At 70.7% G+C, this 115,343-nt stretch carries 88 protein-coding genes, 1 tRNA gene and 1 pseudogene (1 of these 90 running past the window's edge); 63 read left to right on the plus strand and 27 right to left on the minus strand.

The window, feature by feature from the left end; translation table 11 throughout:
- The 3 genes from AB0M80_RS35215 to AB0M80_RS35225 form a co-directional block, all read left to right on the plus strand.
- The coding region (locus AB0M80_RS35215; protein WP_364573589.1) for an alpha-L-arabinofuranosidase B at positions 1–962 on the plus strand (962 nt) is incomplete at its 5' end.
- A 178-nt stretch (positions 963–1,140) separates the two neighbouring features.
- Positions 1,141–2,139, plus strand: coding sequence for an arabinan endo-1,5-alpha-L-arabinosidase (locus AB0M80_RS35220; RefSeq protein ID WP_364573591.1), 999 nt, complete (start codon positions 1,141–1,143; stop codon positions 2,137–2,139).
- Between the two features lie 50 nt (positions 2,140–2,189).
- On the plus strand, positions 2,190–3,428 hold the full coding sequence (locus AB0M80_RS35225; RefSeq protein ID WP_364573593.1) for a GDSL-type esterase/lipase family protein: 1,239 nt from the start codon (positions 2,190–2,192) through the stop codon (positions 3,426–3,428).
- Between the two features lie 79 nt (positions 3,429–3,507).
- Here the strand turns inward: AB0M80_RS35225 and AB0M80_RS35230 are convergent, their stop codons facing one another.
- The 3 genes from AB0M80_RS35230 to AB0M80_RS35240 form a co-directional block, all read right to left on the minus strand.
- Positions 3,508–3,885: a hypothetical protein gene (locus tag AB0M80_RS35230; RefSeq protein WP_364573595.1), complete on the minus strand. Its 378-nt coding sequence runs from the start codon at positions 3,883–3,885 to the stop codon at positions 3,508–3,510.
- Positions 3,858–4,448 (minus strand): hypothetical protein, encoded by a 591-nt coding sequence (locus AB0M80_RS35235; protein ID WP_364573597.1) that lies wholly within the window; start codon positions 4,446–4,448, stop codon positions 3,858–3,860. Before AB0M80_RS35235 ends, AB0M80_RS35230 begins: the two co-directional genes overlap by 28 nt.
- Before the next feature lie 606 nt (positions 4,449–5,054).
- A complete protein-coding gene (locus tag AB0M80_RS35240) occupies positions 5,055–6,203 on the minus strand; it encodes a LacI family DNA-binding transcriptional regulator (protein WP_364573769.1) in 1,149 nt (382 codons plus the stop codon).
- Positions 6,204–6,235: 32 nt separating this feature from the next.
- Between AB0M80_RS35240 and AB0M80_RS35245 the strand changes: the two genes are divergently transcribed.
- From AB0M80_RS35245 to AB0M80_RS35350, 22 genes are all read left to right on the plus strand, one after another.
- The gene (locus AB0M80_RS35245) at positions 6,236–7,483 is read left to right on the plus strand and encodes an ABC transporter substrate-binding protein (RefSeq protein WP_364573599.1); all 1,248 of its coding nucleotides are present in this window, start codon (positions 6,236–6,238) and stop codon (positions 7,481–7,483) included.
- An 8-nt stretch (positions 7,484–7,491) separates the two neighbouring features.
- Complete coding sequence (locus tag AB0M80_RS35250) at positions 7,492–8,445, plus strand: sugar ABC transporter permease (RefSeq protein WP_364573601.1); 954 nt, start codon at positions 7,492–7,494, stop codon at positions 8,443–8,445.
- Positions 8,442–9,251 carry a carbohydrate ABC transporter permease gene (locus AB0M80_RS35255; RefSeq protein ID WP_364573603.1) on the plus strand — a complete coding sequence of 270 codons (810 nt, stop codon included), beginning with the start codon at positions 8,442–8,444 and terminating at the stop codon, positions 9,249–9,251. Before AB0M80_RS35250 ends, AB0M80_RS35255 begins: the two co-directional genes overlap by 4 nt.
- Positions 9,252–9,275: 24 nt before the next feature.
- On the plus strand, positions 9,276–11,003 hold the full coding sequence (locus tag AB0M80_RS35260) for a trehalase family glycosidase (RefSeq protein ID WP_364573605.1): 1,728 nt from the start codon (positions 9,276–9,278) through the stop codon (positions 11,001–11,003).
- Positions 11,004–11,098: 95 nt separating this feature from the next.
- Complete coding sequence (locus AB0M80_RS35265; protein ID WP_364573607.1) at positions 11,099–12,301, plus strand: ROK family transcriptional regulator; 1,203 nt, start codon at positions 11,099–11,101, stop codon at positions 12,299–12,301.
- Between the two features lie 223 nt (positions 12,302–12,524).
- Positions 12,525–13,712: an ROK family transcriptional regulator gene (locus AB0M80_RS35270; protein ID WP_364573609.1), complete on the plus strand. Its 1,188-nt coding sequence runs from the start codon at positions 12,525–12,527 to the stop codon at positions 13,710–13,712.
- 73 nt (positions 13,713–13,785) lie between these two features.
- The gene (locus AB0M80_RS35275; protein WP_364573610.1) at positions 13,786–15,285 is read left to right on the plus strand and encodes a sugar ABC transporter ATP-binding protein; all 1,500 of its coding nucleotides are present in this window, start codon (positions 13,786–13,788) and stop codon (positions 15,283–15,285) included.
- Positions 15,282–16,280: an ABC transporter permease gene (locus tag AB0M80_RS35280; RefSeq protein ID WP_364573611.1), complete on the plus strand. Its 999-nt coding sequence runs from the start codon at positions 15,282–15,284 to the stop codon at positions 16,278–16,280. Before AB0M80_RS35275 ends, AB0M80_RS35280 begins: the two co-directional genes overlap by 4 nt.
- A 22-nt stretch (positions 16,281–16,302) precedes the next feature.
- Entirely contained in the window at positions 16,303–17,358 is a 1,056-nt protein-coding gene (locus tag AB0M80_RS35285) for a substrate-binding domain-containing protein (RefSeq protein ID WP_364573612.1), read from the plus strand.
- A gap of 29 nt (positions 17,359–17,387) precedes the next feature.
- The gene (locus AB0M80_RS35290; protein ID WP_364573614.1) at positions 17,388–18,536 is read left to right on the plus strand and encodes a Gfo/Idh/MocA family oxidoreductase; all 1,149 of its coding nucleotides are present in this window, start codon (positions 17,388–17,390) and stop codon (positions 18,534–18,536) included.
- Positions 18,533–19,537 carry a sugar phosphate isomerase/epimerase family protein gene (locus AB0M80_RS35295; protein ID WP_364573616.1) on the plus strand — a complete coding sequence of 335 codons (1,005 nt, stop codon included), beginning with the start codon at positions 18,533–18,535 and terminating at the stop codon, positions 19,535–19,537. Before AB0M80_RS35290 ends, AB0M80_RS35295 begins: the two co-directional genes overlap by 4 nt.
- 66 nt (positions 19,538–19,603) lie before the next feature.
- A complete protein-coding gene (locus tag AB0M80_RS35300) occupies positions 19,604–20,443 on the plus strand; it encodes a sugar phosphate isomerase/epimerase (protein ID WP_364573618.1) in 840 nt (279 codons plus the stop codon).
- Between the two features lie 16 nt (positions 20,444–20,459).
- Entirely contained in the window at positions 20,460–21,452 is a 993-nt protein-coding gene (locus AB0M80_RS35305; protein ID WP_364573620.1) for a multicopper oxidase domain-containing protein, read from the plus strand.
- A 143-nt stretch (positions 21,453–21,595) separates the two neighbouring features.
- Entirely contained in the window at positions 21,596–25,465 is a 3,870-nt protein-coding gene (locus AB0M80_RS35310; RefSeq protein WP_364573771.1) for a ThuA domain-containing protein, read from the plus strand.
- A 127-nt stretch (positions 25,466–25,592) separates the two neighbouring features.
- Entirely contained in the window at positions 25,593–27,359 is a 1,767-nt protein-coding gene (locus tag AB0M80_RS35315; protein ID WP_364573622.1) for a copper-binding protein, read from the plus strand.
- 59 nt (positions 27,360–27,418) lie between these two features.
- The gene (locus AB0M80_RS35320) at positions 27,419–28,276 is read left to right on the plus strand and encodes an oxidoreductase (RefSeq protein WP_364573624.1); all 858 of its coding nucleotides are present in this window, start codon (positions 27,419–27,421) and stop codon (positions 28,274–28,276) included.
- Positions 28,277–28,416: 140 nt separating this feature from the next.
- Positions 28,417–28,716, plus strand: coding sequence for a hypothetical protein (locus AB0M80_RS35325; protein WP_364573626.1), 300 nt, complete (start codon positions 28,417–28,419; stop codon positions 28,714–28,716).
- A 282-nt stretch (positions 28,717–28,998) separates the two neighbouring features.
- Positions 28,999–41,211: a DNRLRE domain-containing protein gene (locus tag AB0M80_RS35330; protein WP_364573628.1), complete on the plus strand. Its 12,213-nt coding sequence runs from the start codon at positions 28,999–29,001 to the stop codon at positions 41,209–41,211.
- Between the two features lie 14 nt (positions 41,212–41,225).
- A complete protein-coding gene (locus AB0M80_RS35335) occupies positions 41,226–41,723 on the plus strand; it encodes a DUF4265 domain-containing protein (RefSeq protein WP_364573630.1) in 498 nt (165 codons plus the stop codon).
- 31 nt (positions 41,724–41,754) lie between these two features.
- The gene (locus AB0M80_RS35340) at positions 41,755–45,522 is read left to right on the plus strand and encodes a S8 family serine peptidase (protein ID WP_364573632.1); all 3,768 of its coding nucleotides are present in this window, start codon (positions 41,755–41,757) and stop codon (positions 45,520–45,522) included.
- On the plus strand, positions 45,519–46,559 hold the full coding sequence (locus AB0M80_RS35345) for a Dyp-type peroxidase (protein WP_364573634.1): 1,041 nt from the start codon (positions 45,519–45,521) through the stop codon (positions 46,557–46,559). The genes AB0M80_RS35340 and AB0M80_RS35345 overlap by 4 nt, the downstream gene beginning before the upstream one ends.
- A 674-nt stretch (positions 46,560–47,233) precedes the next feature.
- On the plus strand, positions 47,234–48,007 hold the full coding sequence (locus AB0M80_RS35350; RefSeq protein ID WP_364573636.1) for a BTAD domain-containing putative transcriptional regulator: 774 nt from the start codon (positions 47,234–47,236) through the stop codon (positions 48,005–48,007).
- A 99-nt stretch (positions 48,008–48,106) separates the two neighbouring features.
- On the opposite strand, the gene AB0M80_RS35355 is transcribed toward AB0M80_RS35350, so the two are convergent.
- Positions 48,107–48,346 (minus strand): hypothetical protein, encoded by a 240-nt coding sequence (locus AB0M80_RS35355; RefSeq protein ID WP_364573638.1) that lies wholly within the window; start codon positions 48,344–48,346, stop codon positions 48,107–48,109.
- A gap of 8 nt (positions 48,347–48,354) precedes the next feature.
- Between AB0M80_RS35355 and AB0M80_RS35360 the strand changes: the two genes are divergently transcribed.
- The 6 genes from AB0M80_RS35360 to AB0M80_RS35385 are packed head-to-tail and all read left to right on the plus strand — an operon-like array spanning position 48,355 to position 56,802.
- Positions 48,355–50,718, plus strand: a complete 2,364-nt coding sequence (locus AB0M80_RS35360) for a hypothetical protein (protein WP_364573640.1) — start codon at positions 48,355–48,357, stop codon at positions 50,716–50,718.
- Positions 50,715–51,971, plus strand: coding sequence for a hypothetical protein (locus AB0M80_RS35365; RefSeq protein WP_364573642.1), 1,257 nt, complete (start codon positions 50,715–50,717; stop codon positions 51,969–51,971). The genes AB0M80_RS35360 and AB0M80_RS35365 overlap by 4 nt, the downstream gene beginning before the upstream one ends.
- 22 nt (positions 51,972–51,993) lie before the next feature.
- Complete coding sequence (locus AB0M80_RS35370; protein WP_364573644.1) at positions 51,994–52,395, plus strand: IPT/TIG domain-containing protein; 402 nt, start codon at positions 51,994–51,996, stop codon at positions 52,393–52,395.
- Positions 52,392–53,636: a hypothetical protein gene (locus AB0M80_RS35375; RefSeq protein WP_364573646.1), complete on the plus strand. Its 1,245-nt coding sequence runs from the start codon at positions 52,392–52,394 to the stop codon at positions 53,634–53,636. The genes AB0M80_RS35370 and AB0M80_RS35375 overlap by 4 nt, the downstream gene beginning before the upstream one ends.
- 12 nt (positions 53,637–53,648) lie before the next feature.
- Positions 53,649–54,500: a M15 family metallopeptidase gene (locus AB0M80_RS35380; protein WP_364573648.1), complete on the plus strand. Its 852-nt coding sequence runs from the start codon at positions 53,649–53,651 to the stop codon at positions 54,498–54,500.
- A 1-nt stretch (position 54,501) separates the two neighbouring features.
- Complete coding sequence (locus AB0M80_RS35385; RefSeq protein WP_364573650.1) at positions 54,502–56,802, plus strand: hypothetical protein; 2,301 nt, start codon at positions 54,502–54,504, stop codon at positions 56,800–56,802.
- Positions 56,803–57,201: 399 nt separating this feature from the next.
- On the opposite strand, the gene AB0M80_RS35390 is transcribed toward AB0M80_RS35385, so the two are convergent.
- A complete protein-coding gene (locus tag AB0M80_RS35390; RefSeq protein WP_364573652.1) occupies positions 57,202–57,663 on the minus strand; it encodes a hypothetical protein in 462 nt (153 codons plus the stop codon).
- A gap of 121 nt (positions 57,664–57,784) precedes the next feature.
- On the opposite strand from AB0M80_RS35390, the gene AB0M80_RS35395 reads away from it, so the two are divergent.
- The 6 genes from AB0M80_RS35395 (at position 57,785) to AB0M80_RS35420 (ending at position 63,353) form a co-directional block, all read left to right on the plus strand.
- Positions 57,785–58,174, plus strand: a complete 390-nt coding sequence (locus tag AB0M80_RS35395) for a DUF805 domain-containing protein (protein ID WP_364573654.1) — start codon at positions 57,785–57,787, stop codon at positions 58,172–58,174.
- A gap of 43 nt (positions 58,175–58,217) precedes the next feature.
- Positions 58,218–60,029, plus strand: coding sequence for a serine/threonine-protein kinase (locus AB0M80_RS35400; RefSeq protein WP_364573656.1), 1,812 nt, complete (start codon positions 58,218–58,220; stop codon positions 60,027–60,029).
- A 75-nt stretch (positions 60,030–60,104) separates the two neighbouring features.
- Positions 60,105–61,298: a right-handed parallel beta-helix repeat-containing protein gene (locus tag AB0M80_RS35405; RefSeq protein WP_364573658.1), complete on the plus strand. Its 1,194-nt coding sequence runs from the start codon at positions 60,105–60,107 to the stop codon at positions 61,296–61,298.
- Positions 61,295–62,086 (plus strand): FHA domain-containing protein, encoded by a 792-nt coding sequence (locus AB0M80_RS35410; protein ID WP_364573660.1) that lies wholly within the window; start codon positions 61,295–61,297, stop codon positions 62,084–62,086. Before AB0M80_RS35405 ends, AB0M80_RS35410 begins: the two co-directional genes overlap by 4 nt.
- Complete coding sequence (locus tag AB0M80_RS35415) at positions 62,083–62,628, plus strand: trypsin-like peptidase domain-containing protein (RefSeq protein WP_364573662.1); 546 nt, start codon at positions 62,083–62,085, stop codon at positions 62,626–62,628. Before AB0M80_RS35410 ends, AB0M80_RS35415 begins: the two co-directional genes overlap by 4 nt.
- Positions 62,629–62,807: 179 nt before the next feature.
- Positions 62,808–63,353 (plus strand): hypothetical protein, encoded by a 546-nt coding sequence (locus AB0M80_RS35420; protein WP_364573664.1) that lies wholly within the window; start codon positions 62,808–62,810, stop codon positions 63,351–63,353.
- A 123-nt stretch (positions 63,354–63,476) separates the two neighbouring features.
- Here AB0M80_RS35420 and AB0M80_RS35425 read toward each other — a convergent pair whose 3' ends face one another.
- The 3 genes and pseudogenes from AB0M80_RS35425 to AB0M80_RS35435 form a co-directional block, all read right to left on the minus strand.
- Positions 63,477–64,148, minus strand: coding sequence for a response regulator transcription factor (locus AB0M80_RS35425; RefSeq protein ID WP_364573666.1), 672 nt, complete (start codon positions 64,146–64,148; stop codon positions 63,477–63,479).
- 27 nt (positions 64,149–64,175) lie between these two features.
- Positions 64,176–64,364 (minus strand): annotated as a pseudogene (locus tag AB0M80_RS35430) (helix-turn-helix transcriptional regulator); the annotation flags it as partial.
- A gap of 30 nt (positions 64,365–64,394) precedes the next feature.
- Positions 64,395–65,831 carry a BTAD domain-containing putative transcriptional regulator gene (locus AB0M80_RS35435; RefSeq protein WP_364573668.1) on the minus strand — a complete coding sequence of 479 codons (1,437 nt, stop codon included), beginning with the start codon at positions 65,829–65,831 and terminating at the stop codon, positions 64,395–64,397.
- A 56-nt stretch (positions 65,832–65,887) separates the two neighbouring features.
- On the opposite strand from AB0M80_RS35435, the gene AB0M80_RS35440 reads away from it, so the two are divergent.
- The 3 genes from AB0M80_RS35440 (at position 65,888) to AB0M80_RS35450 (ending at position 69,723) form a co-directional block, all read left to right on the plus strand.
- Positions 65,888–66,559, plus strand: coding sequence for a response regulator transcription factor (locus AB0M80_RS35440; RefSeq protein ID WP_364573670.1), 672 nt, complete (start codon positions 65,888–65,890; stop codon positions 66,557–66,559).
- Entirely contained in the window at positions 66,556–67,800 is a 1,245-nt protein-coding gene (locus AB0M80_RS35445; RefSeq protein WP_364573672.1) for a HAMP domain-containing sensor histidine kinase, read from the plus strand. Before AB0M80_RS35440 ends, AB0M80_RS35445 begins: the two co-directional genes overlap by 4 nt.
- Positions 67,801–67,881: 81 nt before the next feature.
- The gene (locus tag AB0M80_RS35450) at positions 67,882–69,723 is read left to right on the plus strand and encodes a fibronectin type III domain-containing protein (RefSeq protein ID WP_364573674.1); all 1,842 of its coding nucleotides are present in this window, start codon (positions 67,882–67,884) and stop codon (positions 69,721–69,723) included.
- A gap of 7 nt (positions 69,724–69,730) precedes the next feature.
- Here AB0M80_RS35450 and AB0M80_RS35455 read toward each other — a convergent pair whose 3' ends face one another.
- A complete protein-coding gene (locus tag AB0M80_RS35455) occupies positions 69,731–71,044 on the minus strand; it encodes a protein kinase (protein WP_364573676.1) in 1,314 nt (437 codons plus the stop codon).
- Between the two features lie 232 nt (positions 71,045–71,276).
- Between AB0M80_RS35455 and AB0M80_RS35460 the strand changes: the two genes are divergently transcribed.
- The 3 genes from AB0M80_RS35460 to AB0M80_RS35470 all read left to right on the plus strand — a co-directional run bounded on the left by AB0M80_RS35460 (position 71,277) and on the right by AB0M80_RS35470 (position 73,505).
- A complete protein-coding gene (locus tag AB0M80_RS35460; protein WP_364573678.1) occupies positions 71,277–72,095 on the plus strand; it encodes a hypothetical protein in 819 nt (272 codons plus the stop codon).
- A gap of 4 nt (positions 72,096–72,099) precedes the next feature.
- Positions 72,100–72,435 carry a hypothetical protein gene (locus tag AB0M80_RS35465; RefSeq protein ID WP_364573680.1) on the plus strand — a complete coding sequence of 112 codons (336 nt, stop codon included), beginning with the start codon at positions 72,100–72,102 and terminating at the stop codon, positions 72,433–72,435.
- A 293-nt stretch (positions 72,436–72,728) separates the two neighbouring features.
- Entirely contained in the window at positions 72,729–73,505 is a 777-nt protein-coding gene (locus AB0M80_RS35470) for a NucA/NucB deoxyribonuclease domain-containing protein (RefSeq protein ID WP_364573682.1), read from the plus strand.
- 93 nt (positions 73,506–73,598) lie between these two features.
- On the opposite strand, the gene AB0M80_RS35475 is transcribed toward AB0M80_RS35470, so the two are convergent.
- Entirely contained in the window at positions 73,599–73,973 is a 375-nt protein-coding gene (locus AB0M80_RS35475; RefSeq protein ID WP_364573684.1) for a hypothetical protein, read from the minus strand.
- A gap of 339 nt (positions 73,974–74,312) precedes the next feature.
- On the opposite strand from AB0M80_RS35475, the gene AB0M80_RS35480 reads away from it, so the two are divergent.
- Genes AB0M80_RS35480 through AB0M80_RS35490 form a run of 3 tightly spaced genes read left to right on the plus strand, consistent with a single transcriptional unit; the run spans position 74,313 to position 78,651 of the window.
- The gene (locus AB0M80_RS35480; RefSeq protein ID WP_364573686.1) at positions 74,313–75,272 is read left to right on the plus strand and encodes a MoxR family ATPase; all 960 of its coding nucleotides are present in this window, start codon (positions 74,313–74,315) and stop codon (positions 75,270–75,272) included.
- Positions 75,273–75,274: 2 nt separating this feature from the next.
- Positions 75,275–76,420 (plus strand): DUF58 domain-containing protein, encoded by a 1,146-nt coding sequence (locus tag AB0M80_RS35485; protein ID WP_364573688.1) that lies wholly within the window; start codon positions 75,275–75,277, stop codon positions 76,418–76,420.
- Positions 76,420–78,651, plus strand: coding sequence for a transglutaminaseTgpA domain-containing protein (locus tag AB0M80_RS35490; protein ID WP_364573690.1), 2,232 nt, complete (start codon positions 76,420–76,422; stop codon positions 78,649–78,651). Before AB0M80_RS35485 ends, AB0M80_RS35490 begins: the two co-directional genes overlap by 1 nt.
- Here AB0M80_RS35490 and AB0M80_RS35495 read toward each other — a convergent pair.
- Complete coding sequence (locus AB0M80_RS35495; protein ID WP_364573692.1) at positions 78,555–79,283, minus strand: AfsR/SARP family transcriptional regulator; 729 nt, start codon at positions 79,281–79,283, stop codon at positions 78,555–78,557. The two genes, AB0M80_RS35490 and AB0M80_RS35495, sit on opposite strands and share 97 nt — an antisense overlap.
- Positions 79,284–79,438: 155 nt before the next feature.
- On the opposite strand from AB0M80_RS35495, the gene AB0M80_RS35500 reads away from it, so the two are divergent.
- A complete protein-coding gene (locus AB0M80_RS35500; RefSeq protein WP_364573694.1) occupies positions 79,439–82,420 on the plus strand; it encodes a hypothetical protein in 2,982 nt (993 codons plus the stop codon).
- Between the two features lie 222 nt (positions 82,421–82,642).
- On the opposite strand, the gene AB0M80_RS35505 is transcribed toward AB0M80_RS35500, so the two are convergent.
- Positions 82,643–82,716: transfer RNA gene (locus tag AB0M80_RS35505), tRNA-Leu, on the minus strand.
- Between the two features lie 207 nt (positions 82,717–82,923).
- Between AB0M80_RS35505 and AB0M80_RS35510 the strand changes: the two genes are divergently transcribed.
- The 7 genes from AB0M80_RS35510 (at position 82,924) to AB0M80_RS35540 (ending at position 89,957) form a co-directional block, all read left to right on the plus strand.
- The gene (locus tag AB0M80_RS35510) at positions 82,924–83,538 is read left to right on the plus strand and encodes a response regulator (RefSeq protein WP_020646628.1); all 615 of its coding nucleotides are present in this window, start codon (positions 82,924–82,926) and stop codon (positions 83,536–83,538) included.
- Between the two features lie 433 nt (positions 83,539–83,971).
- On the plus strand, positions 83,972–85,153 hold the full coding sequence (locus AB0M80_RS35515) for a branched-chain amino acid ABC transporter substrate-binding protein (protein ID WP_364573696.1): 1,182 nt from the start codon (positions 83,972–83,974) through the stop codon (positions 85,151–85,153).
- 95 nt (positions 85,154–85,248) lie between these two features.
- Positions 85,249–86,259 carry a branched-chain amino acid ABC transporter permease gene (locus AB0M80_RS35520; protein WP_364573698.1) on the plus strand — a complete coding sequence of 337 codons (1,011 nt, stop codon included), beginning with the start codon at positions 85,249–85,251 and terminating at the stop codon, positions 86,257–86,259.
- Positions 86,256–87,401 (plus strand): branched-chain amino acid ABC transporter permease, encoded by a 1,146-nt coding sequence (locus AB0M80_RS35525; protein ID WP_364573700.1) that lies wholly within the window; start codon positions 86,256–86,258, stop codon positions 87,399–87,401. Before AB0M80_RS35520 ends, AB0M80_RS35525 begins: the two co-directional genes overlap by 4 nt.
- Positions 87,398–88,324, plus strand: a complete 927-nt coding sequence (locus tag AB0M80_RS35530) for an ABC transporter ATP-binding protein (RefSeq protein ID WP_364573702.1) — start codon at positions 87,398–87,400, stop codon at positions 88,322–88,324. Before AB0M80_RS35525 ends, AB0M80_RS35530 begins: the two co-directional genes overlap by 4 nt.
- Positions 88,311–89,024, plus strand: coding sequence for an ABC transporter ATP-binding protein (locus AB0M80_RS35535; RefSeq protein WP_364573704.1), 714 nt, complete (start codon positions 88,311–88,313; stop codon positions 89,022–89,024). The genes AB0M80_RS35530 and AB0M80_RS35535 overlap by 14 nt, the downstream gene beginning before the upstream one ends.
- A 162-nt stretch (positions 89,025–89,186) precedes the next feature.
- Positions 89,187–89,957, plus strand: a complete 771-nt coding sequence (locus AB0M80_RS35540; protein WP_364573706.1) for an alpha/beta hydrolase — start codon at positions 89,187–89,189, stop codon at positions 89,955–89,957.
- Here AB0M80_RS35540 and AB0M80_RS35545 read toward each other — a convergent pair.
- Positions 89,923–90,894: a LysR family transcriptional regulator gene (locus AB0M80_RS35545; RefSeq protein WP_364573708.1), complete on the minus strand. Its 972-nt coding sequence runs from the start codon at positions 90,892–90,894 to the stop codon at positions 89,923–89,925. The genes AB0M80_RS35540 and AB0M80_RS35545 overlap by 35 nt on opposite strands.
- Before the next feature lie 4 nt (positions 90,895–90,898).
- Positions 90,899–91,339 (minus strand): hotdog fold thioesterase, encoded by a 441-nt coding sequence (locus AB0M80_RS35550; protein WP_364573710.1) that lies wholly within the window; start codon positions 91,337–91,339, stop codon positions 90,899–90,901.
- A gap of 62 nt (positions 91,340–91,401) precedes the next feature.
- Between AB0M80_RS35550 and polA the strand changes: the two genes are divergently transcribed.
- The 3 genes from polA (at position 91,402) to AB0M80_RS35565 (ending at position 96,498) form a co-directional block, all read left to right on the plus strand.
- Positions 91,402–94,143, plus strand: a complete 2,742-nt coding sequence (gene polA, locus AB0M80_RS35555; RefSeq protein ID WP_364573712.1) for a DNA polymerase I — start codon at positions 91,402–91,404, stop codon at positions 94,141–94,143.
- 123 nt (positions 94,144–94,266) lie between these two features.
- Positions 94,267–94,794 (plus strand): EF-hand domain-containing protein, encoded by a 528-nt coding sequence (locus AB0M80_RS35560; RefSeq protein WP_364573714.1) that lies wholly within the window; start codon positions 94,267–94,269, stop codon positions 94,792–94,794.
- Positions 94,795–94,896: 102 nt separating this feature from the next.
- Positions 94,897–96,498 (plus strand): serine protease, encoded by a 1,602-nt coding sequence (locus tag AB0M80_RS35565; protein WP_364573716.1) that lies wholly within the window; start codon positions 94,897–94,899, stop codon positions 96,496–96,498.
- Positions 96,499–96,722: 224 nt separating this feature from the next.
- On the opposite strand, the gene AB0M80_RS35570 is transcribed toward AB0M80_RS35565, so the two are convergent.
- The 6 genes from AB0M80_RS35570 to AB0M80_RS35595 form a co-directional block, all read right to left on the minus strand.
- Positions 96,723–97,295: a TetR/AcrR family transcriptional regulator gene (locus tag AB0M80_RS35570; RefSeq protein ID WP_364573718.1), complete on the minus strand. Its 573-nt coding sequence runs from the start codon at positions 97,293–97,295 to the stop codon at positions 96,723–96,725.
- A complete protein-coding gene (locus AB0M80_RS35575; RefSeq protein WP_364573720.1) occupies positions 97,292–99,187 on the minus strand; it encodes a YhgE/Pip domain-containing protein in 1,896 nt (631 codons plus the stop codon). Before AB0M80_RS35575 ends, AB0M80_RS35570 begins: the two co-directional genes overlap by 4 nt.
- Complete coding sequence (locus AB0M80_RS35580; RefSeq protein WP_364573773.1) at positions 99,184–99,903, minus strand: ABC transporter ATP-binding protein; 720 nt, start codon at positions 99,901–99,903, stop codon at positions 99,184–99,186. The genes AB0M80_RS35575 and AB0M80_RS35580 overlap by 4 nt, the downstream gene beginning before the upstream one ends.
- 107 nt (positions 99,904–100,010) lie before the next feature.
- Positions 100,011–100,931: a GNAT family N-acetyltransferase gene (locus tag AB0M80_RS35585; protein ID WP_364573721.1), complete on the minus strand. Its 921-nt coding sequence runs from the start codon at positions 100,929–100,931 to the stop codon at positions 100,011–100,013.
- Between the two features lie 22 nt (positions 100,932–100,953).
- Positions 100,954–101,868 carry a GNAT family N-acetyltransferase gene (locus tag AB0M80_RS35590; RefSeq protein ID WP_364573723.1) on the minus strand — a complete coding sequence of 305 codons (915 nt, stop codon included), beginning with the start codon at positions 101,866–101,868 and terminating at the stop codon, positions 100,954–100,956.
- A complete protein-coding gene (locus tag AB0M80_RS35595) occupies positions 101,865–102,716 on the minus strand; it encodes a class I SAM-dependent methyltransferase (RefSeq protein ID WP_364573775.1) in 852 nt (283 codons plus the stop codon). The genes AB0M80_RS35590 and AB0M80_RS35595 overlap by 4 nt, the downstream gene beginning before the upstream one ends.
- A 324-nt stretch (positions 102,717–103,040) precedes the next feature.
- On the opposite strand from AB0M80_RS35595, the gene rpsA reads away from it, so the two are divergent.
- A complete protein-coding gene (rpsA, locus tag AB0M80_RS35600; protein WP_364573725.1) occupies positions 103,041–104,540 on the plus strand; it encodes a 30S ribosomal protein S1 in 1,500 nt (499 codons plus the stop codon).
- Positions 104,541–104,619: 79 nt separating this feature from the next.
- Here the strand turns inward: rpsA and AB0M80_RS35605 are convergent, their stop codons facing one another.
- Positions 104,620–105,234 carry a TetR/AcrR family transcriptional regulator gene (locus tag AB0M80_RS35605; protein WP_364573777.1) on the minus strand — a complete coding sequence of 205 codons (615 nt, stop codon included), beginning with the start codon at positions 105,232–105,234 and terminating at the stop codon, positions 104,620–104,622.
- Positions 105,235–105,404: 170 nt separating this feature from the next.
- Here AB0M80_RS35605 and AB0M80_RS35610 point away from each other — a divergent pair, with 170 nt between their 5' ends.
- Complete coding sequence (locus AB0M80_RS35610; protein WP_364573727.1) at positions 105,405–105,851, plus strand: OsmC family protein; 447 nt, start codon at positions 105,405–105,407, stop codon at positions 105,849–105,851.
- A gap of 10 nt (positions 105,852–105,861) precedes the next feature.
- Here the strand turns inward: AB0M80_RS35610 and AB0M80_RS35615 are convergent, their stop codons facing one another.
- Positions 105,862–106,110, minus strand: coding sequence for a hypothetical protein (locus AB0M80_RS35615; protein ID WP_364573729.1), 249 nt, complete (start codon positions 106,108–106,110; stop codon positions 105,862–105,864).
- Between the two features lie 108 nt (positions 106,111–106,218).
- Positions 106,219–106,485 carry a hypothetical protein gene (locus tag AB0M80_RS35620; protein ID WP_364573731.1) on the minus strand — a complete coding sequence of 89 codons (267 nt, stop codon included), beginning with the start codon at positions 106,483–106,485 and terminating at the stop codon, positions 106,219–106,221.
- Positions 106,486–106,692: 207 nt separating this feature from the next.
- On the opposite strand from AB0M80_RS35620, the gene coaE reads away from it, so the two are divergent.
- Positions 106,693–107,877 (plus strand): dephospho-CoA kinase, encoded by a 1,185-nt coding sequence (coaE, locus tag AB0M80_RS35625; RefSeq protein WP_364573779.1) that lies wholly within the window; start codon positions 106,693–106,695, stop codon positions 107,875–107,877.
- A 90-nt stretch (positions 107,878–107,967) separates the two neighbouring features.
- Here coaE and AB0M80_RS35630 read toward each other — a convergent pair whose 3' ends face one another.
- Entirely contained in the window at positions 107,968–108,486 is a 519-nt protein-coding gene (locus AB0M80_RS35630) for a DUF402 domain-containing protein (protein WP_364573733.1), read from the minus strand.
- A gap of 121 nt (positions 108,487–108,607) precedes the next feature.
- Here AB0M80_RS35630 and AB0M80_RS35635 point away from each other — a divergent pair, with 121 nt between their 5' ends.
- Both AB0M80_RS35635 and uvrB read left to right on the plus strand, forming a co-directional pair.
- On the plus strand, positions 108,608–109,930 hold the full coding sequence (locus AB0M80_RS35635) for a DUF5685 family protein (protein ID WP_364573735.1): 1,323 nt from the start codon (positions 108,608–108,610) through the stop codon (positions 109,928–109,930).
- Positions 109,931–110,065: 135 nt separating this feature from the next.
- Positions 110,066–112,222, plus strand: a complete 2,157-nt coding sequence (gene uvrB / locus AB0M80_RS35640) for an excinuclease ABC subunit UvrB (RefSeq protein WP_364573737.1) — start codon at positions 110,066–110,068, stop codon at positions 112,220–112,222.
- A 233-nt stretch (positions 112,223–112,455) separates the two neighbouring features.
- On the opposite strand, the gene AB0M80_RS35645 is transcribed toward uvrB, so the two are convergent.
- On the minus strand, positions 112,456–112,845 hold the full coding sequence (locus AB0M80_RS35645) for a VOC family protein (RefSeq protein ID WP_364573739.1): 390 nt from the start codon (positions 112,843–112,845) through the stop codon (positions 112,456–112,458).
- A gap of 60 nt (positions 112,846–112,905) precedes the next feature.
- Positions 112,906–114,297, minus strand: coding sequence for a S28 family serine protease (locus tag AB0M80_RS35650; RefSeq protein ID WP_364573741.1), 1,392 nt, complete (start codon positions 114,295–114,297; stop codon positions 112,906–112,908).
- Between the two features lie 223 nt (positions 114,298–114,520).
- Here AB0M80_RS35650 and AB0M80_RS35655 point away from each other — a divergent pair, with 223 nt between their 5' ends.
- Complete coding sequence (locus AB0M80_RS35655) at positions 114,521–115,024, plus strand: SRPBCC family protein (protein ID WP_364573743.1); 504 nt, start codon at positions 114,521–114,523, stop codon at positions 115,022–115,024.
- Here AB0M80_RS35655 and AB0M80_RS35660 read toward each other — a convergent pair.
- Positions 115,021–115,343, minus strand: the end of a protein-coding gene (locus tag AB0M80_RS35660; protein WP_364573745.1) for an enoyl-CoA hydratase/isomerase family protein. The gene runs 433 nt beyond the window's last position; the window shows 323 of its 756 coding nt (coding positions 434–756); its start codon lies beyond the right edge, outside the window; its stop codon occupies positions 115,021–115,023. The genes AB0M80_RS35655 and AB0M80_RS35660 overlap by 4 nt on opposite strands.

The raw sequence follows: 115,343 nt of genomic DNA on the forward strand, positions 1-115,343 counted from the left end.
TCGACTACGGCAACGCCGAGCGCAACAGCCGCGACAACGGCAACGGCACGATGGAAGCCATCTACTTCGGCAACATCAAGGTCTGGGGCTACGGCGCCGGCAACGGCCCGTGGATCATGGCCGACCTCGAAAACGGCCTGTTCTCCGGGGTCAACCAGCGCTACAACGCCAACGACCCGAGCATCAGCCACCGCTTCCTGACCGCCATCGTCAAGGGCGGCCCGAACCGGTGGGCCATCCGCGGCGGCAACGCCCAGTCCGGTGGCGTGTCGACGTTCTACGACGGAGTGCGCCCCAACGTCGCCGGCTACAACCCGATGAAGAAGGAAGGCGCCATCATCCTGGGCATCGGCGGTGACAACAGCGTCGGCGCCCGCGGCACCTTCTACGAAGGGGTGATGACGTCCGGTTATCCGTCGGACGCCACCGAAAACGCGGTGCAGGCCAACATCACCGCGGCCGGGTACGCCACCGGTTCGACCGGAACCGGCCTGACGCCGGGTACGTCCGTTTCGCTGCGCGCCACCACCGCCTGCTGCACCGACCGCTACCTCCACCACACCGGATCCACAGTGGACACCGCGGTCGTCGGCAGCGGCAGCTCCGCCACCGAGAAGGGCAACGCGTCCTGGACCGTCCGGACCGGACTCGGCAGCGGTTCGTGCGTTTCGTTCGAGTCGAAGAACGTCGCCGGGCAGTACCTGCGGCACCAGAACTACCGGCTTTACCTGCAGGCCAACGACGGGAGCTCGCTGTTCGCCCAGGACGCGACCTTCTGCCCGGAAGCCGGCCGCAACGGCCAAGGTGCCTCGCTCCGGTCCCTCAACTTCTCCGACCGGTACGTCCGCCACTACGACAACATCGGCTACATCGCCGCCAACGGCGGTTCGAACACCTTCGACAGCGCCACCGCCTACAGCGACGACGTGAGCTGGCTCGTCAGCTCCCCGTGGGCTTCTTGACCGAGTAGCTGTCACGCGCCCTGCCGCCGGCCGGGCCGGGTGCGTGATAGCGCTTTCTCGAACCGTCTTGTCGGGCGGTAACCCCTGCGTTACGCTCGGCTGGGAACTTTCCCAGCCGTATTTTGCCGATGACGTTTTGTTGATAGCGTCTTTTTGATAGCGCAGTGTCATCGAGAGCATGACTGCCAACGGAGGCACCATGTCGGCCGCTCGAGCACCGTTCACCGCCGTCTTCCTTTGCCTGACAGCGTTGCTGGCCGCGCCGGCCGGCGCGCTCCCGGCGGCCGCCGCGGCCGCGTATCCCGCTCCCGGGCGCGTCACCGGCGACATCGGCGTGCACGACCCGAGTGTGGTCAAACGCCCGGACGGCAGCTACCTGGTGGCGCACACGGGGGACAACATCGCGCTGAAGACGTCCACCGACCGCATCGCCTTCTCGGGCGCCGGTTCGGCCTTCCCGAACGGTGCGTCGTGGACCACCCCCTACACCAACGGCAGCCGCAGCCTCTGGGCTCCGGACATCTCCTACCGCAACGGCCAGTACCACCTGTACTACGCGGCCTCGACGTTCGGCTCCAACCGGTCGGCGATCTTCCTGGCCACCAGTCCCTCCGGCAACTCCGGCACCTGGACCCACCGCGGTCTCGTCGTCGAGTCGCGCACCGGCGACACCTTCAACGCCATCGACCCGAACCTGATCGTGGACGACCAGGGCCGGTGGTGGCTGGACTTCGGCTCGTTCTGGTCGGGCATCAAGCTGATCCAGCTGGATCCCGCGACGGGCCTGCGCCTCGGCAGCGGCATGACCGCCGTCGCCGGGCGCGGCGGGGGTGCGATCGAGGCGCCCTTCATCGTCAAGCGTGGCCAGTACTACTACCAGTACGTGTCGTTCGACCTGTGCTGCCGCGGCGCGTCGAGCACCTACCGGGTGATGGTCGGCCGCTCCACCAGCCTCACCGGCCCCTACACCGACCGCAACAGCGGGTCGATGACCTCCGGCGGCGGCACCGAAATCCTCGCCGGCCACGGCAGCATCCACGGGCCGGGCCATGAGGCCGTGCTCGCCGACAGCGACGGCGACCTGCTCGTCTACCACTACTACGGCGACAACGGCGCGGCACGCCTCGGCATCAACCGCCTGACCTACGACTCGGCCGGCTGGCCGGTCGTCACCTGATCCTCGCCTGATCCCGAACCCCACCAACGACTCGACGAGAGGACGGCCGGATGCGCATCCGCCGAACCGCTGTTGTCCTGGCCGTCTCCGCGTCCCTGCTGAGCCCGGCGGTCGCGGAGGCCGCGTCCCCGGGCGGTGCGCTGCCGGGGACGGTCACCCTGACGGAGTCCGCCCTCCAAGGGGTGCACGGCACCGCGCCCGACGTCACGATCCGCAACGTGCTCACCGTGACGGCGAGCGGGGCGGCGCTGCGGGTGCGGCTGAGCAACCCGTTCGGTGCCACCGCCATGACCGTGCGGTCGGTGTGTGTCGGCCGGCAGCCGTCGACGGATTCGCCGGCGCTGGTGCCGGGGTCGAACCGCCGCGCCACGTTCGGCTTCCGGCACGCGGTGACGATCCCGCCGGGCGCGAGCGCGTGGACCGACCCGCTGCCGCTGTCCGTCCGCCGCGGCGACCACGTCGCGGTGAGCGTGTACGCGCCGGGTTCGCCGGTCAACGACCACACCTTCCCGCCGCCCCAGACCGCCACGCCGGGGTCGTTCACCTCGGCCGGAGCGGGTGACGCGGGAGCCGACGAGTCGGGAAGCGCTTATGGTCCCTTCGCACCCGGCGTCCTGTGGTGGGCGGACGCGATCAGCGCCGTGTCCCCGACCCGCGGCACGATCGTCGCCCTCGGCGACTCGATCACCGACGGCTACAACGCCTTCGGCGGCGGCCCGCGCTGGACCGACGTGCTCGCCGAGCGCATCGGGACGCTGCCACCGCCGCGGCGGCTGTCGGTGGCCAACGCGGGGATCAGCGGCAACACCGTCAGCGTGCAGCCGAACCCGTACGACCCCACCGGCCAGTGCTGCGGCCCGCCGGCGCCGGCCCGGCTCGACCGTGACGTGCTTTCCCTGCCGGGGGTCCGGTACGTCCTGCTCCTGGAGGGAACGAACGACATCGGCGGCGGCGACTACGCACCACCCGCCCCGGCCGGGCAGGTCATCGACGCGATGCGAACCATCGTCCGGCGGGTCCACGCCACGGGCCGCAAGATCGTCGGCGCGACGATCCTGCCGATGTGCAACGCGGCCGGCAGTCCGAAGGAGCAGGCCCGCCTGGCGGTCAACGCGTGGATCCGCACCTCCGGAACGTTCGACGCGGTCCTCGACTTCGACGCGGTGCTGCGCGACCCGGCGGACCCGACGGTGATCCGCGCGGACTGGCGCAGCGACTGCTACCACCCGAACGCGGCCGGCGACCGGCTCCTGGGCGATTCGATCGACCTCGGGGTGTTCGCCCGCTGAAGCCGGCCGGCCGGGTTTCGAGCTGCCCACGGCGCTCGAAACCCGGCGGGGCCTGGCTTCCGGTCAGCGGTGACCGGGCTCAGCCGGCCGCGAGCGGCGCGACCGAGACGTAGTCGATGTTCGGGGCGTACTTCGAGCGCTGACCGAACGGGTTGTAGGTCTTCCCGTCCCAGTCCGGCAGTTCCTGGGCGGTGAAGGTGAGCGTGTTGGTCCCGGCGCGCAGGTCGACCGGGACGGCGAGGTCCCGGAACTGGTTGAAGTGGAACGTCGTCGGGAACAGCACCCGCCGGGCGGCGGCGCCGTTGACGGCGATGTCGGCGTGCCGCGCGACCGGGTCGGGGTTGTAGTGCGTGGGGATCGATTCCTCCGCGTTGGCGTAGCGGACGACGAGGACGTGCCGGCCCGCCCGCTTCGCCGTCACCTGCAGGGTCAGCGCGTTGCCCGGCCCGTCGCCCACCGCGGTGACGACCTGGCCCGACGCGAACGAGAAGTCGCTGCTCCGCTGGGGCGGCCCCGGTGAGGACGCCGGTTTCGGCTTCGAGCCGGGCCGGGGCGCAGCGACACCGCGCCCGGGCCGGAGGAGCCGCGGACGTCGTACCGGATCGTGGCCTTGGCGAGGTCGGCGTACTCCGCTTCGTAGCCCGTGCGGCCGTCGGTGGCGGGATCGACGCCGTCGGCGGTGAGCGGCACGCGGGTGCCGGTGTGGTCCCAGACCACCCACTCGTAGGAGACCGGCAGGTTCAGCTGCCGCGGGTCCTTGCCGTCGACCCGCAGGAAGACGTTGGTCGGGCCTTGGGCGACGACGCTCGGGTACTTGTTGTAGGTGTTGGAGGAGACGCTGAGGTGGTAGCGGCCGTCCTGGGGCACCTCGACGTCGAAGGACAGCTGGACGTCTGATCCGGTCCGCAGCCCGCCGACGTTGTAGTTGCCGGCGAACTTGCCGACGTTGCCGGGGTTGCCTTCCGGACCGTTGCGGCTCCAGCCGGTGCCGGTGTGCGCGGCGTCTTCCTGCACGGTCACGTGCACGCGGTTGCCGAACAACTTCCGGTCGACGTGGGCGAACCGGACGTCCGCGGCTCCAGAGGAACCGCCGAAGAGCGTGCGCGACTGCCGCTTGGCGCGATCGAGGGTCGCGGCCCTTGATCAGGTCGTAAGCCTGCTTCCACTCGGCGAAGAAGAACTGCGGGCCGGTCAGCCAGCTGACGTTGTCGAAGCTGTACTGGCCGGTGCCGTACATGTTCCCTTCGGGTTCGTTGAAGGGGACGTACACGACGTGGTCGCGGGAGCCCGACGCGAGGACCTGCTTCACCTGGGGGTCAGCTTGGCGCGGTAGTCGTCGATCCCGGCCTGGCCCTGGGCGCGCTGGTAGGGGAAGCCGCGGTAGATGTCGGTCATGTACACGTAGACGTCGCGCCCGCCGGCGGCGTCGCCGAGAGTGCGGCGGGCAGGACAGTTCGCCGTTGAACCACGGGGGACTCCGGGCAGGTCGAGGGGAGGTCGGTGACCATCGAACCGGTTCGATCGCGAAGTGCGCACTACGTCAGCCGCTAGTGGAAAGCCAACGGGCGAGATATCGAACCGGTTCGATGACGGTCGCGGCAGGCCCGGCGGCCTCGGCGGAGCCGGTCAGTCGCGGCGGCGCCGGGCGCCCGTGCTCGACCGCAGCGAAATCGGCGGCTCCAGCAGGGCGTGCCGCGGTGCCGCACCGGCGTCGGCGATCTGGGCCAGGAGCAGGTCCACGGCCAGCCGGCCCAGCTCGACGGCGGGCACGTCCGCCGCGGTGAGCGGGGGGTGGAAGTCCTCGGCCAGCCGTTCGGCGATGACCCCGGTCAGCGAGAAGTCGCGGGGCACCTCCAGTCCGGCCCGGTGCAGCGCGCGCTGGACGCCGGGCAAGGCCGCCTCGTTGATCGTGACCGCCGCGGTCACCGAAGGCCACTGCGTCCGGATCTCCTCGAAGCAGGCCAGGCCGGCCGCGGCGTCGTCCGCGCAGCACACGGTGCGCGCGGTCAGGCCCCGCGCGGCGGTGGCCTCGAGGAACCCGGTCGCCGACCGCAGTGCGGGCCCGTACCCGGCCGCGACGAGCTCGGCCGAGCGGTTGATCAGCACGACTTCGTCGTGGCCGAGATCGGCGAGGTGGTGCACGCAGCGCGTGATCAGGGCGCCGTAGTCGACGTCCACCCACCAGGACGCCCCGGGGTGCTCGACGTGGCCGATGGTCACGAACGGCAGGCTCGCCTGGCTCAGCCGCTCGACCCGCGGGTCTTCGAGGAGGATCTCCATCAGGATCACGCCGTCGACCCGGCGTCCGGTCACGATGCGTTCGAACGAGCGGTCGTGGTCGCCGCCGCTGGGGGAGAGCAGCACGTCGAGGTCGTGGGCGGCGGCCGCGTCGACGACGCTGCCGACGAACCCCAGCTGGACGTCGGTCAGCCGGCGGCTGGCCGGCGGAACGACCAGGCCCAGCGTGCGCGTGCGGCCTTCGGCCAGTGCGCGGGCGCTGGCGTTGGGCCGGTAGCCGAGTTCGGCGATGACGTCGTTGATGCGCTGCACGGTGGCCGCCGACACCGGTCGTTTGCCGCTGAGCGCGTACGACACGGTGCTGCGCGAAACCCCGGCGCGCTGCGCGATCTCCCCGATGTTCATGCCACTCCTGACCGTTGCCGAGAACCGGTTCGATCGTAGTACACGCAGTATTGCGCAGGAGTGCTTGCGAGGTTTACGGTGACGCCGCCATCCACCATCGAACCGGTTCGATGACGGATAGACCGCCTCCAGGTCGTCGCTGGTGCCGACAGGAAGGACCTCTCATGAAGCGTCACCCGATCATCCGGCTGCTGTCGGCGGCCGTCGCCGCGACGACGCTGGCCGCCTGCTCCTCCGGGCCGGCCCCCGCCGCGGGGGCGGGCGGGACGGGCGCCGACGGTGCCTTCACGGTCTGGGACCCCTACCCGCAGTTCGACGCGAGCTCCGCGTGGGCGAAGGTCATCGACAAGTGCGGCGCCGACGCCGGGGTCAAGATCGCGCGGCAGGCGTTCGACACGACCGACCTCACCAACAAGGTGCTGCTCGCCGCCCAGCAGAACACGGCCCCGAACGTCCTGGTGGTGGACAACCCCGTGGTCTCCACGCTGGCCGAGGGCGGGGTGCTGAAAGCCAACGCGGAAACCGGCCTCGACGCCGCGCAGGCCGCCCCGAACCTGCTCGCCGCGGCCGACGTCAAAGGCCAGGTGTACGGCGTGCCGATCGGCGCGAACACGCTCGCCCTCTACTACAACAAGTCCGTGCTGACCGCGGCCGGCGTCGACCCGGCGTCCGTGCGGGACTGGGCCTCGCTCGACGCGGCCTTGGCCAAGGTGCACGCCGCGGGCAAGAAGGGCATCACGTTCTCCGCCATCGGCACCGAGGAAGGCAGCTTCCAGTTCCTGCCGTGGTTCTGGGGCGCGGGCGCGAACCTGACCGACCTGGCTTCGGCCGGCGCCGTCTCGGCCCTCGCGCAGTGGAAGTCCTGGCTGGACCGGGGGTACGCGCCGAACTCGGTGGTCGGCAACACGCAGACGACCAGCTGGCAGGAGTTCGCGACGGGCGAGTACGCCTTCGCCGAGAACGGGACCTGGCAGCTGCAGAACGCGAAGAAGGCCGGCTTCGAGTACGGCGTCCTCCCGATCCCGGCGCGCGCCGGGGGAGCGGCCCCGGCGCCGACCGGCGGCGAGTTCGTCACCGTGCCGGCCCAGAGCAGCCCCGACGCCGAGAAGACCGCGGGCCGGATCGCGTCCTGCCTGACCAGCCCGGCCAACGTCCTCGACTCCGACACGGCGCTGACCTACGTCTCCGCCGTGCCGTCGGTGCAGGAAAAGCAGGTCGGGGCCCAGCCGGAGCTGAAGGTGTGGGTCGACGCGGTCAAGGTCGCGAAGGGCCGCACCGGCGACAACCTCGGCACCCGGTACCCGCGGATCTCGGAGCCTCTCTGGGGCGCGGTGCAGGCCGCGCTCACCGGTGCGAAGGCCCCCGACGCCGCGCTCGCCGCCGCGCAGGCGACCGCGGCGTCGGCGAAGTAGGCCGGCTCGTGCAGGACATCCGCCGGCCGGTCACCGCCCGTCCGGACGCCCCGGCGCCCGGACGGGCGCGGCGCGAGCCGCGCCGGCGGCCGCAGCTGCTCGCCTGGGCGTTCCTCGCGCCGCTCGTCGCCTACCTCGTGCTGTGCTACGGCTATCCGCTGGTCACGAACATCGATCTCAGCCTGCGCAGCTACACGGTCCGCACCTTCGTCCACGGCGGGGCGCCGCTGGTGTGGTTCGACAACTACGCAGCAGTGTTCGCCGATCCGACCTTCCGCACGGCGCTGCTCGACACGGTCGTCTTCACCGCCGCGTCGCTGCTCTTCCAGTACGGCATCGGCCTGGCGATGGCGGTGTTCTTCGCCCGGAACTTCCGCCTGGGCCCGACGCTGCGCGCCCTGTTCCTCGTGCCGTGGCTGCTGCCCCTGATCGTTTCCGGGTCGACCTGGGCGTGGCTGCTCAACAGCGAGTCCGGCGTGGTCAACTCCGTGCTGGGCTGGTTCGGCGCCGGCCGGATCGACTGGCTGACGTCGCCGTCGTGGTCCCTGGTCTCGGTGATCATCGCCAACATCTGGATCGGCGTGCCGTTCAACCTCGTCGTGCTGCACAGCGGCCTGCAGAACATCCCGGCCGAGGTGTACGAGGCGGCGTCGCTCGACGGCGCCGGGGCGTGGCAGCGGTTCCGGCACGTCACCTTCCCGCTCCTGCGGCCGGTTTCGGCGATCACCCTGCTGCTGGGGCTGGTGTACACGCTGAAGGTGTTCGACGTCATCTGGATCATGACCAAGGGCGGCCCCGGCGGATCGTCGACCACCCTCGCCACCTGGTCCTACCAGCTCGGGTTCGGCAGCATGCTGCCGCGGTTCGGGCCCAGCGCGGCCGTGGGCAACGTGCTCATCCTGCTGGCCCTGGTCGCGGGGCTGCTCTACATCCGCGCGCAGCGCAGGCAGGAGGCACCGTGATCCGGCGCTGGCGCACCGCGGTGGGGCTGGTCCTCACCGCCGTGATGCTGTTCCCCGTCTATTGGATGGTCAACGTGTCGCTGACGCCGGCCGGGCGGATGCGCAAGTCGCCGCCCGACTGGTTCCCGGCCGCGCCGACGTTCGAGGGCTACGAGCGGGTCCTGCGCGAGCAGCTCCCGTACTTCGCCACCAGCCTGTTCGTCGCGCTCGGCACCGTGGCGCTGACGCTGGCCCTGGCTGCACCTTCGGCGTACGCGCTGGCCAAGCTGCGCCCGCGCGGGCACCGGGCGCTCGGGTTCGTGCTGCTCGTCGCCCAGATGATCCCCGGCATCATCATGGCGCTCGGCTTCTACGGCAGCTACGTCTCGCTGGGCATCACCAACACCGCGTGGGGGCTGGTCCTCGCCGATTCGACGATCGCGGTGCCGTTCGCCGTGCTCATCCTGACCTCGTTCATGGCTTCGGTGCCGGACGAACTCGTCCAGGCGGCCACGATCGACGGGGCCGGCCCGGTGCGCGCGTTCTGGTCGGTGGTGCTGCCGGCGAGCCGCAACGGAGTCGTGACCGCCGGGCTGTTCTCGTTCCTGTGGGCCTGGTCGGACTTCGTCTTCGCGGCGACGCTCGACGGCGGCGGCTCGATGCGGCCGCTGACCCTGGGCATCTACCGCTACATCGGCAACAACAACCAGGAGTGGAACTCCATCATGGCGACGGCGGTGGTGGCTTCCGTGCCGGCCGCCGTGCTTCTCGTGCTGGCGCAGCGGTTCGTCGCCGCCGGCGTCACCGCGGGCGCCGTCAAGGACTAGCCCCTTCCGGAAAGGACGACCCCTGTGCCCACCGGCGATCAGGAATTTTCGCTGCGGGAGATCCCGTTCAGCTACCCGGGATCGTGGTTCGACGTCTCCCCGGTGGTGGCCGAGGCCACCTACGCCGACGACCTCCACCTCGTCTCCCACCGCCACGGCATGCACGCCGTCCTGGCGCTGGTCCCCGAAAGCGGCGGCGAGCCGGCAGCCACGCCGTCCGCACTCACCTGGGGCACGGCCGACCGGGGGATCACGGCGGCGTTCGCGGCACCGGAGACGCTGAGGATCGCCGGGCGCGGCCTCCAGCTGCGGATCCGCGCGGCCGAAGCCACGCTGACCCCGTTCACCGGCACCTACTTCTTCACCGATCCGGTCGACGGCTCGGCCGTGTTCACCTCCTACGAAACGGGCTGCCGCTACCGGGTCACCGTCCTTTCCGGACACGTGCGGCACGTCGGTGCCGAAGCACTCGGCACGGCCGAGCGGGCCGTCGTCGTGAGCGGCGATGCCTGGGAGGTGGTGATCGAGGAACTCCCCGGTGCCCGAGAGCCGTACTCGACGGCGCCGGCGTTCGACGACGTGGTCGCCGCCGCCCGGGCCGGTTTCGCCACTTTCGCTGATTCGGTGGCGCCTTGGCGCAGCGAACGCACCCCGGCGGCCGAGCTGGCCTGTTACGTGCTCTGGTCGGCCATCGTGGCGCCCGCCGGGTTCGTCGGCCGGCCGGCCGTGCTGATGTCGAAGCACTGGATGGACAAGGTGTGGAGCTGGGACCACTGCTTCAACGCCCTGGCTCTGGCGGGCGGACGGCCCGAGCTGGCCTGGCACCAGTTGCAGGTCGTCTTCGACCACCAGGACGACCGGGGTGCGCTGCCCGACTCGATCACCCACGCCGAGGTGCTGCGCAACTTCGTCAAGCCGCCCATCCACGGCTGGGCACTGAGCCGCCTGCGCGGCCGCCTGCCCGGTGGCCTGCCCGAGACCGAAGGCGGATCGGTCTACCGGCAGCTGGCGGCGTGGACGACGTTCTGGCTCGAGCGCCGCCGCGTGCCCGGCAGCCCGTTCGCCCACTACGAACACGGCAACGACAGCGGCTGGGACAACGCGACCCCGTTCGCCGAACGGCGGCTCGTGCAGACGCCCGATCTGGCCGCGTTCCTGGTCCTGCAGCTGAAGGAGCTGGCGGCCCTGGCCGCCGAGCAGGGTGATGCCGACGCCGCCGCGCGGTGGCACGCCGAAGCGGAGAGCATGCTGGTGTCGCTGCTGGGCGAGCTCTGGGACGGCACGAGGTTCGTCAGCCGCTCGGCCGCGACCGGAGCGGTCCACGCGGGTGCGAGCCTGCTCGAGCTGATGCCGATCGTGCTCGGCGAACACCTGCCGCCGGACGTCCGGGACAAGGTCGTGGCCGGGCTCGAGGAGCACCTCACCGACATCGGGCTGTCGACCGAGTTGCCGACGTCCCCGTTCTACGAGGCGGACGGTTACTGGCGCGGGCCGGTGTGGGCGCCCGTCACCGTGCTGATCGAAGACGGGCTCCGCCGCGCCGGTGCGGTGGCGCTCGCCGACCGGGTCAGCGCGCGCTTCCGCGCGGTGTGCGAAAAGTCGGGGTTCGCCGAAAACTTCGACGCGTTGACGGGCGAAGGCCTGCGCGACCGCGCCTACACCTGGACGGCGAGCGCCTACCTCGTCCTCGCCGGCGATGCTGAGCGCCGGCGCGCGGTGGAGGCGGAGCAGGAAGCGTTTTCCGAGCGGTAGGCCCGGGCAGTCGGCGCCTGACCTGCGAAGCCGCGTGCGGTCGCCGATGGCGGCGCGACGAAGTGCCGGGGGATCCGCGCAGTAGGCTGAGGCGAATGAGCGTGGTACCCACCCCGGAGCACTCGATGGTCGAAACCCGGCACCAGACCCGGTTGCTCACCCTGCTCCGGGACGAGGGCCCGATGTCGCGGGTCGAGCTGGGAGAGCGGCTGGAGCTGCCGCGGGCCCGGGTGGGGGCGGAGGTGGTCCGGCTCGGTGAGGTCGGGCTCGTCGAGAGCGCGGGGCCCTCGGCCAGCCGGGGCGGGCGGCGCTCGACGCTGGTCCGGCTCGCCGGTGAGCTCCGGGTGCTGGCGGTGGACGTCGGTGCGACGTCGGTCGGGGTGGCGGTCACCGACGCATCGTGCGAGGTGCTCGCGCACGCCGTCGAGGACTGTGATGTGCGGCAGGGGCCGCATCCGGTGCTGCGGCGGGTGGCCGAGCTCGCCGCGAAAGTCCGGGACGAGGCGCCCGGCCGGCTGATCGCGGCGGGAATCGGGCTGCCGGGACCGGTCAGCTTCGCCGAAGGGATGGCCGTGGCGCCGCCGATCATGCCCGGCTGGGACCGGTTCAACGTGCGGGACCACCTCGGTGGGCTGTGGGGCTGCCCGGTCGCGGTGGACAACGACGTCAACGCGATGGCGCTCGGGGAGCGGCACGCCGGGGTCGCGCGGTCGACCGACGACCTGGTGTTCGTCAAGATCGGCACCGGGATCGGCTGCGGGATCGTGCTCGGCGGCAAGGTGTACCGCGGGGTCGCGGGCACGGCCGGCGACATCGGGCACATCCGGCTCGACGAGTTCGGCCCGACCTGCGCGTGCGGCGAGGTCGGCTGCCTGGAGGCCTACTTCGGCGGGGCCGCACTCGCCCGCGACGGGCTGGCCCTGGCGCGCAGCGGCCGGTCGGCGTACCTGGCCGAAGCGGCCGCCGAACGCGGAGCGGTCACCGCCCGTGACGTCGGGCAGGCCGCCGCGGCGGGCGACTTCGGCGCGGTCAACCTCATTCGCGACGGCGGGCGCCGGCTCGGCCAGGTCATCGCCTCGCTGGTCTCGTTCATCAACCCGGGGATGGTGGTGATCGGCGGCGGGGTGGCGCAGCTCGGGCACCAGTTGCTCGCCGAGGTGCGCAGCGCGGTGTACCGCCGCTCGCTGCCGCTGGCCACGGGAAACCTCCCGATCGTGCTGTCCGAGCTCGGCGAGACGGCGGGTGTGATCGGAGCGGCTTGGTCGGCGACGGACCGGGCTTTCACGCTCAGCAGCTGAGCCCGTGCAGCACACTGCGTTGCTGAACAACTCTCACGAGTAACGTCGAAATCGGACAGACTTTCGCTTTGAAAATGCAAAAGTCTGTCCGGTTTCGCACGTCTATCCGGGTGAAAAGCACGCCAAACGTCGAGACATCACCTTGACGAGTGATGCCAGTCACCCTACTTTCGCTGCCTGAGCGACAAAGTGCGTTCAGTGGACTGCGCAAGAGGGGGGCACCGTGGCCGTCACCGAAACGAGGCGAGCCGGCTCGGCGAGCCCACGTACGGCGAACCTGGCCGCGGTCCTGCGAGCGCTGCGTACCGGCCCGCTCTCGCGCACGCAGCTGGCGGCCCGCTGCGGGATCGCGAAGTCGGCGGTTCCGGGCCTGCTCACCGATCTCGCCGAGCGCGGCCTGGTCCGGCCCGCCGGCGTCCTCCCCGGCAACGGACGGCCGAGCCGGCTGGTCGAACTGCACGGCGAAGACGCGTATGCGCTGGGCTTGGGCATCGAGGCCGATCGGCTGTCGGCGCTGGTCACCGACCTCTCCGGCCGGGTCGTGACCGAGCTCGCCGCCACCGTCGACGTCGCCGCGCTCGGTCTGCAAAGAGGCATGGACGAACTCGCCTGCCTGGCCCGCCGGGTGCTGCCCGCGCCACCGGTCGGGGTCGCGATCTCCGTGCCCGGGCTGGTCGACCCGGTCGCCGCCGTGCTGCGGCTGGCACCGGCCCTGCGCTGGCGCGACGCCGAAATCGCCGGCCTGATCGCGGCCCGGCTGGATCTGCCCGCGGACGCCATCGCCGTCGACAACGACGCCAACCTCGGTGCGCTCGCCGAGTCGGTCGCGGGCACCGGGACCGAGCTGTTCTACCTCGGTGGCGGGACGGCCGTCGGTGGCGGGTTCGTCTCCGGCGGCACGATCCTGCGCGGCGCGCGCGGTTTCGCGGGCGAGGTCGGGCACATCGCCGTCGACCCGTCCGGCGAACGCTGCCCGTGCGGCCGGACGGGCTGTCTGGAGACGAAGGCGAACCTGGCCGCGGTCCTGCGCGCGGCCGCGGCTCCGGGCGACCCGCTGCACGATCCCGCCCCCGGCGTCGAAGGCCGCGTCGCCCAGCTCAAGCACCGCGTGCGGCGTGGCGACCAGCGCGCGGCCACCGCGGTCCACGAACTCGGCGTCGCCCTGGGGGTCGCACTGTCCACTGTGGTCGACGTGCTCGACCCGGACGTCGTCGTGCTCGGCGGCTACTTCGCGGAACTGGCGGAATGGCTGGTCGAACCGGTCCGCGTCGAACTCGCCACCCGGCCGCTCGGGCAGGCGCGGGTCGTGCCGTCCGAGCTCGGCTTGAAAGCGCCGCTGCGGGGCGCCGCGTACCTGGCCGCCGAGCGGCTGTTCGCGAACCCGACCCTCGTCGAGGAGGTCACGGTATGAGCGAGCTTGCGAGCGAATCATTCAACACTGCGCTTCCGGCTCAGGCGGCACCGAGCGCCAGCGAGGTGTGCGCATGAGCCTGCTTTCCGTCCGCGGGATCGTGAAGACCTTCCCGGGGGTGCGCGCCCTCGACGGCGTCGACCTCGACGTCGAACCCGGGGAGGTGCACTGCCTGCTCGGGCAGAACGGAGCCGGGAAATCGACGCTGATCAAGGTCCTCTCCGGCGCGCACCGGCCGGACGCGGGGGAGCTCACCTGGTCCGGCGAGCGCGTCGAGCTCGCGTCCCCGGTCGACGCCCTGCGCCTGGGTATCGCCACCATGTACCAGGAGCTCGACCTCGTGCCCGGGCTTTCGGTGGCGGACAACATCTTCCTCGGCCACGAACGCGCCCGGTTCGGGTTCACCCGGATTTCCCAGGCCCGCGCCGAGGCCGCCCGCCTGATGGCCCGCCTCGGCCACCCCGGCATCCGGCCGTCCACCGAGGTCGGCAGGCTGTCCGCCGCCGCCCAGCAGCTGGTCTCGATGGCCCGCGCGCTGGCCCACGACGCCCGCCTGCTCGTCATGGACGAACCCACCGCCGCGCTGGCCGGCGAGGAGGTCGACAACCTCTTCCGCATCGTCGGCGAGCTGACCGCCGACGGCGTCGCGGTCGTCTACATCTCGCACCGGCTCGAAGAGCTGCGCCGGATCGGGCACCGGGTGACTGTGCTCAAGGACGGCCGGACCGTCGGCACCGGCCTCGACGCCCGCACCACGCCGACCGCCGACCTGGTCGCGCTGATGGCCGGGCGCAAGGTCGAGACGGTCTTCGGGCCGCGCCACGAGGGGCACGCCAAGACCACCGCCGTGCTCGGCGTCGAGCACCTCTCCCGGAAGGGCGAGTTCGAGGACGTGAGCTTCACCGTCCACGCCGGCGAGGTCGTCGGCATCGCCGGCCTGGTCGGCTCGGGACGCAGTGAGCTGCTGGAGACGATCTTCGGCGCGCGCCCGGCCGACCGCGGAACCGTGACGGTGGAAGGGAAGCCGCTGCGGTCCGGCAGCGTGCCCGCCGCCGTCAAAGCCGGGATCGGCCTCGCGCCGGAGGAACGCAAGAGCCAGGGCCTGCTGCTGGACTCGCCGGTGGTGCACAACGTGACGCTGGCCAGCCTCGGCCGCTACGCGAAGCTCGGCTTCAGCGACCGTGCCAGAGAACTCGACGACGCCGGCGCGAGCCTGCGGCGCCTCGACCTGCGGCCCGCGGACCCACGCCGGATCGTCCGCACGCTCTCCGGCGGCAACCAGCAGAAGGCCGTGCTCGCGCGGTGGCTGGTCCGCGGGTGCCGGGTGCTGCTGCTCGACGAGCCGACGCGCGGCGTCGACGTCGGCGCCCGCGCCGAGTTGTACCGGCTGATCGACGAGCTGGCCGCGAGCGGCGTGGCGATCGTGCTGGTCTCCAGCGAAATCCCCGAGGTGCTCGGGTTGTCCGACCGGGTGCTGGTGCTGCGCGAGGGCCGCGTCCTCGCCGACCGGCGCTCCACCGGGCTGACCGAGGCCGAGGTGCTCGACGTGATTCTCGAGGGGAGCGCGGCATGACCGAAACCCAAGCACCGCCACAGGAAGCGCTTCCCGCCCAGCGGCGGCGGTTCTCCTACTCCGCCGACCCGCGGCTGCTCGGCCTGGCCGGCGTGCTCGTCGTGCTGTGCCTGGTCGGCCAGTTCACCCGGCCCGAGCTGTTCTTCACCGAAAGCAACATCTCCACGATCCTGCGGCTGGCCGCCGCGATCGGCGTGGTCAGCGTCGGGATGACGTTCGTGATCATCAGCGGCGGCATAGACCTGTCCGTCGGCTCGATGGTCGGCCTGGCCGGCGTCTGGCTCACGACGTTGGCCACGCAGTCGTACGGGCCGTGGGTGATGGTCGTCTGCGGCCTGGCGGTCGGGCTCGGCTGCGGACTGATCAACGGCGTGCTCGTCGCCTACGGCAAGGTCGTGCCGTTCATCGCGACGCTGGCGATGTACGTCTCGGCGCGCGGGCTCGCCGAGCGGATCAGCGGCCGCCGCACCCAGGTCGTCGCCGACCAGGACTTCCTCGCCTTCTTCCGCGGGGACTTCCTCGGCATCCCGACGCTGATCTGGCTGTTCGCGCTCGTGTTCGCGGTCGGCTGGGTCGTGCTCAACCGCACCACCTTCGGCCGCCGGACGTACGCGGTCGGCGGCAACGCCGAAGCGTCGCGGCTGGCGGGGATCAACGTCAAGCGCCACCTCGCGCTCGTCTACGGCGTGGCCGGGCTGTGCTGCGGGATCGCCGCGCTCATGGTCGTCGCGCGGACGACGGCCGGCGCGTCGACCAACGGCATGTTCTACGAACTCGACGCGATCGCGGCGGTCGTCATCGGCGGCACGCTGCTGACCGGTGGCCGCGGGTCGCTCATCGGCACCCTCGTCGGCGTGCTGATCTTCACGGTGCTGTCGAACATCTTCACGCTGAACAACCTGGACACCGACATCCAGAACATCGCCAAGGGCGTGATCATCGTGCTCGCCGTGCTCTTGCAGTTCCGGGCCAGGAAAGCCAGGACCGGTAGTTAGATCACCACCGATGGAGGCCGCCATGACCGAACACCCCTTCCTCGGCCGCCGGGGATTCCTGCTGGGCGGGGCCGCCGTCGGCGCCGGCGCGCTGCTGGCCGGCTGCACGGGCAACACGCCGGCGAACCAGGAGTCGAACGCGCCGGTCGCCAACGCGGGCAACAACGCCCAGCCGGGCAAGCCGATCACCATCGGCTTCTCCGCGCCGGCCGCCGACCACGGCTGGATCGCGGCGATCACCAAGAACGCCAAGGCCCAGGCGCAGAAGTTCAGCGAGGTGAAGTTCACCGCCACCGAGGGCACCAACGACGTCAACCAGCAGATCTCCCAGGTGGAGACGCTGATCAACGCCAAGGTCGACGTCCTGGTGATCCTGCCGTTCGACGGCAAGGCGCTCACCGCGGCCGGCCAGCAGGCGATGGACGCCGGCATCCCGGTGATCAACCTCGACCGCGTCTTCGACACGCCGCTGGCGTACAGAACGTGGATCGGCGGCGACAACTACCGGATGGGCGTCAACGCGGGCAACTACATCGCCGCGGAGCTCAAGAAGAAGAACGTCGCGAACCCGATCATCGGCGAGGTCGCCGGGATCGACTCGCTGCCGCTGACCCAGGAACGCAGCAAGGGCTTCAAGGACGCGCTGGGCCGCGCCGGGTTCAAGGTCGGCCCGCGGGTGTCGGCGCAGTTCACGTCGGAGTCGGGTGAGCAGCAGACGGCGAACCTGCTGCAGGGCGCACCCAAGCTGGACGCCCTGTGGAACCACGACGACGACCAGGGCATCGGCGTCAACGCCGCGATCGACACCGCGGGCCGCAAGGAGTTCATCATGGTCGGCGGCGCGGGCTCGAAGAACATGATGAACCTGATCAAGGCCGACTCGTCGCCGATCAAGGCGACCGTGCTCTACAGCCCGTCGATGGCGTCGACGGCGGTTGCGCTCGCCCGCCTGCTCGGGCAGCGCAAGGGGATCGGCGACTTGGCCGAGCACGACATCCCGGCCGAGATCACCACGTACTCGGCGGTCGTGACCAAGGAGAACGTCGACCAGTACCTCGACGTCGGCTTCGACTCCTGACCGGTTTTCCAGCAAGAAGAAGGAGGGGTATGAGCCCGGGACGCGAAACGATCGGGATCGGCATGGTGGGCCACGCGTTCATGGGCGCGGTGCACTCCCACGCCTGGCGCAGCGTGCACCGGTTCTTCGACCCGCCGCTGGTGCCGAGGCTCGCGGTGCTCGGCGGCCGTGACGAGACCCGGGCCAAGGCGGCGGCCGACCGGTTCGGCTGGGAAGACGTCGAGACCGACTGGCGCAAGCTGGTCGCCCGGGACGACGTCGGCCTGGTCGACGTCTGCACGCCCGGCGACAGCCACGCGGAGATCGCGATCGCCGCGCTGGAGGCCGGGAAGCACGTGCTGTGCGAGAAGCCACTGGCCAACTCGGTCGCGGAGGCCGAGGCGATGGCGGAGGCGGCGCGGCGGGCCCGTGAACGCGGGGTACGGGCCATGGTCGCGTTCAACTACCGCCGGGTGCCCGCGCTCGCGCACGCCAGGAAACTCGTGGCGAGCGGGGCGCTCGGCGAGCTCCGGCACGTGCGGTCGGTGTACCTGCAGGACTGGCTCTCCGACCCGCAGGCGCCGATGACCTGGCGGCTGCGGCGCGAATCCGCCGGTTCGGGCGCGCTGGGCGACCTGGGTGCGCACATCGTCGACGCCGCCCAGTTCGTCACCGGTGACCTGATCACCGGCGTCTCGGCACTGACGAACACTTTTGTGAAGCAGCGGCCGGCCGAAAACGGCGGCACCGACGAGGTGACCGTCGACGACACCGCTATGTTCCTGGCGAGGCTGTCCGGGGGAGCGGTGGCGACCTTCGAAGCGACCCGGTTCGCGCTGGGCCGGAAGAACGCGATGCGGCTGGAGATCAACGGGTCGAAGGCGAGCCTGGCGTTCGACTTCGAGGCGATGAACGAGCTGCAGCTCTACGACGGCACCGGGACCGAGGCCGGCTTCCGGCGCATCCTCGTCACCGAACCGCAGCACCCGTACGTCGGCGCGTGGTGGCCGCCGGGGCACCTCCTCGGTTACGAGCACACGTTCACCCACGAGGTCGCCGACTTCCTGGACGCCATCGGCGCGGGCACCGACCCCGCGCCGAGCTTCGACGACGGCCTGCGCGTCCAGCGGGTGCTGGACGCCGTCGAAAAGAGCGCCGCCGGAGAAGCGAAATGGACCGCGGTGGAGGAAGCAAAATGAGCCGTCCCGTCACGTTGTTCACCGGCCAGTGGGCGGATCTGCCGTTCACCGAGGTCTGCAAGCTCGCCGAGGAGTGGGGTTACGACGGGCTGGAAATCGCTTGCTCGGGCGACCACTTCGAGGTCGACCGCGCACTGTCCGAAGAGGACTACGTGCCGGGGCGGCTGCGGCTGCTCGCCGAGCACGGCCTCAAGGTGTGGGCGATCTCGAACCACCTCGTCGGCCAGGCCGTCTGCGACGACCCGATCGACCACCGGCACCAGGCCATCCTGCCGTCCCGCATCTGGGGTGACGGCGAACCCGAGGGCGTCCGGCAGCGGGCGGCGGCCGAGATGGCCGACACCGCGCGGGCGGCGGCGAAGCTCGGCGTGAACACGGTGATCGGCTTCACCGGGTCGAAGATCTGGAAGTACGTCGCGATGTTTCCGCCGGTCACGCGCGATGACATCGATGACGGTTACGCCGACTTCGCCCGTCGGTGGCACCCGATCCTGGACGTCTTCGACGAGGTGGGGGTCCGGTTCGCGCACGAGGTCCACCCGTCGGAGATCGCGTACGACTACTGGACGACCAAGCGCGCCTTGGAAGCCGTCGACCACCGGCCGGCGTTCGGGCTGAACTGGGACCCGTCGCACTTCGTGTGGCAGGACCTCGACCCGGTCGGGTTCATCCTCGACTTCGCCGACCGGATCTACCACGTCGACTGCAAGGACACCCGCAAGCGCTTCGACGGCCGCAACGGACGGCTCGGCTCGCACCTGGCCTGGGCGGATCCGCGGCGGGGCTGGGACTTCGTGTCCGTCGGCCACGGCGACGTGCCGTGGGAGGACTGCTTCCGGGCGCTGAACTCGATCGGGTACAGCGGCCCGATCTCCGTGGAGTGGGAGGACGCCGGGATGGACCGGCTCCGGGGCGCGGCGGAGGCGGTGAAGTACCTGCGCGAGCACCTGTTCGACCAGCCGTCGGCGGCTTTCGACGCGGCTTTCAGCAACCAGAAGTGAGGGAGTTCCATGTGCACCGAAAACACAGCGGCGCGGAGCGCTTCCGTTGAGGGTGGCGGCGGGGGCATGGACGGAGTAACTGAGCAATACTCCCGACGGACCATCCTGGGCGTGGCCACGGCCGCGCTCGCGACGGTCGCCCTCCCCGGCGTCGCGGGCGCCGCCACGGCCCGGCGCCGGATCCCGCTCGACCGGATCAGCATCCAGCTCTACTCCCTGCGTTCCCTCCTGCAGAACGACCCCGAAGGCACGCTCTCCGCGCTGGCCGACATCGGCTACCGGAAGGTCGAGCTGGCCGGGACGTACGGCCGCAGCGCGACGGAGTTCCGCGCCATCCTCGACCGGTGCCACCTGAAGGCGTCGTCGACCCACGTGGGCATCGACGGCGACCTGAACCAGCTCATCGCCGACGCGAAGATCTTGGGGAACTCCCTCGCCAACGTGCCGTTCGCGCAGTTCGCCACCATCGCGGAGTGGGAGGCCTTCGCGGGCCGCCTGAACACCGCGGCGGCCGCCTTCCGGACGGCCGGGATCAAGCTCGGCTACCACAACCACGCCCACGAGTTCGCGCCGATCGACGGCGTGCTCCCGTACGACGTGCTCACCGCGAAGACGAACAAGCGGGACGTGCACCTGGAAGTCGACCTGTTCTGGGCGGTGACCGGCGGCGCGGACCCGGTGGAGCTGTTCCGGCGGCACTTCCCGCGCGTGACGCAGTACCACGTCAAGGACATGACCGCCGACGGGCAGATGACCGACCCCGGCACCGGCGTCATCGACTTCCCGCGCATCTTCGCCGCTTCCTGCCACAACATCGCCGAGTACATCGTCGAACACGACCAGCCCACCGACCCGCTCAACACCGCCAAGGTCGGGTTCGAGTACCTCCGCACCGTGCGCTTCTGACCCCGGGGGAATCCACATGCGAGTGTCACGTCGGTCGATGCTGGCCGGAACCGCGGCGGGCGTGCTCGCGCCCGCCGTCGGAGTCGCCGGGACGGCGTCGGCCGCGGGCCTGACCCGCCAGATCACCATCTACGCCGAAGCCCTGCCCGGCGGCCTCTACGGCTACGGCCTCGAGCCGGGCAAGGCCACGATTCCGGGGCCGCTGCTGGAGGTCTACGAGGGCGACACCCTCGAGATCGAACTGGTCAACCGGACCACCCAGCGGCTGTCGATCCACCCACACGGCGTCACCTACGACACCGCGTCCGACGGCGCTCCGCTCAACGCGTCGTTCAACAAGCCGGGCGAGACGCGGACCTACACCTGGCGCACGCGGACCCGGTACGACGCCGGCGGCGGGTTCTGGATGCCGGGCAGCGCCGGCTACTGGCACTACCACGACCACGCGATGGGCACCGACCACGGCACCGGCGGCCTCGCGCGCGGGCTCTACGGCGGGCTGATCGTGCGCAAGCGCGGCGACCTGCTGCCCAGCAAGCAGTACACCGTCGTGTTCAACGAGATGATGATCAACCACCAGATGGCGCCCGACACGCCGATGTTCGAGGCGCGGCTCGGCGAGCGCGTCGAGTGGGTCTGCATCGGGTACGGCAGCCTGCCGCACACGTTCCACCTGCACGGGCACCGCTGGGCCGACACCCGCACCGGGATGCTCGGCAGCGCCGCTGACAACGCTGCCATCGTCGACAACAAGAACCTCGACCCCGGCAGCTCGTTCGGTTTCCAGGTGCTCGCCGGCGAAGGCGCCGGGCCCGGGGTGTGGATGTACCACTGCCACGTCCAGACCCACTCCGACGGCGGGATGGTGGGCCTCTTCCTGGTCCGCAACGCCGACGGCAGCCTGCCCGACGGGGCCCAGGACGCGATCGACCGGTTCAAGCAGCACGAACATGCCGGGCACGACACGAATTCCGACGCCCGCACGCACGCACGAGGAGGGGAGCTATGACGAAGCTTTTGGGGGGTCCAGGGGGGCTTGCCCACCTGGCGGGGTCTGGGGCTCGGCCCCAGAAGACACAGAGAACTTGGTTCGGAAGGCGCGCCGCGGTCGTGCTCGCCATCGGGTCGGTCCTGGCGGCCGGGGCTCCGCTGATGGTGATGCCCGTGGCCCAGGCCGCGCCCGCCGCGGTGAACGTGCCGGTGAACGTGCTGGTCTTCCACGGCGCGGCCGCCGGTCAGAAGGACCCGGTGCTGCGCGCGGCGGACGCGATCGCGCGGCTGGGCACGGACAACGGCATCACGGTCACGGCGTCCTCGGACCCCGCCGTGTTCAGCACCGCCAACCTGGCCCGTTACCGCGGGGTGGTGTTCCTGTCCGCGCAAGGGGTGACGCTCGGCCGGGAGCAGGAAGCCGCGCTGCAGGCCTACATGAAGGCGGGCGGCGGATTCCTGGGCATCTCCGACGCCGCCCGCGCGCAGGACTCGTCGGCGTGGTTCACCGGCTTGATCGGGGCCCGTCCGGTCGGGGCCCGGCCCACGCCCGAGGCGGTGGCCGCGGTGACCGCGAGCGGTGAGAACCCGCCGAACGAAACCAAGGAGAAGCTGGCCGACAACAACGAGAACACGAAGTGGCTGACGTTCGCGACGACCGGCTGGGCCGCCTACAAGCTGACCACGCCGGTCGCCGTCAGCAGCTACGCGCTGGTGTCGGCGAACGACTTCCCGGGCCGGAACCCGAAGAGCTGGACCCTGCAGGGCTCCGCGGACGGAACCACCTGGACGGATCTGGACACGCGCACGAACGAGGCGTTCACCGATCCGTTCCAGACCAGGACGTTCACCTTCGCCAACACCACGGTCTACCCGAACTACCGGCTCAACATCACCGCCAACGCCGGTGAACCGATCATCCAGCTCGCGGACTTCAAGCTGTTCAAGGACACCTCGACGACCCCGCCGCCGCCCGAGCCGGCGCCGCAGCAGGCCGTCGTCGACGTCCTCGACGCCCACCACCCGGCCACCGCCGGGCTGCCGCAGAACTGGACGCGCACCGACCGGTGGCTCAACTGGGAGACCAATCCCGTCGGCACCGTCCACACCGTCGCCCAAGTCGAGGAAAAGGGGTACAACCCGGGCGTCGGCGCGAACGGCGCGTTCCACCCGATCTCGTGGTGCCGCGACTACGACGGCGGCCGCTCCTTCTACACCGGCATGGGCCGCACCGAGGCGTCGTACGGGGAAGGGCAGTTCCGCGACCACCTGCTCGGCGCCCTGCGCTGGACGACCGGCATGGTGCGCGGCGACTGCCAGGCCGGGATCGCCGCGAACTACAAGATCGAGCGGCTGACCGGCAAGAACGCCGCCGGGCAGCTGGACCAGATCGGCGAGCCGCACGGGCTCACCATCGCGCCGGACGGCAAGGTGTTCTACATCGGCAAGGCGGCCTGCCCGACCGGGCCGGTGGTCAGCTGGGACGACCCGAACGTCGGCCTCGGCTGCGGCACGATCCACCAGTGGGACCCCACGACCAAGAAGCCCAAGCTGCTCACGACGTTGCGGGTGATGGGCAACCGCGGCAGCGGCGACGAGCTCGTCAAGAACGAAGAGGGCCTGCTCGGGCTGACGCTGGACCCGAAGTTCGCCGAGAACGGTCACCTGTACGCCTACTGGATGCCGCACGAGTCGATCGACCGCGACAAGCGGATCGGCAAGCGCACGGTCTCGCGGTTCACCTACGACTCGGCGAAGCAGACCCTCGACCAGGCCACGCGCAAGGACCTGCTGTCCTGGGACGTGCAGATCCACAGCTGCTGCCACGCCGGCGGCGGCATGGCGTTCGACAAGGACGGGAACCTCTACATCGGGTCCGGGGACAACAACTCCTCGGGCGGCTCCAACGGCTACTCGGGCAACAACTGGACGCTCGACTACAAGGGCATCTCGTTCCAGGACGCGCGCCGCACCGCGGGCAACACCAACGACCTCGGCGGCAAGATCCTGCGCATCCACCCGGAGGCGAACGGCACGTACACGATCCCGCCGGGCAACCTCTTCCCGAACGGGCCGGCGGACAAGACGCGCCCGGAGATCTACGTGATGGGCGTCCGCAACATCTCGCGCCTGCAGATCGATCCGGTGCACAACTGGATGACCGCGGGCTGGGTCGGCCCCGACGCGACGTCGCCGAGTCCCGAGCTCGGGCCGGCGAAGTACGAAACGGCGACGATCATCACCGAGGCGGGCAACCACGGCTGGCCGTACTGCATGGGCAACCGGCAGCCCTACCGCGACCGCAGCAGCACCAACGCCGCGGAGCTGACCGGCTGGTACGACTGCGACAACCCGGTGAACACCTCGCCGCGCAACACCGGCCTGGTGAACCTGCCGCCGATCAAGGACAACATGATCTGGTACTCGCCGGACGGCGGCGGGCCGGTGTTCCCGAAGCGTCCCGGCACGTCGATCCCGACGTACAACGCGGCGGACGCCACCTACACCCAGCCGTACCTGCGCGGTGGCGGCCAGGCCGTCATGTCCGGGCCGACGTACCACCGCTCGCTGGTCAACACGAACAGCGGCGTCGCGTGGCCGGAGTACTGGGACAACAAGTGGTTCATCGGCGACGAGTCCAACGCGCAGAACCGGGTCGCGGTGACCGTCGACCCGGCGGGCGTGCCGACGCACCAGCCGCCGGTGTTCGCCGAAACGTTCCGGCAGATCATCCCCGGCGGCGCGGGTGACGCCCGGGTGCAGAGCTGGATGGACGCCAAGTTCGGGCCGGACGGTGCGCTGTACGTGCTCGACTACGGCAACGGGTTCTTTTCCCTGGACGCCAACCAGAAGCTGCTGAAGATCAGCTACACCGGCGGCGCCCCGACGCCCGCGCCGGCGGCGTCGTCGACGATGGTGCAGAACAAGGCCCTGACGGCCGCGTTCACCGGGTCGAAGTCCGGTGGCGTGTCCTACCGGTGGGAGTTCGGCGACGGTTCGGTGTCCACCCAGGCCGATCCGCGGCACACCTACCCCCGCACCGGGATCTTCACCGCCAAGCTGACCGTGACCTACGCGAACGGCGAGGCGGTGACCACCCGGACCGCGGTGAACGTCGGCTGCGCGGTGGCCGACCCGAGTCCGGTGGTGACGCTGGGCGACACCCTCACGAAGGTGGTCAACCGCAACGCGGGCGGTGGCTGCACGGTGGACGACTTCCTCGACGACGAAAGCACGTGGAGCACGCACGCGGCGTTCGTCAACCACGTCGAGCAGGCCACCGAGACGCTCTCCGACCTCGGGGTGCTGAACGACGCCGAGGTGGCCGAGCTCAACGCGGCGGCGGAGGCGTCACCGATCGGGAAGCCGGGCACCACCGGCTACGACGCGCTCTTCGACGGCACGGCCGCGTCGCTGCGCGGGTGGGAGCAGGCCCCTTCGGGGCAGTTCACGCTGCAGCCCGACGGATCCCTGCGTGCGGGCGGTGGGCTGGGCATGCTGTGGTACGCCCAGCGGCAGTTCGGCGACTTCTCGGTGAAGGTGCAGTTCAAGGACATCGCCCCGGATGCGTACCGGGCCAACAGCGGCGTCTTCGTCCGGTTCCCCGATCCGCGGACACCGCTGGACCAGCGGCCGCCGGGCAGCTGCGGCACGGTCGGGTCGGCCAGGACGTCACCGGCTTGGGTCGCGATCTACTGCGGTCACGAGATCCAGATCTACGACGGCGACACCGGTGAACCGCAGAAGACCGGGTCGGTCTACAACTTCGACCCGCGCCCGCTCGACCAGGCGGGAGCCCGGCCGAAGGGCACGTGGAACGAGTACGAGATCAAAGTCGTCGGGCAGCACTACACGATGATCCGCAACGGCGTGGTGATCAACGAGTTCGACAACACGCCGGGTCAGCAGTCCTCGCGCGCCGGCGATCCGCCGACCGAGCTGCGGCAGTTCGTCAGCGGGTTCATCGGGCTGCAGAACCACAGCGACAACGACCTGATCGAGTTCCGCAACATCCGGGTGCGGCAGCTGTAGCGCGACGGGGGCCGGGTGCACCCCCGGCCCCCGTTCCTCCCAGGAAGGTTTCCCGCGATGTCCCCACGACCGATCGCCGTGCTGCTGGCCGCTTTCCTGGCCTTGCTCGGGCTCGCCCCCCCCCGCGGTGGCGGCGCCGGTCCAGACGCTCACCTGGACCGGGAACAACAGCACGACCGAATACGCGTCCGCGCCCACCGGCGCGCTACCCGGCGAGACCACCATCGTCTTCGAGAACAGCGAAGCCACCGGCAACACGACCGGGATGTCGCACACCCTGACGTTCGACACTTCGACGCCGGGCTACAACCACGACGTCTCGCTGAACATCCTGGCCAACCCGTTCGACCCCACCGACGGGCGGCACGAGGCGGTCGTGACGCTGACGCCCGGCAAGTACCGGTACTACTGCACCATCCCCGGCCACACGACGATGGCGGGGGAGTTCGTCGTGTCCGACGGCGGCGGCGACACGACCCCGCCGGCCGTGACCGCGGCGGTGGCGGGCGACCGGGATCCGTCCGGCAGCTACCTCGGATCCGCCACGGTGACGCTGTCCGCGACGGACGCGGGATCCGGCGTGGCTTCGGTCGAGTACCAGCTCGACGGCGGCACGTGGATCGCCTACACCGCACCCGTGGTCGTGTCCACCGTGGGCGCGCACATGCTGCACCACCGCGCCACCGACGTCGCCGGGAACACGTCCGCGGAAGGGATGACGCACTTCACGGTCGTCGAGCGGCCGGGGGACCCGGCCCCGCCCACGGTGACCGCTTCGATCACCGGTACCCAGGACCCGGCGGGCAACTACCTCGACGTCGCGACGGCCCGGATCACGGCTTCCGACGCGGGTTCCGGGGTGGCGTCCGTGGAGTACCAGCTGGACGGCGGCGCCTGGACGCCGTACACCGCCCCGGTCGCGGTGACCGCGGCGGGGGCGCACATGCTCCACTACCGGGCCACCGACGTCGCGGGGAACGTCTCGCCGGAGGGCATGGCCCACTTCACGGTGGTGAAGAGCGACACGACGGCGCCGGTCGTCTCGGCTTCCGTGGCCGGCACGCAGGACGCCGACGGCCACTACGTCGGCAAGGCGGTCGTCACGGTCACGGCTTCGGACGCGGGCTCCGGGGTCGCCTCGGTGGAGTACCGGGTGGACGGCGGCGCGTGGACCGCCTACGCGGCCCCGGTTCCCGTGGCGGTGGCAGGAGCGCACACCGTGGAGTTCCGCGCTTCCGACGTCGCCGGGAACACATCACCGGTGGGGACCGTGGCCTTCACGGTGGTCGCCGGCGGGGACACCGCGGCGCCGGCCGTGTCGATGCAGGTGAGCGGCAAGCAGGACGGCGGCTGGAACTACGTGGGCCAGGCGACCGTGGCACTGACCGCGACCGACACCGAGTCCGGGGTGGACTTCGTCGAGTACAAAATGGACAGCGGAGCGTGGACGCGGTACCCGGCACCGGTGGTGGTGTCCGCGCTGGGCGCGCACACCGTGCGGGCCCGGGCCACGGACGTCGCCGGGAACGTCTCGGCGGAGCTGACGGGGGCGTTCACGGTGGTCGCGGCCCCGCCGCCGCCGGACGCCTGCCCGGGCTCGGACACCCGCGAGACGGTGGTGATCGGCGGGATCGACAGCCAGGTCGAGAACATCGACACCGGCAACGGCTGCACGATCAACGACGTCATCGACGAGCAGGCGGAGTACGCGTCCCACGACCGGTTCGTGAAGCACGTGAAGGCGGTGACCCTCGAACTGGTGGGCAACGGCGTGCTGTCCACGGGCGACCGCAACCGCATCGTGACGGCCGCGATCGAGTCCGGCGTCGGTGGCGCGCCCGCCGGTAACGCTCAAGGTCGGCTGTTGCGGTCGTCACATCAGGGCATCAGCTGAGCCTGACTGACGTTAAACGCCACATTGATGAGGCGTTTAACCGAAGAAGGAGCCCCCTGATGAGCAAGACCTGGTTGATCACCGGAGCGTCCCGTGGCTTCGGGCGCAGTCTCACCGAGGCTGTGCTGGAGGCGGGCGGCTTCGTCCTCGCCACGGCCCGGCGGCCCGAGCAACTGGACGACCTGGTGGCCCGGTACGGCGCGCGGGTGTGTCCGTTCGCCCTCGACGTCACCGACGCCGGTGCGGCCGTCCGCGCGGTGCGCGAGGCCATCGACGCCTTCGGCCGCCTCGACGTGGTGGTGAACAACGCCGGCTACGCGAACAGTGCGCCGATCGAGGAGATGGCGGAGGAGGACTTCCGCACGCAGATCGAGACCAACCTGTTCGGCGTCGTGAACGTGACCCGGGCCGCGCTGCCGGTCCTGCGTGCGCAGCGGTCCGGCACTTTCGTGCAGTTCTCATCGATCGGCGGCCGCGTCGGCGGGACACCGGGAATGGGCGCGTACCAGACGGCGAAGTTCGCGGTCGAGGGCTTCTCCGAGGTCCTCGCGAGCGAGGTGGCCCCGTTCGGGGTGAAGGTGATCATCGTCGAGCCGGGCGCCTTCCGGACCGAATGGCAGGGCGCCTCGATGACCCGGCACCCGGTCGGCCCGGACTACGAGGCCACGGTCGGTGCGATCCACCGCTACCGCGACGAGAGCGACGGCAACCAGCCGGGCGACCCGGTCCGCGGCGCCAAGGCCGTCGTCAAGGTGGTCGAAGAGCCCAACCCACCCCGGCGGCTCATCCTCGGCGGCGACGCGGTGGCGGCCGCCCAGAAGGCGGCGCAGGAGCGAGCGGCCGAGACCCAGCAGTGGGCCGAGGTCAGTCGCTCGGCCGACTTCCCCGTCGGCGAACGCGGACCGGTAAATCCATAGTAGACAGTCCGCTGTCGACGCCACGCGCTGGGAACGCCGTCCTCGGCGAACCAGAGCAGGGATCCCGGAACCACCGCGCCCTTCTCGTCCGACCGAGCGAAGTCCCTGTGTCGTCTTGCTTTTGCCGCTACCCTGGCCCGATGACTCGACTCGCCCGGCTGACCGGTGCGGCCGTTGCGCTCGTGCTCGCGGGAACGCTCTCCGCCTGTGGAGACGAGCCACCCGCCCGCGAAGCCTTCATCGCGAAGCTCAAGTCCGACCCCAGGACCGAGGGAACGCCGGATCAGGCTGTCGAATGTCTCGCTGACTGGTATGTGACCTACGCGACCGAGGAACAGCGTAACGCTTTCCTGAACGGCCAGGTCGTGGCGCCGGCCGCCGGCGAACAGGCCCGGACCGCCATGGTGGACTGCCTGAAGGCCGCCGCTGATCCGCGGTGACGAAATAGCCTGTTTGGCCCTGTGGTGCGGAATGCGCGATTCGCTAGGCTCGTCCCGGGGAGATCGGTAAGCCTTCTTCGCCTTGGGGGAGGGTGGCCACCGGTCCATGATTTGGGGGGATCGGTGCGCGAGCCGCGTCGCTTTTTCGTGCTGTCAAAAGTCTTTCTCCTGGTCCTGGTGCTCGCGGTCGTGTCCGTCGGGCTGCCGGCTTCTTCACCTTTCGGTACCCACGGCCCCGGCCAGGTTGCAGCGGCCGGGAAGGACGCCGGACCGCCGAAACGCGTGCGCGAGCTGCCTGACCGGCGTACCGGAGGGGCGCGGGTCTTCGAACTGTCCAACGGGCAATACGAGGCGGAGATTTCCGCGCGTGCCCAGAACTACCGGGACGGGCAAGGCGACTGGCGGCCGATCGACACGACGGTGCGCGAGGACGCGCGTGACGGTTACGCCTTCGCCAATGACACCAACGCTTTCGCCAGCCGGTTCGGCAACCGGACCGACCGGCTGACGAGCTTCGCACTCGGGGACACCCGCGTCGAACTGGGGATCGACGGGCCGTCCCGCGGTATCCAGCCCCGAGTCGGGCGGAACTCGGTCAGCTACCCCGGTGCCTTCGACGGTGCCGAGGTGACTTACCAGGTGACCCCGGAAGCGCTCAAGGAGGACATCGTCCTCGCCGCGCCGCCGAAGGACGCGACGTACCGGTTCACCCTGCGGCTCGGCGGGGTGATCGCACGGGCTCAGCCGGACGGGTCGATCGGCTTCTTCCCCGCGGCATCCGACGGGCCGCCGCTGTACGTGATGCCCAAGCCGTTCATGACCGACTCCACCCCCGGTTCGAAGTCGGTGCACGGGAAGTCCCGCAGTGATGCGGTGTCCCAGCGCGTGGAGCAGCAGGGCGACCGGATCACCGTGGTGGTCGAGGCCGACCGCGGGTGGCTGGCCGCGCGGGAGCGCACCTATCCCGTGGTGATCGACCCGACCATCAAGATCGAGACGTCGTCGAACGGTGGCCAGGACGTCCAGTTGTGGTCGGACGTCCCCAACGGCAACGACGCCGGGTCGTACCAACTGTCCGTCGGGACCGACGACTCCGGCGTGGCCCGCAGTCTGGTCAGGTTCGATACGACCGTCGTGCCCGCGGGCACCAGCATCGCGTCGGCGAAATTGCGCGCCTACTACGACAACGAGCTCTACACCGACGCCAACGACGTCACGATCGAAGCGCGCCGGGTCACCGCCGCCTGGGACGCGAGCACCGCCACCTGGAACAACGCCGCCGGCGCGTTCGCCGAGGCCGCCCTGTCCACCGCGGTCAGGCGCAAGGGCGTGACGCACACCTGGTCCGAGTGGGATGTCCGCAACATCGCGCAGTCGTGGGTCTCCGGCACCAACCAGAACCAGGGCCTGCTGCTCAAGTCCGCCGACGAGACGCTGGGCCGCGGCGGGGCGATCTACCTGGCCGGCGACTTCGTCTACAACGGCGACACCGAGACGTTCCCGAAGCTGCTCCTGACCTACGGGCGCCCCGGCGCCGTGCTGGAGCCGATCACCAAGACCTACGCCACCGGCGCCGAACTGGCCTGGTCGCCCTACCCCGATCCCGACCCGGGCAACGCGGCCGACGACATCGTCGAGTACCAGGTGCACCGGTCGGTTTCGCAGGTGTACACGCCGTCCGCGTCCACTTTGGTCACTTCGCTGGCGCCCCAGGCGAGCCGGTTCGTCGACACCACCGCGCCGGTCACCCCGGACAGCGCCCCCGACCTGGGCTGGAACACCGCCTACTACATGATCGCCGTCAAGACCCGGGACGGCCAGGTCATCCCGGGCCCGACGCAGCTGACCCGGACGCCGAAGGCCGGCCAGGTCCGGCAGATCTTCCGCGCCAGCGCGGACACCACGCTCTCGGCCACCCAGCCGAACACCAACCTGAACGCCCTGAACGGCCAGCCGTGGCTGCAGGTCGGCAACAACGGCGCCACCTTCGGCAAGACCAGGACGCTCGTCAGGTTCGACGGCGTCTCGGCGATCCCGGCCGGCACCACGGTCGTGGACGCCGACCTGTCGCTGTGGGGGTTCTACTCCAACGGCTCGGGCGCGACCTTCGACGGGTACCCCCTCACCAAGCCGTTCGTGGAGGACCAGGCCACCTGGAACCGGGCTTCGACGGCGACCGCGTGGACCACGCCCGGTGGTGACGTCGGCGCCCGCGCCGACTTCGCCTCCGGCATTCCCGACCGGCCGACCTGGCACATCTGGGAAAACGCCGGAATGGTGCAGAACTGGGTGAACAGCCCGTCGGCCAACCACGGTTTCGAGGTCAGGCTCCGCGACGAGGCGACGGTCCAGCAGCGCGTGCTGTTCCTGTCCGACGAGGCGGCGGAACCGATGCTCCGCCCGTCGCTGGGCGTCTCCTACCTCGGCTCGCCGCCCGCGCAGCCCGCCGCGCCCGTGGTGTCCTCTGTGGACTACCCGGCCGACGGACGGCCGCACGGCGCGGCCGGGCGGCCCGGCACCTTCACCCTGAAGCCGGGCAACGGCGTGGCGATCAGCAAGTTCGTCTACCAGCTCGACTCCGACGCGCAGCCGACGGAGGTGCCGGCCACCGGGCAGATCGACCTGACCTTGACGCCCGCCGCGTCCGGCACTCGCAAGCTGACCGTCCGTGCGCTCACCGCCACCGGCTACTCCTCGTCGGCGACCACCTACACGTTCGTGGTCGCCGACGCGCCGCGGCACAAGAAGGTCAAGAGCGACTTCAACGGCGACGGCAAGGACGACGTCGTCACCTTCACCCGCGGTGACGTCGCGGACGTCTACGTCTCGCTGTCCGACGGCACGAAGTTCGTCCAGGATAGCGTGCGGTGGCACGAGCAGTTCGCCGCGCAGAACGAGATCCCGCTGACCGGCGACTTCGACGGCGACGGCAAGGCGGACATCGCGTCGTTCACCCGCGGCACGGACGCCGCGGTCTGGGTCGCGCTGTCCGACGGCACGAAGTTCGCGCTCACCCCGGTGAAGTGGCAAAGCCATTTCGCCACCGGCGAAGAGATCCCGCTGGTCGGCGACTTCGACGGCGATGGCCGCGACGACATCGCGTCCTTCACCCGCGGCGCGGACGCCGGTGTCTGGGTCGCTCTCTCGGACGGCACGAAGTTCGCGGCGAACCCGGTCAAGTGGCACGCATCCTTCGCCGCCGGCACGGCCATGCCCGCGGCCGGCGACGTGAACGGCGACGGCAAGGACGACATAGTCGCCTTCACCGGCGGCGACGCGGCCGACGTGTTCGTCGCGCTGTCCGACGGCACCAAGTTCGCGCCGTCCGCCGCCAAGTGGCACGACAACTTCGCGCCGGACGCGGCTCGCGGCGCGGTCGCCGACGTCGACGGGGACGGCAAGGACGACGTCCTGTCCTTCACCGGCGGCCAGGTGACGGTCGCGGCGTCGACGGGATCGGCGTTCGGCACCGCCCGGCAGTGGCACGCCGGGTTCGCCCCGGGCGACGAGCTGCCCGGCGTCGGCGACTTCACCGGCGACGGCAAGTTCGACATCGTGTCCTTCACCCGCGGCACGACGTCGAAGGTCTTCGTCGCACCGTCGGACGGTGCCCGCTTCGGCACCGGCGTTCAGTGGCACGGCCACTTCGCGGTCGGCACCGAGGTGCCGCGGCCGAGCGTCTTCGCGGCTGGGCCCGGCACGCCGGCGCCGGTGCCGCCCGCCGCGCCGGCGGTGACCTCCGCCGACTACCCGAACGACGGTCAGCCGCACGGCGGTGCCGGCCGGCCGGGCACGTTCGTCCTGCGGCCCGGTGACACCGTGCCGATCGCGAAGTTCGTGTACCAGCTCGACACCGACGCGCAGCCGACCGAGACCCCGGCCACCGGCCAGCTCTCGGTCAGCCTCACGCCGGGTTCGGCGGGCACCCGGACGCTGACCGTCCGCGCGGTCACCCCCGGTGGCCTGGTTTCGCCGCCGTCGACCTACACCTTCGTCGTCGCCCAGCCGGCGCAGCCGCCCGCCGCGCCCGTCGTGTCGTCGGCGGACTACCCGGCCGACGGGCAGCCGCACGGCGCGCCGGGCCGCGAAGGCACGTTCCTCCTCAAGCCGGGCAGCGCGGTGCCGGTGACCGGCTACCGCTGGCAGCTCGACGACGGCGGCCCGGCCGACGTCACGGGCACCGGCGAGGTGGCGGTCAAGGCCACCCCGGCGACCCCGGGCCAGCACCGGCTGACGGTGCGGGCGCTCGGCGCCGAGAACACGGTGTCCCCGGCGACGACGTACACCTTCGTCGTCGCGGACCCGCCGGGCGGACCCGGAGCGCCCCAGGTGGTTTCCGCCGACTACCCGTCCGGTGGTGCTCCCTACGGCGCTCCCGGCCGGGAAGGCACCTTCACCTTCCGCCCGACCGGCTCGACCGCCGTCGCCGGCTACCGCTGGCAGCTCGACGGCGGCCCGGTGACGGAGGTGGCCGGCGCCGGCAAGGTGCTGGTCAAGATCACGCCGGCCACCGCGGGCACGCAGACGCTGACCGTGCGCACGTTCACCGCGGCGGGCGCGGTGTCGGCGCCGACGAACTACGTCTTCGAGGTGGCCCAGGCGGCCGCCCCGGCCGCCCCCGCGGTGTCCTCTGTGGACTACCCGAACGACGGCCGTCCGCACGGTGACGCGGGCCGGGAAGGCACGTTCACCTTCCGGCCGTCCGGGACGACGCCCGTTTCCGGGTTCCGCTGGAAGCTCGACGACGGCGCGACCACCGATGTGCCGGGCACCGGCGAGGTCACCGCGCGCGTCACCCCGCCGACCGGCGGCACGCACACGCTGACCGTGTGGGCCCTCGGCGGCGCGGGCGCCGCGTCGGCTCCGGCGGTCTACACGTTCCTGGTGGCGGGCGCGGCCCCGACCCCGGACGTGCCCACCGTGAGCTCCACCGACTACCCCGCGGACGGGCAGCTGCACGGCAGCCTCGCCCAGGCCGGCTCGTTCACCCTGCGCTCGCAGGGAACCGTCGCGGCCGACGCGTTCCGGTACCAGCTCGACACCGACGCCGCCCCCACGGAGGTCGCGGCGGGCACCGGCACGGCGACGCTGTCGCTCACCCCGGTCCGGTCCGGCCGGCGCACGCTGACCGTGTGGGCCAAGGTCACCTCGTCCGGCGTGCTTTCCGCACCCGCGAAGTACACCTTCGCGGTGGGCGCGCCGGCCGGACCACGCGACTACTTCTACGACGCCGCGGGCCAGCTCGCCGGGGTCACCAACAACTCCGGCGAAGCCGCCGCCTACCGCTACGACGCGGCGGGCAACCTCGAGGCGACCGACCGGTACCGCGCGGACACCGCGTCGATCTTCGCGCTGGTCCCCGCGCGCGGCCCGATCGGGAGCACGATCGAGATCAGCGGCACGGGCTTCGCCGTGCAGGCCGCCGACAACAAGGTGACCTTCGACGGCGTTCCCGCGCAGGTCACCATGGCCGGCGCCAACCGGCTGTCGGTCGTCGTACCGCCGGGCACCGGCGCGGGCGCGGTGAAGGTCACCGCGGGCGGCCGGTCGGCCACGAGCCGCAGCCCGTTCACGGTCACCCGGGGTGTCCCGGCGCCGGCCATCTCGGGCGTCTCGGCCGATCGCGCCGACTCCGGTGACACGGTCACCATCACCGGGACCGGGTTCGACCCGGACCCGGCGCGCAACGTCGTGCTGTTCCACCAGACGACCGCCCGCGTCAAGCAGGCCGATCCGGGCAAGCTGGTCGTGGAGGTCCCGGCCGCGGCGAGCTCCGGCCGGATCTCCGTGCGCACGCCCGGCGGCCAGGCCACGAGCACCGGCGATTTCCTGATCGCCCCGCGCGGGTTCGTCATCGACCAGCTCGTGTACGGCGGCCACATCGAGCTCGGCCGGCCGCTCGACCTCGACATCCCGGCGGGCAAGGCGGCGGTCGTCCTGGTCGAGGGCAAGGTCGGCGAGCGGCTGCACCTGAACTTGGAGAACAACACCGTCCCGGTCCGCTCGGCCATGTGGATGTTCACCCCGTACGGCGGCGACTTCGCCCGCCGCACCATGGGCGACCCGCTCGACCTGTGGGCGGGCAGCACGCTGCGCCAGGACATCCCGGTGTTCGGCGCGAACGGCACTTACACCATCGTGGTGGCGCCGGACGACAACGCGGCCGGCAAGGTGCGGATCACCGCGTCGCACGAGCTGACCGGCGACAAGCTGACCCGAGACGGCACCGGGGTGCCGTTCACCGTGTCGGTCGCCGGCCAGCGCGCGGAGATCCCGTTCACCGCCACCGCGGGCGAATGGCTCAGCTTCGGCCTGACCGACATGAGCATGCCCGCCAACACCTTCGACGTGCTGGTCACCGAGCCGGACGGCAAGGACTTCCACACCTGGAAGGCCTCGCTCACCCAATACACCCCGACCATGGTGTTCAAGGCCAAGCAGACCGGCACCTTCAAGGTGGGGGTCACCTTCGGCGCCGGCGAACTCGGCGCGGGCAAGGTGTGGCTGTCCGGCGTCATCGAGGCGGGCAGGCTCGCCGTCGACGGGCCCGGCACGCAGATGAAGATCAACCGGCCCGGCCAGTCCGTGCGGATGCCCTTCACCGGCGTGAAGGACAAGCCGCTGCGCTTCGCCATCACCGAGAACACGCTGCGCGAGAACGGCCGCCCCGGTTACCCGGGCGGGATCATGGTGGAGCCGGACGGCAACCAGGTCGAGCTGCGCAACGGCACCTTGGAGATCAAGCCGCTGCCGGTCCGCAAGGACGGCGAACACAACCTGTTCATGAGCGGCTGGGAGGCGGTCGGCGCCGGCAAGGGCTGGCTGACCTCGGGGATCGAAGGCGGCACCCTGGCGGCCAACGCCCAGACCAAAGTCACCTTCGACCGGCCGGGCCGCGAGTACTGGTTCGACTACGACGGGGTCAAGGACGAGCCGCTGCGGCTGTTCGCCCGGGCCAAGAGCCTGCCGGGCAACCTGACCATGCGGGTGTACCAGCCGACCGGCGGGAAGCTGGTGGGCAGCACCTTCCAGAACACGCTCGACATCGCGGCGCTGCCGGAGACCGGCAGGTACCGGATCCACCTCGATCCGAGCTTCGCCACCACCGGCGACGTGACCATCGCCGCGTCCGAACCGCAGGACCTCGGCACGATCGCGGTCGACGCGCCCGCCCGCCCGGTTTCGGTCACCGTGCCGGGGCAGACGATCGCCGCGAAGTTCACCGGCCAGGCCGGGCAGCGGCTCACCCTCGGCCTGGCCTCGGCGAACATCCCGTTCTCGAAGCTGAAGATCCTCAAGCCGGACGGCAACCAGCTCGACTTCTACTCCGCGCAGTACCTGGGCGGCGGCGCCACCGGGCTCGACCTGATCGCGCTGCCGGCGACGGGCGACTACCGGGTCCTGCTGGAGCCGATCGACGACGGCAGCAACCCGGTCGCCGGTGACCTTTCGGTCGCGCTGTTCGGCGAGGCCGACGGCGGCAAGGTCGACATCGGCGGTGCGGCCCGGACGATCACCGTCGCGCGGCCGGGCCAGAACGGGAAGCTGACGTTCGACGGCACGGCCAACGACGTGCTGCAGCTGGACATCACCCGCACGTTCCCGAACAACACGGGCGCCTACTACAGCCTGATCGCCCCGGACGGGACGGTCTCGCCGCGGCACTCGTTCATGTCGTTCGACCGGTTCAAGATGGCGGCGCTCAAGCAGACCGGTACCTACACGCTGGTGTTCGACCCGGCGGGCAGCGTCACCGGCACGATGACCGTGGCGATCTCGAAGCCCGCCGCCGCGGCCGCCGCCGTGGCCTCGGGGCAGGCCCCGGCCGAGCCGCCGAAGGCGGTCACCCCCAAGTGCACCCCGGCCGATCCGCCGCCCCCGGTGGGCAAGCCGTCGCCGGGCCTGGGCGGCGCGCCGGCGCCGCCCCTGGAGAAGCCGGCTCCCGCGCCGTCGAACTGCACGCCGTCCGGCGGCTGGCAGCCCGACAGCGTCAACCTCGGTGGCGCCGACTGGAGCACCCGGTACGACCCGCAGCCCGTCCGGGACCGGCCGCTGCAGTTCCCGGTCGGCTTCACCGGAGTGGTCGGGCAGGTCAAGTCCACCACCGGGCAGGCGCTGACCGGCGTCACGGTCAGCGCGGCCGGCCGCCACGTCCCCACCGACGAGCAGGGCAAGTTCGCGCTGACCGACCTGGCCGGCGGCCACGTCGTGCTCCGCGTGGACGGCCGCACGGCGGTCAACACCGGCGGGCGCCCGTTCGGCGCGTTCGACATCGGCGTGGACCTGCGGGACGGCCAGGTGCTGGTGCTGCCGTACACGGTGTTCCTGCCGGAGATCGACGCCGCCGCCACCGTGCGGATCCCGAGCCCGACGACCGCGGAAACCGTCCTGACCACGAAGGCCATTCCCGGCCTCGAGGTGCGGCTCCCGGCGGGCACGGTGGTCCGCGACGCCGACGGCAACGTGGCCACCGAATTGAGCCTCACCCCGATCCCGATCGACCGGCCACCGTTCCCGCTGCCGCCGACGAAGGTGCCGGTGTACTTCACGGTCCAGCCGGGTGGCGGCTACCTCTTCCCCGAGGGCGCCACGATCATCTACCCGAACTACACGAAGGAGCCGCCGGGCACCCGCACGCAGTTCTGGAACTACGACCCGGACGGCCAGGGCTGGCACATCTACGGCTACGGCACGGTGTCGGCCGACGGCAAGCAGATCGTGCCCGACCCGAGCGTGCGCTTCTACCGGCTGACCGGCGCGATGACCGCGGTCCCCGGCATGAACCCGCCGCGGTTCGCGCCCCGGCCCAACAGCGCCCGGGTCGGAGATCCGGTGGACCCGTCGACCGGCCTCCTGGTCGACGAGACGGTCGACATGGTCGTCGACGACATCGCGCCGATCGAGATCAAGCGCACCTACCAGCAGGGCGATACCGACATCCGCGCGTTCGGCGTCGGGGCGAGCTTCAACTACGGGCTCTATCCCTGGTCGCCGGGGATCATCGGGCAGTTCACGTTCCAGGAGTTCGACCTGGTGCAGCCCGACGGCAGCAAGATCCACTACCGCCGGACGTCACCGGGCAAGGACTACGCGGGCGCGGTGTTCAAGGCCGACCCGACGCCGACCCGGTTCGACGGCTCGATCGTGCGCTGGGTCGACAGCGGCTGGGACGTCACCCTGCGCGACGGCACCGTGATGGTGATCGGCGAAGAGGCGCCGCTGCAGGAAATCCGCGACAAGTTCGGCAACACCACGACCCTGACCAGGGCGACCGCGCCGCCGGGCACCGACGGCAAGGTCCGTGCCAACGGGCCGGTCACCCAGATCACCTCGCCGAGCGGCCGCTGGGTGCGGTTCACCTACGACGAGGCGAACCCGCCGCGGGTGGCCTCGATCGAGGACAACCTCGGCCGGCGCGTCTCCTACACCTACGACGCGACCGGCCACCTGGAGTCGGTCACCGGGCTCGGCGGCGGAACCACCCGCTACACGTGGGAAAACGGGCTGCTCAAGACCATCACCGACGGTCGCGGCATCCGGTTCCTGCTCAACGAGTACGACGCCAAGGGCCGGGTGAAGCAGCAGACCGCCGCCGACAACGGGGTCACGAAGTTCGAGTACGTCGAGTCGGGCGACGCGATCACCGAAACCCGGGTCACCGACCCGCGCGGCCACGTCCGCCGGTTCACCTTCAACGCGGCGGGCGCGGTGCTCACCGACACGAAGGCCTTCGGCACCGCGCTCGCGGCGACGACGACGAACGAGTACGAGACCGACGGCGTCCGGCTCAAGTCGAGCACGGATCCCCTGCAGCGCAAGACTTCCTTCGTCTACGACGCCAACGGTCAGGTCAAGGAAAAGACCGTGCTGGCCGGTACCGCGGACGCGCGCACCGAGAAGTTCGAGCGCAACGGCCCGCACGGGGAGCTGACCAAGCACACCGACTCCTACGGCAAGGACACGATCTACGGGCTGGACGCGCGCGGCGCGGTCCAGACGGTGACCGATCCGCTGAACCGCAAGACCACCTACGTGACCAACGAGAAGGGACTGGTCACCAAGGTCACCGATCCGGCGGACAAGTCGGCGACGACGGACTACGCCGGCTCGGACCCGGTGCGCAGCACCGACCAGCTCGGCCGGGTCTCGACCACCGGGTTCGACTCGGCCGGCCGGTCGGTCCTGACCACCGACCCGCGCGGCGCGGTCACGGAAACCGGCTACACGGCGGCGGACCAGGCCGCCGCGGTGACCGATCCGCTCGGCCGCACGACGTCTTACCAGTACGACCCGAACGGCAACCGCACCAAGGTCACCGACGCCCGCGACGGGCAGACGGTCTTCGGCTACGACCTCATGGACCGGGTCGAGAAGATCACCGATCCGCTCGGCGGCCTCGAAGAGGTCAAGTACGACGAGAACGGCAACGAAAAGAAGCGGACGGCGCCCCGTGGCGTGGTCACCGAGCACGACTACGACGAACTCGACCGGCGCCAGGAGAGCCGGTACGGCACGGAGAGCACCACGAAGTTCGGTTACGACCTCGCCGGCCGTCTCAAGCGGACCGAGGACTCGGTGGCCGGCGTCGCCACGACCGAGTACGACGGCTTCGACCGCATCAAGGCCGAGACGACCGCGTCGGGCAGTGTTTCCTACGACTACAGCCCGACCGTGCGGGACCGGACGATGACGATCCCGGGCCGGGCCCCGGTGCGGCACGTCTACGACGCGGTGGGCGACCTGGCCGAGGTGCAGCAGAACGGCGTCACGGTCAGCACCGTCGGCCGTGACCGGAACGGGCGGCCGGAACGGGTCGGCGCGCCGGGCGGTGGGATCTCCCAGACCTACGCCTACGACGACGCCGGCCAGACCAAGTCGATCACCTACCGGGCCGGCACCACGGTGCTCGGCGACCTGGCCTACGGCTACGACGCGGCGGGCCAGCCGATCAGGACCAGCGGCAGCTACTCCCGTTCGGTGCTGCCGGAGCAGTTCGGTCAGGCCGTCTACGACAAGGCCAACCGGATCCGCGCGATCGGCGCCACGCCGGTCAGCTACGACCCGGACGGCAACCTGCTCTCGGACGGGACCGCCTCGTTCACCTGGAACGCGCGCGGCCAGCTGGCGACGCAGACCGCGCCGGGCCTGACGGCGTCCTTCACCTACGGGGCGGACGGCCGCCGGCAGGCCCGCACGGTCAACGGCGTCACCACCAGCTACCTCTACGACGGGGTCAACCCCGTGCAGGAGAAGGGGGCAGGCGGCGCCACCGCGACCGTGACCAGCACCGGGGTGGACGGGTTCCAGCTGCGGGAGTCCGGTGGGGTCACCCGCCGGTACCTCAGCGACGGGCTGGGCAGCACGCTGGGCCTGGTCGACGACGCCGGCGCGGGTGCCACGTACAGCTACGAGCCGTTCGGGCGCACCTACGTCTCGGGCGACGACGGCGGGAACCCGTTCCGCTACACCGGCCGCGAGGACGACGGCACCGGGTTGTACTACCAGCGCGCCCGGTACTACAGCCCCGGCCTGCAGCGGTTCCTGAGCGAGGACCCGATCGGGTTCGACGGCGGGACCAACCTGTACGGCTACGTCGGCAACCAGCCCAACGCGCTGGTCGACCCGATGGGGACGAAGCCGGCCAACAGCTGCCCGATGAACAGCTTCACCCCTGAGACGCCGGTGCGGCTGGGCGACGGGACCAGCAAGCCGATCGCCGAGGTGAAGATCGGCGACAAGGTGCTGGCCACCGACCCGGTCACCGGGCACACCGAGGAGCGCGTGGTCACCGCGACCATCGTCGGCGAGGGGCAGAAGCACCTGGTGGACCTCTCGATCGACACCGACCGGGACGGCACGGCCGACAGCGCGCTCACCGCGACCGACGGCCACCCGTTCTGGGTGGTGGAAGCCGGGGAGTGGCGGGAAGCGCGCGACCTGCGGCCCGGCGACCTGCTGCGCACCTCCGCGGGCACGTTCGTCATGGTCACCGCGGTGGCCCGGCGCACGGCCGCGCAGCGGGTGCACAACCTGACGGTCGACGGCCTGCACACCTACTACGTGGTGGCCGGGCGGACACCGGTCCTCGTCCACAACACCAACAGCCCGAACCCGAACGCCTGCGGCCCGAACGGCGAACCGGTCTACGACATCCCGGGCGGGTCCAGCGGCGGCACGGGCGCCTACAACAGCATCCCGAAGTCGATGCGCAAGGACTACAACATCGGCGCGCAGGCTGATCCGAGCAAGGACATCCCCCTGTGCTCCTACTGCCGGACGAACAACGCCAACGCCGTCGACCACGTCCAGCCGCGCAGCAAGGGCGGTGACCTGACCGACGCGAACACGACCCCGATCTGCACCTTCTGCAACAGCTCCAAGCGCGACCGGGTCGCTCCGCTGAACCCGCCGGCAGGCTATTCCGGCTGGTGGCCGCCGCCGTGGTGGCCGGCGAACATGAAGGCGACCGTGGGGACGCCGGTATGGATTCCGTAGCTAGGGTGCGAACCATGGTGAACGAGATCGTCTACGTGACACACGAGGATCCGGTGTGGCGGCCGGAGCCCGCCTACATCGCGCTGGTCGACCTGGCCCCGTTCGGGCTGGACGGGCAGCAGGAGCAGGTGTGGCTCAAGCCGTCGGCCGACGGCGGCCTCGAGGTCGCCTGCATTCCCTTCTGCGCCTACGGAATGGCGCTGGGGGACCGGGTGGCGCTGGCGGACGAGCGGTTCGTCGCCCGCGTGGTCGCCCGGTCCGGCCGACGCGTGTTCCGGGTCTTCTTCACGGAGCCGCGGCCGCCGGGTGACGCGCGCGAAGCCCTGCGGACCGCCATCGCCGAGGGCGGGTTCCTGGCCGAGTGGCAGGGAGACCGGCACGTCGCGATCGACGTGCCCGAGGGCGCCGCCACCTCTGCGGTGTGGATGGCGGTCCGGGAAGAGATCGAAAACCAGACGGCGTACTGGGAATGGGCGGACGGGGAACCGTTCCGGACGACGGCCGACGCCTGATCCGCGGCTGAAGCGAGAAACTGGGGGAGCAATGCAAGCGTTCGCGAGCTGGAGACGGCTGCTCGTGGCAGGCGTCGCCGCGTCGGTGTTCGCCGGCCTCTTCGCCGGGGAGGCCCAAGCCCAGGAAGGGCAGGTGCACGAACCCGCGGGCGCGCAGGTCGTCGACGGCAGCTACATCGTCACGCTGAAACCCGGCACGGCCGCGGCTTCGGGTTCCGGCGCGCTCACCCGGAAGCACGGCGGCAAGGTCAGCCGGACCTTCGGCAAGGCGCTGAGCGGGTTCGCGGTGCACGCCTCCGAGGCGGAGGCGAAGCGGCTGGCCGGCGACCCGCGCGTGGAGCGCGTCGAGGCCGACACGGTCGTGCGCGGGACCGGAACCCAGACGACACCGCCCTGGAACCTCGACCGGGTGGACCAGCACAGCACCGTCCTGGACGACAAGTACACCTACGCCGAAGCCGCCGGCGCCGGGGTGTCGGTGTACATCATGGACACCGGCGTGCGTGTCACGCACGCGGACTTCGGCGGCCGCGCGAGCGTCGGCTTCGACGCCATCGGCGACGGCTGGAACGGGCAGGACTGCAACACCGCCGGGCACGGCACGCACGTGGCCGGCACGGTCGGCGGGGCCACCTACGGCGTGGCGAAGAAGGCCAGGCTGATCTCCGTGCGGGTGCTCAGCTGCGAAAACCTCGGCACGGTCAGCGAGATCATCGCCGGCGTCGACTGGGTGACCCAGCACGCGCAGCGCCCGGCCGTGGTCAACATGAGCCTCGGCGGCGGCAAGTCGGACGCCGAGGAACTGGCGATCAAGAACTCCATCGCCTCGGGCATCACCTATGTCGTGGCCGCGGGCAACGACAACCGGGACGCCTGCCAGGCCAGCCCGGCCGCGCTGCGCGAGGCGATCACCGTCGGGGCCAGCAACCCGGTCGACGAGCGGGCCCGGGACTGGAAGGACACCCCCGGCGGCGTCACCAGCGGGTCGAACTACGGGACCTGTCTCGACCTGTTCGCGCCGGGCGAGTCGATCAAGTCCTCGCACAACGCCACCGACACCGCGACGGTGACGTTGCGCGGCACGTCGATGGCCAGCCCGCACGTGGCGGGCGCCGCCGCGCTCCTGCTTTCCCAGGCACCGAACCTGACCCCGGCCGAGGTGACCACCACCCTGCTCGGCCAGGCCAGCTCCGGCGTGCTGAAACCGGCCGACCTCGGCACGGGTTCGCCGAACAAGCTGCTCTACACCGGCGTGCCACCGCGGGCGGTCTGCGCGCTGGCCGACGACACCCGCCGTCCCGTGCCCGACCAGGGTTCGGTCACGAGCACGATCGACGTCACCACCTGCCCGCGCAAGGTCGCGGCCACCGCGCGGGTGCGCGTGCGGGCCGAACACCCGTTCCGGGGCGACCTGTCGGTGAAGATCACCGCGCCCAACGGGCTGGAGAAGGTCCTCAAGGAGGCCGACGGGAACGACTCGGCGGCGGACCTCGACGCGACCTACCCGCTCACCGGAATGACCTCTGTGGACGCCAACGGGCCGTGGAAGCTGGTCGTGACCGACAACTTCGGCTTCGACGAAGGCACGCTGACCCATTGGGACCTGGTGCTGGCCGAGCCGCCGGTCGGCCTGCCGGTGGTCACGTCGGCGACCTACCCCTCCGACGGCCTGCCGCACGGCGGCACCGGCGTGGCGGGCACGTTCTCGTTCGCGCCGGGTGACGCCGTGCCGGTCGCGAAGTACTCCTACCGCCTCGACGGTGAGGCGACGCCGAAGGAGGTGACCGCCACCGACAGCCGTGCGACGGTCACCGTCACCCCGCCCGCGGCCGGGCACCGGACACTCACCGTGCGCGCCTTCAACGGCGTCGGCGAGCCATCCGATGTGTTCGTGTACGACTTCCTCGTCGCCGACCGGCCGCCGCCCGGGGCGCCGGTGGTGACCTCGTTCGACTACCCGGCCGAAGCGCAGGCCAACGGCGGCGTCGGCCTGCCCGGCACCTTCACCTTCAAGCCCGGTGGGTCCGCGGCGGTCACGAAGTACGTCTACCAGCTCGACACCGACGCGTCGCCGTCCGAAGTGGCCGCCACGGGCCAGGTTTCGGTCGGGATCACGCCGTCGGCGGCCGGGGCGCGGACGCTGACCGTGCGGGCGGCCAACGGCGGAGTGCTGTCGGCGCCGACGACCTACACCTTCACCGTCGCCGGGGCGTCCGACACGGTCGACGGCGGAACGCTTGCCGTCGAAGGCGCGGCGGTCAGCGCGGCCATCCCGGCCGGCAAGGTGCTGCGGTTCGGCTTCGACGGCACGGCGGGCGACAAGCTCGGTTTCGGTCTGACGGCGAACTCGGTCGGCACCAACGCGCGGTTCTGGCTGACCGACCCGTCCGGGCGAGCGGTCACGGTGGAGCCGAACAACGGGCCGGGCGTCATCACGGCGGGCAGCGGCCGTTCGGCGCCGTTGCCGACGCTGGCGGTGACCGGCCGGTACTCGTTGTTCGTCGACCCGAACGGCGCCGGCTCGGGCAGCGTCACCGCGCAGCTGGCCCGCAAGCTGGTCGGCAGCACCGACACCGCGGCGCAGGGCTATCCGTTCACCCTGGCTAAGGCCGGCCAGCTCGCCGAAGTCGGCTTCGACGCCACGGCGGGCACCTGGTACGACCTCGGGTTCACCGAGCAGCCCGAGTTCCAGCTGTTCTCGATCGACGTGTTCGACCAGGACAACGCGAAGGTCGGCGGTACCCAGCTCGTCTTCAGCGACTATCCGGGCCGCTTCCGGGCCACCACCACCGGCCGGTACCGGCTCGTCGTCGGCTTCTACTTCGGCGACGCGGGCAGCGGCAAGCTGTGGCTCTCGTCCGAACTGGACGGTGGCAGCGTCACCACGACCGGCGCGGGGAAGGCCCTCACGCTGTCCCGGCCGGGCCAGAGCGCGCGGCTGCGGTTCGACGGGACGGCGGGGCAGCGGCTGGGCCTCGGGTACACCGACACCAGCCTGCACCCGAACGCGACCGTGACGGGACCGGACGGCTCGCTGGTTTCGGTGACCGCCCACACCGGCGGCGCGTCCATCGCCGCGTTGACCGGAACGGGCAGCCACGAGCTGCTGCTCGGCGGTGGCACCGGTCCGGTCACCGTGTGGCTGTCCGAAGACCTGGCGGCCGGCGCCCTCACTACCACCGGCCCGGCCAAGCCGGTCACCCTCACCCGGCCCGGGCAGCACGCGCGGCTCACCGTCGACGGCGCCGCTGGGCAGCGGCTCGGCCTCGCGACGACCGGCGGGACCGCGGGCTTCGGCGAGTTCCACGCCGCGGCGATCAACCCGGACGGCACGCAGCTGGACTCCTACGGGGGGCTGACCAGCCCGGACAGCTACACGTTCGCCCCGCTGCCGTCGACCGGCAGGTACGAGCTGGTGGTCAGCTCCAGGCGGAGCGCGACGGGGACGGTGACGCTGACCTTGTCCGAGCCCGTCGTCGCGGGCACGATCACGGTCGGCGGCGCGGCGGCGACGGTGACGGTGGGCCGGGCCGGGCAGGACGGCCAGCTCTCCTTCACCGGCGCGAGCGGCGACCGACTGCGGCTGACGTTCGGCAGTAGCACGATGACGCCGCAAACGGCCTTCAACGTGACCGTGTTCCGGCCGGACGGCACCAGGCTGGTGGACCGGGCACCTCGGACGAACCTGACGCCGTACGACCTGCCCGCACTGTCCGCGGCCGGGACCTACGTGGTGCTGGTGGAGCCCTGGTCGGCCTCGACCGGCTCGATGGCCGTGGGCCTGGCGAGGCAGCCGTGACGGTCGGCAGGCGGGCGTTCCTGGCCGCGGTCGGCGCCTTCGGCCTGGCCGGGTGCGCCCCCACGGCGGAGCCGCCACGCCGGGCCGCCGGTCCGCGGCAGCCCGGCGTGGTGACCCCGGCTCCGCCGCGGATCGAGCTGGCGGCGTTCGACGTGACCGCGCGCGACCGCGAAGGGCTGGCTGCGATCCTGCGGGCGCTGAGCGAACCGGCACCGGGGGTCACGCTGACGGTCGCGGTGGGGGCGTCGTTGTTCGACGGGCGCTTCGGGATCGAACGGCCCCGCTTGCTGACGCCGATGCCACCGTTCCGCAGCGACGTGCTGGACCCCGAGTGGTGCCACGGGGACCTGCTGGTCCAGGCAGGCGCCGCGACGGCCGAGCCGATCGAACGCGCGCTGGGTGCGAAGATTCCCGGCTTGGTGCCGCGCTGGCGCCAAGCCGGGTTCCACCCGGACGGTCCGGTCCGCAACTTGTTCGGGTTCCGCGAGGGCGCGGGCAACCCGGACGCGTCGGACACCGCACTGATGGACCGGCTCGTGTGGGTCCAGCCGGGCGACGACGAGCCCGCGTGGTGCGCGGGCGGCACCTACCAGGTGGTTCGGCTCATCCGCCTGGCCACGCCGACGTGGAACTCGAAACCCGTGCCGGACCAGGAACGGGTGTTCGGCCGCGCCAAGGAAAGCGGGGCCCCGCTCGGCCGGCAGCGGGAACAGGAGATCCCGGACTACGCGGGCGACCCACGGGGCGAGGTGATCGCCCTGGACGCCCACATCCGGCGGGCGAACCCGCGGACGCCGGAAAGCGAGGCCCACCGGATCCTGCGACGCGGTTACTCGTCCGGCGACGGCGAGGGCCGTGCGGGCCACCTCTTCATCTGCTTCCAGCGCGACGTGGAGCGGGGTTTCGCGACCATCCAGAAGCGGTTGGCGGGAGAGTCGCTGGAGCGCTACATCCTGCCCTTCGGCGGCGGGTACTACTTCGTGCTGCCGGGCGGCACCGGCGGGGGCGACCACATCGGCAAGACCATGCTGGGGTGACACCGCAACAGCGGTGGTGGGCCCTGCCCGCCGTAGCACAGCGAACCCCCCACCAGCGTGCGGTCGGCCGGAACGGTCCTCGACGGACGTACGCGGGCCGGCGGGACGTCGGCGAGCTTGGTGCGTACGGCGTGCCGGTGCCGCGGGCCTGCGGCCACTCCGCGGCCGGATAGGTGGCCGGGAAGTCGAGCGCGCCTTCGTGCATGTGGCCGGGGAACACGTCGATCGGTCCTGCCCGGCCGCAGAGGAGCGGGTGCGGCCGGTACCGCTGCACCCACCACGGCCACGACCAGCCCAGCGAGTACTTCGTCAGCAGCAGCCGCTGCGGAACTGGTCGTCCTGCAGCGTCAGGTCGTCGAGCGGGTGCGTGCCCGCGTCATACCGGCACGGTCGCGACTTCGTATTGCGCTTCGGCGCTGATGCGGCGACAGCCGCGATCCGGCCGTTGATCGTGGACGGCTTGCTGACGGTGGCGACGGTTGAGCCGGGTTGCCCCCTGCGCCCTGGGGACGCCTGATCGGCCGTCGGCTCGGCAAGAAGTCTTCTCGATTAACCTCTTTGGCTCAACGGATTAATCGTCCGGGCTCCTAAGCTGAAAGACTTGACCAGTAGTCGCCGTCTGGACCCCGCGGCCGCGTAACAGGCTCGTGATAAGGCCAGGGCGAAGGTGAATCATGGTGACGCTTGGTGGGGTGCTACGTGACGGCAGGAGCGCGACCGGTTCAGTCCGGTTGACGCTTACTGGCGAGTTTGAGTTGTTCGTTGGAGGAGAACGGCGGACGGTTCCCCATAGCGTTGAACGGGTCTTGGCTTATCTGGCGTTGACGGAGCGTCCGGTGAGCCGGACGAAGTTGGCGGGAATTCTTTGGTTCGGTGCGACTGAAAAGCGTGCCGCCAACAACCTGCGGACGACATTGTGGCGGCTCGGCCGAACATGCGGCCAGCTGGTGTCAGCTGGCCCTGATCGTCTGGTGCTGTCGTCAGCGGTGAAGGTCGATGCGGCCGAGTTGTCAGGCCTTGCCCAACGGCTCATCCATGACCCGGCTCCTGACGACTTGGGCGACCTGCCGTCCCTCGTCGCTTGCGCTGACCTGTTACCCGACTGGGACGACAGGTGGGTCGCCGCAGACCGTGAGCGTCTTCGGCTGTTGCGGCTGGAGGCGCTTGAGCGCGCGGCGTCGGCCTTGATCGAGCGACATTGCCTGGGTGACGCCCTTGTTGCCGCTCTGGCATCGGTTCAGTCCGAGCCTCTTCGCGAAAGCTGCCGGCGCCTGGTGGTGGAGGTGCATGTGACCGAGGGCAATGTCGCCGAGGCGCTTCGTTCGTACAACGAATATCGGGCGCTACTGCGTGATGAGCTCGGCATCGAGCCCTCTGATCTCATGCAGCGGCTGATCGAGCCGTTGGGCTTGTGGTCCCGTGGTGACGGTGGCGTGCCGGGCTCGTGACAGGACCGGACCAGACTCTGCACGATGGGCCCTCCAACCGGCGTTCGCCATGAGGTGGCGGTGGTGCGCGTCGAGGTTCGTGCTGCCGGAAACACGCAGTTACTGATTGAGTTTCTTGAAGTCGGTCGTGAACGTGGCCAGGACCGACTGCTCGGCCGGGCGACCAATGCGGCGGCCGCGGGCCGCCTGCTCGAGGATTGGCTCGTCACGCTCATAGGTGCTGGCGGAGCGTAGCCGCAGGCAGACGACGGTGTGGAGCCGGGCCGGTGACGCAGCGGAGACGGCGAGGAGCCGCGACGGCGTCATCCTGGCTGGCGACTGCACGGTCTCCGGGCTCACGGGAGTGAATGACCATGTCGACAAGCCATCTGTCAGCAGGAAATGGGCTCCAGACGCCGTTTGGTGAGTCTCTGGTGGTGGGGGCGACCGAGCCGGCGCAGAGTGCTGTTCTTGCCGGCACCTCGCCGTTCGTTGGCGAGTACTACAGCGACGGTCGGACGGACGAGGACAATCCGCGCGCCGCGGAGATGGTCGAGCTGCTCGACGAGCTCCATGACCCCGAGTTCGATGAGGCGTTGTATGAGCTGGTCGACGATGTGCGCCAGGCATATGAACAGCAATTCGACGTTGGTCTGCAAGATCGGTCGGCACACGAAGCAGCGGCGGAGCGTTTCGTCGCGAGCTATCTCTCCGGCTTGCAGGAGGAAGCCGAGCGGGGCCTTGACGCCATGGCGCACGCCGCGGAGGGTCTCGACCCAGCTGGCGTGACACAGCGAGAGCTCGACGGATTGCTCGGCGAAGTCGCAACCGGAGCAGCGGCTTTGTCACCGGTTTTCGAGGATTTCCTCGGGGGTTTCTTCAACAAGGTCAAGAAGGTCGTCAGCAAGGGCGTGAAATTGATCGGTAAGTTTCACCCCATCGCCATCATCTTGCGCAAGCTCAAGAAACTCGTACGACCGCTGCTCAACCGGGTTCTGCGCATGGCACTCGACAAGCTGCCTCCGGCCCTTCGCCCAGCGGCGTCCCAACTGGCTACCCGCCTGCTGGGTCTCAAGGCCGAGGCGGCGGAGGCAATGGCTCCCAACACCCAGCTCACCACCGTCGACCCCGGGCAGGTCCAGCAGGAGCTCGATCTCGGCCTGGCATCGTTGCTGTTGGCGGCTGACGCCACCCAAGGTGACGTCGCGCTGGCCGAGGTGATGTCGGAGATGCGCAGCGCCGACGGCCAAGGAGCGGCCGAGTTGCCGGACGCACGGGAACGGTTCATCAACGAGATCACCGAACTTGGCGACGGCGAGGACCCCAGTCCGGTTATCCAGAACTTCCTCCCCGCGATCCTGCCGGCGCTCCGGCTGGGCATCCAGCTCGCGGGACGGCCGAAGGTCGTGAACTTCCTGGCGGGCTATCTCGCCAAGATGATCCAGCGGTTCGTCGGTCCTGCACTGCGCCGGCCACTGTCCCAGGCCATCGTGGATGCCGGACTGCGGCTCATGACCCTCGAGGTCACGGAAGCGACGCAGACACGAGCCGCAGGCGCGGCGGTGGCCGGGACCGTCGAGGACACCGTCCGTCAGGTTGCCGAGCTGGATGAGGCCGTTCTGGACAGTCAGCCCCTGCTGGAAGCGGCGCTCGCTGAGGCCTTCGACGGCGCTGCCGCCGCCAATTTCCCGACTCAGCTGCTGCTCCCCGAACTGCGGGAGACCGACGTCAACGGCGCCTGGGTGCTGCTCCCGCTGCGCGGCAGGCCGCGGTACAAGCGCTTCAGCCAGATCTTCGATGCCCGGATCACACCTCGGACCGCACGACACGTCAAGACATTCGGGGGCGTCAGTCTCGATGTGGTGCTCCGCGACCGCTACGGCGTCACTGGACCCGTCACCGCCAGGGCGCGACTCTATGAAGCGATTCCGGGCTCCTCTCTGGCTCGGGTGGCTGCTTACGAACAGGAGCTGCCCGAGGCGAACACGGCAGCTTGGTCGGAGATGCAGCCGTTGACGCCCGAGGCCGCTGGGTTGCTCTTCGGCGAACCAGGCCTCGGCCGGGAGATCCCCACCGAGTTCATGGCGACTCCGCGCACGGTCGCCGCTGGTCAGCGCTTCTACCAGCTGGCGATTCCCGGCACTGGGGCCGCACCTACGCGGAGCACCGTCCGTGGGCGGCAGCTTCGCCGGTCGACCCGGCTGAGCGTCAGTTTCCGGTTCAAGGCCGACGAGATCCGTGTTCGCTTGTACTTGAGCGAGGCGGACGCACAGGCCATCGCGGCCAAAGTCGCGCGAGGATCGAGCGAGGCAGCGGCCCTTGCCCGGATGCTCTTCGTCAGGGTTCAGGCTGGTGTACAGGAAGCGATGTCCGGTCGGTTCCCACGGCGGATTCGGTTCGTCCACGAGTCGGTGCCCCAGGACTACCAGCAGGGGACAACGGCGTCCCGGCTTCCCGAGCCATTACGCCGCTGGCTCTGCCGAACGCTGCTGCGCTGGCTCCACGCGACCCTCACCGCCGGATTCCTCGAACAGCACGGTCGTCGTCTGGCGGATGCCGCGGCCAACGCGGCGGACGGCGTGACCATCCTGATCACCTTCGCGCACCCGCCGGGTATGAAACTCATCGACCAGGCGCTACGCGGGCGCCTGCCCTCGTTGGCTGAGCTCGTGCTCGGAACGGGTGCTGCTCCAACCGCGACGACGGTGATCACACCGGGGCACCGGCGATGATCGACCTATCGGCCGAGCGAAGCGAACTCGCTGCCCAGTTGGCGCATTGGCGGGCGGCCACACTGGCGTTCGACGACCTCGAGAGCTTCGCGGCGGAGTGGGCTTGGTCCAGTCTCGAGCAGTACCTGGGGATGACTCTGCGGTCCTACCTCGCGGGTGTGGTCGACCGGCTTCGCGAGGCCGCGGACACGCTGGCCGCGGATGTGGCGAAAGCCCAGGACGAGCAGCAGCTTGCGATGCTGCGTCGCCGGGTGCTCGCCTTCAAACAGCGGGTGCTGCAGAGCGAGACCGTGCTCGATTTCTACGGCGACGCGGTCAACACCCGGACATCGCCACGTCAGGCTGCCCTGCTGACCGCATGCGACCTGCTGGCCGCGCAGAGCATGACGGCCGCGCTCAGGCCACTGGGGCATGCAGCTCCCCCGGTGTTGACCTACGTGGACAAAGGCGCCGGCGCGAGCGTGCTCAGGGCTGGGCTGCGGCTGTGGGACGCCGGCGCCCCGAGCCCGGTCGCCGCGATCAAAGTCGTTCGGCACAGTCTGCTGCTCCCGACGTCACTACTGCACGAATCCGGCCACCAGGTCGCCCACATCACCGGGTGGACGGCCGAGTTGGGGCAGGCATTGACGGCGGAACTCGGTGCGACAGGTCCGGCCAGCGCCTGGACGGAATGGGTATCGGAGGTCGCCGCCGACGTATTCGCCTTCGCCCACATCGGCTACGCGGCGGTCGCCGGCCTGCAGCAGGTCATTTCCGGCGGTTCCGCGGCAGTGTTCCGTTACCCCGTTGGCGATCCCCATCCCATCCCGTACCTGCGCATCCTGTTCGGGACGACCCTGTGCCGCACCACGTACGGCGCCGGACCGTGGGACGACCTGACCGCTACCTGGGTCCGGAACTACCCCCTCGATCACGCACCTGATGCGGTCCGCGAGGTCGTCGAGGCGTCAATGCCGCTGCTGCCCAGGTTGGCCGAGCTTTGCTTGCTGGCTCCGCAGCGGGCCTTCGGCGGGCGCTCCCTGGTCGCGTTGGTAGACCCCACGACCGTGCGGCCCGAGGCGCTCACCGCGCTTGAGTTCGAAGTCCAGCAGGGTAAGGACCGTTCCGTGCACTGGTCCTGGTTGGAATGTGTGCGCCTGCTCGCACTCGCCGGCTGGCGCGTCGCCACTACTCCGCGTCGGGCCCAAGACTACGCCGCAAAGCACGAGGACTGGATGCTTCGCATCGGCGGCAGCGCGCGGCAAAGCGCGTGAACATACACCGAAAGGACTACCGATGACGCCGGAGGAGATCATCAGCCAATATCGGGAGGTGGCCACGACAGTGGTCGGCCCAGTTCGGAAGCTCGAGGAGCCGGCCAGAATCCCCGTTCGACCGCGCCCACAGATCACCAAGGTCGAACCGCTCGTGGGCGGGGTCGGGGACGAGGTGCGGATCACGGGTGTCGAATTGGGAGGCAATCCGAAGATTTTCTTCGGTGCGAAGCAAACTGCGACCCCCAGTCCGAATGCGGACGGATTTACCACCACAGTTCCCGCGGGTCTCGCGCTCGGCGACAAGGTGAAGGTTGTCGTCTCGACCTCGTTGGGCACAGCGGTCGGCGCTGTTCTCTTCACTGTGGCGGAGAAGTCGCGAAATGAATCGACATCGTCCGCCGCAACGACAAAGGAAGCGTGACCAAAGTGTACCGACAACTGGCAAGTTGGCTGCAAGAGCAGGCGGGGATCAAGAAAACGCCGACGCTCGACGCTGGAGCACGGAAGATGTTCTTGCTCCACCCGCTCCAGCTTTCCTATTTTCTTGAGGAGGCTTGGTACGTGCGGAATAACTCGTATTCCGCGCGGCCGAGCTTCAGTCTTGATGACCCCACGATACCGGGGCCGGACCCCGGCTATGCGACGCGAACTGCTAGGCGTTCGAGTTCCATGCTGGCCTCGCGCGGCTCGTTCGTCGAGGATTGGGTTCTGGATTCCACCAATTCGATCTACCCTCTTGGCAAACGGGTGCAGACAGGACTTTGGGACCATCTCATATACGCATATTTGATTGAGAACACTCGTATTTACGAGATCTTCCGGCGGGTGATCCACGAGTATGCGCACGGCGAGCGCTTGGATGTGCCGTCGGTCGACGGTCAGCATTGGCTGCGAGCCACTGAGGACCTGTTCTTCAAGGACGCACCCCCTGGTTCGATCCAATCTCTCACGAGCTACGTGCGTTCTGATATCTGCGCGTCTCGACGTAATGCCTACTGGCGGATGTTCGGCATGGACCTGAATCACGGTACCAAGGATGGCGGCCGGTATCCCTATGAGCAAGCTGAGGCATACAACCGCGACTTCGTGCCGACGTTCGAGAAACTTCTGACGGAAGTTTGGCGAGGGATCGAGAACTTCACCAATACCACCGGTCCGCGGGCAACCGACGACAGTGCGATCGCAAATCTCGCTCAGCATCTGTTCAACATGCTCTCGGCGAGGCGCCGGTCTGGAAACCTGTCGCGTGAGGAGTTCTTCTACGTGGCGACGATGTCGTGGCTGCACCTCACGGTGGAGTTCGACTCGCCAATCGTCGCCGACCTCAAGGCGACTGCGCCAAGCCCCGAAGAAAGACTGCGGAAGATCGGCGAACGTGTCGGCGTGCCGGCGCACGCCAAGTCGGAGAGTCATTTCCGAATGGCGCAACCAGCCGCGTCCGTACTCGCCGCCCTCGAGACTGGTGTCTTCAACGACCCTGCGGGGGCTCAGGCGCTCTACATCCTGCCGACCGCGGGAAATCCGATCAGGAACGACATGCAGACAATCATCACGCATTGGTCGCTCGCGACCGGACGTGACGTCAAAGCCATGCCCGTCCGCGGCGGCGTTTCTCCGTCACCAAATGGTCACGTCCAGCCCGCAGTGACAGGCGTTCTCTGAGGAGGAAATCCGGTGAGCACATCCCCGTTTCTTGGCGAAGAGAGCGTGTCCGAGCCGTCATCGCGTTGGCGGGGGCACGAAATCCCGTTCGACCGGTATTCGGACACCGCGGCTCCTGAGTCGGTGCTGCTGGGAAGAGCCGACGAAGTAGCTGAATCTGAGGAACTGTTCGAGTCCGAGGAGTTCGCCCGTCACGCTGTCGACGAGGCTATCTCTGCCTTGGACTCCCGCGGAGATATGGAAATCGACGCTCAAGAATCAGGGAGGGACGACGTTCGTCCACGGATCTTGTTGACTGCGCAACTACGAAAAGCCTGGCGTTCCTATGAATGTGCGACGCATCGCATGGTCGATCTCCGTCTGTTCGGTAAATGGAACACTCCGGTAAACCCGGAGACGGTCGATGCATGGCGAGCGCTTGAGCAAGCACTCGTCGGTGCGGGCTACAGACCCCACCGGGCCTGGGTGTACGTCTGCCGTCAGATCGGAGGGCAGAAGACTCAGTCGTTGCACGCATATGGGCTGGCTATCGATATCGACCACAGGCAACCGAAATGTAACGTAAACCGGGCAACGCCCGACCAGAGAGTTGTCAAGTTTTCGCGGGCCAGTACCAAAGATGAGCGGTGCGAAGACGTCCGTTCTGAACGCGCGGATACCAGCTTCACGGAAGACCAGGTCGCCGCTGTCGAAGCTATTCGAACGGTTGACGGCCACCAGGTCTTCGCTTGGGGAGGGCGGTGGAAAACCTGCAAGGACACCATGCACTTCCAGATCAGCGTCACGCCTGCGGAGCTTGCCAATGGGATCCGCCCTGTGAAGGGTGGTCGTCTGTCCGACGGCGATGGCGAAGGGGTCCACTGAAATGGCAACGGTCCTTGCTGTCGACGAATTCGGGTGCGTACCGGACGGGCGCTTCCTGGAGCGAGTGTCGATTACCGCAGACACCGCCGCGCTGAAAGACGGCGATGGCGAGGTACGTGCGGCGGACGTGGGAAAGAACATCGCAATACCCGGTGCTGCGGATCTCGATGGTACGATCAGCCGCTTGATAAGGCGAACCGATGTCGACGGGACAATGGTCGCTGGTGAGAAAACCTTGGACGCGACGTTCGCGCCGGAACACCACGGGCGTTTCCTGGCCAGGATTCACGCAGGTCAGCGCATCACCGTGGCGGGTGCTGGGGTTGGCGGCTCAACGCTGGTCACTGACGTGGTGAAGGTGGTCGGCCCGACGAACCTCGAATTGGCCGACGCGTCTGCTACTTCGGTTTCGGCCGTGAAGACCATCCTGAATGATCCGGGCAGCGTCGCTTTGAGCGACTATGCACGAATCAGAGTCGCTGGCGTCACGGTCGATCTCGGTGACCGCACGATCGGCGACGGTGCCATGATGGTGGGAAGCTCGGCGCTGGCGAGTGAGACTGCCAAGTTCTCCTCCGTCGATCTTGACAAGCCCGTGGTGATCCGGGCGGCGGGGCGGCACGTGACGACCATCGAGTCGTTCCAAAGCAGCACTCAGGTGACATTGGCTGCGCCGGCGCAACGGACGGTCGTCGATGGTCTGGCCGACGTGTGGCGCACCGACTCCCGAATCGGGTTCGAGGCACTGCTGGCCGGCCTCGGCGGTCTGGAGGGCGAGTCCGCGGAGATCAGGTTCAGCCCTGGTGTCTACGATTTCACGCGAGTCCCGATCTCGAGCCGGATGCAGGGCGCGATTTCGCTGAGTGGGCTGAAGAACCTGACCTTGCGAGGCGCGGGCCTTGGGGTCACGATTCTACGCCTGATGCCGGACCAGAAGCTGGATCGCAACGCGCACGTGGTGCAGATGCGCAACTGCACTCGCCTGACGCTGCGCGACCTTTCGGTCCACGGTTCTTACCTGACGCTAGGCAGTGTCAACGAACAGATGCACGGCATCGTCATCGATGATGGCTCCGAGGAGATCGCCGTCGATCAGGTGCGTGTCCATCAGTCAGCGGGAGATGGCGTCCGGCTGCTCAGCAGCGCGGACGGCAAGGTGCGGCAGGTACGGGTCGACCGTTGCCAAATCGTTCAGAATAAGCGGTCTGGCGTGGCCTTCCAGCGAGCCGTGGAGCAGGTCTGGGTGCGCGGCTGCTACATCGAGATGACCCCGCCGAGCACCGACTCCTGCCTGGACTTCGAGCCCACCGGACCGGTGCCGACCAATGACAACGCGCCCAGAGACATCATCATCGATTCGAACCTCATGGTGCACGGAACCCAGACCGTCGCCGTGTCGCTGTCCGGCATCTCCGGGCTCGACCGCCTCACCCGTGTGCAGTTCACGAACAACCTGGTGATCGGCGGCTCGATCTTCAGCACCGACATCGACCGGTTGACGATCCAAGGCAACACCGTCATTGTGCCCGAGAGTGGCCCGGCGCGGATCCCCCTTCACGTCCAACGGGGCGGCCGCGAGTCGGTGATCACCGGCAATCTGCTGGTCAACGCTCACGCTGAGATCGAGTCCGCGCTACGACTCAGTGGAGCAGCGCACCGTCCGGCGACTCGGACATTGGTCTCCGGCAACCTTTGCGTCACCCGCTCCGGGGCCGGTATCGACGTGATTTCCGCAAATGACATCGCCATCCAAGGGAACATGGTGATCTCGACGGGTTCCTGCACCGGGGGAGTCTTCGTCTACGCCGAAAGCTCGGACACGGACAGGATCTCCATCCACGACAACCACATCACGGCTGAGGGTCTAGGCACATGGAAAACTGGCGTCCGCGTCGCGACCGGTAGCCACAGCATCGACGACTTGTCGATCGTCAGCAATGCGATCGGAGGTGCGGCCGTCGGCGTCGAGTTCGATGGGAAAGGCATTCGTCACACCCCCGTCTGCGCGCTCAACCGTGTGAGCGCCGACGCCACGAAGCCCATCGTAGGACTGAGTAACCTTCCCGAACATGCGGTGATCGTCGGCGGCGCGGCCAGCCGAGGTGGCTCAGAACCGAACTCGGGCGGTGGGCGCCATTTGACGGGAATCGGTGATCCTACGGAGTCGGCCCTTCCCGGGGACTCGGTGCTTGTGGCCGGAAACATCGGTGACATCTACCAACGCCTTGACGGCGGGCTGGGAAGCACCCTCTACGTCAAGGAATTCGGCAACGGCACCACTGCCGGTTGGATCGCCAAGTAGGCAGGCAAACCGGTCGTCTCAGTATGTGGAGTGCCAAAACACCGATCTTGGATCAGTCCCGTCGTCGAACCAACCCGATTATACGCTGCTGAGATCACCCCCATAACCGCTGATGAGCCCGCGCTGGCGGTGCGCGCGTAGCGGGTGGATGTGAAGGGGCAACTTTCTGTCCAGGTTCTGCCCTGCTGATCCGGGTCGACGTGCTGCTGGCGATGGAGCGTCGGCCGCGGGGGAGCGTGCGGTGAGCAAGGTGCGCGGATTCGGCGGGCCCAGGCCACCCGCTCACGAGCCGAGCACCAGGTCGGCGACTCGAGCCGCCGCGGCGACTCGCGGGCGAACTGATCGTCGTCGGGAGCAGGCGGGTACGTCCCCCGTTTCCGCAGCCGGGCGGCGTCCCGGTCACCATCGGCGGAGACGGTGGCCGGCGTCGCCCCACAGTGAAGTGAGCCGGACTCCGTCTTCGGTCAAGAAGAACATGGCTCCCACGACCGCCGCGCCGAGACCGAGCACGTTGGTGAGCATCGGCAGCACGTACGGCAACGAGGCCGGCTCGTCGAGCGCGTCCAAGGCGATCAGGCGGAGGGTCGACGGCGTGGCGATCAACGCCCCGAGCAGGAACAAGCCGAACCAGGCCAGCTTCCACCGCCGGCGCTTGGCCGGGCTGAACACCCGCACGGGCAATCGGCTTTCACACGAACCGCAGGCCACCGTGGCTTCGACGAGGCCGGTGGCGGGCCGCGAAACCGGGATGTCGCTCAGCGAGTACCGGACGGTGGTCGTGGCCACGACGACGTACTCGCGGTGCCGCTCGCCGTGGATGCAGGCCAGCCGCACCCGCGGATACTCGCCCGTCTCGGCCACTGCTGCCTCACCACTTCCCGTGCTGCGTGCTGCGTCGGCAGTATCGGGCGGAGTCGCGGGGACGGGTCCCGGGACACCTGATCCGGGACCCGTCCCCGGCCACGCCCCCCACGCTCGGCGCATGCAGCTGAAGGCGGCCACCACCGAGCGGAACAGGATCGGCTTCGGAGCCGCGCTGGCTCGGGCGGTGCGGCTGAGTTTCCGGTTCCGGGGCCGGGCCTCGCGACCGGAGTTCTGGTACTTCTTCCTGGCCTACGTGCCGCTGGTCCTGGCGCTCGGGGTCGTCGAGAACGCCGCGGACGAAGAATGGCTCTACACGGTCGGCACCGTGCTCTACCTGCCGTGGGTGGTGCCGTTCGTCAGCGTCGGGGTCCGGCGGCTGCACGACGTCGGGCGTTCCGGCTGGTGGTGCGTCGGCATCATCTCGTGCTTCGGCTGGCTCTTCCTGCTCTCGTTCTGGAGCGGGCGGGGCCAGCTGGGGGAGAACCGGTTCGGCCCGCCGCCGCGGTGACGCGGGGTCAGCGAGCCGATACCGGATTTCGTAGACTGCTCGCGTGACCAAGGGACGAGTCGTGGCCAGCCGATATCGGCTGGAGGAGGAGCTCGGCCGGGGTGGTATGGGCGTCGTCTGGCGGGCGGTCGATCTCGAGCTCGGCAGGCAGGTGACGCTGAAGCGGGCGCTGGGCGAGGACGCCGGGCAGATCCGGCGTGAGGCGCGGATCGGAGCCGGGTTGTTGCACTCGAACGTCGTCACGGTGTTCGACACGGTCGTCGACGGGGACGCCCGGTGGCTGGTCACGGAGTACCTGGCCGCCCGGAGCCTGGAGGAGCTCGTCGACGACGGGGGGCCGCTGCCCGAGGAGCGAGTCCGGCGGATCGGAGCGCAGCTCGCCGGGGCGCTCGCGGACATGCACTCCCGCGGAATCGTCCACCGCGACGTCAAGCCGGGCAACGTCCTGGTGACCGCGGACGACGTCGCCAAGCTGACCGACCTGGGCATCGCCCGCTGGACCGAGGTCACCCGCACCGGCGGCGCCCAGCTCACCGGCACCCTCGGGTACGTCGCGCCGGAGGTGGCCGACGGCGCCGAAGCCGGGCCCGCATCGGACGTCTTCTCGCTGGGGGCCACCCTCTACGCCGCGATCGAGGGCCGGTCGCCGTGGGGCCCGGGCGAGGACGGTCCGTTTGCGCAGATGCGCCGCGCCGCCGCTGGGCGGCCCGCACCCGCCGAGCGCGCGGGGCGGTTCGCGCCGGTGCTCGACGCGCTGATGGCCCGGCACCCGGCCGACCGGCCCGGCGCCGCCGAGGCGGTCACGCTGCTCACGGCGGACGCGCCCGTGCCTTTACGTCGACCCGGTCGCCACCTGCGCCGCCGGTTGCTCGCCGGGGCCGCGGTGGCGGCGGTGGCCGCGCTGGTGGCGGGGTTCGTCCTCGGCCGGCCGCTGTGGACCACCACCGGCGGCGCACCGGCCGGGGCGACCACCCCGAGCCCACCGGCCGGGGCGAACACCCTCGGCGCCGACCCGGCTGCGACGGATCCGTGTGCGGCGATCTCGATCAACTCGCTGACCTCGTTCGGGGAGCCGTTCGTGGACCCCGAGGTGCTGAACTTCGGCAGCTGCGTGGTCACGACCACGCTGACCGGCAAGACCGGGCAGATGCAGACGCGGCTCGATCTGACCGGCCCGCTGCGGTACCCGCCCCGGCCGCCGGTGCCGGGCAAGATGGGCGAAATCGAGTATCCCGAGGCCCGCGACGGCTCCTGCGAGCGCGCCATCTCGCTGGCCGACGCCAACCGGATCGTCGTCACCTCACACCCGCTGGACGACGGCGCGAAGGAGGCGCCGGTGTGCTCCTTCTCGGAGTCGGTGCTGTCCGGCGTGCTGACCACGCTCGCCAACGGGCCGCTGCCGCGGCGCGCGCAGCTCCCGGAGTGGTCGCTGGCGCACGTCGACGCCTGCGGCCTGCTCGACGACGCCACGACGTCGGGCGTGCTGGGCCAGGCCAAGAAACCGGACCGCGGGTTCGGCGGCTGGGGCTGCACCTGGGAGCACGATCCACGCACGATCAGCGTGGAGTTCAGCCGGGAATGGCCGATCGAGGCGGACAAGGACGTCCCGGGCGACCGGATCCGCCTGGGGAACCGCAAGGCCGTCGTCGCGCCGGTGGCGGGCGGGCACCCGGAGTGCGCCGTCATGGTCGTGCACCGCCTCTACACCCCGGCGCTGCCGGTGCTGAACGGTACCCCTCCGGACCGGGAGGAGGTCGCCAAGGTCTCCGTCGAAGACACCGCGGCAGCCGATGGGCAAGCGCTCTGCGCGACCGCTCGCTCGCTGGCGGAGGTCCTCGTCCGGCGGCTGCCGTGAACCGGGGACCGGTCCCCGGCGCCCCCGGCTAGAAAGAGCGGGGGCCGGAAACGGCCGGAGGAGACGGGACGAGAAGTGTCGATACGGGTACTGGCCGGCGTGGCGCTCCTGGTGGCGGCCGCCGCCGGTCCGACGGCCGAGGGGGCCGCCGGACCGGGACCGCGCACCCGGCATGTCGGGCCGCACGGGACGTACCCCAGCGTCCAAGCCGCGGCCGACGCGGCCCGGCCGGGGGACACCGTCGCGATCGAGGCGGGCAGCCACCCAGGCGGGCTGACCGTCCACCGCGGCGGCTCCCCCGGCCACCCCATCCGGTTCCGCGGCGAAGGCGGCACCGCGGTGCTGACCGGCGCCGGCGGCCTGGTGGTGGGCGGACACGGCTGGCTGGAGTTCACCGACGTGACCGTGTCCGGTTCGACCGGCTTCGGCGTGTACGCCGAGGGCGCGCACGACCTCGTGTTCGACCGGTTCGGGGTCGACGGCTCCCGCGACGGCGGGCTCGTCCTGGTCGGTACCCGGCGGGTGCGTGTCGCGCATTGCGACATCCACGGCACCAACGCCCGCGGCACCGCGGCCGACCACGAAGCGCTGAGCATCGCCTCGGGCTCGTCGGACGTCGAGGTGTCCGGCTGCCACGTGCACGACAACGGCGAGGAAGGCATCGACGTCAAGTACGACGACGCTGCCCGGGTGAAGATCCACCACAACGTCGTGACCGGCAACCGCGGCCCGGACATCTACGTCGACTCATCGTCCACTGTGGACATATATGCCAACGTCGTCGGCGGTACCCGCGAGGCCACCAAGGCCGGGATCGGGCTCGCCGTCGAGGACTACTCGGAAAGCCGGCTGCTGTCGAAGGTCCGGGTCTTCGACAACCTGTCCACCGGCAACGCGCAGGCCGGCCTGAGCCTGTGGGTCGAGTCGACCGGCACGATGCGGGACCTGACGATCGTCAACAACACCTTCGCCGGCAACGCCCGCGGCTCCCTGCTGATCGACGCCGACCGGTTCACCGGAACGAACACCTTGCGGAACAACGTGTTCGGTGACGGGCCGGTCGACGCCGGGCCGTTCGCCGCCGACCACAACCTCGTCGGCAATCCGGGGTTCGCCGATCCGGCTCGCGGCGACTACCACCTCGCCGCGCGCTCGGCCGCCGTCGATGCCGGCAGCCCCGAGCACGCCCCCGGGTTCGACCTCGACGGCGTCGTCCGGCCCGCCGGCGCGGGCTTCGACATCGGCGCTTACGAACGGAGGTGGCCGTGACCACCGAACGCCTCGACGCGCACCACCAGCGCAGCCTGCGGCACGGCGTCGCCGGCACCGTGCCGGGCATGTTGAGCGCACTCACCGTCACCGGCGGCGTCGCGGTGCCGCCGTCGCCCGGCAGCCGGGTGACCTTCGGGCGCAACCGGCTGGAGGCCGACGTCTGTGTCGGCGAGGAGGACGTGCGGATCAGCCGGGTCCACGGGCTGCTCGTGCGCGAGCGGGACCGCTGGTGGCTGAGCAACACCGGCCGCTCGCCGATCCGCCTGTCCGACAGCGTCCTGCTGCACCGCGACAGCGAACCGCTGCCGCTGGCCGACGGCTACACCGCGCTGTTCCTGCGCGGCACCCGCGAGCACGTGCTGGAGCTGCTCGTCTCCGACGGCGAGGCCGGTGTCGCCACGCGCCGCCCGACGCACCCGACGGCGCCGCCGAAACGCTGGCGGCTGTCGCCGGAGGAGCACCTCGTACTGGCGGTGCTCGGGCAGCGGTACCTCGGCTACGACCCCCACCCGCTGCCGCTGTCCCGTCAGCAGGCGGCCGCCGAGCTCGCCGAACGACGGCCTCGCGAGAACTGGACGGTCAAACGCGTCGAACACCTCGTTTTCCGGGTCCGGCAACGGCTTTCCGACGCCGGCGTGCACGGGCTCCGGCGGGAGGAGGTGGGGGAGCCGGTGGGGCTGACCCTGACCGTGAACCTGCTGCGCGAGCTGGTGCTCTCGACGACCCTGGTGCCGATGGACCTCGAATGGCTCGAGCTCCCCGACCCCCCGCTTGCCCCCGGATGAGGGTGGGCGAGCCGGACCGGCCCGGAGACCTGGCGACCGCACTGGTCCGGGTCCGGGTCGGCGAGGATTCCCGCGCCGGATTCCTGATCTCGGATCGGCTCGTGGTCACCGGCGGGGCGGGGCGCACCGCGGACGCCGTCGTCACCACCGGAGGGGGCACCCGCGGTGTGGGCCGGATCCACCGGCCGGAGGTGCCGGAGCACGACGTGGCCGTGCTCCGGCTGGCCGAGCCGGTCGGAACCGACCCGCCGCCGCTCGGGTATCCCGGGCACGTGCGTGTCGGTGACCAGGTGCGGACTCCCGGCGGCGGCACCGGCCTGATCGAGCGGTTCGGCACGGCGGCCGGCGTCCGGCTGTTCCACGTCGGGCCGCAGGTTCCGCCGGTCCCGCCGGTCGAGGTGGGCAGTCCGGTGCTGGACGAACTCGGCGAGGTGGTCGGCATCGTCGTGTCCACCGGGGCCGGCGGGGTGAGCGTGCTCGGCATCGACGCCCTCGGCTCCCTGCCGGCGGAGGCGGGCTGGGACCGGTCCCCGCCGTGGTGAACTAGAAATCAGGCATGCAGCGGTCCAAGAAGCGGAAGCCGAAGAAGGCACGGCACCGCATTCCGCCGAAAGAGCCGAAGCGGCCTCCTGCCGCACCGGTGGAACCGGCCGGGGAGTCGGTGGTCCACCCACGGCCGGGGTTCCGCGACCCCGCCGGGCTCCCCGAGCTGTGCCGAAGCTTGATCAGCGCGGTGCACCTGCTGAGGACCGAACACGACGCGGCGTTGCTGCGAGCCTTCCTGGAGGGCCGCCGGGTGGCCTTCGGCCTCCTCACGCCGTGGTGGCGCCGGATGTTCAGAGGCTCGCGGGCCTCGTACCTCCGAGCGTTGCCGCCGGCATCGGCCGCACTGGACCGGGAACTGGCGCGCCGGCGAGCAGCCGACCAGCACCGGCGAGCAGCCGACCAGCGCCGGCGAGCAGCCGACCAGCGCCGGCGAGCGAACGACAAGCTCTGGCGAGCGAGCGACGTCCCCAAGGTCGAGTGGCCGGCCGTCCGGGAGCCGATTCCCGCTCCCAATCCCTGCCTGACCGCAGACAAGTGCGAGAACTGCTCGTCTCGCCCCGGACGTCTGCACGTCATCGTCGAGGACTGTGCGATCGGCGTTCCGATGGGCTTGCGCCTGGCATGCGCGGTCCTGTGCCGGGAATGCAAAGCCCTGCCGTTCGGGCAGATGTTCGGCCCGGCGGAAATATCCCGGCGCGTCATGCAGCACAGAACCCACTGATCGCCAATGGGACAGAACGGCGATGAGGAGGCCGGGATGCCAGGAGGTGCCCCGCAGGACGACGGAGGTGGCTTCGGCCGGCTCGCCGATCAGCGCGCGGACACTTCGGCCGTGCTTGCCGCGCTAGCCGTTCCCCCGGGCTTGGCCGAGCAGGTAACCGGTGCCGCGGACCGTGTGGATCACCCTTGGCTCGCCGAGTTTGCCCCGCAGCTGGGCGATCAGGACGTCCAGGACGTTGGTGGCCGGGGGAACGAGCTCGTCCCAGGCGGCGGCCAGCAGGTCGGCGCGGCGGACTGGTTCGCCGGGCGTGGCGAGCAGGCGGTGCAGGACGGCGAATTCCTTGCCGGTCAGCGTGAGCAGGACGCCGCCGCGGCGGGCCTCGTGGCGGCCGGTGTCCAGCTCGAGGTCGGAGAACCGCAGGACGGGGGCCGGGCCGGGGTCGCTGCGCCGGCACAGGCTCCGCACGCGAGCCAGGAACTCGGCCATCGCGAAGGGCTTGACCAGGTAGTCGTCGCCCCAGGTCAGTCCGGCGATGCGGTCGTCCACCGTGTCCCGCGCGGTGAGGAACAGGACCGGCACGTCCCAGCCGCTCCGGCGGCGGCCCGCCACGTAGGTCAGCGAGTCGCCGGCGGGCAGCATCCGGTCGAACACCGCGCAGTCATAGGCGTTGACGCTCACCGCTTCGTCGGCCTCGGGCAGGTCGGCGACGACGTCCACCGCGAATCCGGCACCCCGCAGGGAGGCCTCCACGGCTACCCGGAGATCCTCGTCGTCTTCGGTGACCAGCACGCGCATGGACGAAAGCGTAACGTGATCGGCCGTTCAGCCCACGTCGAGGAGCCAACCACGATCGGCCGCCCTCACACCGGCCTGGAACCGGCTTCGCGCGCCGAGCCGGTCCATGAGGCCCGAGACCAGCCGGCGGACGGTGCGTACCGAGATGCCCAGCCGGACCGCCGCCGACTCGTCGGTGTAGCCGGCCGTGAGCAACGTGAGCAGCATGCGTTCCCGGTCGTTCAACCCCTCGTCGATGCGCATGGCTCAGGCGGCTTTCCCGGGTTCGCGCTGCCCGGTGGTCCACAGTGGATGGACCACGGGAGTCGCCGCCGCTTCGCGCAGCCCACCCGGAAGGCCGCGACAGCGCCGTACGGTCGCTTCGACGGCCGGCTCGTCCACGGCGGAACCGCGTTCCCCGGCCGCCGCGCGGAACAGCGCTCTTGCCTCACGCGGGGACATCGGCCCGAGCCGGACGCGGACCGCGCCGTCGATGTGCAGACTCCCGGCCCGGCCGGTGATCAGCGCCGCGCTCGAGCCGGTCGCGGGCAGCAGCGGCTCGACCTGCGCGGGGTCCGCGACGTCGTCGAAGACCAGCAGCACCCGCCGGAACGCGAGTTCGGATCGCCACAGCGCGGCCCGTTCGCCCACGTCGGCCGGGACGAGCGCGGGCGGGATGCCGATGCTGTGCAGCAGCCTGGCCAGTACCGTCGCGGCCGGCACCGGCGAGCCTGCCGCACGCAGACCGACGTAGAGCTGGCCGTCGGGGAACCGCCCAGCCAGCCGGTGCGCCGCGTGCACCGCGAGAGCCGTCTTGCCGACCCCGGCCGGGCCGGTCACGACGGCGACGCGCGGGTTGCCGGTGCACGCGTCGGCCAGGACCTCGAGCTCCCGGGTGCGGCCGGTGAACAACGGTGTGTCGCGGGGCAGCTCGCGCCGGGGCGGCCGCTCGGCGGGGCGGGCGCCGCTGTGCAGCGCCCGGAGCGCATCCGCCAGCTCCAGCCCCGGCCGGACGCCCAGCTCGGCGGCCAGGACGCGGCGTGCCTCGTGGTACGCGGCGAGCGCCTGGGCCGGCCGCCCCATCGCGTGCCACGCACGGACCAGCCGCGCCCACGCGTCTTCACGCAGCGGATCGTCCGAGGTGAGCGAACGCAGGCTCGTGACGGCGTCGGCCGGGCGGCCGAGCTCCAGCTGCGCCTCGGCGAGGCAGGCCCACAGCTCACGACGCAGGTCGTCCAGCCTCGCCACGGTGTCGCCGAGGTCGAGCCCCAGTCCTTCGTACGGGCGCCCGCACCAGCGGCCCAGTGCTTCGGTGGCCAGTTCGACCGCCGTCGCCGCCGCACCTTCGGTCAGCGCGTGCCGGGCGGCGTCAGCCGCTTCGGCGGCGCACTGGGCGTCGAGCTCGCCCGGGGCGACCCGCAGCAGGTAGGCGCCGGGCCTGCTCTCGATGCGCGCGCCGCCGTCGTCGTGACAGGGCAGCAGCCGCCGCAGGCGCCACAGGTAGGTCTTGAGGTTGGCCTCGGCCGACGCCGGCGCGTCCTGTTCCGGCCAGGTGGCCTCGATCAGCCGGTCCACCGCGACCCACGCGTTGGGCTGCACGAGAAGTGCGGCCAGCACCGCGACCGGTTTCCCACCGCCGAGCCGGCACGCGAGACCGTCGTGGCCATGTACCTCGAGCGGCCCCAGGACCTGGAAGAGCACCATGCTCACACCCCCGTTCCGGATGGCTCCCACGATCGCGCCGCGCACATGAGGTTCCGATGACAGCCGCGCGGGTGCTGGTGGTGGAGGACGACGAGGACCTGCGGGTGGCGGTGACCACCGAGCTGGCCGCGTCCGGCCTGCGGGTCGGCCAAGCGGGTGACCTCGCCGGCGCGCACGTCGAGCTGGCGAACGCGGACTACCAATGCGCTGTCTTCGACCGCATGCTGCCCGACGGCGACTCGATCGGCTACGTCCACCGGCGCCGCCTGGAGGGCTGGGCGGTGCCGGTGCTGTTCCTCACGGCCCGCGACAGCCTCGACGACCGGGTGGCCGGCTTCGAGCACGGTGGCGACGATTACCTGGTGAAACCGTTTGCCGTGGCCGAAATGACCGCGCGGGTGAAGGCGCTTTGCCGCCGCTCCGGCTCGGGACGGCCCTCCGTACTGCGGCACGACGACCTGGAAATGGACTGCGCCCGCCGTGAAGTCCGCCGATCCGGGACGCTGCTCACTTTGAGCGACAAGGAGTTCGCCGTCCTCGAGTTCTTGCTGGCCCGACCCGAGCAAGCTGTCGGGCGGGACGAGCTGATCGAGCATTGCTGGGACAGCCGGACCGATCCGATGTCCAACGTGGTCGACGTCGTGGTCCGGAGGCTGCGCCTGAAGCTGCGTGAACCCGAGCTGATCCACACCGTGCGCGGGCGCGGGTACCGGCTGGCCGTCCGGTGAGGCGATCGGCGGCCGACCGGCTGCGCCGCCTGCGCCGGCTGCTCACCTGGCTGTTCACCGGGCTCAACGCGGCGGGCCTCATCGTGTTCGCCTGGCTCGCGGTCCAGGCCGACACGCAGCAGCGCGAAGTGCGCCTCGACGGCCGGACCAGCCGGGTCACCGCGGCGGTCACCCGCCTGGTCAAGGAAGGCGACGAGGTCGTCACCGGACTGGTCGGCCAGGACCCGGTGGGCGACCAGTGCCCTCAATTCGTGGTCCTGCCCGTCGGTGCGGGCCGGTTCGCGGACTTCACCAGCACGCGGACGTGCGTCCCGATGGACCCCGCCAAGCTGCGTGCTTGGGCGACTCAGGCGGTCCGCAGTGAAGCCGTCCTCAACGGCTACGGCAGCGGTACCGGCGGAGAGCTGGTCAGGATCGGCGCGGAACCCTTCCGCAACACCGCCGGCCAGTACGCCGGCGCGGTGGTCGTCGTCGCCGACGCCCGGGGCGCGGAGACGGACCACGATCGGCTGGTGCTGTTCGTCGCCGGCGGTTGCGTGCTGCTCGTCGCGGTGCTGGCGGTCGCGGGGCACGTCCTGTCCGGGCGCGCGATCCGGCCCGCGACGGCCGCGCTGGAACAGCAGGAGACCCTGCTCGCGGAAACCGCGCACGACCTGCGCACGCCGGTGGCGGCGCTGCGCGCGCTGGCCGAAACAGCCTTGCGGAACCCGGCCGAACGCGCCGACCTGCTGCCGCGCACGGTCCGGCTGGCCGGGCGGATGGGCAGCATCATCGACGGCCTGCTCGTGCGCGCCCGGCTCGCGGCGGGAGTCGAGTCACTGGCCATCCAGCCGGTCTGGCTCGATCAGCTGGTCACCGGCGTGGTCGACGAGACGCCGAAGGAAGATGCTCAGGTGACGGTGACGGCGGCACCGACGAAGGTGCTCGCGGACCCCGCGCTGGTTCAGCGGGCCATCGGGAACCTGCTGGACAACGCCATGCGCCACGGGCGACGTCCCGGGTCCGAGGCGATCGTGCACATCACCGTGGCCGGCGGCCGGGTGACGGTGGCGGACCACGGGCCCGGCATCGACGCGGCGGTCGCCGAGGAGACGTTCGACCGGTTCACCAGCGGCGCCGGGTCGAGCGGGCTCGGGCTGTCCATCGTCCGGTGGGTCGCCCAGGCCCACAGCGGCGTCCTGCGGGTGTACAACGCCGAAGAGGGCGGCGCGATCTTCGAACTCAGCTTGCCGGAGGCATGAATGTCACGTGCGGTGCGGACCCGAGCAGGGAATGTATTCGAAAGGGCCGGTTCGTGTACCAGGACCTTCTACGCTCGCCGGGTGGGTAAGAGGGGACTCCGCCGGCTTCCGATGACCGCGCTCGTCAGCGTCTGCGCGGTGCTCATCGGCGTGGCCGTGTCCGGCGGCGCTTCGCCGTTGCCAGGGCTGGAGCTCTCGCAGGCCGGGCATTGGATCGCCAGCCCGGCGCTCAACCTCGTGCTGTTCGTCAACGGTTCGGCCAAGAGTGTGGACGCCCAGGTGCCCGTCGCCGGGCTCGAACCGGGCAGCCAGGTGGTGCAGGGCCCGACCAGCGGGTACGTGATCGGCAAGTCCACCATCGTCGAATTCGGCAAGTCGAACCTGTCGGTCGACCGCACGCTGCCCTCGCCATCGGGCGAGCGGCCGGCTCTCGTGGAAGCCTCCGGCGGCCCGTACCTGGTGTACCGGGAAGCAGGCCGGGTCGTCCGGCTCGGCAGCGGGTTCACCACGCTGCCCGCGGGCGGTCCGCTCGGTACCCCGGTGGCCACCCCGGACGGCACGCTCTGGCTCAACCGCACCGACTCCGGCGCGCTGTGCCGGCTGGCGAAGGACGCCGACACGGTGGCCTGCCGGGACAACCTCGGCGCGGGGCACACCGGCGCGCTCAGCATCGCGGGTGACCGCGCGGTGTTCGTCGACACGACGACCGACACGATCCGGCAGGTGTCCGGGGACAGGCCGGGTGAACCGGTCGCGATCGGTAAGGACCTTTCGCCCGCGGCACAGATCGCTCCGGCCGACGCCGACGGCCGGATCGCCGTGCTGGAGCAGGAAAAGCGGCAGCTGTCCCTGCTCGACGCCGGCGTGCTCGAAGCCGGGCGCGCGCCCGGGCAGCCGATCAAGGTCGACCTGCCCGACGGGATCTATTCGAAGCCGACGGCGAGTGCGTCCTCGGTCGTGCTCCTCGATCTGACCCGCCACCACGTGGTCACCTACGGTGCGGACGGCAACCGGCGTCAGACCACGGCGATCCCGCCGGAATCGGGCACCCCGCAGCTGGTGCGCGGCGACGACAAGCGCGTCTACGTTGACGGTGGCGAGGGCAAGCACGTCCTGGTCGTCGACCCGGACGGCAAGGTCAGCCAGGTGCCGGTCGCCGCCGACAAGGCCCCGGCCCCGGCCACCTCACCGCAGCCGCCGCCGACCCAGCCGCCGCCGGCTCAGCAACCGCCGAAGGCCAAGCCCGACGTACGGGCGGACGGTCCGAAGCAGCAGCCTCCGCCGGCGCGGAAGGCGGACCCGCCGGTGACGCAGCAGCAGAAGCCCCTCCCGCCGAGCCCACCGGGCATCCCGGCCCGGCTCACCGCGCGGTTGCAGGGCAGTGATGCGCGGGTCACCTGGGGCGCGGCGGCCGACAACCGAGCCGCGGTCACGGCTTACCACGTGACGTGGAAGCCGTCGTCCGGCGCCGGAGCGGGGTTCGCCGATTTGGCGGGCACCGCGCGGTCCACGGTGATCCCCGGGCTGCGCGCGGGCATCACCTACACGGTCACCGTGGTCGCGGAGAACAGTGCCGGGCGCGGCACACCGGCCACGGCGAAGGTGACCGGCCCGGCGATCCCGAAACCGACGATCACCGTGACCCGGGGGAAGACCGGGACCTACGAGCCGGACCCGGCGGAGTGTTCGGCACCGGATTGCGCCAAGATGCACGTGGTGGTGCGCGGGTTCGCGCCCAACACCGAGTACCACTTCACACCGCACTGCGGATGTACCTACTCGAACGAGGGCCGCTCGTTCACCACCGATGCGAACGGTGCTGTCACCTTCGAGGCGTTCGACTTCGGCGCGGTCGGCAAGCAGGCTTGGGTGACCGCGGACAACGGCGTCTCGTCCCCCAAGTACACCTGGCCGCCTGACTGAGTGCGGCCTACTGCGTGCAGTGTGCGCCCCGGATGCCCTGCGGTGCACTTTGGACGGTCAGCAAGCTGTTCGTGCCCTGGATGACGAAGCAGTACTTCAGCGACGGCTCCACGTCCACGCGGTGACTCGTCTCGCGCCGCACGTACTCGATGTGGTTCGGCTTGCCCTCGGGGGCGACGACGACGGCGTAGTCGAGGTCGGGTGTGCTGCTGCGCCAGCTGAGGTCCACATAGGTGTCGTGGTCGGCCGGTGTCGCGAGTTCGACCTGTGCGGCCACCGGCGACGGCGTCGGCCGGGCGGTCGTGGGTGCCGGCTCCGGGGGAACGCTCAGTTCCTCCGGCCGGTTCGTCAAGACGACCACCGCGACGACGGCGAGCGCGGCCGCGCCTGCGGCGGCCGCGGCGGTCAGCGCGGTGCGGCGCTTTCGCGGCGTGCCGGTGGTGGGTCCGTACTCGACCACCAGCTCGCCGAGCGGTCGCGCCGGAAGCACGGCTCCGGAAGTGCTCGGTGCGGGGTGGTTCCCGGGGACGGCGGGGCCGATCATCGCGCCGATCCGGGTGACGACGAGGGCGGCGTCGATCGGCCGCGCGTCCGGGTTGCCGGCGAGCAGTGACGACACCAGATGAGCGAGGCCGGCGGGCAGATCGGGCCGGTCCAGTGGAGTGACGTCGCCGTTGAGGACCCGGAGGGTCACCGCGTCCGCGGGTTCGCCGGGCCGGCCCTGGTGCGGAGGCCGCCCGGACAGCGCGAGGTACAGGACAGCACCGAGGCCGTACAGGTCGGTGCGTTCGTCGATGGTCCCGTCGCGCACGGTTTCGGGCGCGAGGTATTCGACGCCGCTTTCCGGGTCGCGGGGGAAGATCTGCCGCAGGGTCAAGCCGAAGTCGGCCAGTACCGGGGCGCCGGACGGCCGGAACAGCACGTTGCCCGGCGTGACACCGCCGTGGACGAGCCCGGCTTGGTGCGCCTCGGCGAGTGTCGAGGCGAGGGCTTCGCCGAGCGCCAGGGTGTCGGTGATCGACAGCGGCCCGAACGCGGCGACCAGTTCCGGCAACGACTGCGCGCACAGGTCCATCCGGATCCCACAGCGTCCGTCGGGGAGTTCCCAGACCTCGTCCGGCACGAGCGCGGTACCCAGATCGCGCAACCCGGCGAGCGCGCTCAGTTCCTTGTCGAGCTCGTTGCGGGTCCGGCGATCCAGCTTTCCCGGGTACACCTTGAGCGCGAACGCTTCGCCGGTCGTGCCGTGCACCCCGGCCAGCACTTGAGCGACCGGGCCCTCGCCAAGTGGCACCAGTTCGCCGTGTTCCGTGTCCGCCATGGTCCTGCTCGTCCTCGCGCTCGTGCCGATGCCCGGCTTCGCGCGGGCGTGAACTCCCATTCTAGGAACGCATCCGCCGCGGCGCGCCCGGCGTGGCAGGTTGCTGTCATTGCGGCCCGATTTCGGCGTTGAATCCGCCCGGATGTATCGCTGATGTATTCGTGCTGGACCCCTTCGGGAGATTGTTGCGGCGTGGCGGCGACCGGTCGCCGATGACCAGCGAGGTGAGGGAATGAAGCGGAATCTCAAGCGGGCGGCCGTTTACGGGGTGGCGGGGCTGGCCACCGCGGCGATCGGGGCATCGACGGCGAGCGCGCTCGCCGAAGACGGCCAGGAAAACCACGACGTGAAGCCTGCTCAGGCCGCCGCACCTCAGACCGCACCTCAGGTCGTTCCGGTTCCGCAGCAGGCTCCTCCCGCCGTCGCTGCTCCGCAGGCCGGGATCGCCAAGCCGCAGCACACGGTCGACGGGCCGAAGAAGCCGGAGCCGCAGCACGTGGCGCCCGCGGCGGCGCACCGTCCGGCCATCGCGGCGACGCGGCCGATCCTGCCCAAGCAGACGACCGCGAAACACGCCAAGTCGTCGTCGCGGACCCGCTCGTCGGCGGTGCAGAAGAAGGTCGACGCTTCGACCACGCGGTACGTCGTGCGGGCCGCGGTCCAGGCCGCCGCGCCGGTCGTCAAGAAGCAGGAGGTCCGGCCGACCGTCGCCGGCAATCAAGCTCTCGACGACGCCGTCAAGGCGGTCGGCGACGCGCACCAGGCCGTCCGGGACGCGGAAAAGACCTTCGACGAGGCGGGCAAGGCGCTCCACAAGGCCAAGGACACGCTCGGCAAGACGAAGACGGATCTCAAGAAGATCCGCGACGGCCTCAAGACCAAGAAGGAACCGTGCGACGACGCGCCCGTGCGGGAGACCGAGCACGTGAAGCGGACTCACAGCAAGCACGGCAAGGTGGTCACGAAGACCGCGTCCGCCTCATCCGGCGGCGCGTGGTCGACGTCGACCGCGACGGCGACCAACGGCACTGTCTCCGCGGACGCGTGGTGACGTCGTGAGCGCGGCATTGGCGCTCGAAGACGCTTACTACATCGTGATCCCGCACCAGGTGTGGTTCGGCCAGAAGGCGCCTGTCGAGGTGCCGGAACGCAGCGAGGAGTTCTCCGAAACGTATTACCTGCCGCCGCTCGAGCCAAGGGCACCGCTCAGCCTCGGCGCGGTAACGGGAATCGGTGGTGTCTCGGGCTCCGTCGTATTCGGCGTTGTCGCCGGCGCGCTCGCCACGTCGCCGGTCGGTCTGGTCATCGGCGTCGCCGCGGGGATTTTCGGCGGCCTGATGGGCAGTTCGCTGGCTGAAGAGATCCACGACCGTTCAAGGGAAAGTGTATGAACCGGGTGATATCGCCGTGCACCGCGGCTGCAGCGAGAACCGACTGCCGGCGAGGTGCTCGGTCCGGGGATCGATCTGCGCCGCGCGGTGCTGTACTCGCTTTCGGGTGGTTTGCTGGCCGTGGCCTTCGGCGTGTTCGGCTGCGAAGCAGCAGAGGCTGCGCCGATGCCCGTGGACACCGATGTGCCGGTGACAGTGGTAAGCAGCAGAAGGCGACGCCAAGTGGCAACTCCGGCGATCAGAAGAGCTCGAAGAACAAGGGCAACGATCCGGATACCTCGAAGGCTCGGGAGGTGGCCGCGAAGGCGGCGTCCGCTGTTCCGGTGGCCGGGGTGTTCGTCAAGTCCGCCAACGCGGCGAAGGGCGCTGCGGAAAAAGGGAAAGCGGCGCAGCCGAAGTCGCAGGGTTCGGGGGAGAGCGCGAAGCAGAGAGCGGAAGATCGGCAGGCGCAGGTCTCGGAAAGGGCCAGTGGCAAGGCAACCGCGGTGGTGCAGCCGAAGAGCCTCCGCGAGTGGATCGGCGCGGCGCTGGAAGAGGCGGATGAATTCATCGATTCGGGGTTGAGGAGTTCCCGGCAGTTGGCGCAGGAGCAGATCGACGAAGAGAAGAACGATCCGAACAAGGCTCCCGATGTGGGCACCACAGCCCGGAGGCTGGCCGCCGGCGCTTATGCGGCCGTGCACGACAACGTGACGTCGACCGCGGAACTCGTTGGTACGCTCGACAAAGCCGTTCAGGGTGACGAAGAGGCTTCGCGCAAGGTCGAGCAGACCGCCGGCGACCTCGTGGGTGGGGTGGCGAACACCGTGAACGACCCCAAGGGGCGCCGCAAGGCATCGCTGCGCAGCGTGCGCCGCAAGCTGTTCAAGGATCGGGACGAGTGGCCACGGGCGGTGTTCAAGGAGGGCGGCAAGGGGGCCAGCGTCCGGCACATCGGTCGTTCGGACAACAGGGGTTCGGGCGCTGCGCTGGGCAATCAGCTGCGCGGCAACAAAGCGGGCGACTACCGGATCGACGATGGCACCAGGATCCGGGTCTTCGTCAAGCCGCCGACGGCACCAACACCCTGACGAGTGAGTCCGACGCCGGCAGCGGTCCGGCAGGCCGACGAACGGTCCTTTCGCGTTCTGACGCGAAGGGACCGTTCGTCGGCTACGCGTGGCTCAGGACTGCTCCACCGTGGTTTCGAAGCTGAGCCAGCCGAGCAACGCCAAGGTGCCGAAGGTTCCGCACAGCCCGGCCTCGTTCTTGCCGGGCCGTTTGCCCGGTTCGCCCAGGCCGTAGCAGTTCATCTGCTTCAGCAGGTCGATCGATTTCGTGAGCTGGTCCATGGCCTCCCGGATCTTCGGGAAGTCCTTGCCGGGAATCGCCTTGGCGAGCGTGACCGGGAACCCGGCCGCGGTCCGGCGAATTGCGTCGAGCTGCTGCCCGCACGCGGTGTCGGTCGGCGCAGGGTGGCCCGAGCAGGCCGTGCCCATGGTCGCGGACAGCGAGCGGACGCGGTAAAGCCGGAAGATGTCGATCGGACGGGTTGGCACCGGCGTTGTCGAAGGAGCGGGAACCGGCGCGCGCGACGCGACGGCGTGAGCCGCCGGGGACTCCTCGCCCCCGCATCCGGCCAGCGCCAGACCGGCGAGCAGAGTCGCCGCAACCGCGCTGCGAATCCTGGTCTTCTTCTCGTTGCTGTGTAGGGACATCTGTGCCCGCCAATCCGACGATCCGGTCGTTGCGCAGTCACCGTCACATCCGGGACCTGAGGTTTCGATGACAAGCGGTGTCCCGGGACCGGTCCCGGGACACCGGGATTACGGTCGGTGGGATCCGTACCTCGCAGAAAGAGGGCTGGTGCGTGAGGTTCGACGAGGTGGGGAGTCACCATGGGTGAGTCGAGGGCCGGTGAGGCCTACGCGCTGATCGCACGGAACATCCAGGGGGTGATCCGCGGCAAGCCGGAGGTGGTCCGGCTCGCCGTCGCCGCCCTGTTCGCCGAGGGGCACCTGCTGCTCGAGGACGTCCCCGGCCTCGGTAAGACGACGCTTGCACGGTGCCTGGCGCGCAGCATCGGTGGCAGCTGGAGCCGGATCCAGTTCACTCCGGACCTGCTTCCCGGCGACATCACCGGCGTGACCGTCTACCACCAGAAGGACGAGCGCTTCACCTTCCACCCCGGTGGGGTGTTTTCGAACATCGTCGTGGCCGACGAAATCAACCGCGGCACGCCCAAAACGCAGTCCGCGCTGCTGGAGGTGATGTCCGAACGACGGGTCACCGTCGACGCCGTCTCCCATGACGTACCGCGGCCTTTCCTCGTCATCGCCACTCAGAACCCGATCGAGATGGAGGGCACCTACCGGCTGCCCGAGGCTCAGCTCGACCGGTTTCTGATGCGCTTGTCCGTCGGTTACCCCGATCTCGACGCCGAGGTCATGGTGATCATGAGCGACTGCGCGGGCGTATCACCCGACGACCTCCCGGCCGTGGTCGACGTCCCGATGTTGCTCGACGCGATCGCCGAGGTGCGTGCCTCACACCTCGACCGCGCGGTCGTCGAGTACGCCGCACGTCTCGCCGGAGCGACCCGCGAACACGCGGCGGTGCGGTTCGGGGTGAGCCCGCGCGGGAGCATCGCGCTGGTGCGCGCCGCCCAGGCCATGGCTGCGACCGAAGGGCGCGGGTTCGTCACGCCGGACGACCTCAAGGACGTGGCCGTGCCGGTCTTCACGCACCGGCTGGTGCTCACCGCCGAGGCCGAGCTCGGCCGGCTCGGCGCGGCCGACGTCGTGGCCGAGGTCTTGGCCACAACGCCGGCTCCGGCGATGAACCACGCGGGCCGCTGACCATGCGGCTGACCCCGCGCGGTGTCGCCGTCCTCGTGGTGTCCGTGGTGCTGGTCGCGACAGCGGAGTGGGCGGGGTACCCGCTGTTTCGCGTGCTCGGCGCGATCGGGCTCGGCGCCCTGCCGGCTGCCGTCGCCGTCACCGCCCGCGGCATGCGGGTCGCGGTGACCCGGGTCGTCTACCCGGACCGGGTCGAGCGAGGCCGTCCGGCCTTGGCGAAGCTGCGGGTCCGCAATCTCGCCGGCAGGCCCCAGGCCGGCTTCGCCGCGTGGGACCACGCCGGCGGGAGTACCCGGACGGTCCAGGTGCGTGCGCTGGCCGAGGGCGCGGAGGCGACGTACCAGTACGAGCTGCCGACCGCTGCCCGCGGGCTGATGGCCGTCGGGCCGCTGACGCTGCAGCGCGCCGATCCCTTCGGCCTCGCCCGCAACCGGCATCCGGCGGGCGAGACCGGCACGTTGTGGGTGCACCCGCGCAAATACCCGGCGCGCGCCCTGATCGGCGGCTTCCCCCGGCACCACCACGACGGCGCCACCACTGACGACTCGTTGAGGGGCTCACTCGACCTGCGCGACGTCCGCGAGTACCAGCCCGGCGACGAAGTCCGGCACCTGCACTGGAAAGCGACCGCGCGGACCGGCCGGATGATGGTCCGCGACTACGCCGACCCGGAGCAGCCGCGCTTCACCCTGCTGCTCGACACTCGAGGTGATGCGTTGTCGCCGGCCCTTTTCGAGGAGGCCGTCGATCTTGCGGCATCACTGCTCGCCGCGTCCGCCACTGCCGGGCACCACAGCAGGCTGGTCACCTCGGGCGGCGTCGACCTCGCGACGTCCGGCGGCCTGCTCGCGGTCAGGCAACTGCTCGACGAGCTGTGCCAGGTACGCCAGGACTCCGGCGCCGAGCAGGCACTCGTGCCGGGCGTGCTGTCCGCCGTCCGGCATCAGGGTGGCTGCCTGACAGTGGTGACGTCGGGAGCGGGCGGGCTCGGCACACTCGGTGGTCTTGCCGGGCTGCGGGCACGATATTCGTCGTTCTTCGTACTGGCTCTGGGTTCCGGCGGTGTCCCGCCAGTGATTCCGGGCGCGCGGGTGCTGAGCGCCGACAGCGCCGCGAACGCCGTGCGCCGGTGGAACGAGGTGGTGTGATGCCCGGCCGGTTCAGCGTGCTGTGCGTGGTGCTCGCGGCTGTCGTCGCGGGCTTGTTCTTCGTGCCGGTGTTCGGGGTGGCGGCGTTGCTCGCACCGCTCCTGGTACCCGCGGCGGTGCTGTTCGGGGTCGCCCAGCTGTGTGCGCGTACTGAGGTGCTTGCCGCGTGGCGTCCGCTGCTGCTCCTCGTGGCCGGGCTGCTCGCTGTCGTCGAGACCGTGCCCTTTCCGACGACGGCAGCCGGGCTGCCGACCGGTGAGACGTTCTCCGCGCTGGCGTCCGGGATCACCGAGTCCTGGCGGCTGACCCTGCAATCGACCTGGCCCGCGCGGCCGTCGCCGGACCAGCTGCTGTTCGTCCCGTTGCTGGCATGGCCGGCCGGGGTGCTCGGAATCGAACTGCTGCTGCGTTCCCGGAAGCCGCTGGTGGCGCTGATCCCGAGTTTCGCGGTGGTCGTCGTGAGCCAGCTTTACGTCGCGCTGTCGGGACTCGCGGCCGTCGCCGCCGGGCTCGGTTACGCGGCTGTCGTGGGTGCGTTGTTCGCCCTGACCCGTCCCGGCGAGGAGAAGCCGGCGCGCCGTGCTCGCCGAACAGCGTCGGCGTTCTCCTCCGGTGTGCCGGTGGTGGTCCTCGGGCTCGCCGCGGCGGTCGCGGCGGGGCTGCTGCTTCCCGGTCCGGGCCGGGCGTATTCGCTGAAGCAGGACCAGCCGGCGCCGGTGAGCGGGCGCGTGGCCGGGCCATTGGACGACATCGCCAACCGGCTGGAGCATCCCGACGTGCCGATGTTCTCCGTCCGCGGCGACGCGCGTCCCGACCGGTGGCCGCTGGTCGTGCTCGACACCTTCGACGGCGTCAACTGGACGCCAGGCAGCCGCTACCGGCGGCTCGGCGCGGAGTTGCCGCAGAGTCCGTTGGTGACGGTGCCCTCCCGGGAACGGACGGCGACGATCCGGCTTGGCGACCTCGGCGGGCCGTGGCTGCCGAGCCAGACCTGGCCCGCTGCCGTCAGCGGAGCCGATCCGCTGGTCGAGGAGTCGCAGGGCTCGCTGTGGCTGCCGCGCCCCACCGGCGAGTACCGGCTGAGCTGGTGGGAACCGCAGGTCCCGGTCGCCGACCTCTCGGCCGCCGCGATCGACCAGCGGGCACCGGGTGGGCTCGGCATGATCGGCGAGCCACCCGCGGAAGCCGAGGCGATGGCGCGGGCCGCCGTCGGCGGCTTGCGCCCCAGTTTCCAGGCGGCGCTCACGCTGGAGCGGTTCTTTCGCGAGGGCTACCACACCGCGGCGAGCACCGGCCTGCCGAGCGGCAACGGCTGGCCGCAGCTGCGGAAGTTCCTGTTCGAGACCCGGCGTGGGACGAGTGAGCAGTTCGCGGCCGCGTACGTCGCGCTCGCCCGCATCGTCGGCATCCCGGCTCGCCTGGTCGTCGGCTTCCGCAGCCCGGCCGTGCCGGACGCCGGCGGCGGCTACACCGTCCGCAACGGCGATGTCCTGGCCTGGCCCGAGGTGGCGGTCGCCGGTGCCGGCTGGGTGCCGCTGGATCCGACCGGCACCACCCGCCTCGGTGGTGCCGGTGGCCCCGCGGGTCTTTCCGAGGTCACCGCTCAGGCTCGTGCCCAGCTGCCTCCGGCGACGCAGTTGCACGACGCGCCGGTCGCACCGGTCAAGGGCCCCGGCGGTGCGGGCGACGCGGGCAACGGAGATCGGTCGTTCCCGGTGCTCTGGGTGCTCGCCGGGCCGGCGGCGTTGTTCCTGGCCGGGCTCGTCGGTGTCCCGGTGGCCAAGTTCGTCCGTTCACGGCGACGGCGGCGCCGGACGGGTGCGGGCGCGGTGCTCGGCGCGTGGCTCGAGGTCCGCGACCGCCTTCGTGACCACAGTGTTCCGTGGACGGCCGGGATGACGGCTCGCGACCTGGCTGCAGCCGCCCACGGTATCGGCACTCCATCCATAGTGGACGGAATACGGGAGCTGGGCGTCACCGTGGATCAAGTCCTGTGGTCCGGCAACGCTCCCGGCGCGCAAGCGGGTCACCAGGCCTGGGCCGCGGTCCTCACCGTCCAGCGCGGTCTGGCCGGTCGCGGCCTGCGCCTCCGCCTGCGCGCGGCCCTCGACCCCCGCACGCTCCTGACCGGAGTTCAAGCCCGCTCCAGCACCATGCGGTGCGCGCCGACGAGCTCGGCACCCGGCTCGATGCCGAGGTCACGCACGATCGCCGAGCGCGCACGGCGGTAGGTGGCGAGCGCCGCGCCGCGCCGTCCGGTCTCGTGCAGCAGCGTCACCAGCCGCGCCCAGACGTTCTCGCGCAGCGGGTCATCGCAGGTCATGGCGCTGAGCAGACCGATGGCGTCGGCGGACCGGCCGAGGGCGCGGTAGGACTCGGCCAGCAGTTCCCGCAGCTCCCAGCGCACTTCGTCGAGGCGGGCGGTCTCCGGCGCGCGGACCTCCTCGGCCAGGTCCTGGAACGGCGTGCCGCGCCAGAGGGCCAGCGTCTCGGTGAGCAGCGAGACGGCGCGCCCGGGCTCGTTGTGAGCGAGGGCGATCCGGGCATCGACGGCGCTCTCGGCGACGTGATCGGCGTCGACCTCGGCGAGGCCGGCGCGAATCCGATACGCGCCTGCACGGCTGTCGATGCAGGCCTCGGGCAGTGCGTGGCGCATGCCGCAGACGTAGGACTTCACGTTGCCCGCCGCCGATGCCGGCACCGTCCGATCGTGCCACAGCACGTCGATCAACCGGTCCATGCTCACCCACGTGTTGCGGTGCAGCAGCAACGTTGCCAGCAGCTTCGTCGGCTTACCCGGCTTGATCCGGAGCAGGGCGCCGTTCGAGCGGACCTCGATCGGGCCGAGAACATGGAAGAGCATTTCCGACACCTTCGCTGTATCCGTGGTTCTGTGCCGCCCACCTTGCCGGGTGGTTCCTGAGGTTTTGATGACGATGAACCGGTGCTGAACCGGTTTGTCCCAGGCTGTGCCGGCGGCGGTTCCGTCGCGGCGGGCACGGCAGAGGGGAGTCATCGATGGACGACGAGACCGGGGCACCGGTGGGGAATGCGCTCAAGTACGCCATGTCGGGCGGGTTCCTGGCGGTGGCGTTCGGGGTGCTGGCCGCGGCGCCGGCGCAAGCCAAGCCGATCGCCGTGGATGCTGACGGCAATCAGGCGCCTGCCAAGCCGTCGCCGAACGTCGTGGAGGCCGCGAAGCTGGTCCCCGGCGGCGGATTCCTCAAAATCGCGGATTCGGCCAAGAAGCTCGCGGATTCGGCGAGGTCGAACAACGACAAGAAGGAAGACAAGCAGAAAGACGGGAATTCGCCACCGGATCAGGCGGACGAAGGGAAACCGCAGCGCGAGAAGAAGTCGCAGGAGCGAGGTGACGAGACCGGCTCGCACGACGAGAAGGACAAGTCGCCGGGCCGGGAAGAACCGGCCGGGCAGCCGGCGGTCGCGGCCGCGAAGACGGGGGAGCAGGCGAATCGTGCGAAGCCCGATGACGGTGGTGTCGGAGCCATGCTCCAGCCGCTCCTGCAAGCCACCCCCGGCCCGGAGGTCGAGCAGGATCCCCTGCTGACGATGCCACAGCCGAAGGTCGATCGGTCCGCAGCAGCGCGCGACGTGGCCGCACGCAACGCCGCGGCGACCAGAAGCAAGGCCTACGAGTACGCAGCGCACCGCAACGAAGGAGCCACCGGGTCAGTGACCGCGTGGGAGACCACCAACCGGTTTGCCGACGAATACAACGCGGAAGCGACCGGGTGGGAGCGGATTCGTGACGCCGGAGTCGAGCCTTCCTCGGCGCCACCGAAAGTGAACTACACGGTGCCGGTCAACGCCCAGACGGCTGTCCCGCTGTCCGCGCCTGCCACCGTCGAGGTGAGCAAGTGGGAAAACCTGCCGGGGGAATCCGGCGGCGTCCCGGTCGGTGTGGACAGTGCCGGCCGGCGGGTGGCGCTGTCCAAGGAGCGGCTGTCGCCGGAGCTGCAGGCCTTGTTGGAGGAGGGCGGTACCTCGACTTGGTCGCCCACCGAGGACGGTCGGATCCTCACCGTGTTCACGCCCGAGACTCAGCTCGACCGGAATCGCCGGGACCTGAAGCGCCAGTGGAGTGAAGCGGGCAGCAGTCCGCTGGACGCGGCGCAGGCGGCGGCCGGGACGGCAGCGTTGATTTCGGACGTGGCTTCTTTCGGGGCAGGCAACTCCTACGGCACGGGTGCGGACTGCCTCGGTTCGAGGGAGAACTGCGACGGATTCGCCCTGGAGGGAGGGGCTGCGGCGCTCACCTTCGTGCCGGGTGGGCGGTTGCCGGGGGCAGTGAAAGGTGCGGTGGCGGCGGCCGGCGCAGCCGCGAAAGGCGGCAGAGCACTCGGGCAGGTCGCCGATGCCACCAACCTGATCAGCCGGGCCAACGCGGCCCGGCAAGGCGCCGCCGGGGTAACGGAAGGCGCGAGGGCTCCGGTGGCAGCAGGCGCCCGTGCGGTCCCGGGACCGGGGATCACGTCGGCGCCGTCGGCGTTCGCGGGTGTCGAGGAAGTGGCGGCGACCGCAGCGAAGGGCCTGCCCGCCGGTGGCGCCGATGTGCTGCCCAGGGCCGTACCGGGCGGAGCGGGGCCGGCGGGCCGGACTCTGCGCGGCGGGGGGATGGGCGGCCGGGCCGGAAGCAGCGGTCCGGCCCGGTCCGGCAGCGGCCCGGCATACGGAAAGGCGGCTCCGCTGGTGGCCGGTGTCGCCGGCACCGGGGTGATCGCCGAGGTGATGGGGGATCGCAGGGGCGACGCGCAACCGTCGCCGGAGCCGGGGGATGCGCCGCCGTCCCGGGGCCCGGCTGAGCCGCGGACACCCCCGCTTCCGGACCGGTACCCCGCACCGGGTCAGGGCGGACGTCGAGCGGAACCGGACCCCGGTGCCGGGCGCGGACTGGATCCGCGGCTTGTGCCGTGGGCCGTGCCGAGCGGGCCGCGGGGCCCGGGAGATCCGGTCCCGGACAACTGGGGTCGTCCCGATCCGCGGTTCACGCCGCTGGGCGTGCCGACCGAACCCGTTGCCCCGGGAAGCCCGGTCCCCGGTGACTGGGACCTGCCTGATCCGCGGCTCACGCCGTGGGGGGTGCCGACCGAGCCGGCCTGGCCGGGCTTGCCCGCTCCCGTCGTGCGGTCGGAATCGAAGGATCTTGCGACCGAGGAGGCGATCGCCCGGCCGGCACCGGTGCCAATGCCCGCTCTCCTCGGGCCCTCGATCACCGACATTCCTCGAGCCCGGTTCGCTTCGCCGGTCTGGTCTCATGGCGCTCCTGAACCGGCTGGTGGCGGACTGCCCGAGATCGATCCGGAGAGGGGGGCCTACCTTGCCGAGAACCAGGCGCAGAACACGAAGACACGGCGGAATCGCGGCCGGGCGGCCGAAGCGGTACCGGTCCTTTGGCAGATTCTGCCGGAACTCCAGAAACGCGCGGACGACACGGAGGTGCAGTACGCGAACGGCCCCGGCTTCACCGCCGGCCAGCTTGCGAACCAAGCCAGGATCCTGGCGGAGGCGGAAGCCTTGATCCCCCTGCGCCGAGCGGAAACGGCCAGGGTCAAGGCCGGAAATGGTGACCCGGAAAGACTGCAATCGCTGGAAGACGAGGAAGAGCGTCTGTACAAGGAGCTGTGGAGCATCCGCATGGCCAATGCGGGAACACAGAAGCACCTCATCTTCGAGGAGTCGGTGATGCGGGACGCGGCGGAAATCCTCGGCGAATACGCTGATGAATACCGCTTTCGTGTTGAAGTTCCCTTCAATATCAATGGCGAGGCAGTGCCTGGCGGTTCAGCGGGTAAGGAGGTCCGCAAAACCATCCCGGATCTCGTGCTGGAGCGGCGTGCTCCTGATGGGACGTGGTACCGGGTTCAGGACTTCGACCTGAAGACCGGCAAGAAAGGGATCGCGTCGGGCTGGGACTTCCGCAACCAGCGCAACGCTCGCAGCCTGTTCAAGGTCATAACTCTCAGGCCCAGCGCGAAGTGATCATCGCCAGTGCGGCGCCGGAGGGCTCGTTCCTCCGGCGCCGGTGGGCCCGCTCACACGGGTAGCGCCGCTCTCCGGCGGGGTTCGCCAGGAGCAGCCGTGGGGCCGACGCCCGGGGCGCGGAGGGAGGCCGATTCGAACTTGCGCGGCTTGACCTGGGCAAACGCGTCCACGGAGTCGCCGTTTTGGCGGAGAAAGTCGCCCTGACCTGGGAAAATGCCGTGCCCCCGGTGAGATTCGAACTCACACTGGACGGGTTTTGAATCCGTTGCCTCTGCCAGTTGGGCTACGGGGGCGTGACGTCGTGACTCTACGGGATCACCGGACCCCGCCCGTGCCCGGGTCCGGGGTCTCCGGAGCCGGTGTCACGCTGGCCACTACGTGGTGAACGCCATCTCTTCGACTGGATCGTTCCCGGTAGGCTTCGGGTTCGCGGAAAGCCGCGAAAGGGTTCGCGGAACGCCGCGAAACCGAACGCCCGCCGAGCCTTCAGGAGGACCCCGGTGACCGACCAGGCTACCGAGGCCAACGGTGCCGCCACCGTGCCGCAGCGTCGGGTGCTCGTCGCCGAGGACGAGGCGCTCATCCGGCTTGACCTCGTCGAAATGCTGCGGGAAGAGGGCTATGAAGTCGTCGGTGAGGCCGGTGATGGCGAGCAGGCCATCGCGCTGGCCACCGACCTGAAGCCCGATCTCGTGATCCTCGACGTCAAGATGCCCAAACTGGACGGCATCGAGGCCGCTTCCAAGATCACCGGTGACCGGATCGCGCCCGTCGTCATCCTCACCGCCTTCAGCCAGCGGGATCTCGTCGAACGCGCGCGGGATGCCGGCACCATGGCCTACCTCGTCAAGCCCTTCGCGAAGCGTGACCTCGTGCCGGCGATCGAGCTGGCCGTCAGCCGGTTCTCCGAGCTGCAGGCCCTCGAGGCCGAGGTGGCCGGGCTCACCGACCGGCTCGAGACGCGGAAGGTCATCGACCGCGCCAAGGGTCTGCTGATGAGCCGGCAAGGCCTCACCGAGCCCGACGCCTTCCGGTGGATCCAGCGCACCGCGATGGACCGCCGGACCACGATGAAGGCCGTTGCCGAGGCCGTCGTGGAGAGCATCGGCAGCTGAACCACCCGAAAAGGGGGTGGCCACCGCGGTGGCCACCCCCTTTTTCCTTCCTTCGGTCACGCTCCGGGTGCCCGAAAGGGCGTACTTGGTACCTTTGCGAGCCTTCCCGGCGTGGCCGGGCGCAGTGATCGACATGAGGGTCCGTAGACTCTGCACACCTTGAACCAGGCGTCAAGGGGCAGTCTGCAGGCTGTTGTGCACCGAGAGTCACCACCCGCTGGTCTCATTACGACGAGCGGGTGTAAACCATACGTTAATACTCGTGACGACCGTCACGATGTGGCTACAAGAGCACGTGTGACTCTGTGCAACGGCCGCCGGGGCGGCTACTTTCAGCGGCCAGTCAGGTCCCACGCCGGGACAGCCGCCCGACCGGGCGGCCAGGTGGCATTTGGAGGAACGAGTGCAGAAAGCACGACTTACGAGGGTCATCGTGCTGGCCGCTGTCGGGGCCCTTTCCCTCGGCGCGTGTGCGGCACGGAACGACAGCGGCTCGGGCAACAACAGCGCGAGCTCGCAGTCCCAGGCCGCGGCCCCGTCCGCCGCAGCCGACGCGGCCGACCCGGCCGGCGACGGCAAGGCTCAGTGTGCCCCCACCTCCATCGCGTACGCGGGCACCATCAACGGTGGCAACGCCGCGCTGGGCCAGAACATCTTGAACGGCGCGAAGCTCGCCGTGGACCAGCACAACAAGGCCAACCCGGGCTGCCAGGTCAAGCTGGAGCAGTTCGACACCGAGGGCACCCCGGACAAGGCGCCCGGCATCGTGACCCAGGTCGTCAACACGCCGGCCATCATCGGTGTCGTCGGCCTGCCGTTCTCGGGCGAGTCGAAGGCCGCGGGCAACATCTTCAACGGTGCGGGCCTGGTCACGGTGACGCCGTCGGCCACCAACCCGACGCTGAGCCAGAACGGCTGGAAGACCTTCTTCCGCGGTCTGGGCAACGACAACACCCAGGGCCCGGCCGCCGCGAAGTTCATGACCGGTGACCTCGCCGCCAAGAAGGTCTGCGTCATCCAGGACGACTCCGACTACGGCACCGGCCTCGCCGCCTCGACCATCAAGGCGCTCGGCGACAAGGGCACCTGCCAGGACAAGGTCAAGACGAAGCAGACCGACTTCTCGGCCGTGGTGAACAAGATCAAGAGCGAGAAGCCGGACGCGGTCTTCTACGCCGGGTACTACCAGGAAGCCGCTCCCTTCGCGCAGCAGCTGAACGACGCGCGGGTCGAGGCCAAGTTCGTCGGCCCGGACGGCGTGAAGGACGACGAGTTCGTCAAGGGCGCCGGCGAGGCGGCCGCGAGCGCGTACTTCACCTGCCCCTGCGTCCCGGCGGACCAGTTCACCAAGTTCACCGACGCCTACAAGGCCGCGGTCGGCAAGGACCCGGGCACCTACTCGCCCGAGGCCTACGACCTGGCGACGATCCTGCTGAAGGGCATCGACTCGGGCAAGAAGGACCGCGCGGGTCTGCTCGACTTCGTCAAGAACTACGACGGCCAGGGCATCACCAAGCACTTCAAGTGGGACGACAAGGGCGAGCTCGCCAGCACGACCGTGTGGACCTACAAGGTCGAGGGCGGGAAGATCGTCCGCAACACCGAGATCAAGTAGCGCAAGCGCTTCCGTTCTGATCACCGGGGTGCACGTCCGGCGGCTCGATCCCGCCGGGCGCGCACCCCGGTCCCACATGGAGAACTAGTGTGTCGATGACTCATGACCTGAGCTCGCTCGTCCTGGCCCAGGGCGGCAGCTGGATCACCTTCGACGTGAAGGCGTTCCTGGACCAGTTCTGGAACAACACGTTCGACGGACTCGCCTACGGCAGCATCTACGCGCTCGTGGCGCTGGGCTACACCCTCGTCTACGGCGTCTTGAAGCTCATCAACTTCGCCCATTCCGAGGTGTTCATCTACGGCGTCTACGCGACGTGGTTCACCTTCTACTTCCTCGGGTTCCGGCCCGGGATCACGCCGACGCTGTCGGTGGTGGAGCTGGTCGGCTTCCTGTTCCTCGCCATGCTGGCGTCGATGGCGATCTCCGGCGGCACGGCGGTGGTCCTCGAACGGGTGGCCTACCGTCCACTGAGGAAACGCGGAGCGCCGAAGCTGGTCTTCCTGATCACCGCGATCGGTGCGTCGTTCGTCCTGCAGCAGCTCATCTTCATCTGGCGCGGCGGCAACCCCGAACTCGGCATCCGCCTGATGCGCAACGAAGAGGTCTTCACCCTCTTCGGCGGCAGCATCACCAACGTCACGATCATCACGGTGGTCGCTTCGATCGTGCTGATGCTGGCGGCCAACTACTTCGTCAACAAGACCAAGTTCGGGCGCGGCATCCGCGCGGTGGCGCAGGACCCCGACACGGCGACGCTGATGGGTGTCAACAAGGAACGCGTGATCACGCTGACCTTCCTCATCGGCGGCCTGCTCGCGGGCGCGGCGGCGCTGTTCTACATGATGAAGATCCCGCAGGGCGCGTGGTACCAGGGTGGTTTCCTGCTCGGCATCAAGGCGTTCACCGCGGCGGTGCTGGGCGGTATCGGCAACCTGCGCGGCGCGCTGCTCGGCGGGCTGCTGCTCGGGGTGGCCGAGAACTACGGCCAGTCGCTGTTCGGCGGCGGCTGGCGCGACATCGTCGCGTTCGCCCTGCTGGTGCTGGTCCTGATGATCCGTCCCACCGGCATCCTCGGTGAGTCGCTCGGAAAGGCCCGGGTATGACGACGACCACGACTCCTGCCACCAAGGCGCCCGGGAAGCGGCGCGTGATCAGCGAATGGTGGAACAACCTCAGCCGCGTGCAGCAGTGGGGCGTGCTCGTCCCCCTGGTGGTGCTCATCTACTTCCTGCCGGTGCTGAACCCGCCGATCATCACCACCCAGCCCGGGTACGACTTCCCGATCGCGATGTTCGAGGTGGCCCGCTACGCGCTGGTCGCCATCGGCCTCAACGTCGTGGTCGGCCAGGCCGGCCTGCTGGACCTCGGTTACGTCGGGTTCTTCGCCATCGGCGCGTACGTGATGGCGCTGTTCACCAGCCCCGACTCCTCGCTGTCGCACCTGCCGTTCCTCGTCGTGCTGCCGATGGCGATGGTGGTCACGATGATCTTCGGCGTGATCCTCGGGACACCGACGCTGCGGTTGCGCGGGGACTACCTGGCGATCGTGACGCTCGGGTTCGGTGAGATCGTCCGGCTGCTCGCCGACAACGTCGATCCGTTGCGCGGCAACAGCGGCTTCAAGGAGGTCGGGCACCCGCCGGGCGCGAACGCCGACGGGTCGCCGCTGTTCAACAACTCGAACGGCATCCCCTGGTACTGGCTCTGCGTCACGCTCATCATCGCGATCCTGTTCCTGGTCGGAAACCTGGAGCGCAGCCGCGTCGGCCGCGCCTGGGTCGCCATCCGGGACGACGAGGACGCGGCGGAGATCATGGGTGTGCCGACGTTCAAGTTCAAGATCTGGGCGTTCATCAGCGGTGCGGCGATCGGCGGCCTCTCGGGGGCGCTCTACGCCGGCCAGCTCGGCTTCGTGAACAACCAGAAGTTCGACGTCGTCACGTCGATGCTGTTCCTCGCCGCGGTGATCCTCGGCGGGTCGGGCAACAAGGTCGGCGTCATCCTCGGCGCCTGCGTGGTGGCCTACATCCCGCTGCGGTTCCAGGCGATCGCCGAGTACAAGTACCTGATCTTCGGTGTGGCGCTGATCGTGCTGATGATCTTCCGCCCGCAGGGCCTGCTCGGCGCGCGCCAGCGGCTGCTCGCCTACGGCAGGCAGGCCTACCAGCGGCTGCTGGGCCGCGGCGAGCAGATCAGCAGTGACGGCGCGCTGCAGACCGAACCGACTCCGGGGAGCAAGCTATGACCGACCCCCAGAACGGCGGGCCGGAGGTCGCCGCCGAGGGTGGCCTCGTCGCCGAACTGCAGCACATGACGGCCGAGGAGCGGGCCGAGCACGCGGCCGAGGTCGCCGACGTCGTCGCGCCGGACCGCGACATCGACGTCGAGGTCGGGCAGACGCTGCTCGAGGTCGACGACGTGACGATGCGCTTCGGCGGTCTCGTCGCGCTCGACCAGATCTCCTTCGGCATCCGCCGCGGTGAGATCCTCGGCCTGATCGGGCCGAACGGCGCGGGCAAGACGACGTGCTTCAACGCCATGACCGGCGTCTACCGGCCGACCTCGGGCGAGGTCCGGCTGGAGGGCAAGGCGCTGGGCAAGACGTCGCGGCACGGCATCACCCAGCTCGGCATCGCCCGGACGTTCCAGAACATCCGGCTCTTCGGCGAGATGACGGCCCTGGAGAACGTCGTCGTCGGCACCGACGCGCGGCACAAGACCAGCCTGCTCGGCGCGCTGGTGCGGTCACCGCGGCACCACCGCGAGGAGAAGGCCGCCGTCGAGAAGGCGATGGCCCTGCTGGAGTTCGTCGGCATCGCCGACCGCGCGGCCGACCGGGCGAAGAACCTGCCCTACGGCTACCAGCGGCGCCTGGAGATCGCGCGAGCGCTGGCCACCGAGCCGAAGCTGCTCTGCCTGGACGAGCCCGCGGCGGGCTTCAACCCGGCGGAGAAGGAAGACCTCATGGGTCTGATCCGGACGATCCGGGACGACGGCTACACCGTCCTGCTCATCGAACACGACATGAAGCTCGTCATGGGCGTGACCGACCGGATCGTGGTGCTGGAGTTCGGCAAGAAGATCGCCGAAGGACTGCCGGCCGACATCCGCGAGAACCCCGCGGTGATCGCGGCCTACCTGGGGGTGCCTGACGATGACGTTGCTTGAGCTGGCGGACGTGTCCGTCCACTACGGACGGATCCAGGCGGTCACCGGGCTGTCCATCACGGTGAACGAAGGCGAGATCGTCACGCTCATCGGCGCGAACGGCGCCGGCAAGTCGACGACGATGCGGGCCATCTCCGGGATCCGGTCGATCTCCACCGGGAAGATCACCTTCGCCGGCGAGGACATCTCCAAGCTGCGTGGCGACCTGCGCGTGGTCCGCGGGATCTCCCAGGCGCCGGAAGGCCGGGGCATCTTCCCCGGCATGACGGTGATGGAGAACCTCGACATGGGCGCGTACGCGCGCAAGGACCGCAAGGATCTCAGCGAAGACCTCGACCGGGTCTTCGAGCTGTTCCCGCGGCTGGCGGAGCGCAAGACGCAGATGGGCGGCACGATGTCCGGCGGCGAGCAGCAGATGCTCGCCATCGGGCGCGCCCTGATGGCGAAGCCGAAGCTGCTGCTGCTGGACGAGCCGTCGATGGGGCTCGCGCCGCAGTTCATCCAGCAGATCTTCCGGATCATCACGGAGATCAACAAGCAGGGCACCACGGTGCTGCTGGTGGAGCAGAACGCGCAGCAGGCGCTGTCCCGCGCCCACCGGGCGTACGTGCTCGAGACCGGCCGGATCACCAAGACCGGCACCGGTCAGGAGCTGCTGGCGGACAACAGCATCAAGGAGGCCTACCTGGGCGTCGGCTGACGTCCGGGTGGTCGGAGCACCGGCCCCGTGCGCTTCGGCGCGCGGGGCCGGTTTTCGTTTTCCACCACAACCGATGGTTGTCGCCGGTGCCGGAAAGGCTGTTGGACCCGCCCCGCTCCGCGGCGGTTTGCTTGGGGGGAACCGAAAACGAAGGAGAGCGGGATGGCTGAGATGGTCGAGGGTGTCGCGGCGGGCGTGCCGTTCGTGGCGGTACCGCCGGTGGACCCGGCCGCGCCGGCGGCGCTGCTGGCGGGCTGGCACCTGATGGATGCGCCGGCCGGTGAACGGGCGATGGCCGAAGCCGTGCCGATGGCGGACCTCCAGGCGTGGCGCGTGTACTTCGGGCTGCCGCTCTCCGGGGCGCGGCTGCCCGAAGGCGGGTACGACGAGGTCTTCCGGCGTGCGAGCGAGGACGCCGTGCTGAACGTGTTCGAGCCGGTGACCGAGCAGGCGGCGGGCGAGTTCCCCGCGGCGCTGGCCGAACTGCGCGACCGGCTGCCGGGCGTGGCCGGACCGCTCGGGGTGTTCGGCGGCTCGGCCGGGTCGATCGTGGCGCTGGAGGTGCTGGCGCGCGGGGACGTCGAGATCGCGGCCGGTGCGGTGGCGAGCCCGGTCGTCCAGCTCGCGCCGATGATCGCCGCCAACGAGCGGCGTTTCGGGCTGACCTATGCGTGGACCGAGCGGTCCCGCGCGGTCGCGGCGCGCTACGACTACGTGAACCGGGCCGGCGAGCTGACCGCGCCGCTGCTGCTGGTCGCCGGGGCGGACGACGACATCGCGGTGCGCGAGCCGGCGGCGGCGCTGCGCGAGAAGCTGGGGGCCGAGCTGGTGACGGTCGACGGGATGGCGCACGAGTTCCCGCCGGGCACGCCGCAAGCGGCCCGCGTCGACGCGGCGTTCACGGAGTGGTTCGCGCGGCGGCTGCGAGGCTGACGTCGTCGCCCGGCAGCCAGGCGTGGCCGGGGTCGTAGGCGCACCAGTCCTCTTCGCGGCTGGTGCGCCCGGCGAGGGCGACCAGACGGCGCAGGGCCGGGCTCGCTTTGCCGCGCCGCCACACCAGCGACCACGGGAACAACGGCGACGGCTCGAACGGCAGCACCTTCAGGTTGAGGTCCGGCGCGAGTTCCATGTCGGCGCCGGCGAGGGTGACGCGCCGCTTGCCGTACCGCGTCTGCTCGAGGGTGTGCCGGAGGTCGTAGCTGACGCCGGAGTCGTCGATCGGCACGCTGAACTCTTCGCACAGTTCCCGCAGGTAGGACAGCCATTCGGCGGGCCCGCCGAGCCCGGGGAGCCAGATCCCGTCGGCGCGCAGCTCGTCGAGCCGCAGCACGTCCTGCACGGCCAGGGGGTGCTCCGGCGCGAGCAGGGCGACCAGCGGCTCGAGCCGGACCGGCCGGTGCTCCAGCTCGTCCGGCAGCGGCCTGCCGCAGCCGCTCACCCGGCCGAAGGCGGCGTCGAGCTCGCCGGACAGCAGCGGCTCGATCGCGTTCGCGAAACCGCGGCCGGCGACCCGGTCGATGCGCAGCCCCGGCTCGCGCTCGGCGAGCCGGCGGAGCAGGAACATGGGGGAGAGCCGGTGGTCGACGAGGTCGAGGCGCAGCGGCCGGTCGTCGGCGCCCATGGCGGCCACCGCGGCGTCGGCCGCCCGCACCAGCTCGCGCGCGTGCGGGAGGAAGCGTTCGCCGTCGGCGGTCAGCTCGACCGAGCGGGGCGTGCGCAGGAACAACGGCGTCGCGAGGGCGTCTTCGAGCTTCCGGATCCGCTTCGACAGCGCCTGCTGGGTGAGGAACAGCGCCTGGGCGGCCCGCCCGAAGTGCCGCTGCTCCGCCGTCACCACGAACGCCCGGACCTGGGCGACGTCGAGGTCCACCGGCTCAGGCGCCCGGCGGCCGGTCCCGGACCACGCAGGTGAGCCGGGCGGTGCAGGTGCGGCGGCCGTCGTCGTCGGTCAGCACGATCTCCGCGGTGATCGTGCCGCGGCCGACGTGCAGCGGCGTCGCCACGCCGGTGACGGTGCCCGAGCGGACGGCCCGGTGGTGCGTGCAGGACAGTTCCAGCCCCATCGCCGCGCGGTCCGGGCCCGCGTTCAGCGCGGCGACCGTGGAGCCCAGCGCCTCGGCGAGGACGGCGTTGGCGCCGCCGTGCAGCAGGCCGTACGGCTGCAGGTTGCCCTCGACCGGGATCGTGCCGACCACGCGCTCGGCCGTCGCCTCCAGCAGTTTCATCCCGACCTTGTCGTTCAGCTGCTGGTCCGCCGCCGCCGGGTCGATGCCCGACAGCCGCTCCACGTCGATGGGGGCGGCACTGTCCGTCACACAAAGCTCCTGTTCCTATGCGACACGTAAGAGTGTCGGACCCTCAGCCTAGACTCGGGCCCGTGAGCCCGAGTGAGAAGACGACCGTTGCCAACGCCACAGGAAAGACCAGCGTCACCGAGCGGCCGAAGCTGCTGCTGATCGACGGTCATTCGATGGCCTACCGCGCGTTCTTCGCCCTGCCCGCGGAGAACTTCAAGACGAAGACCGGCCAGGTCACGAACGCCGTCTTCGGCTTCACCTCGATGCTCATCAACCTGTTGCGCGACGAAGCACCCACCCACCTGGCGGTGGCGTTCGACCTCTCGCGCAAGACGTTCCGCTCGGAGACCTACGCCGAGTACAAGGCCAACCGCAGCGCGACGCCGGACGAGTTCCGCGGCCAGGTGGACCTGGTCAGGGAGGTCCTCGACGTGCTCGGCATCCCGTCGCTGGTGAAGGAGAACTTCGAGGCCGACGACATCATCGCCACGCTCACGACGCAGGCGACGGCGGACGGCTTCGACGTGCTCATCTGTACCGGCGACCGCGACGCGCTGCAGCTGGTCACCGAGCACGTCACCGTGCTCTACCCGAAGCGCGGTGTCTCGGAAATGACCCGGTTCACGCCGGACGCCGTCGAGGAGAAGTACGGGCTCACCCCGCGGCAGTACCCGGATTTCGCCGCGCTGCGCGGCGACCCGTCGGACAACCTGCCGAGCATCCCGGGCGTCGGCGAGAAGACCGCGGCCAAGTGGATCCGGCAGTTCGGCTCGCTCGACGACCTGATCGACCGCGTGGACGAGGTGAAGGGCAAGGTCGGGGACGCCCTCCGGGCGCACCTCAGTGCCGTGACGCTCAACCGCCAGCTCACCGAGCTGATCCGCGACGTCGAGCTGGACATCGCCCCGGCCGGGCTGGAGCTGCGCCCGTGGGACCGCGAGGCGGTGCACGCGCTGTTCGACGAGCTGGAGTTCCGCGTGCTGCGGGACAGGCTGTTCGCGACGCTGCAGAGCGCCGAGCCGGAGGCCGACGAAGGCTTCGAGGTCTCGGGTTCCGCGCTCGCGCCCGGTGCGCTGGGCGCGTGGCTGGCGGAGCACGCGGGCGGGGGGGAGCCGGTGGCGCTGGCGTTCCGCGCCGTGGGCACCTCGGTCCGTTCCGACCTGCGCGCGATCGCGTTCGCGACGGCCGACGGCGAAGGCGCGTATGTCGACGTCACGGCCATGGACCAGGCCGACGACGCGGCGCTCGCCGCCTGGCTCGCCGACCCGGCGATCCGCAAGACCGGCCACGACCTCAAGGTCCCGCTGCACGCGATCCGCGGCCGCGGCTGGGCACTGGCCGGGCTCGCCATGGACACCGCGCTGGCCGCCTACCTGGTGCGGCCCGGGCAGCGCACCTTCGAGCTGGACGACCTCGCGCTGCGCTACCTGCACCGCGAGCTGCGCTCGGAGACCGACGGCGGCGACGGGCAGCTGTCGCTGCTCGACGGTGGCGCGGAAGGCTTGGAGCAGAAGGAGATCCAGGACGAGCTGGTCAGGGCCCGGGCGATCTTCGAGCTGGCCGGCGCGCTCGACAAGGAGCTCGAGCAGATCGGCGGCGCGAAGCTGCTCGCCGAGCTGGAGCTGCCGCTGCTGGAAGTGATCACCGAACTGGAGATCGCCGGGGTCGCCGTCGACCTCGAGCAGCTCACTTCGCTGGAGGCGCACTACCTTTCGCGGGTCACCCAGGCCGCCGAAGCGGCGTACGAGGTGATCGGCAAGCAGATCAACCTGGGTTCGCCCAAGCAGCTGCAGGTCGTGCTGTTCGACGAGCTCGGCATGCCGAAGACCAAGCGCACCAAGACCGGCTACACCACCGACGCCGAGGCGCTGCAGGGTCTGTTCGAGAAGACCGAACACCCGTTCCTGCAGCACATGCTGGAGCACCGCGACGCGACGAAGCTGCGCACCACGGTCGAGGGGCTGATCAAGTCCGTCGCCGACGACGGGCGCATCCACACCACGCTGCTCCAGACGATCGCGGCCACCGGACGGCTGTCCTCGACCGAGCCGAACCTGCAGAACATCCCGGTCCGCACCGAAGAAGGCCGCCGCATCCGCGACGCCTTCGTCGTCGGCGAGGGTTACACGGAACTCATGACCGCGGACTACAGCCAGATCGAAATGCGGATCATGGCGCACCTCTCGAAGGACGAGGGCCTCATCGAGGCGTTCAACAGCGGCGAGGACCTGCACACGTTCGTCGCGTCGCGGGCGTTCTCGATGCCGCCGGAGGAGATCACGCCGGAGCTGCGCTACCGCGTCAAGGCGATGTCGTACGGCCTCGCGTACGGGCTGTCGGCGTACGGGCTCTCGCAGCAGCTGCGGATCTCCACCGAAGAAGCCAAGTCCCAGATGGAGGCGTACTTCGCCCGCTTCGGCGGCGTCCGCGACTACCTCCACTCGGTGGTCGGCGAAGCGGCCAAGTGCGGCTACACGGAGACGATCTTCGGGCGCCGCCGCTACCTGCCGGACCTCAACAGCGACAACCGCCAGCGCCGTGAGATGGCCGAGCGCATGGCGTTGAACGCCCCGATCCAGGGCAGCGCGGCCGACATCATCAAGGTCGCGATGCTCAACGTCCACCGCGAGCTGGTCGAGGCGAAGCTGAAGAGCCGGATCCTGCTGCAGGTCCACGACGAACTGGTGCTCGAGGTCGCGGACGGGGAGCAGGAACAGCTGGAGAAGCTCGTGCGCGAGGGCATGGGCTCGGCGTACGACCTGGCGGTGCCGCTCGAGGTGTCGGTCGGCTACGGCCGGTCGTGGAACGAAGCCGCGCACTGATCGGGTCTCCACTCTGCGTCACGGCCCGGATCACCGGGTTGTGACGCGGGAGCACCCGGGCGGACGGCGCCGCGCGTCGCACGCGGCGGCGATGCTGGTGGTCCGAGCCGGAAGGACCACGACATGGCCAGCGAGTTCCAGCGGCGCAAGCTCTCCGGCGTCTTCGGCGCCATGGACGCCGACCGCGACGGCTACCTCACCGAGGCCGACTTCCGGGCCCTGACGGCGAGATGGCTCGAGCTGCGCGGCACCGACGCCGGCACGCCCGAGGGGAAGAAGCTCGCCGGCATCATGATGGGCTGGTGGGGCACCCTGGACGACGCCGCCGGCCGCGGCGGCCAGGTCACCCTCGACCAGGTGCTGCAGGTCGTCGACGAACTCCCGCGGATGCCGGGCGCCGTCACCGGCACGGCCGCGGCGATGTTCGAAGCCGTCGACGAAAACGGCGACGGGGTCATCTCCGCCGCCGAGTACCACCGCCTCATCGCGGCCTGGAACGGCGTCGACACCCCGACCGACGACGTCTTCGCCCTCCTCGATTCCGACGGCGACGGCGGCCTTTCCCGCGACGAATTCACGCGGCACTGGTTCGAGTTCTGGGCCGGTGACGACCCGGCCGCGCCCGGCAGCCGGGTGTTCGGCCGCGTCTGATCGCGCGTTGTGCCGAACGCAGGACTCCGTTCGGGTGAGCGCTTACCCCTGGGTAGGGAGGTCGGCGGCGGCGCGTGGCGATCACGGCGTAGGGTCCGCCGAATGGGGTTCGAGCGTGAGCGACGACGCTGGCGGGTCCGGTTGCACGACGAACTCGGCCGGGTGTGCGGTGCGGGCACGGTATTGGACGAGTACCACGTGCTCACGAGCGCGCACGTCGTCGAGACCGCCGGTGGCCCACGATCCGCGTTGAGCGTCGACTTCGTCGGGTTGGCCGAGGCGTTGCCCGGTACCGCGACCGTCGTCGAAGGCTGCTGGGTGCCCTCCGACGGCGGCGGCCACGGCGATCTCGCCCTGCTGCGCCTGGAACGCCCCGAGTCCCGCGTGTTCCGCGCTCCGCTGCACCGCATGCCCCTCGGTGAGCACCAGCTCGTCCGCGCCTTCGGGTTCCCGCCGGGTTCGGTCGGCCGCTGGACGCACGCCCGGCTCGGCGGCCCGGAACAGACCGGCGGCGAGTGGGTCCGCCTCTTCCGCACCGCCGAAGCCGAACCGCTCGGCCCCGGCTTCGGTGGCACGGCGGTGCTCGACGAGGCGACCGGCCACGTCGTCGGCATGGTCGTCGGCAAGGACACCGGCACCTGGATGGTGCCGGTCGAGACCATGCTCGGTCACCTGCCCCAGCTGAGCATCTGGGCTTCCGGCAGCCCGGCCGTCGACGCGAGCTTCTCGCGTCCGGTCGGCGAGGCCGTCGACGTCTCCTTCGTGCAGCGCGTCGCCGATTGGTTCGCCAAGGCCGAGCCGGGCACCGTCTGGGTCGTCGACACCGGCGAGGCCGGCTCGCCCGTCGCCGCGGCGTTGCGGTTCGGCATCGTGCTCGCCGACCGGGAACGGTCCCTCGGCGTGCCGGGCCTGCCGCCCGCGCTCGGCGAGATGCCGCCGGCGGGCAGCGTCGACCTCGCCGTCGACGCCACCGGCCGCACCGCCGACGCCGTCCGGCACCGCATCGCCGACCGCCTCACGAACGGCGTCGCCGGCTGCACGCTCGTCGTCGACGCGATCGACGACTCCGCCGAACCCGACCGGCTCGTCGGCGAGGTGCTCGCACCGCTCGCGGGCCGCGCGGCCGAACTCGGTCTCCGCCTGCTGCTCGGCTTCCGGGAGGAGTCCTCGCCCGGGGTCGCGGCGGTGCGGGCGAGCACGGGCCAGGCCCGCCCGGCCCCGGACGACCTGGCCGGCCGGCTGGAGGTGCTCACCCAGGCGGTGGCGGAGCTCGCCGAGATCGAGGCGTACCAGTTGCGCGTGGCGACGCGCTTCACCGGCGTCGCGATGCTCCCGGCACGGGCGCAGCGGCTGCGCGGCGCGCTCAAGCAGCTCCGGTCGGCCGAAGTGGACGGCGACGCCGAGTGGGTCGAGCGCCACATCGACGGCCACGAGCACGCGGTCGCCCCGGCGGTCGAGGACGGCCGCCGCCAGCGGGCGGTCCTCGACGGTCTGGTCGCCCGCCGCGAGGAGTTGCGCGCCCGCCTGGCGGGCGACCACGAGCTGGCCCGCGAGCACGGCTTGGTGGGCGACCCGGAGATCGAGCAGGCGTACATCCCGGCGAAGAGGTTGCTGATCGACGGCCCCTGCGAGCTGACGGCGGCGGCCACGGCGGTCGACAGCTACGCGGCCGCGGTCCGGGCCCGCATCGAGGACCGCGGCTGAGCAGGCTTCCGGCGGCACGACTCGCGGCGCCGGAACTGTCGGTGCTGAACACTGTCGGTGCCCGAAACCGTCGGTGCCAAAACTGTCGGTGCCGTCCGGTAGCGTGGAAAACGGGGGCGCCCCCGCGAGCCGGGAAGCGTTCCTGCGCCCCCAGGCCGCCTCGGGTGCGTCTCACGCCCCAAGGCCACATCGGGGCGCCGGCGGCCCGAAAGCGCAGGCCGCGGCTAGCGGCGACCCAAGCCGCGGATCAGCACCATCACCGCGTCCCGCACTTCCGCCCGCGTCCGGTGGGGCCCGAACACCTGCCAGTCCAGCGCCACCACCAGCATCGTCCCGAACAGCCCCGCCGCCGCCGTCGGGATCTCCACCCCGTCCGGCAGCCGCCCCGCCGATGCCAACCGCGTCAGCTGCTGCTTCACGATCGAGATGATCTCCTCGCGCAGCAACGACAGCGTGCCGTGCCACTGGCCGGGCGTCCGCCACAGCTCGCTCACCAGGATCTGCGAGAACCCCGGGTACTGCGCGATGAACTCCAGCGTCGTGTCGACCTGGGCTTCGATCACCTCCAGCGGGTCCGCGTCGGTCACCGCCGCGCGCAGGCGCCCGGCCAGCATGTCGACGCCGTACCGCAGGAGCGCGTCGACCAGCCCGTCCTTGGACCCGAAGTTGTAGTACACCGTGCCCTTCGCGACGCCCGCCGCCGCGGCGATGTCGTCGACCGTCAGGCCCACCAGGCCCCGGCTCTTCGAGAGCTCCAGGGTGGCCTCGAAGAGCTTCTGCTTCGTCCCGCCGCTCACAGGCTCAGCTCGGGCTTGAGCGCGGACACCGTCCAAACGCGACGCTTGCGCGCGGCCAGGGTGGACACCAGGATCCCGCCCACCAGGTACGCCAGCAGCACCCCGATGTCGCCCAGGATCTGCACCGTCGCCCCGCTGTAGAACAGGTGGCGGAAGCCGTCGATCGCGTAGCCCATCGGCAGCACCACGTGCAGCGGGTACAGCGCGTCCGGGATCGTCTGCCACGGGAACGTGCCGCCCGCGCTCACCAGCTGCAGCACCAGCAGCACCAGGCCGAGGAACTTGCCGACCGCGCCGAAGAAGGCGTTGAGCGCGTGCACCACCGCGGTGAACGTCAGCGACACCAGCACGGCGAAGCCGATCGCACCCAGCGGGTGGGCGATGTGGATGCCGACCAGCCAGGTCACCGCGCCGAACAGGACGATCACCTGCGCGACGCCCAGCAGCGCCGACGACAGCCAGCCGCCGACCGCGACCCGGAACGGCGCCGCGCCCGCGGTCAGCGCGCGCGTCGAGAGCGGGCGCAGGATCAGGAACAGCACGAACGCGCCGATCCAGGTGGCCAGCGAGATGAAGAACGGGGCCAGGCCGGCGCCGTACGTCCCCGCCGACGCCTCGCCGTTGGCGTTCACCGCCACCGGGTCCGCGATCGTGCTGGCGGTCGCGGTGCGGGTCGGGTCGTCGGGGTTCGGGATCTGCTTGAGCCCGGCCGCGAGCCCGTCACGCAGCTTCACCGAGCCGTCCGCGAGCTGGTTCGTGCCGTTCACCGCCGTCTTCTCGCCGTCGCTGAGCTGGGACGCCCCGTCCCGCAGCTGGTTCGCGCCGTCGGACGCCTGGGCGATGCCGCTGGCCAGCTGCGGGGACGCCGCGGCGAGCTTGGCCGCGCCGTCGGACACCTGGCGGGCGCCGTCGGCCAGCTTCGCGAGGTCGCCGTTGGCCTGCTGGACCTTGCTGTTCGCCTGGTCGACGGGGGAGCGCAGCTGGTCGGCCTTGGCCAGGATCGCCTGCACCTGGGCGTCGGGCACACCCGCGTCGCGCAGGTCGGTCTGCAGCTGGCTGCGGTAGGAGTCGAGCTTGCCCTGGATGTCGGACGACGCCGTCGCGGCGATCGAAGCCGCGTCGGCGACCTTCTGGTCCCCGGCGGCCACCTGCGAAGCGCCGCTGGCCAGCTTCTGCGTCTGCGAAGGCAGCTCCGCGGTGGCGCTCTTGAGTGTGCCCAGTCCGGTCGCCAAGGTCGACGAGCCGTCCGCGAGCTTCGCCGCGCCGTCGGCCAGCTTCTGCTGGCCCGTCTTGAGCTGCGTGGCGCCGTCGGCGAGCTGCGAGGCGCCGGTCGACGCCTCCTGGATCTTGGCGTAGATGGTGGAGAACCCGACCAGGAACCGGTCCGCGGCCTCGCTGCCGACCTTCTCCGCGATCGTCTTGCGGACCTGCTCGGCGACCTGCTTCGCGATGGTGCCGGAGAGGTAGTTGTTGGCGTCGTTGGTGGTCAGCGTGATCGTCGCCTGCTGCGGCTGGAAGGTGCCCACCCCCAGCAACGCGGCGGAGAAGCCCCTGGGGATGCCGATCGCGAACGAGTACTTGTCGTCGCGGACGCCGTCGCGCGCCTCCTGCTCGGACACCTCGTGCCACTGGAAGGTGCCGGACTTGACCAGCTCGTCGGTCACTTCGCGGCCGACGTTGCGCTGCTGGCCACTGGCGTCCTTCGCGCCGGCGTCGCTGGTGAAGACCGCGGCGGGCAGCTTGTCGAGCCGGCCGTACGGGTCGTAGTTCGCGTAGAGGTAGAAGGACGCGTAGAGCAGCGGCACCAGCACGAGCGCGACCAGCGCGAGCTTCGGCAGCGTGCCGGTGGAGAGGCGGCGCAGCTCGTTGCGCGCGATCCGGAAGGCGTTCATGCGGGGTCTCCGTCAGTGCTCGTGGTGAGCTCTTCGGTGGGTTCGGTGGGTTCGGTGGGTTCGGTGGGTTCGGTGGGTTCGGGGGCGAGGTGCTGCGGCGCGGGCTGCTCGGCCGAGCCGAGGCGCGCGGGCGGGACGGGCAGCGCGGACAGCGGCGTCGTCGCGGTCAGCACGACCACGGCCAGGCCGCGTCCGGCCAGCTCGCGCGCCAGCCCGGCCCAGCTGTCGACGTCGCTGGTGTGCCGGTCGGGGGTGTCGAGCACGAGCAGGCGCACGCCCTTGCGCTCCGCGGCCAGCTCGGCGAGCAGCCGCGTGCGCAGCTGCGGGGCCAGGTTCTCGAAGCGCGCGTCGGCGAACGGCGCGGCGTCGTGCTTCGCGAGCCAGCGGGCGACGTCTTCCTTGCCCGCCGGGCGGTGGGCCAGCGCCAGTTCCTCGCCGGCGACCACCCGCAGCGGCAGCGCGTCGTCGGGCTCGCTGACGGCCGGGGCGTCGACGACCGCGACGAGTTCGGTCAGCGCGGCGTCGACGCCCTCGGCGTGCACCGTGCCGGTGGTCGGCTTCAGCCGGCCCGCCAGCGCCAGGCCGAACGCCGTGACGCCGACACCGGGTTCGCCGTGCACGATGGCCAGGTCGCCCTCGCCGACGGTCAGCGAGGTGGGCGGTAACAAGGTGCCGTGGGGCCCTTCGAGGGCCACCCGATCGGCTCGGACCTGCACGGTTTCTCCCACTTCGAGAACTTTTGAACTGACCAGTCAGTTCAAAAACTAGTCCTCGCCGGTGCTCGCGGCAAGATCACCGGACGCACGTCACACTTGTGGGTGGTTCACCGGAGCGCCGACGCCGGGCGCACCTCCCACGTCGTCCACAGTGGACGGTAACCCTGCCGGTGCCAGAACACCGAGGACAGCGGGTTGGTCGGGTTGTAGTAGAGGTACGTCCGGGTGGCGCCGCCCCGGTGCAGCTCGCGGTGCACGTGGGCCATCAGCGCCCGGCCGAGCCCGCTGCCGCGTTCGCCGGGGGCGGTCACGACGTTGTTCACGTACCCCCAGCGCCCCGGCGGGAGCAGCTCGCCCGCTTCGCTGCCCGGCACCGCGTCGACCCACGCGCCGTGCGCGAACGCGCGGACCTCGCCGTCCACCTCGGCCAGCCAGACGGCCGGCTCGTCCGCGGCGAGGGCCTCCCGCAGGGACGGCGCCAGCAGCTCGGCGGTGTTGTCCCGGCGCGGCGCGGCGACGAGCCCGGTGTAGTCGAACGTCGCCGTGGCCAGCGCCAGCGCCGCGGCGAAGTCGGCGGGCCCGGCGCGGCGGACGGTGGCCCCCGGCTCGGCTCCGGCCGGGGGTGCGGTGCGCACGCCGACCGCCGACAGCGGGACGAGGCCGTGGTCGAGGAAGGCGCGGGTCGCCTCGGCGTCCCGGCTGGGCCAGACCACCACGCACGCCGAGTCGGCGTCGGTCTCCTCGGTCTCGAGCCGTCCTTTCAGGGCCCGCAGCAGGAGGTCCGCGCCTTCGGTGCCGGTGCCGCCGAAGTACGGGAACAGCTGCCAGGTGTCGGCGGCCGACCACAGCATCGGGACGTCGCCGGGTCCGAACCGGTGCCGCTGCAGCACCCCGGTGACCTGCGTGCCGTCCGCGGTCGCCGCGTCCAGCCGCTCGCCTTCGGCCGGTGGCGCGGCGGGCGGCAGCAGCGCGTCGACGGCGGCGAAGCGCGCCCGGTGCGCCGCGAGCAACGGCTCGGCGATGTCCATGGTCTGCCCCTCGGGTGTCCGGTCAGGACCAGGCGGGACGCCGGATCCACATGGTCCACAGTGGACGATAACCCTGCCGGTGCCAGAACACCGGCGAGAGCGGGTTCGCCGGGTGGTAGAACAGGAACGTCCCGCGCGTCCCCGGCCGGATCAGTTCCCGGTGCGCCACGGCCATCAGCGCCCGGCCGACCCCGCCGCCGCGGGCCGCGGGGGCGACCGACAGCGTGTCGACGTAGCCCCAGCGGCCCGGCAGCAGCCGCCCGTGGATGCTGTCGCCCGGCGCGGGCGAGGTCAATGCGCAGGCGGCCATGCCCGCCGGCACGCCGTCTTCCTCCGCGAGCCAGACCAGCCCGCTGAAGCGCAGGGCGCGGACGACCTCGGCGCGCAGCAGCGCCCGGGCGCCCGGGCGCGGCACCGCGGTGCCGACCAGCGACGTGTAGCGCCACTCCGCCAGCCGCAGTTCGGTCAGCGCCTCGACGTCACCCTCTCCGGCGCGGCGGACGGTCACCCGCGCCGGGCCGCGGGGGCCAGGCGGGTCCGGGGCGCGCACGGCCAGGCACGTCATCGGCGCGAACCCGTGCGCCAGGAGCACCGCGGAAGCCTCGGCGTCGCGGCTCGGCCAGGTCAGCGTGCAGGCCGAGTCCGGGCCGGCCGGCGTCCCGCGCAGCCGGTCGCGCCACGCGCCGAGCAGCGCGGCGAGGCCCGTCGCGCCGCTGTCGCCCGGCACCGCGGTCAGGTCGCGGATGTCCGACGGCCCCCAGAGCGTGGGCCAGGACCCCGGCGCGTGCACGACGTGCGTCAGCAGGCCGCCGGCCTTCCGCCCGCCCGCGGTCACCACCAGCGGCTCGCTCGACGGCGACGGCGGGGCCGCGATCGGCGGGAGCAGCGGGTCGAGCGCGGCGAACCGGGCGTTCTGCTCCGCTTCGAGGGGGTTCACGAGCGGTGCGTGCGGAAGATCGCGGTGCCCGGGAAGAGCTTGCCGCGCAGCGGGCTCCACTGGCCCCACACCCGCGTGTGCCCCGCCGGCCACTCGGGTTCGACCAGGTCGGTGAGGGTGAACCCGGCCGCGGCCAGCGCGCGCACGTAGTCGCCGAGGGTGTGGTGGTACTCGACGTAGGTGGCGGTGCCTTCGTCGTCGACTTCGACGTACGGCGTGCGATCGAAGTACGGCTGGGTGACGGTGAGCCCCTGCGGGCCCGGGTCGTCGGGGAAGATCCACCGCATCGGGTGAGTCACGGAGAACACCCACGGCGCGCCCGGCCGCAGCACCCGGTGCACCTCGGCGAAGACGGCGTCCACCGACGCCACGAACGGGATCGCGCCGAACGCCGAGCAGGCCGCGTCGAAGCTGCCGGACGCCAGCGGCAGGTGCTCGGCGTTCGCCTGCACCAGGGGCACGGCGAGGCCGGTGCGCTCGTTGCCGGCCCGCGCGTGGCGCAGCATGCCCGCGGAGAGGTCGGTCGCGACGGCGTGCGCGCCCTCGGCCGCCAGCCAGCGCGAACAGGCGGCCTGCCCGCAGCCGACCTCGAGCACGCGCTTGCCGCGGACGTCGCCGAGCAGCCGCGCGTCCGCCTCTCGGACGCCCTCCGGGCACCAGACGAACTCGGCGTCGCCGAGGAACCCGCCGTGCTCGGCCTGGTAGTCGTCGGCGTCGGCGTCCCACCAGGCGAGGTTGGCGGCCGCGGCCTCCGCCCCGCCGACCTCGCGGTAGGCGACCGCCGTGGTGCCCAGCCGGTGCTCGGCGGCGTCGTGGCGCCCCGGCGCGGGCGCCTGCTCCGGTGGCATGATGGTGTCTCCGGTCCCGGTGGCCGCTACCCGCTCCACCTGCGTCCTCGTGCGTGCGATTTGCTTCCGCGAGGACCTTAGCGAGCGAGGGGGACCCTGATTGTGCCGCCTAGCGGCTGCCGCGTAGGATAAGTGTTAGCGCAGTGGGTTCGCGCTGCCTTCCGCTCAGCTTCTGGTTGGGACTCGGGTCGCGCACCGTTTGCGGGTCATGCCGCGGTCGTTCACTGGTGGACGTTTGCTCGCAGGGTCGTCGCATGCTCTCAACACCCCATCGCGCCGACAACTGCCAACCCTCGATTCCCATCCACCGGAGCAACCCGCCTAATGACCATCGACACCGCCACCGCCCCGACCGCCCCGAACGCGGCCCCGCAGGTCGCCATCAACGACATCGGGTCGGAGGAAGACTTCCTCGCGGCTATCGACAAGACGATCAAGTACTTCAACGATGGCGACATCGTCGAAGGCACCATCGTCAAGGTCGACCGCGACGAGGTCCTGCTCGACATCGGCTACAAGACCGAGGGTGTCATCCCCTCGCGTGAGCTCTCCATCAAGCACGATGTCGACCCGGCTGAGGTTGTCACCGTCGGCGATGAGGTCGAAGCCCTGGTCCTCCAGAAGGAGGACAAGGAAGGCCGTCTGATCCTGTCCAAGAAGCGCGCGCAGTACGAGCGCGCCTGGGGCACGATCGAGGAGCTCAAGGAGAAGGACGAGCCCGTCAAGGGCACCGTCATCGAGGTCGTCAAGGGCGGCCTCATCCTGGACATCGGCCTGCGCGGCTTCCTCCCCGCGTCCCTGGTCGAGATGCGCCGTGTGCGCGATCTGCAGCCGTACGTCGGCCGCGAACTCGAGGCGAAGATCATCGAGCTGGACAAGAACCGCAACAACGTGGTCCTGTCCCGCCGCGCCTACCTCGAGCAGACCCAGTCCGAGGTGCGCAGCGAGTTCCTCAACGCGCTCGCCAAGGGCCAGGTCCGCAAGGGCGTCGTGTCGTCCATCGTCAACTTCGGTGCCTTCGTGGACCTGGGTGGCGTCGACGGCCTGGTGCACGTTTCCGAGCTGTCCTGGAAGCACATCGACCACCCGTCCGAGGTCGTCGAGGTCGGCCAGGAGGTCACGGTCGAGGTCCTGGACGTCGACATGGACCGCGAGCGCGTCTCGCTGTCGCTGAAGGCGACCCAGGAAGACCCGTGGCGCCAGTTCGCCCGCACCCACGCGATCGGCCAGATCGTGCCGGGCAAGGTCACCAAGCTGGTTCCGTTCGGTGCGTTCGTCCGCGTCGAAGAGGGCATCGAGGGCCTGGTCCACATCTCCGAGCTGGCCGAGCGCCACGTGGAGATCCCGGAGCAGGTCGTCCAGGTCAACGGCGACGTCATGGTCAAGGTCATCGACATCGACCTCGAGCGCCGTCGCATCTCGCTGTCGCTGAAGCAGGCGAACGAGGGTGTCACGCCGGACACCGAGTTCGACCCGACGCAGTACGGCATGGCCGCCGAGTACGACGCCGAGGGCAACTACATCTACCCCGAAGGCTTCGACCCGGACACCCAGGAGTGGCAGGAAGGCTTCGACAAGCAGCGTGAGGAGTGGGAGCGCCAGTACGCCGAGGCGCACACTCGTTACGAGGCCCACATGAAGCAGGTCCAGAAGGCTGTCGAGGCGGACGCGGAAGCGGCTGCCGACGCGGCGACCGGCATCGAGGGTGGCGCGGAAAGCTACACCTCGGGCTCGGCCCCGGCCGACACGAAGAGCAGCGGTGGCACCCTCGCCTCCGACGAGCAGCTCGCGGCGCTCCGCGAGAAGCTCTCCGGCGGTGCGTGAGCACTAGCGCTCTGAGCTGAACAGCGAACCCCCGGTCTCCAGCGGACCGGGGGTTCGCTGCTTTCCAGGTCCAGGTGGGTCAGCGGTTGCGCAGACCCAAGCCGGCCATCATCGCGTTGACGCCCTGGCGGTACATCTCCTCGTTCGCCTCTTCGGTCGGCGGGATGAACCAGTCCGGCAACGGCCGCCGCGAGGCCAGCATCAGTTCCGCGCCGACCAGGCCGTGCATGGTCGTCCAGAGCTGGTAGGCCGCCGACCGGGCGTCCGCTCCCGGCGGGCAGACCCGCTGGACCCGGGCGATGAACAGGGTGAACGTCGTCCGCAGCACCGCCGACCGCAGCGCCGGATCCGGGTCGAAGCCGGGGACCGGGCGTTCGAACATCAGCGCGTACCGGGTCGGGCTCTCGCGGGCGAAGTGCCGGTACTCCAGCGCCAGGTGCAGCAGATCCGCGACGCCGTCCTGGCTCGACGGCGGCAGGCCTTCCAGCAACTCCCGCAGCGAATCGAAAGTGCGCTCGTACAGGGCGTCGAGGAGGCCGGCGCGCCCGCCGAAGCGGGCGTACACCGAGATCGTCGACGCGCCGGCCGCCTCGGCCACGCCGCGCACGGTCAGCCCCGGGACACCTCGGTTCACGAGCACCGACAACGCGGCGTCGAGGTAGCGCTCGCGGCCGCCCTGGTCGGCCGGGCGCATCGGCAAGTGCCTGGTAGCCACGGCCCACCCCCTTTGCGGCAGCCGGGCGCAGACGGCGTCCGGGTGAGCCACCCGCGACAGAAGATACGATATCCGCGGCGTCTTGGGAATGCGTGGGATGTCCGGATCGGCGGGTTCCGCCGGCGATCTCCCTGGGAGGACTGAAGCGGATGGACCACCCCGAGCCCGGCACGGTCGTCGTCACCGCGAGCGGCGACGGCACCTACACGCAGCAGGTCGTCACGGCGACCCACACGCTGCTCGTCGACGAACCGGTCGCGGTCGGGGGTGCCGACGCCGGCCCGAACCCGTACGAGCTGCTGCTCGCGTCGCTGGGTTCGTGCACGGCGATCACGCTGCGGATGTACGCCGACCGCAAGGGCATCCCGCTGACCCGCGCGACGATCCGGCTGCGGCACGACCGCATCCACGCCCAGGACTGCGAACGGTGCGAAACCGAGCGCGGCATGCTCAGCCGGATCACGCGCGAGATCGAGTTCGAAGGCGATCTCGACGACGATCAGCGCGCCAAGCTCATGCTGATCGCCGACAAGTGCCCGGTGCACCGCACGTTGTCCTCGGAGATCGTGATCGAGACGCGCGAGACGGGCCGCTGAGGAGCGCCGGTCAGGCGGCGCGCACGGTTACCGCGGCCGGGCCGCGCGAGCTGACGGCCGGGACCCAGATGTGCTCGAGCGCCGCGGCGCGGGCCTTGCGGCGGAGACCGGCGAAGCTGTGCTTGGCCGGGACCAGCAGCGCGCTCAGCCAGGTCCGCCGGTAATCCGTCAAGGCGTCGGCCACCGTGCGATGGAGAACGCAGTGCACCAGCCCCGGCGAGCCGAGCCGGTGCTTCCCGGCGTGCTTGCTGTCCGCCATCGTTCCTCCGCGTGGGCGTCTCCGTCGCGGGCACCGTACGCACTCGCGTCGGTCGACGTGGGTAATCAACACGGCGTGTCCGGATATCGGTTGAGTCACGCGTCACGATCAGCTTGCGGATCCTCCGTTCCCGTGGCAGGTGATGGATCCGGACGTGGTGAACGGGATCCACACGGCCTGCACGGTGTACAGCCGGTGCGCGGGCGTGTGCCGGAACGTCCCTTGCACGCTGCGGACGCCGGACAGGCAACGCGCCGGCGGCTCGGCCACGCGCGCCGCCGGCGCGATCGCCGCCTCCGCCGCGGCTTCGGGCACGGCCACGGCGAGCCCGCCCGCGCACAGCATCGCCGCGACCCGCCCGCTGATGTTCGTCATCCTCACGAGTCCCCCTCGATGACGCGGGCCGGCGGCCCGGACGGTCAGGCGAACCAGACCGCCCGCGGACACGGCGGCGCGCTTGCCGGTGAAGTCGACCGAACCAGCTCCGTGTTACGACATTTTCCCACTTGTCACACAAATGGCGCAGGTCTGACCGGAGGTGTCTCCCGGAGGGTGGGGCCGCCCGTGACTAGGGTGATCGGCATGTTGCGCGTGGGGTTGACGGGTGGGATCGGGGCCGGGAAGTCGACCGTGGCGAACCGGTTGGCCGAGCACGGTGCCGTGCTGGTGGACTCCGACCGGATCGCCCGTGAGGTGGTCGAGCCCGGGACCGAGGGGCTCGCCCGGCTGGTGGCGGAGTTCGGTCCCGGGATCCTGGCCGCGGACGGCTCGCTCGACCGGCCCGTGCTCGCCGCGAAGGCGTTCGCCGACGACGAGTCGCGGCGCCGGCTCAACGCGATCGTGCACCCCTTGATCGGTGCCCGCACCGGTGAGCTGATGGCGGCCGCGAAGCCGGACGCGATCATCGTCCACGACATCCCGTTGCTGGTCGAGAACGGTCTCGCGACGGCCTACCACCTGGTCGTGGTCGTCGACGCGCCGGTCGAGGTGCGGGTGCGGCGGCTGGTGTCGGCGCGCGGGATGGCCGAGGAGGACGCGCGGGCGCGGATCCGGGCGCAGGCGAGCACCGAGCAGCGCCGGGCCGTCGCGGACGTCTGGCTGGACAACGGCGGGGCCGAAGACGCCGTGCTGGCCGAGGTCGACGCGCTGTGGGCGGACCGGCTGGTGCCGTTCGAAGCGAACGTCCGGCTGCGCCGGCCGCGGCCGCCGATGTCGCCGAAGATCGCCGGATACGACCTCACCTGGCCCGCCCAGGCCGAGCGGGTGCTCGCCCGGGTCCGCGCGGCGGCGGGGGAGCTCGCCCGCCGCGCCGACCACATCGGGTCGACGGCCGTGCCCGGCCTGCCCGCCAAGGACATCCTGGACCTGCAGCTCACCGTGTCCACTTTGGACGACGCGGACGCGCTGGGGGAGCTGCTGGCCGACGCCGGCTTCCCGCGGCTGGCGGGCGACTGGCGCGACGACGCCCAGGACGGCGACGGGACCTGGCCCAAGCGCCTGCACGTCGGCGCCGACCCGCGGCGTCCGGTGAACCTGCACGTCCGGTCGGTGGAGACACCCGCGTGGCGGCTCGCGCTGCTCTTCCGCGACTTCCTGCGCGCGAACCCGGACGAGCGCGACGACTACCGCGACGTGAAGCTGCGGCTGGCCGCGGCGCACGCCGCCGACGGCACGGTCGAGGCCTACGCCGACGAGAAGCAGGAGTGGGTCAACGGCGTGTTCGCCCGCGCGGAGAAGTGGGCCGCGGCCGGCGGCTGGACGCCCTAGGCACGGGCCAGGTGCCCGCGGTCCCCGCCGCGAGCAGGAGGACGGGGAGCCGGGCGAAGGGGGCTCGTGCCTCGTCGGGCGCCGCCGAGGCTAGGGGTGGCGCCGCCAGGTCAGCGCGATGTCCTGGGTGGCCAGCCAGGCGACGAGGTCGTAGCCGTGCGCGGCCAGCCCTTCCACCGCGGCGTACGTGGTCTTCAGCGCGTACTCGGCCTCTTCGGCGGTCAGCAGGCCCGCGGAGAGGGCTTCCAGGAGCTCGTCGGTGTCGATCACCCGCAGGGACAGCTTGTCCTTGAGCACGAGATCGATGTACAGGTCGGTGGCGATCCAGCGCGGGCCGTCGCGGCGGACCCGGACGACGTCGAGGTAGAAGTCCTGGTCGCGCTCGTGACCGGGGGAGAACCAGAAGTCGGTGAGGCGGAGGCCGAGCCCGGGCACCAGCCACGACTCGAGGTAGTGGAACTGGGCGCGGCCCGGGGTCGGGCGGGCGAGGTACAGGCCGAACGGCTCCTCGCGGAACTCGTCGACCTCCCGCCGGATGCCCTTCGGGTCGATGTTCGCGCGCGCGGAGGGGTCGAAGACCTCGACCTTCGGCGGGTGCAGTGCGGCCATGCCGCCCATCCTGCCGGGACGGCCGCCCAAATCCCGGTCACGAAACGCGCACACCTGCCGCGTGTCCCAGCCGGCCGGGCTAAGGTGCGCCGACCGTCCGGGAGCCGAGGGGAAACTGGGGATGTTCGGGATCATCAGGCCGTGCCGGCACCGGCTGGCCGGCCGCCTGCACGCGGACTGGCTGGCGCACCTGTGCGGCCTTTGCCTCACGCTGCGCGACGAGCACGGCCAGCTCGCCCGCGTCGTCACCAACTACGACGGGCTGATCATCTCGGTGCTGGTCGAAGCCCAGACGCCGCGCGCGGACCGGCGGCGCGAAGCGGGCCCGTGTCCGCTGCGGGGCATGCGGACGGCGTCGGTGGCGCGCGGCGAAGGCGCCCAGCTGGCCGCTGCGGTGTCCCTGGTACTGGCCGCGGCGAAGGTCGGCGACCACGTCGAGGACCGCGACGGCGCCTTCGGGAAGCGCCCGGTGGCGGCGGCCGCGCGCCGGATCGCGGCCCGCTGGACGGCGCAGGGCAGCCGCACCGGCGGCCGCGTCGGGTTCGACACGGCGGTGCTCACCGAGGCGGTCGAGCGGCAGGGGGAGCTGGAGCGTTCGGTGCGTCTCGGCGATTCGGTGCTCCTCGCGACGGAGCCGGCCGAGCTGGCCACGGCGGCGGCGTTCGCGCGGACGGCGGAGCTGGCCGGGAGGCCGGGCAACGCGGCTGCCCTGGCCGAGGCGGGTCGCCTGTTCGGCCGGGTGGCGCACCTGCTGGACGCGGTCGAGGACCACGCGGCCGACGCGGCGGCGGGAGCGTGGAACCCGTTGCCGGCCACGGGAACGGGGCTGCCGGAGGCCCGCCGCCTGTGCGACGACGCGGTGCTGGGGGTGGAGCTGGCGTTGCGCGAAGCCGAGTTCGCCGAGCCGGCGCTGGTGCACGCGTTGCTGGTCCACGAGCTGCGCCAGGCGGTGCGGCGCGCCTTCGGCCACGGTTCCTTCCCGGGCGGTCCGGCCGGGCACCAGCCGCCACCCGGGTGGATCGGGCCGGGGCCCACGCCCCAGCAGCACCCGCACCAAGTGCCGCCGGGCCGGAGCGGCTTTCCGCCGCCGGGGCAGGTTCCGCCGCCGGGCGCTCCCGGTGGCCGTGGTCCGGGAGGTCCCGGTGGTCCGGGAGACCCAGGCGGTCCCACCGGTCCCACCGGCCCAGATGGCCCCACCGGCCCGGAGCCGCTCGACGGCAAAGGCGGCGGCCTCTGGTACCCGAAGTTCGCCGTCCCGCCGAAGAAGCGCAACCTCTTCCTCGGCTGCGCCATCGCGCCGTACATGTGCTGCACGTGCCAGTTCTGCTGCCGCGATCCCTATCCCGGGCCGTGGAGCGGGAAGCCGGTGAGCACGTGCGACGGCTGCGACTGTCCCTGTGACGGTTGCTGTGACTGTTGTTCCTGCTGTGACTGCAGTTGCTGAAGGGAGTCGCGGTCCAGGCGGCGAGCCCGTCCCCCGGCGCGGTCGACGGCGCCGATGTTGCGTCGATCACGGTGTTCCAGCCACGCTGACCAGGGCCGACGGAAATTGTCGGTGGGGCGGCCTACTCTGGTCCACGTGGCTTTCGCAACCGAACACCCCGTGCTCGCCCAGTCCGACTTCCGGCCCGTCTCGGAGATCCCGCGGACCGGCGGCCGGTTCGAGGTGGTCAGTGACTACCAGCCCGCCGGTGACCAGCCGGCGGCCATCGACGAGCTCGAACGCCGGGTCAACGCCGGCGAGAAGCACGTCGTGCTCCTGGGCGCCACCGGCACCGGCAAGTCGGCGACGACGGCGTGGCTGATCGAGCGCGTCCAGCGGCCGACACTGGTCATGGCGCCCAACAAGACGCTGGCCGCGCAGCTGGCGAACGAGCTGCGCGAGCTGTTCCCGCACAACGCAGTGGAGTACTTCGTCAGTTACTACGACTACTACCAGCCCGAGGCGTACATCGCGCAGACGGACACCTACATCGAGAAGGACTCGTCGATCAACGACGACGTGGAGCGGCTGCGGCACTCGGCGACGATGAACCTGCTGTCGCGGCGGGACGTCATCGTGGTCGCCAGTGTCTCGTGCATCTACGGCCTGGGCACGCCGCAGTCCTACCTCGACCGGTCGTCGATGCTCAAGGTCGGCATGCAGCTGGACCGGGACGTGTTCCTGCGGGCGCTGGTCGACGTCCAGTACACGCGCAACGACATCGCCTTCGCGCGCGGCACGTTCCGCGCGCGGGGCGACACGGTCGAGATCATCCCGGCGTACGAGGAACTCGCCATCCGGGTCGAGTTCTTCGGTGACGAGGTCGAGAAGCTCTACTACCTGCACCCGCTGACCGGGGACATCGTCAAGGAGGTCGACGAGGTCCGGATCTTCCCGGCGACGCACTACGTCGCCGGCCCGGAGCGGATGGAAAAGGCCATCCAAGGCATCGAAAAGGAGCTCGAGGAGCGGCTCGCCGAGCTGGAGCGGCAGGGCAAGCTCCTGGAGGCGCAGCGGCTGCGGATGCGCACGGCCTACGACATCGAGATGATGCGCCAGGTCGGGTTCTGCTCCGGCATCGAGAACTACTCGCGCCACATCGACGGCCGCGGCGCCGGCACGGCGCCGGCGACGCTGATCGACTACTTCCCGGACGACTTCCTGCTGGTGATCGACGAGTCGCACCAGACGGTCCCGCAGATCGGCGGCATGTACGAAGGCGACATGTCGCGGAAGCGGAACCTGGTGGAGTTCGGCTTCCGGCTGCCGAGCGCGGTGGACAACCGGCCGTTGACCTGGGAGGAGTTCTCCGACCGGATCGGCCAGACGGTGTACCTGTCGGCGACGCCGGGGCCGTACGAGATGGGTCAGGCGGGCGGCGAGTTCGTCGAGCAGGTGATCCGGCCGACCGGCCTGGTCGACCCGAAGGTGGTCGTGAAGCCGACCGAGGGGCAGATCGACGACCTGGTGCACGAGATCCGGGAGCGGGCGGCCAAGGACGAGCGGGTCCTGGTCACGACGCTGACGAAGAAGATGTCCGAGGACCTGACCGACTACCTGCTGGAGCTGGGCATCCGGGTGCGGTACCTGCACTCGGAGGTCGACACGCTGCGGCGCGTCGAGCTGCTGCGGCAGCTGCGGTCGGGCGACTTCGACGTGCTGGTCGGCATCAACCTGCTGCGCGAGGGTCTCGACCTGCCGGAGGTGTCGCTGGTGGCGATCCTCGACGCGGACAAGGAGGGCTTCCTCCGGAGCGGCACGTCGCTGATCCAGACGATCGGCCGGGCGGCGCGAAACGTCTCGGGTGAGGTCCACATGTACGCGGACAAGATCACCGACTCCATGCGGCACGCGATCGAGGAGACCGACCGCCGCCGCGAGAAGCAGGTCGCCTACAACCTGGAGCGGGGTGTCGATCCGCAGCCGCTGCGGAAGAAGATCGCCGACATCCTCGACCGGGTGTACAGCGAGGCCGAGGACACCGAGCAGGTCTCGGTGGGCGGCTCGGGCCGCAACTCCTCCCGCGGCAAGAAGCCCGAGCAGGGCGACCGGGTGCGCAGCTCCGGGATGCTGGTCGACAAGAACGTCTCGGCCATGCCGCGCGCCCAGCTGGCGGACCTGATCCAGCAGATGACGGACCAGATGATGCAGGCGGCGCGGGACTTGCAGTTCGAGCTGGCGGCCCGGCTGCGCGACGAGATTTCGGACCTGAAGAAGGAGCTGAGGGGGATGGACGCGGCGGGCATCAAGTAGCGGCGGCGGCCGGGGCGGGCAGCGGCTGAGGTGACGTCGTCGGGCGGCGGTAGGGGCTCCGCCGTTCGACCGTCGTGGGCCGAACGGCGCGACGAATCCCGCCGGTGTGGCGTGAGTCGTGCGGAGAGGCTGCCTGGTTGTTCCGCCTCGTCCCGCTCAGCCGGCCGCGGTCCGCGGGCGCCGCGGCGCGTTGCCTGCCGAGCCGCGGCCTCCGCCACCGCGCCATCGGAGCCTCACTCCGGAGCGGGCGCGTTCTCGTCCGGCTGCAGCATCCCGAAGACGTTGCCCTCGGTGTCCTTGCAGTACGCCAGCCACCCCACGCCCGGGACGGGGTTCTTCGGCAGGGCCAGCGTCCCGCCGGCGCGGTTGACCTCGCCCAGTGCGTGGTCGAGGTCGGCGACGTCGATCGTGTTGACGTAGCCGTGCACGGGCGCTGATGCCTCGGGCGCCGGGCCCTGGCGGGGGATGAGCCCGCCGTCGATGCCGTCGCCTTCGCCGGTCGTGATCATCCAGTAGGGGACGTCGCCCCAGCGTTCGAACTTCCAGCCGAACACCGCCGTGTAGAACGCCACCGCGCGTTCGGGGTCACCCGCGTGGATCTCGAAGTGGACGGGACGAGGCATGCGTGCCTCCTCAGGCCGGGCCGTCAAGGTGCCGTGAGACTACGCCCGGCCAGAGGAAAGTCACAGTCGCGGCCGCGCCCGAAGGGTCAGATCCGCGTCGAAGTCCGGGAAGCCGGCCGGAGCGAACCGAGCGGCCGGTGAACCGGTGGGCGGCAAGCCGGCCCAGCGCCGGACCGTCGCGGTGGCCGCGGCGGCGTCGGCCGGGGCCAGCTGGGCGATCTTCGACCCGTGGTTGCCGCCCTGGACGTAGTAGCGGTACGCATCGCGGCTGCCGAAGCCCGGTTCGAACGGCTCCGCGCCCCACGGGTCGTTCGAGCCGTACACGAACAGCAGCCGGGTACCGCGGGACTTCACCCAGAAGTCGATGTCGGGCATCGCCAGGTAGTCGAAGTGCGGCAGGCGGACCGAGCTCGGCACGAACGTCTTCGGCTGGTCGGCGCCGGGGTAGCGCAACAGGTCGCGGAGGTAGCCGTCGTACGCCTCGGGCGAGCCCAGCTGCACCGCCGCCTGGTAGTAGTACGGGATGTAGGGCGCCAGGTCCTGGTCGGAGTAGGTGTTGAGGCTCTCCACCTTCTCGTACCAGGCGTAGACCTCCGCCGCGGGCGCGCCCGGCGCCGGCACCGTCGCGCAGTCCGCCTGCGTCTGGTACTGCCAGAAGGCGAAGTACGAGTCGATCACCGAGATTTCGAGGGACTTGTCGGCCGAGCCGACGATCGAGAACGTCAGCCCGCGCCCGGCCGCGTCCGCCGCGGCGATCGCGCCCAGCTCGGCACGCCGCTTCAGCGCGTCGCGCTGGATCGCCTTCAAAGCGTCGCGGCACGCCGGATCGTTGCCCACGCGCGAGAGGAACCGGTTGTAGACGTCGAGCGGGTCGATGACGTCGTTGGGCGCGACGTACGGGATCGTCGCGTCGACGTCGTCGGGGAAGAAGCGCCGGAAGTACGTCGCGGTCATGCCACCCTTGCTGCCGCCCGTGGCCAGCCACTTGCCCGGGTAGATCGCCTTGAACGCCTGCACCGCGCGGTGCTCGTCCGCCGCCGCCTGCCAGATCGTCAGCTGCTTCGCCCAGTTCTCCGGCTCGGGCCGCGACGGCGTGAAGTAGCGGTACTCCATCGAAAGCTGGTTGCCGTCGACGATCTGCGTCGGTTCCGAGCGGTTCGCTGTGCCGCTGACGTTGTAGCCGCTGGTGAAGGCGACCGTCGGCGCGGCGAAGTCCCGGTGCAGCAAGGTGAACCGCTGCTGGAACGTGCCCCCGTCGGGATGCCGGTGGTCGGCGGGCTGCGTGTACGTCAGCTTGAAGAACCGGAAGCCGGCCGGCGCCGCGTCCTCCGAGACGACCGTCAGCCCCGGGATCCGCTGCAGCGCCGCCTTGATGTCGGGCGCCGCCGCGGCCGCCGGGGCCAGGCCGGCCAGCGCGAGCAGGACCGCACCGGCGGTGAAAAGTCTGCGCATGGAGCACCCTCCCGGCTCACGAACCCTCCGTGGGACCCTCACAGAACCGGCCCGGGTCGGCAATCGGCTGTCCGGGCGCAGAATCGGTCAGGACCCGACTTTCGGCGGGTGGCGCGGCGTCCTCCGGGCTGCGCAACCGCGCGCATCGTGCGAGTTGTCCGCGTGATCGGCGCCACGTTACGGTCCGGATCCGTAGGCACCGGCACCGAGCGAGGGGTCCGCTATGAAGGTTTCCGACTGCCCGACGACCCAGGTCGAGGTCCGCATCGCCGCGCGGCCGGCCGAGGTCTGGTCCTGGCTGCTGGACGTCGACCTGCCGTCCCGGTTCTCCACCGAGTTCCAGGGTGGCGGCTGGGTCGAGGGCGCCGAGCCGGGCCTCGGCGCGCGGTTCCGCGGCCGCAACTCCCACCCGGTCGCCGGGGAGTGGGAGACGGTCTCGACCGTGACCGGCTACGAGCCCGAGCGCCTGTTCGCGTGGGCCGTGATGGACGTGACGAACCCGGCCGCGTCGTGGCGCTTCGAGCTCGTCCCGGACGGCGACGGCACGATCCTGCGCCAGTGGGCGCAGATCGGCCCCGGCCCGTCGAACCTCACCACGATCATCGGCTCGATGCCCGAGCACGAAGAAGAAATCGTCGCGATGCGGCTCGGGGAGCTGCAGGCCAACATGCAGAAGACGGTCGAGGGCATCAAGGCGCTCGCCGAGAGCGGCGTGCGCGCCACCTAACCGCGGCCGCCGAGCACCCGGTCCACGTACGACCGGACGGCGGTCAGCGCCTCGGCGGACTGCCACATCCGCTCCACCCGCGGGTCGTCGGAGTGGCGGTACTCGGCGATCCGCTCGTGGAAGGGCTGCCGGATCTGGGCCTTGGTGTGGGCGAACGGCTCGGCGGGCAGCTCGCCGAGCCGGGCCGCGACGGCGGCGGCCCGCTCGAACAGCTCCTCCGGCGGCGCCTGCTCGTCGGCCAGCCCGCGGGCCAGAGCCTCTTCGCCGCCGTGGGTTTCCCCCGAGTAGGTCAGCGATGGCAACCGCGTCGTCCCGTACG

It is taken from the genome of Amycolatopsis sp. NPDC051045 (assembly GCF_040682955.1).
Lineage (GTDB): Bacteria > Actinomycetota > Actinomycetes > Mycobacteriales > Pseudonocardiaceae > Amycolatopsis.

Bases quoted from the DNA above. Each gene is read 5' to 3' on its own strand.
- AB0M80_RS35220 (WP_364573591.1), top strand. From the start codon at position 1,141: ATGACTGCCAACGGAGGCACCATGTCGGCCGCTCGAGCACCGTTCACC.
- AB0M80_RS35225 (WP_364573593.1), top strand. From the start codon at position 2,190: ATGCGCATCCGCCGAACCGCTGTTGTCCTGGCCGTCTCCGCGTCCCTG.
- AB0M80_RS35245 (WP_364573599.1), top strand. From the start codon at position 6,236: ATGAAGCGTCACCCGATCATCCGGCTGCTGTCGGCGGCCGTCGCCGCG.
- AB0M80_RS35265 (WP_364573607.1), top strand. From the start codon at position 11,099: ATGAGCGTGGTACCCACCCCGGAGCACTCGATGGTCGAAACCCGGCAC.
- AB0M80_RS35275 (WP_364573610.1), top strand. From the start codon at position 13,786: ATGAGCCTGCTTTCCGTCCGCGGGATCGTGAAGACCTTCCCGGGGGTG.
- AB0M80_RS35280 (WP_364573611.1), top strand. From the start codon at position 15,282: ATGACCGAAACCCAAGCACCGCCACAGGAAGCGCTTCCCGCCCAGCGG.
- AB0M80_RS35285 (WP_364573612.1), top strand. From the start codon at position 16,303: ATGACCGAACACCCCTTCCTCGGCCGCCGGGGATTCCTGCTGGGCGGG.
- AB0M80_RS35290 (WP_364573614.1), top strand. From the start codon at position 17,388: ATGAGCCCGGGACGCGAAACGATCGGGATCGGCATGGTGGGCCACGCG.
- AB0M80_RS35295 (WP_364573616.1), top strand. From the start codon at position 18,533: ATGAGCCGTCCCGTCACGTTGTTCACCGGCCAGTGGGCGGATCTGCCG.
- AB0M80_RS35300 (WP_364573618.1), top strand. From the start codon at position 19,604: ATGGACGGAGTAACTGAGCAATACTCCCGACGGACCATCCTGGGCGTG.
- AB0M80_RS35305 (WP_364573620.1), top strand. From the start codon at position 20,460: ATGCGAGTGTCACGTCGGTCGATGCTGGCCGGAACCGCGGCGGGCGTG.
- AB0M80_RS35310 (WP_364573771.1), top strand. From the start codon at position 21,596: ATGGTGATGCCCGTGGCCCAGGCCGCGCCCGCCGCGGTGAACGTGCCG.
- AB0M80_RS35320 (WP_364573624.1), top strand. From the start codon at position 27,419: ATGAGCAAGACCTGGTTGATCACCGGAGCGTCCCGTGGCTTCGGGCGC.
- AB0M80_RS35325 (WP_364573626.1), top strand. From the start codon at position 28,417: ATGACTCGACTCGCCCGGCTGACCGGTGCGGCCGTTGCGCTCGTGCTC.
- AB0M80_RS35335 (WP_364573630.1), top strand. From the start codon at position 41,226: ATGGTGAACGAGATCGTCTACGTGACACACGAGGATCCGGTGTGGCGG.
- AB0M80_RS35340 (WP_364573632.1), top strand. From the start codon at position 41,755: ATGCAAGCGTTCGCGAGCTGGAGACGGCTGCTCGTGGCAGGCGTCGCC.
- AB0M80_RS35350 (WP_364573636.1), top strand. From the start codon at position 47,234: ATGGTGACGCTTGGTGGGGTGCTACGTGACGGCAGGAGCGCGACCGGT.
- AB0M80_RS35360 (WP_364573640.1), top strand. From the start codon at position 48,355: ATGACCATGTCGACAAGCCATCTGTCAGCAGGAAATGGGCTCCAGACG.
- AB0M80_RS35365 (WP_364573642.1), top strand. From the start codon at position 50,715: ATGATCGACCTATCGGCCGAGCGAAGCGAACTCGCTGCCCAGTTGGCG.
- AB0M80_RS35370 (WP_364573644.1), top strand. From the start codon at position 51,994: ATGACGCCGGAGGAGATCATCAGCCAATATCGGGAGGTGGCCACGACA.
- AB0M80_RS35385 (WP_364573650.1), top strand. From the start codon at position 54,502: ATGGCAACGGTCCTTGCTGTCGACGAATTCGGGTGCGTACCGGACGGG.
- AB0M80_RS35395 (WP_364573654.1), top strand. From the start codon at position 57,785: ATGCAGCTGAAGGCGGCCACCACCGAGCGGAACAGGATCGGCTTCGGA.
- AB0M80_RS35415 (WP_364573662.1), top strand. From the start codon at position 62,083: ATGAGGGTGGGCGAGCCGGACCGGCCCGGAGACCTGGCGACCGCACTG.
- AB0M80_RS35425 (WP_364573666.1), bottom strand. From the start codon at position 64,148: ATGCGCGTGCTGGTCACCGAAGACGACGAGGATCTCCGGGTAGCCGTG.
- AB0M80_RS35435 (WP_364573668.1), bottom strand. From the start codon at position 65,831: ATGGTGCTCTTCCAGGTCCTGGGGCCGCTCGAGGTACATGGCCACGAC.
- AB0M80_RS35440 (WP_364573670.1), top strand. From the start codon at position 65,888: ATGACAGCCGCGCGGGTGCTGGTGGTGGAGGACGACGAGGACCTGCGG.
- AB0M80_RS35455 (WP_364573676.1), bottom strand. From the start codon at position 71,044: ATGGCGGACACGGAACACGGCGAACTGGTGCCACTTGGCGAGGGCCCG.
- AB0M80_RS35460 (WP_364573678.1), top strand. From the start codon at position 71,277: ATGAAGCGGAATCTCAAGCGGGCGGCCGTTTACGGGGTGGCGGGGCTG.
- AB0M80_RS35480 (WP_364573686.1), top strand. From the start codon at position 74,313: ATGGGTGAGTCGAGGGCCGGTGAGGCCTACGCGCTGATCGCACGGAAC.
- AB0M80_RS35485 (WP_364573688.1), top strand. From the start codon at position 75,275: ATGCGGCTGACCCCGCGCGGTGTCGCCGTCCTCGTGGTGTCCGTGGTG.
- AB0M80_RS35490 (WP_364573690.1), top strand. From the start codon at position 76,420: ATGCCCGGCCGGTTCAGCGTGCTGTGCGTGGTGCTCGCGGCTGTCGTC.
- AB0M80_RS35495 (WP_364573692.1), bottom strand. From the start codon at position 79,283: ATGCTCTTCCATGTTCTCGGCCCGATCGAGGTCCGCTCGAACGGCGCC.
- AB0M80_RS35500 (WP_364573694.1), top strand. From the start codon at position 79,439: ATGGACGACGAGACCGGGGCACCGGTGGGGAATGCGCTCAAGTACGCC.
- AB0M80_RS35520 (WP_364573698.1), top strand. From the start codon at position 85,249: ATGACTCATGACCTGAGCTCGCTCGTCCTGGCCCAGGGCGGCAGCTGG.
- AB0M80_RS35525 (WP_364573700.1), top strand. From the start codon at position 86,256: ATGACGACGACCACGACTCCTGCCACCAAGGCGCCCGGGAAGCGGCGC.
- AB0M80_RS35530 (WP_364573702.1), top strand. From the start codon at position 87,398: ATGACCGACCCCCAGAACGGCGGGCCGGAGGTCGCCGCCGAGGGTGGC.
- AB0M80_RS35535 (WP_364573704.1), top strand. From the start codon at position 88,311: ATGACGTTGCTTGAGCTGGCGGACGTGTCCGTCCACTACGGACGGATC.
- AB0M80_RS35540 (WP_364573706.1), top strand. From the start codon at position 89,187: ATGGCTGAGATGGTCGAGGGTGTCGCGGCGGGCGTGCCGTTCGTGGCG.
- AB0M80_RS35560 (WP_364573714.1), top strand. From the start codon at position 94,267: ATGGCCAGCGAGTTCCAGCGGCGCAAGCTCTCCGGCGTCTTCGGCGCC.
- AB0M80_RS35565 (WP_364573716.1), top strand. From the start codon at position 94,897: ATGGGGTTCGAGCGTGAGCGACGACGCTGGCGGGTCCGGTTGCACGAC.
- AB0M80_RS35575 (WP_364573720.1), bottom strand. From the start codon at position 99,187: ATGAACGCCTTCCGGATCGCGCGCAACGAGCTGCGCCGCCTCTCCACC.
- AB0M80_RS35585 (WP_364573721.1), bottom strand. From the start codon at position 100,931: ATGGACATCGCCGAGCCGTTGCTCGCGGCGCACCGGGCGCGCTTCGCC.
- AB0M80_RS35595 (WP_364573775.1), bottom strand. From the start codon at position 102,716: ATGCCACCGGAGCAGGCGCCCGCGCCGGGGCGCCACGACGCCGCCGAG.
- rpsA (WP_364573725.1), top strand. From the start codon at position 103,041: ATGACCATCGACACCGCCACCGCCCCGACCGCCCCGAACGCGGCCCCG.
- AB0M80_RS35605 (WP_364573777.1), bottom strand. From the start codon at position 105,234: ATGCGCCCGGCCGACCAGGGCGGCCGCGAGCGCTACCTCGACGCCGCG.
- AB0M80_RS35610 (WP_364573727.1), top strand. From the start codon at position 105,405: ATGGACCACCCCGAGCCCGGCACGGTCGTCGTCACCGCGAGCGGCGAC.
- AB0M80_RS35615 (WP_364573729.1), bottom strand. From the start codon at position 106,110: ATGGCGGACAGCAAGCACGCCGGGAAGCACCGGCTCGGCTCGCCGGGG.
- AB0M80_RS35620 (WP_364573731.1), bottom strand. From the start codon at position 106,485: ATGACGAACATCAGCGGGCGGGTCGCGGCGATGCTGTGCGCGGGCGGG.
- coaE (WP_364573779.1), top strand. From the start codon at position 106,693: ATGTTGCGCGTGGGGTTGACGGGTGGGATCGGGGCCGGGAAGTCGACC.
- AB0M80_RS35630 (WP_364573733.1), bottom strand. From the start codon at position 108,486: ATGGCCGCACTGCACCCGCCGAAGGTCGAGGTCTTCGACCCCTCCGCG.
- AB0M80_RS35635 (WP_364573735.1), top strand. From the start codon at position 108,608: ATGTTCGGGATCATCAGGCCGTGCCGGCACCGGCTGGCCGGCCGCCTG.
- AB0M80_RS35645 (WP_364573739.1), bottom strand. From the start codon at position 112,845: ATGCCTCGTCCCGTCCACTTCGAGATCCACGCGGGTGACCCCGAACGC.
- AB0M80_RS35650 (WP_364573741.1), bottom strand. From the start codon at position 114,297: ATGCGCAGACTTTTCACCGCCGGTGCGGTCCTGCTCGCGCTGGCCGGC.
- AB0M80_RS35655 (WP_364573743.1), top strand. From the start codon at position 114,521: ATGAAGGTTTCCGACTGCCCGACGACCCAGGTCGAGGTCCGCATCGCC.